Origin of the sequence: Altererythrobacter xiamenensis, assembly GCF_900177715.1 — a bacterium.
GTDB classification, from domain to species: Bacteria; Pseudomonadota; Alphaproteobacteria; order Sphingomonadales; family Sphingomonadaceae; genus Erythrobacter; species Erythrobacter xiamenensis.
Genome location: NZ_FXWG01000003.1, coordinates 226,457 through 339,549 on the forward strand (window position 1 = coordinate 226,457; position 113,093 = coordinate 339,549).

A 113,093-nucleotide genomic window follows, 5' to 3' on the forward strand; every position below is an offset into this window, starting at 1 on the left:
GGGCTATCGGTAGCGTTCAGCTTCGCGGTCGGAGCTCTGCTCACGCGGCAGGTCACGCCCGATTTTGCCCGTGTCATGCGCCCCTGGGTGCTCGGCGCCTGGGTTTTCCTCACGCTCGGCATCACTGCGGGCAGCTACTGGGCCTACTACGAGCTCGGCTGGGGCGGCTGGTGGTTCTGGGACCCGGTCGAGAACGCCTCGCTCATGCCATGGCTGGCGGCAACGGCGCTGCTCCATTCGGCAAGCGTTCTGGCCGCGCGAGATGCGCTGCGCACCTGGACGATCATGCTCGGCGTCGTAGCATTTTCGATGAGCATGCTCGGCACCTTCCTGGTGCGCTCGGGGATACTTACCAGCGTCCATGCCTTCGCCGTCGATCCGGAGCGCGGGACATTCATTCTCGTGCTGCTTGGACTTTATATCGGCGGGGCTTTGCTGGTTTTCGCGCTGAGGGCAGGTTCAGTCAGCGAGGGCCAGCGCTTCAAGGCCTTGAGCCGCGAGGGCGCGCTGGTGTTCAACAATGTGATGCTCTCGGCAATCCTCGGGATTGTTCTGCTCGGCACGCTCTATCCGTTGCTGACCGAGGCCTTCGACGTGCGCGTGTCGGTCGGGCCGCCGTACTTCAACCCGGCCGGCGCGATCTTTGCCATTCCCATGCTGCTGGTCATGGCGGTGGGTCCGCTGCTGCGCTGGCGTGGCGATAGCTGGGACAGGGTGAAGCTGTCGGTCGCCATCGTCACGGTCCTGATCGTTACCGTTGCGGTCGGAGTGACTCTCTTCGCCGATGTCAGCGTGCTCCCCCTGCTTGGGCTGGCGATTGCGGCGGGCCTCGCCGTGGCAAGTTTCCTGCCGCTCAAGGGCCGCCGCTTGACCCGTGTGCCCATTGCGACCTGGGGCATGGTGCTCGCGCATTTCGGCATGGCCGTGGCACTGTTCGGCATGGCAAGCGAGAGCGCCTTCACGCAGGAGAGGCTCGCCGCAGTGGCACCCGGCGATACCGTCGAAGTGGCAGGATGGCAGGTCACGCTCGGAAGTGTCGACCCGGTGGCCGGGCCTAACTGGACCGCGATGGAAGGGCATTTGATGGCGCAGCGCGGTGACGGCGAGCCAATCCGGCTCGACCCGCAATCACGCAACTTCTGGGCGCCTGCGCAACAGACCACCGAGAGCGCGCTCGCCACCCGCTGGGACGGGCAGCTCTACGCAGTGATGGGCGGGCAGGCAGATGACGGGCGCTGGCAATTGCGGCTGTGGTGGAAACCCTTCGTCACGCTGATCTGGTATGGCGGCATGCTGATCGCACTTGGCGGCGTGCTTGCGATCATCGGTCGTCTGCTAGCAGACCTCAAACGCCGCGAAATTCGCCGACGCGTGAGCGAACGGCGCGAAGACAAAGAATTGGCGAGGGCAGGGTAATGCGCTGGACACTTTGGGTGCCGTTGGCACTGTTCGCCTTTTTCCTGGGCCTGGCAGCCTATCAGCTGTCTCAGCCCAAGGACGAGTTCGTCCCGTCCACAATGATCGGAAAGCCCTTGCCGGAGTTCGACCTGCGACCGGCCACCGAGGAACTACCGGGAGTTGCGCTCGAAGACTTCAAGGACGGGACGCCTCGCCTGCTCAACATCTGGGCGAGCTGGTGTCTGCCCTGCATCGCCGAAGCTCCGCATCTCGAAGCTCTGAACGAAGCGGGCGTGGAGATTTTCGGTGTGGCCATCCGGGACAAGCCCGAGGATGTAACGCGCTTCCTCGAAACCCACGGCAATCCTTACACACGCATCGGCGCAGATGATCTGTCGGCGCTCCAGCTCGAGATCGGATCGTCGGGCGTACCGGAAACCTTCGTGATCGATGGCAATGGCATCATTCGTTACCAGCACATCGGCGATGTGCGAGAGGATGACGTGCCGATGCTGCTCGAGAAATTGCGTGAGGCAGGCGAGTGAGGGCGCTGCTCGCCTTGTTCGCCGCCATACTCGCCGTGCCCCTGCTCGCGCAGTCAGCGGTGCCGCCTGCGCCTTACGCCTATCGCCAGCTGGAGGACCCGGCGCAAGAGGCCGAGGCGGTCGCGTTGATGGAAACCTTGCGCTGCCTCAAATGTCAGAGTCAGTCGATCGCCGATAGCGACGCGCCGATGGCGGGCGACATGCGGCACCAGGTCCGCAGCCGTATTGCCGCGGGCGAAGAACCCGAAGCGATCCGCGCATGGCTGGTCGAACGCTACGGCGACTACGTCAGCTATGCGCCTACGGTGAGCAGCACGACGTGGCCGCTGTTCGTCGTGCCCGCGCTGCTGGCGCTCGTTGCGCTGCTCGTTTTGCTGAGCCGGATGCGTCGGCGTGGGTCGGAGAATGCGTCTTGACCTGGATCGCGGTCATCCTGCTGGCGGCGCTTGCACTTGTAGTGGCGATTCTGGCGCTGCGTTTGCCGAAGAAGGGCTGGACGCTGTTCGCCGCAGTCTTGCTGTTCGGTCTGGCGGGATATGCCTTGCAAAGTCGCCCCGATCTCGCATCGGCACCAAAGCAGAGTAGGGTTGCGGATGCGGCGCAGTCCGGCGAGGCGATCGTTTCCGCGCGCCGTGCCCTGTTCGATTCCGGTCAGCCACCGCCCGGATTTCTCACGGTTTCCGACGGATTTGCAAGGCGTGGCCGGTATGAGGAAGCGGCGCAATTGCTTCGCAACGGTCTCGCGGAAAATCCGGGGTTCGGCGAGGGCTGGCTGGCGCTCGCCAATGCGCTGGTGGAGCATGCTGATGGCAGGGTGACGCCAGCCGCCCGCTATGCCTATGACCGCGCGGAAGACACTCTGCCCGGCAATCCGGGCCCTGCATATTTTCTCGGCATCGCCTTGCTGCGATCAGGTCAGCTGGGCGAAGCGAGGGATGTCTGGGCAGAACTGCTCGAAAATACGCCCGAAGGCGCCCCTTGGCGCGACGATCTGGCAGCTCGGGTAGAAGGACTTGGGCAAATGCTGGAGCAATCCGCCCGCCAGCCGGGGCGATAAACTCATGTTGCAGGGCAACATAGCCGGTGCTAAGCGCCGCCGCCTTGCTCTGGGCAAGGATATTGCCGCGCGATTGCGGCGGAATGATACGGGTCCTTAAGGGCAGTACCGGTTAGGTCGGGAAATCCATTCGGAATGAGCGAAGCACCAGCACCAGCACATCAGCCGCCATCGGGCGGCCATGCCCATAGTGGGTCCAAGGCTGCGCTGGCGGTCGGTGCGATCGGTATCGTTTTCGGCGATATCGGCACCAGCCCGCTTTATGCCTTTCGCGAGACATTCGTCGGGCCCCATCCCCTCGCGCTCGATACGGCACATGTTCTCGGCGTCGTCAGCCTGATTTTCTGGTCGATGACCTTGGTCGTCGCGATCCAGTATGTCACGATCCTGATGCGCGCGGATAACAAGGGGCAGGGCGGTTCGCTCGCTCTCGTCGCGCTGATTTCGCGCCATATCAGCAAGTCGCGATACGGCTGGCTTGCGGTACTGCTCGGGGTTTTCGCGACATCGCTATTCTACGGCGACAGCATGATTACGCCTGCGATCTCGGTGTTATCCGCCGTCGAAGGGCTGACCGTGGTGGATAGCCGGCTCGACCAGCTGGTCATCCCCATCGCACTTGTCCTGCTGGTATTCCTCTTCGTGCTGCAGAAGCGCGGGACGGCGAAGGTCGGCGCGCTCTTCGCGCCGGTGATGATCGTCTACTTCACCGTGATTGCGAGCATGGGTGCCTGGCAAATCTTTCAAACGCCGCAGGTCCTGTGGGCATTGAACCCCTATCATGCGGTCAACTTCTTCATTCTCGACGGCACGCTCGCTTTCCTTGCGCTTGGTTCGGTCGTTCTGGCGGTGACGGGGTCAGAGGCGCTCTATTCCGACATGGGCCATTTCGGCCGCGGACCGATGCGCCTCTCGTGGTTCGGCTTCGTCATGCCTTGCCTGCTGCTCAACTACTTCGGGCAGGGCGCGATGATCATCGGCTTGCCGGCTGACGAGGCCGCGCAGGCGATCCAGAGCCCGTTCTTCTTCCTTGCAAACGAAGACTGGCGCCTGCCGCTGGTATTCCTCGCCACGGTTGCGACCTTCATCGCGAGCCAGGCGGTTATCTCGGGCGCCTTTTCGATCACCCACCAGGCGATCCAGATGGGCTATATCCCGCGCCTTTCGATCCGCCACACGAGCGAAACCGAGGGCGGCCAGATCTACATCCCGGTGGTGAACTGGGCCCTGATGGTCGCAGTGCTCATCCTCGTGCTGACCTTCCAGAACTCGTCGAGCCTGGCGAGTGCCTACGGCATCGCGGTGACGGGTGCCGTCACCATCGACACGCTGCTGATGGCGGTGCTGTTCGTCGGCGTGTGGAAATGGAAGTGGTGGTACGCGCTGCCGGTCGTGCTGATCTTCCTGATCGTCGACGGCGCTTACTTCGCAGCCAACCTTTCCAAGGTGCCCGATGGCGGCTGGTTCCCGCTGATCGTCGGTCTCATCGCCTTCACCTTGCTGACCACCTGGGCACGCGGTCGCAAGCTGATGCGCGAACGGATGAGCGAAGTCGCGCTGCCGATGGAAATCTTCGCCAAGTCCGCGAAGAACTCTGCCACCCGCGTTCCGGGCACGGCTATCTTCATGGCATCGAGCACGGCAGGCGTGCCTTCCGCACTGCTGCACAATATCAAGCACAACAAGGTGCTGCACGAGCGGGTCATCATCCTGACGGTCAACATCACCGATGCGCCTTATGTCGATCCGAACGAACGCTGCGAATACAATGACCTTGGCGATGGCTTTTATCGCGCAGTGCTCAATTACGGCTTCATGGAATCGACCGACGTTCCCTTGGGGCTCAAGCAGATGGAGCGGTGTGGCGGTGAGTTCGACATGATGCAGACGAGCTTCTTCCTGTCACGCCAGACGCTGCTCGCTTCGGACAAGCCGGGCATGCCGATCTGGCGCGAAAAGATCTTCGCCTGGATGCTGCGCAACTCGGCAACGGCGATGGATTTCTTCAAGTTGCCCACGAACCGCGTGGTCGAACTGGGCAGTCAGGTCGAGATCTAGACCAGCCTCAGCTGCCCGTAGGCGGCTCGTCCTTCAGCACTTCGTCCGCATCTTCGAACGAGAGCCCGTGCTTCAGCAGCATCGGGATCTGGCTGAAGGTGAAGAGGAAACTGAGTGGCATGAAGACCCACAGCTTGGCCCAGAGCCAGCCTTCGAAGTCCATCATCCGCACCAGCACTTCATTGAGGCCAGCGAGCGCGAAGAAGAAGAAGCCCCAGTTGCGCGACAGCTTGAGCCAGCCTTCCCGGTCGACCCCTTCGAAAGCGGCTTCCAGCAGGATCTGCAGCAACGCCTTCCCACGCAGCCATCCCCCGATCAGCAGGACGCCGAACAGCGCGTAGATCGCGGTCGGCTTGAACTGGATGAAGCGTTCGTCCTGAAGCCAGATCGTCAGGCCTCCGAAACCGACGATGAGTGCGGTCGAAAGTGTCAGCATGGGCGAGACATGTCCGAACTTCAGCTTGCTGAAGGCGAGCGCGATGACCGCCGCGATCATGAAGGCGATGGTGCCGTAGATGACCGCTGCGATTTCGCCGAAGGTCGATGTCTCGGGCGGCTGGTAGAACTTGTACACGCCGAGGAAGACCAGCAGTGGGCCATAGTCGACAAGAATGTTGAGCCAGCCGCTTTTCGGCTTGGGTTTCGTTTCGCTCTGCTGGTCCATTAGGCCACTCCCGCGATGACTTTTGCCACCAGATCGGGATCGAAGGGACGCAAGTCATCGATCTTCTCGCCGACGCCGATAGCGTGGATCGGCAGGCCGTATTGCTCGGCCGCCGCGACCAGCACGCCGCCGCGCGCGGTCCCATCCAGCTTGGTCATGATGAGGCCGGTAACGCCCGCCACTTCCTTGAAAACGTCGATCTGGGAGAGCGCATTCTGGCCGTTGGTCGCATCGAGCACCAGCACGACGTCATGCGGCGCAGCTTCGTTGAGCCGACCGAGGACACGGCGGATCTTCGCCAGCTCGTCCATCAGCTCGCGCTTGTTCTGAAGCCGGCCAGCGGTGTCAACGATCAAAGCGTCGATGCCCTGGTTCGTCGCCGCTTTGACCGCGTCGAACACGATGCTGGCCGGATCGCCGCCTTCCGGCCCCTTTATCAGCGGCGCGCCGATCCGGTCTGCCCAGGTCTGGAGCTGGCCGATGGCGGCAGCGCGGAAGGTATCTCCCGCTGCCAGCATTACGCCGTAATCATCTTCCTGGAAGAGATGCGCGAGCTTGGCGATGGTGGTGGTCTTGCCGCTGCCGTTGACCCCGATCACCAGAATGACCTGCGGACGCGGGAACGCCGTGATCTCGAGCGGCTTGGCGACCGGACGCAAGATTTCCGCGATTTCCTCGGCCACGGCTTCCTTGAGTTCGCGCTCGCTGATTTCGAGCCCGAACCGCTTGTCGGAAAGCTTCGCCCGAATGCGCGCAGCGGCGCTCGGGCCGAGGTCGGACATGATGAGCGCATCCTCGACATCGTCGAGCGTCGCGTCATCGAGCTTTGCAGTCCCGACGACACCCGTCAGGTTCTCGGACAGGCGGTCCGAGGTCTTCTTGAAGCCGCCGAATAGCCGCTCGGACCATGATGGTTTGGGTGTATCCGCCTCGCTCATACGAGCATTCCTTCTTTTATTTTGTCTGGCCGGATAGTGAGGATCGTCCCGGCGTTTGTGCCCTCGGGCAATAGGGCGCGCGCGAAGTTTTCCGCATGGCCGGTGCCATCCTTTTCGGCAAGGACACGGTGCGATCTTCCCAGCTGCGCTTCGAGCCATGGTGCGCGGATATGCGCTGCCGCTTCGCGCAATTCGGCCGCACGGCGCTTGATTTCCGGTCTGTCGACCTGTGGCATCCGCGCAGCAGGCGTGCCCGGGCGGGGCGAATAGGGGAAGATATGCGCGTGGACGATGTCGAGCTCGCGGATCATCGCGATATTCGCCTGGTGATGTTCTTCGCTCTCGGTCGGGAAACCTGCGATGATGTCGGCCCCCACCGCGATTTCCGGGCGCGCAACCTTGAGGCGCGCGACCAACCCGTCCGCTTCGGCGCGGCTGTGACGGCGCTTCATGCGCTTGAGGATCAGGTCATGGCCGTGCTGCAGTGAGAGGTGGATATGCGGCATGACGCGCGGTTCATGCGTGAAGAGCTCGAACAGCTCGTCATCGACCTCGATCCCGTCGAGCGAAGACATGCGCAGGCGCGGCAATTGCGGAAAGCGCTGCAGTATCTGGCCTACCAGATGCCCGAGTGGAGGCTTATCCGGCAGATCGTGCCCCCAACTGGTGACGTCGACGCCTGTCAGTATGACTTCCGATGCGCCCTGCTCGAGATGCGTTTCCACCTCGCGCAGAACTTCGGCGACCGTCAGCGAGCGGCTTTGGCCGCGTCCTTGCGGGATGACGCAGAAGGTGCAGGCGTGGTCGCAGCCGTTCTGCACCGCGATGAAGGCGCGGGTGTGCTGCGTCGGAATGGGCGCGCTGGCAGCGGGCACGTTCCAGGCGCGCGCATCAAGCTTGGACGTGTTGGCGATCAGCCCGTCGACCTCGGGCATCGCGCCGAGTTGTTCGCGCTCGATCTCCGCCGCGCAACCGGTGACGAGCAGCCGCGCATCGGGGCGCGCACGCCGCGCCTTGCGGATGGCCTGCCGCGTCTGACGGACGGCTTCGGAGGTCACCGCGCAGCTGTTCACGACCACGAGGTTGTTTTCAGCCGACAGAAGGGCGCGCATGCGCTCGCTCTCGGCGATGTTGAGCCGGCAGCCGAGCGAGACGATTTCCGCGCCGCTCACGTAGCGTCTCCGGCGAAGTCACTCCATTCGAAGCTACCGGTAAAGCTTGTCGTGGCCGGGCCTGTCATCAGGATCGTGCCGCCTTGCTCCCAGGCGATTTCGAGGTCTCCGCCGGGAAGGTGGACCGTCACCGGCGAAGTCACACCCTTGTGGGCGATAGCTGCAACCGCTGTGGCACAGGCGCCGGTGCCGCAGGCGCGGGTCAGGCCTACGCCGCGCTCCCAAACACGCAAGGTAATCGCTCCATCGGCAATGCTCGCGACATTGACGTTGACCCGTGCGGGGAAAAGCGGGTCGGTCTCGATCAGCGGGCCGAGCCGGTCGAGTTCAACCGCGTACGGATCCTCGACGAAGAAAATCACATGCGGATTGCCGACGTTTACAGCTGCGGGATTTTCGAGGCTCTCCCACGAAACCGGCATGGAGGCCGTGTCCATCGCATAGGCGAGCGGGATATCCTCCCAGCCGAAACGCGGCGTTCCCATGTCGACCCGCGCGCCGCCGTCGAGCGGTTCGAGCGCGATTACGCCACCGCTGGTTTCGACCCTGGCGGGCTGGCCATGGAGCAGCGCGACCGCCCGCGAGGCGTTACCGCAGGCCTCTACCTCGCCGCCATCTGCGTTGAAGATGCGCATGCGGAAATCGGCCGCATCGCTCGGCTCCAGCATGATGAGCTGGTCGCAGCCGATACCGGTCTTGCGGTCGGCCAGCGCCTTGGCCACCGGCGGCGACATCGCGGGCAAGCTCCCGTTGCGCCCGTCGAGCACAACGAAATCATTGCCGAGACCGTGCATCTTGGTGAAGGGAATGCGCATTGCCCCGCGCATCTATGCGCGCGGCGGTGGATCGTCCAGTGTTTCGCGAAAAACGAAAGGGCTAGGATCAGCCCCCGGCGGCCTGCTTCGTCTCGGGCAGGGCCGTGGCCGGATCGCCTGCAGCCAAGTCCGATGTGGCAGCTTTTGCACCGGCGAGGCGACCGACATTCTCGAGCCGCGCCATGACCTGCTCCTGGGTTTCGGGCCGCCCGTAATGGTATCCTTGGCCCTTGAGCTTGCCCATTTTCTTGAGCGCTTCGAGAATCTCGCCGTCCTCGATGCCCTCGGCGGTGATCGGCATGTCGAGCCCGCGCCCGAGCGAGACAATCGCGTCGACGATCTGCGAGCTTGCCTCGGCTGCGCCGAGCTCACTGATGAAGCTGCGATCGATCTTGAGCCTGTCGAACGGCAATGAGCGGAGCTGTTCGAGGCTCGAATAACCGGTGCCGAAATCGTCGAGACTGACCTGTACGCCCTGGTTGCGCAGACTCGCGATCATCGTGCGAACCATGCCGATATTTTCGTGCAGGCAGCTTTCGGTTATCTCGATTTCGAGCCGGTGCGGCGGGAAATTATGTTTGACCATCAGCTTGAGCAGCTTCTGGGAAAACCAGGGGTCGCGCAGCTGGATCGGTGAAATATTGACCGACAGGGTCAGCGAGGGATCCCAGAGCAGGGCGTCTTCGAATGCCTGCGCCATGAGTTGTTCGGACAGTTCCGCGATGACGCCGATGTCCTCGGCGATCGGAATGAAGATTTCCGGACTGACCACGCCCATGGTCGAAGAATTCCAGCGCGCGAGCATTTCGAAGCCCATCAGTTCGCCTGTCTCGAGGTCGATCTGTTGTTCGTAATAGGGCACGAACTCGCGGTTCTCTACGCCGCGGCGGATGCCCGATTCGAGCTCGTTGCGGAAACGCAATTCGTTTTCCATCGTCGCTTCGAACCAGAAATGGCGTGATTTGCCCTGCTTCTTGGCCTGGTACATCGCGATGTCAGCGCGGTGCATCAGCGTGGCGGCATCGGCTGCTTCGTCGGAAAGCGATGTTCCTTCGTGGTCGCTGGCAATGCCGATCGACATGCTTGTGTCGACATAGACACCCTCGACCTCGAGCGGGATGGCCGAACTTTCGAGCAGTCGGATGGCGATGTCGTCGATCCGTTCGGGCTGCATCCGGTCGAACGGCAGGACGAATGCAAACTCGTCCCCCCCGATCCGGGCGAGAAGAGCGTCATCGGGAAGGCGCGAACGCAGGCGATTGGCCATTTCGACGAGCACGACATCGCCGACCGAATGGCCGTTCATGTCATTGACCTGCTTGAAATTGTCGAGATCGACCATGAAGAAGGCGATCGCCTGGCCGCGGGCATTGGCGCGCAGTCGAAGCTGTTCGGTAGCATGCGTCATGCTGCGACGATTGAGGCAGCCGGTCAGCGGATCGGTTTCGGCAAGCTGGCGAGCAAGCGCTTCCGCCTTCTTGCGTTCGGCGATTTCGCTGGTCAGCTCGCGATAGCGCCGCCAGCCGAAGATGATCAGCGCGATGTTGAGCAGCAGGGCGTTGACCAGCACGAGGTCGGGCCCTTTGCCGTTCCCGAGCATGGAGCGCACGACATCGGGCAGAACACTGCCGCCGGTCGCCACGAACAGGATGATCGCGGCAATCGCGATCCCCAGCGCGACAAGGTCCCGTTCAGCCCGCCCGAGAGTTTCGTTGGTCTGCTTTTCCGACACTTCGTTCAATGATCCCCCAGACGCGGCACGACAGCACCGCAGCGGATTCCCGAATAGCGCTATGCGAGCACAGCTTAAAAATCGGGTTAATTCCTGATTTGGGAGGGGCTTGGGGTGGAACCGGAGAAAGCTACGGTTTAGTGCGCAGCCAACAAAACACCCCAAGGAGATTGCAACGTGGCCCGATACTGGCTGATGAAGTCCGAACCCTTCAAATACAGCTGGGACGACCTCGTCGCCGAAGGGGAAGGGACGTGGGACGGGGTGCGTAACCATCGTGCGAAGAACAATCTCGCCGCGATGAAGGTGGGCGACGAAGCCTTTTTCTACCACTCGCGCGAGGGGCTGGAGATCGTCGGCATCGCCACGGTCAGCGTCGATGGGATCATGGACCCGACCGACCCGGAGCAGAAATGGGCGGCGGTCAAGATCAAGCCCAAGTGCAAGCTGAAAACGCCGGTCACGCTCAAGCAGATCAAGGCCGAACCGCGGCTGGCCGATTGCGAGCTGGTGCGCCTTTCGCGCCTCTCGGTCGCCGAGATCACCCCGGAGGAATGGAAAATCATTTGCGAGATGGGTGGACTCTAGAGCGCGTCGCTTTACGCGCGCAGCAGACTGCCGCTTCAGCACAACGTCCCGTCGCTGCCGATCGGGCGCACGGGAACTATCACCGGTCACCTTCGTTTAACCCATTGAGAAGGCGAGAGATTTTCTTTCGCCCCAACAATTGGAGAACCGCAATGGGTGAACTTACAGAAAAGGTGAAAGGCAACGCCAACGAAGCCGCTGGCGAACTGAAGCAGAAGTCCAGCGATCCGGAAACCCGCGCCGAAGGCCGTGCGCAGGAGCGCAAGGGCGAAGCCCAGCAATTCAAGGGCGAAGTCGAAGGCAAGCTCGGCGACGACATCTGATCACGCCTGGATTGACCAAATGAAAAGGCCGTCCCGTTCGGGGCGGCCTTTTCTTTTCTCGCACAGTTGCTGGGCGCCCGTCAGGTGGAAGCCCGCAATCCGCTGACCGTTGCTCCGCTTGCGGCGAGCTGCTCGACGTCGATCTTGGCATGGATCAGGCGCAGTCCGCTGTGTCCCTTGGCTTCGGTCAGCGCGTCCTTGAATGCTTCGGTCGTGTCGACCGCCCGGCTCCACGCGCCGTAGGCCGCGCCGAGCGCCGCGAAGTCGGGATTGGCGAGGTGGGTGGCGGAAACCCGCTCGGGAAACTCGCGCTCCTGGTGCATGCGGATCGTGCCGTAAGAGCCATTGTCGACGATGATGACGAGCATGTTGCAGCCATGCTGAGCCGCCGTGGCAAGCTCCTGAGCGTTCATCAGAAAATCGCCATCGCCTGCGACAGCGACTACCGTCCGTTCGGGAAAGCGCAGGCTCGCCGCGACTGCGGCTGGCACGCCATATCCCATCGACCCGTTGGTAGGCGCCAGCTGGGTCGGAAAGCCTTCATATTGCCAGAAGCGATGCCACCAGCCCGAGAAGTTGCCCGCACCATTGCAGATTATCGTATCGGCCGGAAATGTGTCGCGCATGAAGGTGACGCATCGCCCCATGTCGAGCGCGAAGTCGCGCGGCGAAGCGGTTGCCCATTCTTCCCATTCGGCGTGAGCTTGGGCACCAGCATCGAAGGAAATGATACTGTGATCCTCCCACAAGGCGGCGCTTTCCGCGAAATCGTCCATCGCGCAGCACAGGGCGAGGTCGGCACGATAAACGCGGCCCAATTCCTCCGGATCCGGATGCACGTGGATGAGCTGCGCCTCGGGATGGTCCAGCGCCGGGAAGGAATAACCGTCGGTCGTCGCTTCACCCAGCCGCGCGCCGACCGCGAGCACAAGGTCAGCCTGCTTGACCCGTTCGACCAGCTTCGGATTGGGACCGTAACCGAGGTTGCCGGCATAGACGGGTGAACTCGGCGAAATCGCGTCCTGACGGCGGAAAGCTGTGGCGACGGGAATGCCGATCCGCTCGGCAAATAGCTGAAAATACTCGCGCGCCTTCGCATTCCAGCCCGCGCCGCCGATGATCGCAATCGGGCTCGCGGCATCGCCGATCATCGCCATCATCGCCTGCATGGCATCGGGGCAGGGGGCCTGGGCGGGGCGCACCACGAAGGGGCGGGGAGTGCCGCTCACATCCTCGTGCAGCATGTCTTCGGGCAGGGCGAGCACAGCCGGGCCTGGCCTTCCGGAAATGGCGGTGCTGTAGGCGCGCGCGATATACTCTGGGATGCGCGCAGGATCGTCGATCCGTGCCGACCATTTGCAGATCGGTGCGAAGAAGGCAGCAAAATCGACCTCCTGGAAGCCTTCTCGGTCGCGGGCATCGCGCGCGACGTCACCCACGAAGAGAATAAGCGGCTGCGAATCCTGATGCGCGGCGTGGACCCCGATGGAGGCATTGGTGGCGCCGGGACCGCGCGTGACGAAGGCAACGCCGGGCCTGCCGGTCATCGCTCCGTCGGCGCAGGCCATGTAGGCGACGCCGCCTTCCTGGCGGCAGGTCACGACATCGATCGCATCGCGCCCGTGCAGCGCGTCGAGAACGGGGAGGAAGCTTTCGCCCGGGACGGTGAAAATACGGTCGCAGCCCTGTTCGATCAGGCAGTCGACGAGCAGCGCCGCAGCGCCCGGAGTGGTGGATTTACTCATGCCGCGGCGATTACTCCGCGGGGCCTATGCTGGCAATGCAGTGGATATTCACCATGAACATCTGTGCTTAACGTCCCGTCAGTGGACAGCCCGGATTTGCGCCGCGCGCGATGGTTATTTTTCCGTTAAGACTTTACCCATGCGTAGATCACTCGTCCTCAAGACCGAAGCCGCAAGGCACCCGTTTCTCGCTTCGCTGCCGGCACATGTCCGGACCCGCGAATACGAGAACCCGGCAGAATCGCTCTGGCGCCTGACCCAACAAGACGTGCGCGGATTTGCCAGCACCTATATTGCAGCCTTCGCAGCGGTGCTGGTGTTCATCGTCTGAGGATCAGCCCCTCGAGAAATAGGGTATTCGGGTAATCAGGCGGTCAGCGGACCGGCATCGAGCTCTGCCCGGTAGAGCCGCTGCCCCAGCCAAGCGGAAAACAGGCACATGGCGGCGCTGAGCAAGAGCTGCTCGGCCACGTCGATCCCGATTGCACTCATCGCCATCGCGACCAAAGATCCTGCGACCATCGCTCCGGAATTGACGATATTGTTTGCGGCAATGGTGCGCGCCGCCTGATCGGGCGCCGAACGTGTCGTCAGAAAGGCGTAGAGCGGCACCACGAACATTCCGCCAGCAATGGCGATGCCAAGGAGCGATAGCAGGATTGCGCTTGCCAGGGGCCAGGCGAGAAACTCGCCCACGTCCATGATCTCTGAGATGTCGTAGGACTGCCAGTATCGGCAGATCACATAGAAGGCGACGACGAAGACGCCCATGGCGATCACCGAAGCGGGTGAATAGCGCGCCGAAACCTGCCCCTTGAGCAGCGCGTTGACCGAAACCGAGCCGATCGCCACCCCGACCGAGAAGATCACGAGGAAAAGGCTTGCGACCTCTTTCGACGCCATCAGCGTGTTCTTGGCGAGCGGTGGGAACTGGATGAACAGCACGGCACCGATGGTCCAGAAGAAGCTGATCGCGAGGATCGCGTAAAAGATCTGCCGGTCGTGCATGGTGTTGCGCACCAGTGCGATCGAAGCGCGGATTATGTGCCAGTCAAGCTTCTTGACCTCGCCCATCGGCGGTGCGGTTGGGACCTGGCGGCTGACGAGGTAACCGACAATCGAGGTGCCGATGATGCCCGCTGCGGCCCATTCGACCGGTATCCAGCCGGCAAGAATCGTCCCTGCCAGAATCGCGACATAGGTCCCGGCCTCGACCAGCCCGGTGCCCGCAAGTACCTCTTCCTTGCGCAGGTGCTGCGGCAGGATCGCGTATTTGATCGGTCCGAGAAATGTCGATTGCACGCCGGTGAGAAACAGCGCGAGCAGCATCAAGGGAATAGCTACAGTGTCGATCATGATCCCGCGCCAGGCGAGGTAGAGGCCGAGCGCGCCGATCAGCATCAGTCCGATCTCGCACGCCTTCACCGTCCGAATGATAGCCGCCTTGTCGCGCATGTCGGCAAGCTGTCCGGCAAGTGCCGAGAGCAGGAAGAAGGGCAGGATGAAGAGCGCGGAGGCGACCGCGCTGAAAAGCCCCTCTGCGCTTTCGTCGTTATAGACCGAATAGACGACGAACAGGACCATCGCCGTCTTGTAGAGATTGTCGTTGAAGGCGTTGAAAAGCTGCGTGACGAATAGCGGGAGGAAACGTCGGCGCGCCAGAATATGCGTCGAAACTGTCATTTTCCGGGGACGCCCTCTCTTTCCATTGCTGACCCATAAAGCTTGCGTGGCAGTGAACAAGCGGCTTCCGCCGTCTTTTGCCCGGCTGCACAAGGCGCTAGAGCGTCGAAACGATGCTGACGCTGCCGAACATCCTCACGCTTTCGCGCATCCTGGCGGTGCCATTCCTCGCATTCTTCCTGTGGTGGCCCGATTGGGCGCTCGGTTACCTTATCGCCTTCGTGCTCTATTCGCTGATGGGCGTGACCGATTATTTCGACGGTTACCTCGCTCGTTCTAGCGGCGCGGTTTCGAAGCTCGGCATTTTCCTCGATCCCATTGCCGACAAGATCATGGTCGCCGCCGTCATTCTTGTGCTGACGGCACAAGGCGTGCTGCGCGGGCCGTATGTTGGCGACATGCATGTCATTGCAGGGCTTATCATTCTCGTGCGTGAGATCGCGGTGTCCGGTCTGCGCGAGTTTCTCGGCGGGCTGCAGGTCTCGGTGCCGGTAACGCGTCTTGCCAAGTGGAAAACGACCTTCCAGATTCTCGCGCTCGGCTCGCTCATTCTCGGGCATGGCCTGCCGAACTGGAATGTATATGTGTTCGGGATCGACGCGAATGTCCCGCACACGGTTGGCCTGACAACGCTATGGGGTGCAGCGATACTGACGCTGATGACCGGCTGGGATTATCTAAGGGTCGGTCTCAAACACATGGATTGAACGATCTTGACAGATTGAGCCCGAGAATCCGGGAACCTAGCAAGCACTTTCTCCATTGATTGGTTAACAGCGGCGAGCATTGCCGCAGACTGAAATGATCGGCGCATGTTGGACGGGGTTGGCGCCGTGTAGAGATACAGGACCCGTCCATGCTTCGCGCTATTTATCGCCGCGATATCAGAGAACTCGCGCTCGCTGCGTACACAGCGAGATCCAACGATAAAACATTTCTCAAGATTTGGGGGGTATCCCCCAGCTCATGAGTGTAACGCTTTCCACCTTTCTCGCAGGCCTTCTGAAGGTTGGCTGGCTCGCCATCATCTTTAATGAGGTGCGCGGCGTAATCCTCGCAGTGCCGGTTCTCTATGGCATGTATCAGGCAGGCGGATCGGCCATGGCCATCTGGCTCGGCTTCTGCTCGCTCGCGGGCATCGCGCTTTCGGTCATCGTTCCGATGATCGCCGCCAAAAAGCTGGAGCGGTATGCGCAGGCCAAGCTGGCCGAGCGTCAGCCCGCTACCGCCTAACCGGCGACCCGGACGTCAGGTGGCCGAGCTTCAGACCGCTGCTTGACGATCGCCAGGACATTTTCCTGTACGTCGCCGAGCATTCGTTCGCCCCACAATTCGAGATAGAATCCCATTCGGCTGCGTATGCGATAGCGTGTCGTGAGCGTCAGGGTCGAGCGCCTGTCACCGGTGCTGCGCAGATCGTAACGTCCGCTCTCGATATGCAGCATCGTCCCCTGCGGTGCGATATGCCGGTCGGTGTATTTCTGGATCGAATCGTCGGGAAAGGCGAAGTCCCAGCCAATGGTGCGACCGGGCTCTATCGACGTGATCCGTTCTTCGAAGCGGATATGCTCGCCCCAGCTGGCAAGCCGCACCAGTTCGCCGTCGCGGCGCACCAGCTTCGCCTCGCTCGGGCGGGCGACGCCGGCAATGTCATGGGTGAAATTGGGGAGGCCCTCTTCGCTGCCGATGTCCGGAATGCTGACCAGCAGGGGCCAGATCGTTTCGGCTGGCGCATCGATCTCGATTTCGCGCGTGACCGTATGATCGGTCCAGGCAGGAGGAGCGCTCTCCTCGATCATGAAGAGGGCGATCGGGAGGATAATCCAGCCAGTGCTGCGGAACCGTTCCTGATTGGCCTCGACCTCGTCCCGCTCGGCCTGTTTGCGCATGATGTAGGCAGACAGCGCTCCACCGAGTCCGGCCGCCACCCAGAACGGCAACACGATCAGGATGCAAACCAGCCCTTCCGCCATGCCGAAATAGACGAAGGGAAAAATGATCGCGAAAAGCGCAGTCGGTGCGATCAGGCAGCCCATTTTGTGGAACTGGAAAAAGCCGATTTGCGCGGCGAGCGCACCCAGTGAAAAGGGCATGAGGAACAGCGCCGCATAACCTGCGAAAGCACCCTCGAAATCCCAGACATAGAACAGCGATCCGAAACTGATCAGCGCCAGTGCGAGCATGCCGATGGCAAAGCCGGGATGTGCCGATGGTCGGTCCTGATCGTCGAGATAGGCCATGGTTTTGCTGCTCGATTTTTCGTGATGCCTAACCGGCGCGCAATTCTTCCGCCAACAATTCGAACTCTTCGGCACGCGGCGAGTTCTTGCGCCAGATCAGCGCGATCTCACGCTTAGAATTCTTCGACTTGAGCGGACGCGCGACCACTTCGGTCCCGTTCAGGATGCCCGCCTCGATCGCCATTTGCGGCAACATCGTCAGGCCAAGGTCGTTGTCGACCATCTGCACCAGCGTGTGCAGCGAGGTGCCGATCATCGTGGCAGACGCTCGCAATTCGGGACGGTTGCAGGCGGCAAGGGCGTGTTCTTTCAGGCAATGCCCGTCCTCGAGCAGCAGCAGCCGCCCCTCGTCGATCATCGATGCAGGAATGGTCTCGGGCGGGTCGCGCGGGTCGTCCTTGGGAAAAGCCACGTAAAGCTGATCGTCGTCGATATGGGCCATCTCCACCTCGCCGGTGGCGAAGGGAAGGGCGAGCAGCACGCAATCCACGCGTCCATGATGCAGCGATTCGACCGCATCGTGGCTGGTCTCTTCGCGCAGCAGCAGTTTGAGCTCGGGGCGCTCCTTGCGCAGGCGCGGGAGAATGCGCGGCAGCATGAAAGGCGCGATGGTCGGGATCACGCTCATCCGGACGGTGCCTGAAAGCGGCTTGCCCGCTGCCTGAACCAGGTCGGACAGTTCCTCCGCTTCGCGCAGCAGCCTGTGCGCTTTCTCGACCACCTGCTCGCCCAGCGAAGTGAAGCGCACGACGCGGCGGCTGCGTTCGACAAGCGTCACGCCCAGTAGCGACTCGAGCTCGCGGATGCCCGCCGACAGCGTCGATTGCGAGACAAAGCTCGCCTCGGCCGCGCGGCCGAAATGACCGTGCTCGTGCAGCGCAACGAGATATTGCAGCTGCTTGATGGTAGGAAGATATGTGCTCACGCTGGGGTCGCTATTCGGCCGCTTCGGCGTCGTTCAGCGCCTCTTCCATCGACGCCTGCATGTCATCGACATGGGTCATGGCGAGCTTTCCGCCTTTTACGGCGAAGGCGAGCTTTCCCTCGACCAGTTCAAGCGCATCGCGGCCGAAGACGTCATAACGCCAACCCTCCAAAATAGGCAGGTCGCGAATGCCTGCGGCGAGCGCTTCCATCTCGTCCGCCCGCGTCAGCAGCCGGGCTGCGACATCGATTTCGCGGGCACGGATCTTGAGCAGCAGCTTGAGCAAGTCCGCCACGAGCGCGCCTTCCTTGCCGAGAGGTGCGCCGCGCTTCATCTTCTCCGGCATCTCGCTCTTGTCGAGCGGGGTTGCGTTCTCGAGCACGCGCATCAGCCGCTTGCCGATGTCATTATCTTTCCATGCGGAGGACAGTCCGCGCACCTTGGCGAGATCGCGCTGCTGCTTGGGCGGGTGGCTTGCAATGTCGGCGAGCGTCTCGTCGCGCATTATGCGGCCACGCGGGATGTTCTTGTGCTGCGCCTCGCCTTCGCGCCACGCCGCAAGCCCCTTGAGGCGGCCCAGAACCGCCGGGTTCCGGCCGGGCGAGCGGATACGGCGCCAGGCCTGGTCGGGATCGGTGACATAGTTCGAGACCTCGGCCAGCTTGTCCATTTCGGCATCGAGCCACGCGCCGCGCCCTGTCTTGATCAGCTTGTTCAGTATCTTCGGGAAGATTTCCGACAGGTGCGTCACATCGCCAATGGCATATTCGATCTGCCTGTCGGTCAGTGGACGGCGACTCCAGTCGGTGAAGCGCGCGCCCTTGTCGACGGTGATGCCGAGCCAACTCTCTACCAGATTGGCATAGCCGATCTGTTCGGATTGGCTAATCGCCATCATTGCGATCTGGGTGTCGAAGATCGGGTGCGGGGTCTTGCCGGTCAGGTTGACGATGATCTCGACATCCTGTCCGCCGGCGTGGAAGACCTTGAGCACATCTTCATTGTCGCACATCAGCTCGAGGAGCGGCGAAAGGTCGATGCCGTCTGCCAGCGGATCGATCGCGGCGGCCTCTTCCTCATTGGCGATCTGCACCAGGCAGAGTTCGGGCCAATAGGTGTTTTCGCGCATGAATTCGGTGTCGACCGTCACGAATTCGGATTTGGCGAGACGCTCGCAAAGGTCGGCAAGAGCGTCTGTCGTGGTAATAAGATCGTGTATTTTCATTCGTCTTTTCATCTCTATCGGGCGGAGTGCCGCCCTCGGGCGCCGTTTCGGCGGAGCCCATTTGGAGGTCAGGTGCCTTGACAAAGTCACCCTCTTCCCCTGTTAGCGCGCGCGTTACCGCGCATATCGGTCGCGCGCCTGTTGTTGGGCGCGCCCTTAGCGCCATACTACCGAACAGGACAAGATTTTAGATGCACGCCTATCGTACCCACAACTGCGCACAGCTTTCGGCGAAAAATGTCGGCGAAACCGTCCGGCTGTCCGGCTGGATTCACCGCAAGCGCGACCATGGCGGCGTGCTGTTCATCGATTTGCGCGACCATTTCGGCCTGACGCAGATCGTTGCCGACGAAGATTCGCCCGCATTGTCGGTGCTCGAGAAGCTGCGCCTCGAATCGGTCGTGACGATCGACGGCGAAGTGAAAGCCCGCACGGCCGAGACGGTGAACAAGGATCTGCCGACCGGCGAGATCGAGGTCTTTGCGCGCGATGTCACCGTGCAGAGCGCGGCCGAAGAGCTGCCGATGCCGGTTGCCGGTGAGCAGGAGTATCCCGAGGACATCCGCCTCAAATACCGCTTCCTCGACCTGCGCCGCGAAACGCTGCACAAGAATATCATGACTCGCGTCGCGGTCGTCGCCGACATGCGCGAGCGGATGAAGAACGCAGGCTTCAACGAGTTCTCGACTCCGATCCTGACGGCATCCTCGCCCGAAGGTGCACGCGACTTCCTCGTGCCGAGCCGCCTCCATGCAGGGGAGTTTTACGCGCTGCCGCAGGCACCGCAGCAGTACAAGCAGCTGCTGATGGTCGCGGGCTTCGACCGTTACTTCCAGATCGCACCGTGCTTCCGCGACGAAGACCCGCGTGCCGACCGCCTTCCGGGCGAGTTCTATCAGCTCGATCTCGAAATGAGCTTCGTGACGCAGGAAGAGGTTTGGGACACGATGGAGCCGGTAATCGCCGGAACCTTCGAAGCCTTTGCAGAGGGCAAGCACGTGACGGCTGCGGGCGAGTTCCCGCGCATCCCCTATGCGGAATCGATGCTCAAATACGGTACCGACAAGCCCGACCTGCGCAACCCGCTGATCATCACCGATGTCACCAGCCATTTCGAACAGTCGGGCTTCGGCCTTTTTGAAAAGATCGTGGGCGGTGGTGGCCGCGTCCGCGTGATCCCGGCGCCGGGCACGCATGAGAAGAGCCGCAAGTTCTTCGACGACATGAACGACTGGGCGCGCAAGGAAGGCTTCGCCGGCCTCGGCTACGTCACCCGCAAGGGCGGCGAGTTCGGCGGCCCGATCGCAAAGAACCACGGGCCCGAGCGAATGGAAGAGCTCTATGCAGAGCTAGGCCTTGGCGAGAACGATGGGTTGTTCTTCGCAGCCGGCAAGGAAGCCGATGCAGCCAAACTGGCGGGTGCAGCGCGCATCCGCGTGGCCGATCAGCTTGAGCTGATCGATCAGGACCGCTTCGAACTGGCCTGGATCGTCGACTTCCCGTTTTACGAATATGACGAGGACGAGAAGAAGGTCGACTTCAGCCACAACCCGTTCTCGATGCCGCAAGGCGGGATGGAAGCGCTCGAAAATCAGGATCCGCTGACGATCAACGCATACCAGTACGATCTCGTCTGCAATGGCTTTGAAATCGCCTCCGGCTCGATCCGTAACCACAAGCCGGATACGATGGTGAAGGCGTTCGAGATCGTCGGCCTGTCGAAGCAGGACGTCGAGGAGCAGTTCGGCGGCATGTACCGCGCATTCCAGTACGGCGCACCGCCGCATGGCGGGATGGCCGCAGGCGTCGACCGCATCGTGATGCTTTTGTGCGGCGCGCAGAACCTTCGCGAAGTCACGCTCTTCCCGATGAACCAGAAGGCGGAAGACCTTCTGATGGGAGCGCCGAGCCGGCCCGAACCGCGCCAGTTGCGCGAACTCCATCTGCGCGTGGTCGAGCCGCCCAAGAAAGACGATACGCCCAAGATCGTCTCCGAGAATTGAGTGCATGAAAAAGGGCGCGGCTCCCTAGAGAACCGCGCCCCTTTCGCTAGCGGACTAAATCAGCCTAGTCGTACTGGCGTTCTATCAGGTCACCGAAGCGTTCGCCTTCGCTGATTTCGGCGTAGCACTGCTGGACGACGGTGCGTTCGTCCGCCTGCAAGTCGTCGTCTTCGAGCGCGCTTTCGAACTTGCCCTTGATGTAGTCTTCGCCTTCCTCGACGCGTTCGGCAGCGGCTTCATCGTTGTTTTCGAAGGCGCTGGTGATGCTGGCCCACATCTGGTGGGCTTCGCCGGTCATGGTGCCTTTGGTGACGAGCTCGTCACCCTGGCGCTGCAGCTCCGCATTCATCTTGCCGAGCGTTTCCTGACGCTGCTGACAGCGCTGCTGCAGTGCCTGCTTGAGCTGCGGACTGTCCGCTTTGTCCGCTGCCTTGCGGTAACCTTCCACGGAATCGAATGTCGTGTCGGTGAGCGATTTGAAAATTGTACTGGACATTGAATGGGCATCCTCTGATTTGTGTTGATATTCTCGCAACGGCCGGTGTGCGTAAAAAGGTCCGAAAATCAGTGACTTTTGCGATGATACGCCCTCTATTTGCGGTAGTGGATCGAGGGCGGGGCGCGCGCCTGACAGCTCGCCTTGGATTTTGCGCAGGGTCGCTTGCGCAATTCGGCGGCTGCCTCTTGCGCTATTCCCGTGCGTTCATTAGGGCGATGGGCGAGTTTCAAACCCCCACAAGACAGAGGGAACAATAATGAGCGATACTGCCGACCGCGTGCAGAAGATTGTCGTCGAGCATCTCGGAGTAGAAGCCGACAAGGTGACGCAGGATGCCAGCTTCATCGACGATCTTGGCGCAGACAGCCTCGACATCGTCGAACTGGTGATGGCCTTCGAAGAAGAATTCGGCGTGGAAATCCCCGACGATGCGGCTGAGAAGATCACCACCGTCGGCGACGCCACGAAGTACATCGAAGAGCACAAGGGCTGAGGCCCGCTTACCTGCCCGTTCGCCCTGAGTTTGTCGAAGGGCCGATTGTCTTCAGCGCCTGATGGCGCAAGAAACGACAGGGCTTCGACAGGCTCAGTCCGGCGAGGGCTGGGCCTGTTTCGTATTTGGAGACTGAAATGCGTCGTGTGGTCGTAACCGGACTAGGGCTCGTCACCCCACTGGGCGGCGATGTCGAGACGAGTTGGAGCAATCTGATTGCCGGCAAGAGCGGGGCGGGCCCTATAACTCGCTTCGATGCCTCGAACCAGAAGTGCCAGATCGCCTGCGAAGTTAAGCCCGCCGATCATGAGTTCGGCTTCGACCCGGACAAGCGTGTCGATCACAAGGTCCAGCGCCAGGTCGATCCCTTCATCGTCTATGGCATCGATGCTGCCGGACAGGCGCTCGAAGACGCGGGCCTCGTCGATATGGATGACGATCTCAAGCTGCGCACCGGCTGTTCTATCGGTTCGGGTATCGGCGGTCTGCCGGGTATCGAGAGTGAGTCCATCGTGCTTCACGAACGCGGCCCGGGTCGCGTCAGCCCGCACTTCGTCCACGGACGCCTGATCAACCTTATCAGCGGTCAGGTCTCGATCAAATACGGTCTGATGGGCCCCAATCATGCGGTCGTGACAGCGTGCTCGACCGGCGCGCACTCGATTGGCGATGCCGCACGCATGATCAAGGACGGCGATGCCGACATCATGCTTGCGGGCGGCGCGGAATCCACCATCAATCCACTTGGCGTGGCAGGCTTCGCGCAGGCGCGCGCTCTCAACATGAGCATGAACGACCGCCCGACCGAGGCGAGCCGCCCCTACGACAAGGACCGCGACGGTTTTGTCATGGGCGAGGGCGCGGGCGTCGTCGTTCTCGAGGAATATGAGCACGCCAAGGCGCGCGGCGCGAAGATCTATGCTGAAGTGGTGGGCTATGGCCTTTCGGGCGATGCCTATCACGTCACGGCGCCGCATCCTGAGGGCAAGGGCGCGGAACTGGCGATGCGCATGGCTCTGAAGAAGGCCGGGCTCGAGGCTGGCGACATCGATTATGTCAACGCCCACGGCACCTCGACCATGGCCGACACGATCGAACTCGGCGCGGTCAAGCGCGTGCTGGGTGACGACCTTGGCGGTGCGTCTATGAGCTCGACCAAGTCGGCGATCGGCCACCTGCTGGGCGGTGCCGGCGCGGTTGAGGCGATCTTCTGCATCCTGGCGCTGCGCGACCAGATCGTCCCGCCGACGCTCAACCTTCATAATCCGGATGAGGGCACCGAGGGTGTCGATCTCGTGCCGCTCGAGGCGAAGAAGCGCGAAGTGAAGGCCGTGCTCAACAACAGCTTCGGCTTCGGCGGCACCAATGCTTCGCTGATCATGAAGGCGGTGGACTAGGAATGAAGCGGCTCGGCTGCCTCGTTGCGGCCATCGCCGCCCTGCTGCTGGTGGGCTTCCTTTTCGTGCGCCCGTTCGGCGCTAGTACGATCGAGGAAGAGACCGCCTTCGTCATACCCTCGGGCTCGACACTGACCGCGGTCGCGCAAAAGCTGGAGGAGGAGGGACATATCTCCTCCGCCGATGGCTTCCTGCTGCGCGCCAAGCTTTTCGGCGGACACGATCCGATCCAGGCAGGCGAGTTCGCGCTTAGCCCCGGCATGAGCCAGGGCGCGCTGCTCGAGGCTTTCCAGTCGGGCGATGTCATCCGGCGCTTCATCACCATTCCCGAAGGCACGCCATCGATCCTGGTCGTCGACAAGCTGATGGCAGAACCCTTGCTCACCGGCGAGGTCGAGGTTCCGCCCGAAGGTTCGATCCTGCCCGACACATACGATTTCGAACGCGGAGAGCCGCGCCAGGCCGTGATCGAGCGGATGCAGGCGGCGATGGACACATATCTCGCGGAAGCGTGGTCGAAGCGTAAGCCTGACATCGCGGTCGATACGATGCGCGATGCGGTGATTCTCGCCTCGATCGTCGAAAAGGAAACCGGCGTGCCGGAAGAGCGCCGCATGGTCGCCGGACTGTATTCGAACCGCGTGAAGACGGGCATGCTGCTGCAGGCCGATCCGACGATCATCTACCCGATCACCAAGGGCAAACCGCTCGGTCGCCGCATCCGCCAATCCGAGATCGCTGCCGTGAATGGCTACAACACCTATACGATGGTCGGCTTGCCGGAAGGTCCGATCACCAATCCTGGTCGAGAGAGCATTGCAGCCGTGCTCAACCCGGCAGAGACCAGCGCGCTCTACATGGTCGCCGATGGGAGCGGCGGGCACGCCTTTGCCGACACGCTGGAAGAGCACAACGCCAATGTCGCCGAATGGTACCAGTTGCGGCGCGAACGCGGCGAGATGTGAGCGAACACGATCCGCTTATCCTCACCGCGCAATTGCCGCGCGACATGCATGCCTGGGCCACCAGCCTGAGGACCAGCTACTTTCCGCCAGAGCGCAACTATCTCGAGGCGCATGTCACGCTGTTTCACGCCTTGCCCGCGCAGTGCCGCGAAGAGGTGATCGATTGCTGCAAGGAACTGGCGCGCGACTATGCGCCGGTGGAGGCGCGACTTCTCAGACTCATGTCATTGGGCAGGGGGACAGCCCTCAAGCTCGAAAGCCCGGGCATTCTCGCCATTCGCGAACGCATTGCCGAACGGTTTCATGGCATGTTGACGACGCAGGACCAGCATAGGCCGCGGCTGCATGTGACGATCCAGAACAAGGTCACATCGTCGGAGGCAAAGGCGCTTCAGGCCGAGCTAGAAGGCGCAATCGAGCCACGCGATTTTGCCTTCCGCGGACTGGCACTTTTTCACTATCGGGGAGGGCCGTGGGAGCTTGCCCGCGAGTTTGCCTTCAGGGGCGTGCAAAAGGCAGGTTGACCGGGGCGAAAGCGCGCCCTAAATGCGCCGCTCGCTAGAGGCTAAACGGCCTCGCGAATCCCGATCGATTGACCATTTCGGGATGCCTTGCCATGGCGATCTTGGTACGGCGGAGTAGCTCAGGTGGTTAGAGCAGCGGAATCATAATCCGCGTGTCGGGGGTTCGAGTCCCTCCTCCGCTACCATTCTCGAATCCGCATGGGTTCGCATTCTTCCGTATAAATCCGAAAAAAACAATGAAATCAAAACCATGTCGCTGATTCGCGTCCGCTTGCGTTCGCTTGCATGCGCTTGAAGCCGGATTTGGAGTGGGGGTATTTTGGGGGTACTTTCGGGGGGTACCGAAAAGGAGCGATACCCCCAATGGCTTTGAGTGAGATTCAGATCAAGAATGCGAAGGCGGCAGAACGACCCTACAAGCTTGCCGACGGTGAAGGGCTATTCCTCCTCGTAAAAGCGAACGGTTCGAAGCTCTGGCGCATGAAATACTGCTATCGCGGAAAGGAGAAGCTGCTTTCCTTTGGTGCTTATCCTGACGTCGGAATAGCGGCTGCGCGTGAGTTGAAGACGCTTGCAAGGGCTGCCTTGGCCGAAGGCAAGGATCCGATGGTCCACAAGCCTGGTCGAGATTTCGAGCCAGAGAAAACCTTCAAGGCTGTTGCTGAGATGTGGCACAAGAATCGAAAGAGCAGCCTTGATCCAGCTCATGCGAAGCGTGTCTGGTCTCGGATGGAACGGGACGTGTTTCCGGTATTGGGCGAAAGGATGATGCACGAGATCACCCCCCCTGAAGTTTTAGGCGTGATCCGCAATATTGAAGAACGGGGGGCTCTGGATATCAGTCGGCGTGCGAAGCAGAGCATTGGCCAAGTTTTCCAGTTCGCCATCGCGAGTGGGCTTTGCGATGCGGACCCCACGGCTCATCTTCGCGGCGCTCTGAAGCCGCGACCTCGCGTAAAGCATATGGCCAAACTGCCGCTCGCTCTGTTGCCAGAGCTCATAAACAAGCTGGATCAATACAATGAAGAAGGGGAGCGACGCTCCGAGATTACTCGCGCAGCGCTCACCTTCGCGCTTCTGACATGGGTCAGAACGAAGGAACTTCGTTTTGCCAAGAAGCACGAGTTCGAGGATCTAGAAGGAAACTCTCCGCTTTGGCGCATCGGGCCTGATCGAATGAAGATGCACCGTGAGCATATCGTACCATTGTCAATGCAAGCCGCTTCGCTCGCCAAGGACATGATCGCATGTTCTCAAAGTGACTATGTCTTTCCCGGCCAGAAGCGTGGAGTGCCGCTATCCGAAAACACCATGATCTATGGTTTGTATCGTCTGGGCTATCACGGTCGGCAGACTGTTCATGGCTTCAGAGGTCTTGCGAGCACATGGGCCAATGAACAGCTTGTCGAAGTCGGCCAACCGCCAATGTGGATCCGAAAGTACCATGAAGACTGGGTCGAGCTTCAACTGGCTCATAGCGAGGAGAACGAAGTTCGCGGGGCCTATAATGCCGCAGAGTATCTGGCGCCCCGTCGCGCGATGCTTCAAGATTGGGCGAACTTCCTCGATGCGATGCGCGGAAAAACAGGCAATGTTGCGATCTTGAGAGCTGCGTGATTTAGCGTGCTATGCCGGGACTTGGCCCAGCCACTCAACTCGAAGGCGGTCAAAGCCCACAACGACACCCTCGGCGGTGACCTCGAAACCGAAGTCATCGTTCGATGGTTCGTAGCCTTCCAGAACCCAGTGGTCGCCTGCATCTGTCACGATAGCTGCCCCACGCGGGAGATGCTCGAGCCGTCCGCTGATCCTTTTCCGATTCGTGTTCATAGTGCTCCGTATGCCATCCATCTTTGGATAACGCTCCTCACATATCCCGGCGTTTCCCGATTTCTTGGAATTCCACCAGCACGGGATACCGCGCCGGGTCCCGCATTGTAGGCCGCCAATGCGAGATGGATCGCACCAAACCGGTCCAGCATCTGCCTTAGATATCGCGCGCCACCGTCGATATTCTGAGCTGGGTCGTGCCGATTGGTTACGCCGAGTTCTCGTGCGGTTGCAGGCATAAGTTGCGCAAGTCCGGCAGCACCAGCCGGACTGATCGCCATTGGATTAAACCGAGATTCTTGCCAGACCAATGCTTGGAGCAAGCGAGGCGGCAATCGATACCTTGCTTCAGCTTGGCGGATGAGGGGTTCGTAGAGCGTCTCCTTGAAACTTCGGTTGGCGGCCGATGGGTACCCTCCTTCGGTCCCAATGACCGCCAGAGAAGGATCGTACATAACTTCATTGTCTACCGGCTTTTCGACCCTGCTCAGTCGATGATCAAAGACCCGGAACTCCTGCGCCTGAGCGATGGCGGGGATCGCAATTGCGAGCCCGCAACACACGCCAGTTACCCATTTTCGTCTCATTGCGTTCTCTCTTGTCTTGCCTGGACAGGTGGCAGAACATAAATGGAACATAAGGGTGTAGGAAAACGGAAACTGCAGCACGCGGTATTCCGACCAAGAGAAATCGTCGATTCTGGGCAATCTGACCGGGTTTTGCGCGACCGGTGCAGACATTGCGGCCAAGAATACCGATCATTGCGCCACCCATACCGAAATCTGAGATCGAGGGACCGGAATCTGCGCGAATCAAATCGTGTGACGATGAGCCGGTTTCCTACGTGTTCCTTATTTGTTCTTTTTCCTTTCCTACAGTTTGACGCGTTGCCTAGCCTGTTGGTGATTCGCTAAAGATCACCGGAAGCAGGAACAATGGCGCGAAACGCACACGACAAATGGGAAGAACTATCGCGAGGAGTCGCAGCTTTCCTCGACCATGCCGTGGACGAAAGTGGCAAGTCCCGGCGGACGATTGCCGCACAGACGAATATCAACAAGGACGCGCTCCGACGCATCCTCGCCGGGACACGGTCAGCCACACTGCCAGAGGCGCTGGCCATCCTTGACGCGAGCGGACACGCGCCGCGCACCTCCCTGATGCTGGCACTCGCGGGGTACTCGCAGCGTAGCGAGGATTGGCAGAATAGCGGCGTGCTGGAATTTCTTGAAACCTTCATAAGCGAGTTGCCGTCTGCTTTGGATCAGGCGCTGGGCGAGAGGCTGCTCGATGTGAGACCGCGCTGGGCAAAGGGGACCGCGCACCGCACCGCCGGTCTCCTGTCGGATCACCTCGCGCAACTGGAGCGGCAGGATGAACAAAGCTTCGCTCTCTGAAATGACGACCGGTCTCGAAACGGACGCGGAAGCCGTTCCTGTCGAGCCAACGCCAGACCGGCTCATTCGTCTTCCCGAGGTCATGGCGCGCGTGGGCCTGCGCCGAACGGCAATCTATCAGCGGATGCGCGAAGGCCGTTTTCCAAAGTCGCGTTCGCTCGGTCCCCGTTGCACGGTTTGGGTCGAATCCGAGATCGATGACTGGATCGGTTCTGTTGTCGAACGCACCGACGAGATATGTCAGAACACGCCCCGAATTTCGAGATGATCATGTCTTGCGTCCCGTCACTGCTCCCATAAACGCCCTCTGTCCGGCTAGCCGGAAAGCACTTCGATTATCCGGCATTCGCCAACCGCTCCGTGCTGGCAGTCGTCGACCATATGGCGCAGTTCGGTTCGCAGTTTTCGCAAGTCACCAAGCTTCCGATCCACCTCGCGCAGGTGGAGGCTGGCAATAGAGTCCACGGCTTCGCACGATTGCGATGGATCATCTGCCAAAGAAAGCAATTGGCGCACCTCCGCCATGGTGAAGCCGAGGTCGCGTGCGCGGCGGATAAACCGCAATCTGGCCAATTCGGTCGGGCCATAGTCCCGGTAGTTGCCGGCGGTGCGTGGTGGTTCCTCCAGCAATCCGGTCCGTTCGTAGTAGCGGATGGTTTCGGCGGTCGTGCCGGTCTTCCGCGCCAGGGCACCAATCTTCATGGGTTTCTCGCAATGCTTGACCTTGTAGCCACTACAAGGTGCATAAGACAATTCGAGGATGCAAGCAGAACGGTAAAATCCTGTGGCAAAGAAGGACATTATTGAACTTATCGAAGCTGAGCGGCGCGTTTTCCGTACCGCCAGGCAGTCTGGTGACCGGGCTTTGGCTTGGACCGCGCTCGAGCGAGAACATATTCTGGGCCAGGGCTTCTTCGGGCCGCACCTTCGTTCACATATGACGATGCTGGGCTATGCGGTTGAAACCCGCGATGGCCGGGAAGTTCTGGGGCAGGTCATACGTCTTTCGCTCGCTCCCCTTGGCAATCTCACCGGACGGCTTCCTTGGGGGAATACCGGACGCGCAAACGTGAGCGCGTTCGCGCCAATGCCATACCCGGACGACCTCTCAGAGGTTCTTACGATCTCTTCTGGCGAAGCTCGCTAGCTCGCGCCATGGCAATTCTCTCCAACGAACAGGTTGAACGCCTCTACGACAAGAACGCGGGAATCTATGACCGATTGGTCTCGGGGTTTCGGTGGGCCGGTCTTGGTCGCTGGCGACGCGATCTGGTTAACCGGCTTGAACTCAACGCCGGCGACCATGTGGTGGATCTGTGTGCTGGCACCGGCGCAAACCTCGCGTTTCTGCTTGAGAGAGTAGGACCAAGCGGCAAGGTGACGCTGGTCGACCTTTCGCAAGGCATGCTCGACCAAGCCCGTCGACGAGCGAAGCGCCTGCGAGCAAGTAATGTCGAATTTGTGCAGTCAGACGTAGCCGCCTTCCGCTTTCCGAGCGAGACTAGCGCAGTCATCAGCACCTTTGGACTGGAAATGCCACCTGACTACGCCGCGATCATCGAGCGCGCCTCGGCTGCTCTCCCGACGGGTGGCCGGATGGCCCTGCTTGGCCTGAAGCACCCCGAGCGCTGGCCGCGATGGCTGATTGAAATCGGCATATTGCTGACCAAACCGTTCGGTGTGGCGCGGGAATATGAAGAGTTCCGCCCTTGGCTTCCAGCACGCCAGTTTCTGCGTGAAGTTCATTTCCGCGAGTTTCTAGCCGGTTGTGCGTATGAATTCGTCGGTGCCAAATCGTGATCATGAAAAGACAAGCGCTCAGACAGCCGTGGTTGCGCGAGCTTTGCAAGGCTCCTAAAGGGTTGAGTAACGTGCCGCGTTTTGTGTTGCCCTTCCTTGCGATCATCGCTATTCTTTTCGGTAGTGTCCTATCGTTACCTGACGCGCATGCTTCAGAAGGCGAAAGCTTCGTTCATGCGGCCGATCACGTTTATGCGCATGGGGCTGACCACTTCGATAGGAATGATCCCGAGCCGGACCATGATGGTCAGGATCATTCGGCAACGCATCATCACAATTGCAGCTTCGGTCTCGCCGATAGTGGAGTGTTGCTGGGGTCGCCCTTTGCGCGCACGAATAGCCTGAAGGGTCCGCTTGCGACTTCGATGCTCACCTCGCGCGCGCCGCCGGTTCTGATCCAACCTCCCAAAGCCTGACAGCAAATCATGTGCGAGTGCGCCTGCGCGCGCTCGATTGGTTTCAGTCAGGAGATACAATAATGCGGTGCTTTGCACTGGCCGCGGCCTTGATTGCCGTGTCCACGGGTTCGCCAGTATTGGCACAGGAAACAGTTACACTCGAGGAAGCGCTCGCTCGAGCGGGCGTCGGCATTGAAGGGGAAGATGACCCTTCCAGCAATCCACGGGTTTACGGCCCTCAGGCGGAGGCCGAAGCCGCGCGTGCGGCTATCGACCAAGCACGCCTCCGACCCAATCCCGAGCTATCGCTTGAGGCCGAGAACATCGCGGGCTCCGGCGCTTTCTCCGGGCTGCGATCGACCGAATATACCCTAGCGATCGGTCAGCCGCTCGAACTCGGCGGCAAGCGAAGCGCACGCATCGCGAGCGCACGCGCATCGTCCGATTTCGCCGGCTTGCAGAGCGAATTTGCCTTGTCGCAACTCGCTTTGGGGGTGCGCGAGCGTTATGTGCAGGCCGTCGCCGCAGGCCAGCGCCTCGTTCTCGCGCGGGAAATCGTCGAGCGAAACCGTGAACTGACGCGGATCGCCAACGTGCTTGTAGAGGTCGGGCGGGAGCCGCCTCTTCGAGCTATGCGTGCACAAGCTACGCTTGCCGAGGCGGAGGCCGAATTGCAGGCTGCACAAGCAGACGATTTAGCAGCACGTCAGGCGCTCGCGGCTCTCTGGGTATCCGGACAGCCCAATCCCGCAGTATCGAACGTCTTTCCTGACTTATCGCCGCCCCTTGCGCCGCCGGTTTCCGAAGATCCGTTGCAACTGCGCATTGCGGGCGCTCGAACCACCTTTGCTGAAGCCGAAATTGCGCGTGAGCGCTCGCTTGGCGTTCCCGACCCAACGCTGTCGGCAGGTGTGCGCCGTTTTGAGGAAAGCAGCGATCAAGCGTTCATCGTCGGGATTTCCATTCCGCTTCCCTTTCGCAACCGCAACCAGGGCAACATCGCAGCCGCCGAGGCGCAATACCGCGCGGCAAGCGCGAGCGAGGCGATAGCCGAGGCGGACTACCGCGTGGAGTTCGAGCGGACGCGAACGCTTTATCTGGCCGCCGAAACGCGTGTGGAGACCCTCTCCAGCGCATCCCTGCCGCAGGCTGAGGAAGCGCTCAGGCTCGTCGAAATCGGCTACCGCAATGGCAGATTTCCGCTGATCGAAGTTCTGGCGGCTGCCGAAGCGCGCGACGCCATTCGTGAAAATCTGATTCAGGCAGAAGAGACCCGCGGCCTGCTCGCGGCGCGGCTCATCTGGCTCACCACACAGTGAGGCCCATTTCCATGAAACGTAGCCATTTGATCGCCGCAATCGGTGTCCTGATCTTGCTGGCCGCCTTGGCCTGGGTCTTCTGGCCCGCTGACTCAAACGGGCCCGACCAGCAAGCGGAACAAGGTGAAAAGAGCGAAGTCCCCGAAGGCGTTCTGCTGATCGACGCGAAGCAGATCGCAGCTTCGTCGATAGAAATCGAAGCTGTCCAATTCGGCGCAGCAACGGAGCTTGTATTCCCAGCGACCGTCGCCGCGGCGCCGAATGCCAGCGCACGGATCGATGCGCGTGCATCCGGTGTGGTGAGGAGCGTGAACAAGATGCTGGGCGATTATGTCAGGCAGGGGGAGGCGATCGCGCGGATCGAGAGCGCTGATGCTGCCGGACTGGCTGCGCAGGTCGCTACCGCGCGTGCGCGGGTCAATGAACTGTCTGCGCTCTACGACCGCGAAAAGCGGCTGTTCGAGGCCAATGTGACGGCCCGGCAGGATCTCGAAGCGGCGCAGGCCAATCTGCAAGTGGCAAGATCGGAGCTGTCACGCGCACAAGCTGCATCCGCCGCTGCTGGTGTCAGCGGGGATGGACGTTCGCTGGCCGTGACGAGTCCGATTTCAGGGCAGATCACCAGCGCGCCGATCGTGCTTGGCTCCTACGTCTCCGCCGGTGAAGAGATGTTCCAGATCGTGAACGCGAGCGGCTTGCAAGTGCAGGTTGCTCTGCCCGCCAGTGATGCTGCGAGAATTAGGCCCGGCGACGAGGCAACGCTGGAATTCGGAGAGGAGCGGGAGATCGGCGGACGTGTGCGCTCGATAACCCCCGCGCTCGATCCGGAAAGCCGCAGCGCAACCGCAGTTATTTCGCTCGCTGGAGCGGTCCCCGGATTGCAGCCAGGCGCATTCTTGCAGGCGCGCATCCAGCCCTCAGGTGAAACCGATGCGACCTTGATCTCGGTGCCTGAATCCGCAGTTCAGATGGTCGAAGGCCGTGAAGTGGTGTTCGTTCGCACGCGTACCGGCTTTCGGGCGATGCCTGTCGTGACGGGATCGCGCTCGGGAGGGCGCATCGTGATCGAGTCCGGATTGCAGAATGGCCAGCGGATCGCGACCGAAAACGCCTTCCTGCTCAAAGCCGAACTCGGAAAAGAGGAGGCCGAACATGGACATTGATCGGTCTGAAAGCGGCTTCGAGGAGGAGCGCAGCAGCCATGATGGCGTGATTGGCAGCGTCCTAGACTGGTCTGTTCGAAACCGCTGGGCGGTCGTGGTTCTGGCCCTCTGCGTAGCGATTTGGGGGGCTTTCAATCTCGCCCGATTGCCCATCGATGCGGTGCCGGACATCACCAATGTTCAGGTGCAGATCAACACCGAGGCACCGGCGCTCTCGCCCTCGCAGATCGAAACGCAGGTAACCTTCCCTGTCGAAACCGGCATGGCCGGAATCGAGGGACTGGAGATGACCCGCTCGATCTCGCGCAATGGCTTTAGCCAGGTCACGGCGATCTTCGAGGAAGGCACGGATATCTATTTCGCGCGATCGCAGGTGGAGGAACGGCTCGCCACGCTCGCCTCTTCGCTTCCTGCAGGCGCGGAGCCGTCGATGGGTCCGATTGCGACCGGTCTCGGCGAGGTGTTGATGTATACCATCGAGTTTGAGCATCCGGGCGGAACCGATGCGCCCAAGGGTGGTGCTGTTGGCTGGCAGAATGACGGCAGCTTTGTCACGGACCGGGGCGAGCGATTGGACACGGCGGTGGCGAGAGCCGCCTATCTGCGTACGGTACAGGATTGGGTCGTCGCGCCGCTGATGCGTTCGGCCAACGGCGTGGCGGGCGTAGACTCGATCGGTGGCTTTGAGAAGCAGTACTTGGTGCAGCCAGACCCCGACCGCCTCAACGGCTACGGCGTTTCGCTCGACCAGCTGATTACCGCGCTGGAAGCGGCGAACCAGGCCGAAGGCGCCAACTTTGTCGAACGGGCTGGCGAAGCTCTTCTTGCACGGGTCGATTCCCGGCTGAATTCCGTAGAAGACATTGCGCAGGCAGTGGTGGCAACGCGCGAAGGTGTGCCGATCCGCGTCGGCGACGTGGCAACGGTCGAAATTGGCGGCGATCTCCGCACAGGTGCAGCCTCGCTGAATGGCGAGGAAGCCGTCGTCGGTACTGTGCTGATGCGCGCAGGCGAAAACAGCCGCACCGTAGCTGCGGGTGCTGCCGACAGGCTCGACGAGGTACGGTCGTCGCTTCCAGCAGGAGTTGAGGCGGAGATCGTCTACAACCGTTCGACACTCGTCGATGCGACCATCGTGACGGTACGCAACAACCTTGTCGAGGGCGCGCTGCTCGTCATTGTCGTTTTGTTCCTGCTGCTTGGAAACATCCGCGCCGCCATCATTGCAGCTCTGGTCATCCCTTTGTCGATGCTGATGGCAGCTATTGGCATGAACCGGCTTGGCGTATCTGGCAACCTGATGAGTCTTGGTGCGCTTGATTTCGGCCTGATTGTCGATGGCGCTGTCATCATCGTCGAAAACAGCATCGCGCGCCTCGCCGCAAGGCAGGAGCACGAGGGACGTTTGCTCACACTGCGCGAACGCCTTGCCGAGACGCGGGCAGCGGCGCATGAGATGATCAAGCCAACGGTGTATGGCCAGGCGATCATCTTTCTGGTTTTTGCGCCGCTCCTCACCTTCACCGGGGTTGAGGGCAAGACATTTTCGCCCATGGCCATCACGGTGATGCTGGCACTTGCCTCAGCATTCATACTCTCGCTTACTTTCGTCCCAGCGATGATCGCTCTCTTGCTGAACAAGAAAATCAACGAGCAGGAAGCAAAGCCCATCCGATTGGCGAAAGAGCGCTATGGTCCGCTGCTGCGCAGAGCGCTTGCCCGTCCATGGCCTGTCATCGGTACCGGAGTCGGCGTGTTCGCGCTCGCGGCGCTTGTCTTCAGCTTCATCGGCAGCGAATTTACACCGCAGCTCGACGAGCGTGATCTGGCTGTCCAGTCATTGCGTATTCCTTCCACCCCACTGGAGCAGTCGCTTACAATGCAGCGCCAGGTCGAAGCGCGATTGAAGCAATTCCCGCAGGTTGAGCTGGTATTCTCGCGCACCGGCACGGCAGAGGTCGCGACCGACCCTATGCCGCCGAACATCTCGGATGCCTATGTTATCCTCAAACCGCGCGAAGAATGGCCGGACCCCTCGCTGTCTAAGGATCAGCTTGTAAGCGAGATGGAAGAGGCGCTCGGTAATCTCGTTGGTAATCTCTACGAATTCAGCCAGCCCATCGAGCTGCGCTTCAACGAGCTCATCGCAGGCGTTCGCGGCGATGTCGCGGTCAAACTCTACGGGGATGATCTTACGGCTATGACTGCGGCTGCAAACCAGGTCGCGGTCGTGCTCCGCGGTGTCGAGGGCGCGGCCGATGTGAAGGTCCAGCAGGTTTCGGGTTTTCCGACGCTCGATATAGCCTTCGATAGGCCAACGATTGCGCGCTACGGCCTCACGGTCGAAGACGTGGCGCAGTCCGTTGCCATAGCGCTTGGAGGTCGAAACGCAGGGCTGGTGTTCGAAGGCGATCGACGTTTCGATGTCGTGGTCAGGCTATCGGATGCAAATCGCAATGACTTCGACCAGCTCGGATCATTGCCGATCGTGCTTCCCAATGGAGGAACCGTGCCGTTGCGCGCAGTGGCAAAGTTTCAGGTGATTGATGGCTTGGCCGAGGTCCGGCGCGAGCAGGGTCGCCGGCTGGTGATCGTATCCGCCAACGTGCGCGAGCGCGATCTTGGGTCATTCGTCGAACAGGCGCAATCCGAGGTCGCTGCAGGCGTTGATTTGCCTTCCGCATCGTTCATCGAATGGGGCGGTCAGTACCAGAACCTGCAACAGGCTCAGCAGCGTCTGCTGATCGTGGTTCCGCTCGCCTTCGGCGTCATCTTGTTGCTCCTGTATTTGGCGGTCGGCGGTTGGGTCCCTGCGCTGGCGGTGTTCAGCGCAATCCCCATGGCACTGGCTGGCGGGGTCTTTTTCCTGGCTATGCGCGGCATGCCTTTTTCCATCTCGGCAGCGGTGGGGTTCATTGCTCTCTCCGGAGTTGCGACGCTGAACGGCCTCGTCATGATCACAGCGATCAAGCAGCGTCTCGAACAAGGCTTGGAACTGGGCGACGCGATCATCGAGGGCGCGATCGCACGGCTGCGGCCAGTGTTGATGACAGCGCTTGTCGCATCGCTCGGCTTTGTTCCGATGGCGCTTGCGACGGGAACCGGGGCCGAAGTGCAACGTCCATTGGCTACGGTTGTCATTGGCGGGTTGATCACCGCCACCGCGCTCACCCTGTTCGTATTGCCAGCCATTGTAAGCCTGATCTTCGCGAGAAAACCGCGCGCGACCCAGGTTGAGACATCAGCAGCAGCGAGGAGCGACAGCTAGTGACACGGAATATCGAACTCGAACTATCGTCGCTTCTCCCGGACATTCCGAGCGACACCGACAGATGTATCGCTCGGCTGCAGTCGTTGCTCAGTTCGCGGGCCGGGGTGCATGCGGTCGAGGTCCTTGCAGGATCGAACAGTACACCTGCCCAGCTTGCAATATCTTACGATCCCGATCGTCTCACGATCGCGCGGATCAGAGAACTTGCGCACGTAGCAGGAGCGGAAATTTCCGGGCGCTACGGGCATGTTGTGTGGCAAACCGAGGGCATTAATTCGGTGCGCCGGGCGCAGACGGTCGCAGATCTGGTAGCCCGCGAATCCGGCGTACTTGAAGCAAATGCCGATGCGAGCGGAAAGCTGGTCGCCGAGTTCGACCGCCGGCGTACCGATGAGACCGCGATTGCCAATGCGCTGCAAGAACTGGGGGTTTCAATCAAGGCCGACAAAATCGCCGCAAATGCCAGGGATGCTGAAGAACACCGCCATGACGATAAAGATCATTCCGGGCACAGTCACGGCGGCATCTTCGGCGCTAATACTGAACTCTTTTTCTCGCTCGCTTCGGGCGCATTTCTCGCCATCGGCTTCGGGATCGAGAAACTGTGGGACGGGCATCCGGTCTGGCTGCCGTTCGCTTGCTATATAGCGGCATATTTCTTCGGAGGCTTCTTCACTCTCCGAGAGGCGTGGGACAATTTGCGCCTCCGCCGGTTCGAAATCGACAGCCTCATGCTTGTCGCCGCTGCGGGCGCCGCCTTTCTCGGGGAATGGGCCGAAGGCGCGCTACTGCTGTTCCTGTTCAGTTTCGGCCACGCGCTCGAACACTACGCGATGGGGCGCGCGAAGAAAGCTATCGAAGCGCTCGCCGAGCTTGCCCCGGACACCGCACGGGTAAAGCGCGGACCTGACGTAGTTGAGATCCCGGTCGAGGAGCTTGCGCTAGGCGACGTGGTAATCGTGCGTCCGAACGAACGCCTTCCGGCTGACGGCTTCATCTTGGACGGCGTCAGTGCCATCAATCAGGCTCCGGTGACCGGCGAAAGCGTGCCGGTCGACAAGAGCGCGGTTTCGGATGTCGCTTCTGCGCGCGCCAATCCTGACAATCTTGCGGATGACAATCGCGTCTTCGCGGGGACGATCAACGGATCGGGCGCGCTCGAAGTGGAAGTGACCCGGCGATCGAGCGATACGACCCTAGCCAAGGTCGTCCAAATGGTGAGCGAAGCCGAGGCTCAGCAATCTCCTACCCAGCGCTTCACGCAGCGCTTCGAGCGAATTTTCGTGCCTGCCGTGCTCGCTCTGGCCGGCCTGCTCCTTTTCGCATGGGTTGTCATCGACGAGCCGTTCCGCGACAGTTTCTACCGGGCGATGGCGGTGCTTGTGGCTGCTAGCCCGTGCGCTTTGGCGATCGCGACCCCGAGCGCGGTCTTGTCCGGAGTGGCCAGAGCTGCACGCAGCGGCATTCTGGTGAAGGGCGGCGCGCCGCTCGAGGATCTCGGTGCGCTCAAGGCCATCGCGTTCGACAAGACCGGTACTCTTACCGAAGGCGAACCCCGCATTACCGATGTCGAACCCGAGCAGGGTGTATCTGAAAACGAACTGCTTGCGATTGCTTCGGCGGCTGAAAATCTGAGCGATCATCCCCTGGCACAGGCGATTGTCAGGGACGGCAAGCAGCGGCTTGGCGATGAGACTCTGCCCGAAGCTACCAATCTCGAAAGCTTCACAGGCAAGGGCATCACCGCGCTTGTCGGCGGTGAGCGGGTGTGGATCGGAAAGCTCGAAATGTTCGGGCAAGACGGGGTCCCTCCGCTCAGTGCCGAACTGTCGGATGCTATCGAGGGCATGCGCGAGCGCGGGCGAACGACAATGGGCGTTCGCTCGGAAACGCGCGATCTCGGAGCGATCGGTTTGCTCGACACGCCGCGAGCGGCGGCAAAGGCGACGCTCGAAGCGTTGCGCGGCCTCGGGATCACCCGAATGATCATGATCTCGGGCGACGACCAAAGAGTGGCCGATGCGGTTGGAACGGAAGTCGGCCTCGACGAGGCCTGGGGCAATCTCATGCCCGATGACAAGGTCAAGGCCATCCGCAAGCTTGCCGGCCAGGACAAGGTTGCGATGGTCGGAGACGGGGTCAATGACGCTCCGGCCATGGCGAATGCCACCGTCGGGATAGCAATGGGGGCTGCCGGATCGGACGTTGCATTGGAGACAGCCGATGTCGCGCTGATGGCCGATGATCTCGCCCGACTGCCTTTCGCCGTCGATCTGAGCCGACAGACCCGGTCGATCATCCGGCAGAATATGATCGTCAGTCTTGGAATTGTTGTCGTGCTCATCCCGGCAACCATTTTCGGTCTCGGGATAGGCCCCGCTGTCGCGGTTCACGAGGGATCAACGCTGATCGTGGTCGCCAATGCGCTTCGCCTTCTGGCGTATAAAGAGAAGGGCAGCACAAAAGACATAGCGGAGAAGCCAGTATGAGCTGCAACGATGACTTCGATCTGGATTCGGCGGACAAACGACGCACATTGTGGATCGTATTGTGGCTCAACGTCGCAATCGCGGTTGGTTTCTTTGTCGTTGCCTATTTTGCGGACTCGAACGCGCTCTTGGCCAACGGGCTCGACAATTCTTCCGATGCATTTGTCTACGCGCTCAGTCTTCTGGCTCTCACCCGTTCGCAATCCTGGAAACGAGGGGCCGCGCGTTTCTCAGGCATCATGCTCCTGATCTTCGCCGGAGGTGTTATCGCCGATGCCGTCAGGCGTTTCATCGAAGGCTCGGAGCCGGGCGGCCTGATGATGATCGCCATGGCGGCCATCGCGGCGGTGGTGAACCTCATCTGCCTGCGCATGCTCCAGAAGCTTCAGCAAAAGGATGTTAATCTGCGCGCAGCGACCACCTTTAGCTTCAACGATTTCATATCGAACGGCGGCATCATCGTCGCCGGGATCATCGTTATGCTTACAGGCGCAAATTGGCCGGATCTCGTGGTTGGGATCGCGGTTGCTGGCATTGCCCTGTATGGCGGGATCGATATCCTTCTCGATGCGCACAGGGATAAGCATAAGGAAGCGGGCACCGAACATATCAAAGGCGACGAATTCGGAAGATGATGCTCGAAATTCGCATTTTGGTCGCTGGATTGCCTCGGCTCCGTATTCAGACTATCGCAGGTTCGTGAAGTTTGTTCGCGCCTTGACCCTGATTTGCTTCAGTTTCGGACTGTTTGTGCAGGTTGCTGCGCAAGCGGCCGTTCCGCAGAGCGATATGGCTGGGTCGGCTGATTGTGCTGAAATGGCGCAAAGCATGGCCGAGCACTGCATGTCTGAACACGCGATGCCCGAACAGATGGTTTCCGAAACGGACTCCACCGAACAGCATGGCTCATGCTGCGAGATGAGCCTCGATTGTCTCGTAGCCATGAATTGCCTCCCGCCGCTAGCGCTTGCGGGTCCGGGACTGGCGCATGCAGGACCGTTTCGTGTTGCGCCTACGTATCTGGCCGCTAGCGCCAGCAGGCTCGACGGCCAGCCTCGACCGCCGGAATCTCCCCCTCCACAAACTGAACTCACCATCTAGCATTTCCCGGGCGGTGCTCTGCGCCGTTTGCGAGCTTGACGGATTACTTGACTTGCGCCGTGTCGATTGACGCGTACGCCGCAGTCGTTCCCGGCCAGTTCGCTTTGAAAGAGTGAGAATTATGGATTGGCGAATTGGCTTGTTGCCGTTTTCGGCCCTGCTCAGCGCACAAGCTGCGCAAGCGCAGTCTGTCGGATACGAAGAAGCCCTTGCATCGGTAAGAGTCGAGCAACCCGCTCTAGAAGCTGGCGCGCTGCGTGTGCAATCACGGCGCGAGGCTGCGGAAGCGGCAGACGAGCTTCCTGACCCGCGTGTACGCGCAGGGGTTATGAATCTTCCGGTCAGCGGTCCCGCGGCGTTCGAGCTTGACCGGCAACTTCCTACGCAAGTCGCCATCGGTATCGAGCAGGAGATACCCAACCTCGCCCGCCGACGGGCGAAATTCGGCGTTGCCAGTTCGGAAGTGAGGCTAGCCGAAGCGCGCCTGGGTGTGACCGACCGTGATCTCCTCGCCGATGCGGGAACGGCTTGGGTGAGGCTCTATTATGCGCAGGCGCGGATTGAGCTTGCCCACGCCGCGCTGGACGAATTGAGGGCATTCGTACCCGCAGCGAACAGCGCCGTCGCCTCCGGGTCGGCCCGCCCGGCAGAGAGTCTGGCGATCCGGCGCGAACTGCTTGGGATCGAGGATGCAGCGACGTCGATCGAGGCCGAGCGCGAGACGGCGCAAGCGCAGCTTTCCCGATACATACCGTTCCCTGACCCGGTTGCCTTGGGTGAGGCTCCCACGGCGGCTCTGGATGAAAACCAGCTTCGCTTCGAACTGGAAGAGAATCCCGAACTCATTCTGGCCGATGCGGAACAAGATCGGGCCGAAGCCGGTGTGGCGCTCGCTCGCGCTGAAAAGCGGCCGGATTTTGGGGTGAGCGTCACCTATGGTCGTCGCGACCAGGCGTTTGGCGATGCGGTGTCGGTCATGGGGTCGATTACTCTTCCGATCTTCACCGACCGGCGGCAGAATCCGCGCATCGCCGCCGCCGAAGCCGATGCCGCTGCCGCTTTGGCCGACCGCGAGGATCGCAGGCGCGCGCTGGTTGCGGATTTCGAAGCCCATCTCGCCACTTGGCGCAGCACTACGCGCCAATGGCGCCGCGCGCGTGATGAACTTCTTCCGCTCGCGCGTGACCGCGTTGAGCTCGAGACAGCCAGCTTTGCGGCCGGGCGTGCCGATCTCGTCGATGTGATTGCGGCGAAATCCGCACTTGCCCTGCTCGAGCTGGAAATTCTCGAACGCGAACAGGCGGCGGTGCAGGCGGCGGTCAAACTACAACTCACATACGGGGAGGGCAGGCCATGAACTCCGTGCTCGAACGATTTACGCAGCGCCAACGCTTGTTTGCGGCTGGGCTAGGTATTGCCCTTGTCAGCCTGGCTGCTGGCTACGGTCTTCACATGCTCGGCGGCGAGAGCAGCGGGGCTGGGTCGGCGACGGATACTGACTGTGAGGACGTGCTCTATTGGTACGATCCGATGGTGCCCGGACAACGCTTTGACGAGCCCGGTAAGTCGCCCTTCATGGACATGATGCTGGTTCCCAAGTGCGCGGGAGAAGCTGCGGAAGCGGGCGTCCGGATCGATCCGGGCCTTGTCCAGAATTTCGGCATTCGCACTGCAGCGGCCGAGTTCGGAGTTCTCGAGCCGGAAATCACCGTGACGGGCGTCCTCGCGTACAACAGCCGGGATGTTGCCATCGTCCAGCCAAGAGCGGGCGGATATGTCCAACGCACCTATGGTCTTGCACAGGACGATGTCGTGCGTCGCGGCGCTCCGATAGTCGACATTCTTGTCCCTGACTGGGGCGGCGCGCAGCGTGAATACATTGCTGTGCTCGATACCGGCGATCAGGCACTTGCAGACGCGATGCGGCAGCGCATGCGCTTGCTCGGCATGACCGATGCAATGATCGCGTCGGTTGAACGCACACGCAGAGCTCAAAACACGATCACCGTCACGGCTCCCGTGGGCGGTGCCGTAACAATGCTTGGGGTGCGCTCGGGCATGACTGTAATGGAAGGTCAGACTTTGGCCGAGATTACGGGCTTTACGCCGATATGGCTTGAAGCTTCGGTTCCTGAAGTCCAGGCCGCAAATGTCCGGCAGGGCCAGCCCATCAGTGCGACCTTGGCAGCGTATCCGGATCAGCGATTTGCGGGACGGATTGTTGCCATCCTTCCAAGCGCCGATGCCGCGAGCCGAACCATCACCGTTCGGGCTGAGCTACCCAATCCGCGCGGCAGGTTGAAACCGGGGATGTTCGCGCAGGTGTCGCTTTCACCCGACACACGGCGAGCCTTGCTGGTACCGTCGGAGGCGGTCATTCGAACCGGACGCCGAAATCTCGTGATGCTCAAGCAGGATGAAGGCGCGTTCCTGCCTGCTGAGGTCGAAATCGGGCGCGAAGCGAATGGCAGGACAGAGATACTCGCAGGCCTTACGGAGGGCGAGCAGGTCGTCACTTCAGGTCAGTTCCTGATCGACTCCGAAGCAAGTCTTAGCGGGATCGACGTCAGGTCGATCGATGGGACCATGAGCATGGCGTCGGAAGGCTCGCCAAACATGAGGACGTACACCGCTACGGGAAGAGTGACGAAAATCGCTGGTGCTTCGATCACTCTCAATCACGCGCCGGTTCCCGCTCTCGAATGGCCGAGCATGGTCATGCCCTTCGCACTCGAAGACGCCGCTCTAGTTGACGGTATTGAACCGGGCGACAAGGTCGAGTTTACGTTCTCGCAGCACGACACCGGTCCGCGTATCGAATCCATTCGGGCGACCGACCGATGATCGCGCGCATAATCGATGCATCGATCGCCAATCGGTTTTTCATCGTTCTGGCGGCTATCGCGGTCACGCTGGCTGGCTTCTGGGCGGTGCGCGCAACGCCTGTCGATGCGATCCCCGATCTGTCTGATGTGCAGGTCGTGGTGCGGTCTAATTATCCGGGCCAAGCTCCGCGCATCGTTGAGGATCAGGTCACATACCCGCTCGCAACGACGATGCTCTCGGTGCCGGGCGCGGAAACGGTGCGCGGCTATTCGATGTTCGGCGACAGCTTCGTCTATGTGATCTTCGAGGACGGTACGGACCTCTACTGGGCGCGCTCGCGCGTGCTGGAATATCTCAACCAAGTGCAAAACGAATTGCCCGAAGGTGTGACAAGCTCGCTGGGGCCGGACGCGACGGGGGTGGGCTGGATTTACGAATATGCTCTCGTCGACCGAACGGGGAACAGCGATCTTGCTGGGCTCAGAAGTCTTCAGGACTGGTTCCTGCGCTATGAGCTCCAGACCATCCCCGGCATTGCAGAGGTTGCAAGCGTTGGCGGCATGGTCAAGCAGTACCAGGTCGTGCTGGAACCCTACCGGATGGCTTCGCTTGGCGTCACATACAGCGATGTCGTGCGTGCCATCCAGGCCTCAAATCAGGAGGCCGGCGGATCGGTGGTTGAAATGGGCGAGGCCGAATTCATGGTCCGCGCTTCGGGCTATCTCACATCTCTCAACGACTTCAGACAGATTCCGCTGAAATCGGTGGGTAACGGTATCCCCGTCACCTTGTCCGATGTCGCCACGATCCAGCTTGGCCCCGAAATGCGGCGAGGAATCGCCGAACTCAATGGCGAAGGCGAGGTCGCAGGCGGTATTGTCGTGCTCAGACAGGGTGAGGATGCGCGGGCAACCATCGCGGCTGTCGAAGAGAAGCTCGACGTGCTCCAGGCCAGTCTTCCCGAAGGGGTCGAGATTGTCACGACCTATGATCGTTCGAAGCTGATCGATGCCTCGATCGAAAACCTGACCGGAAAGCTCATCGCCGAGTTTATTATCGTCGCGATCGTTTGCGCGCTATTCTTATGGCATGTGCGGTCAGCATTGGTGGCGATCGTCACGCTTCCATTGGGGGTGCTGGCGGCCTTTATCGTGATGCGTTTTCAAGGGGTCGATGCGAACATCATGTCCTTGGGCGGCATAGCCATCGCAATCGGCGCGATGGTCGACGCTGCCATCGTCATGATCGAGAACGCGCACAAGCATATCGAGCATTGGGAAGAGGACCATCCCGACGAGCAGATGTCCAACGATGAACGCTGGAAACTGATTGCGGACGCATCGAAAGAGGTGGGGCCAGCGCTGTTTTTCAGCCTCCTGATCATAACCCTATCGTTCCTGCCGGTGTTTACTCTGCAGGCGCAGGAAGGCCGCCTTTTTTCCCCACTGGCCTTTACCAAGACCTATGCCATGGCGGCGGCCGCCATTCTGTCGGTGACACTGGTTCCCGTACTCATGGGCTGGCTGATCCGCGGCAAGATACCCAAGGAGGACACCAACCTCCTCAATCGCTTGCTGACCAACGCCTACCGGCCCGGTCTTGATTGGGTAATGCGCCGACCGAAAACCACATTGGTTGTGGCAGGCCTCGTATTCCTTACAGCGCTGGTCCCGTTCACCCGCCTTGGAGGAGAATTCCTGCCGCCGCTCGACGAAGGCGACTTGCTTTATATGCCAAGCGCGTTGCCTGGTCTGTCTCCTGGTGAAGCGTCGGCATTGCTTCAGCGGACTGATCGACTGATCAAATCCGTACCCGAAGTCGACACCGTGTTCGGCAAGGCAGGACGCGCGGATACCGCAACAGACCCGGCGCCGCTCACGATGTTCGAGACGACCATCCGGTTCAAACCTCGAGAAGAGTGGCGACCCGGAATGACGCCGGAGAAGCTCGTCGAAGAGCTTGATCGTGCGGTGCAGGTGCCGGGGCTCGCCAATGTCTGGGTGCCCCCGATCCGCAATCGCATCGACATGCTCGCGACCGGTATCAAGAGCCCGATAGGCGTGAAAGTGTCTGGCGAGAACCTTGGCGAGATCGAGCGCGTGGCGTTGCAGGTCGAGAATGTCGCAAAACAGGTTCCCGGCGTCAGCTCCGCTTTGGCAGAGCGTCTTTCGGGAGGCCGCTATGTCGATGTGGACATCGACCAGGTCGCTGCGGCGCGTTTCGGGCTGAATATCGCCGATGTTCAGCAGATTGTGTCAGGCGCGATCGGCGGCGCGAATATCGGCAGAACGGTCGAAGGATTGGCGCGATATCCCATCAATGTGCGCTATCCGCGCGAGATCCGCGACAGCCTCGCAGAACTGCACGCGCTGCCTTTGCTAACCCCCTCTGGCCAGCAAATTACGCTCGGCACCGTAGCGCAGGTGAGCGTCAGCGATGGCCCCCCGATGCTCAAGAATGAGCAAGGCCGTCTCATCAGCGTGGTCTATGTCGATACGCGCGGGCGCGATTTGACCTCGGTCGTAAGCGATCTTCAGGCGGCAGTTTCAGAGGGCGTCGATCTGCCTGCCGGTGTAAGCATTTCCTACGCGGGCCAGTTTGAATATCTCACCCGCGCCAATGAGCGGTTGCAGGTCGTCGTTCCCGCGACGCTCGGCATCATTTTCGTTTTGCTGTACCTGATCTTCCGCCGCTTCGACGAAGCGCTACTTGTTATGGGCACGCTGCCCTTTGCCCTCACCGGCGGCTTCTGGCTGCTCTATCTGATGGGCTACAACCAGTCTGTTGCGACATCGGTGGGTTTTATTGCGCTTGCCGGTGTGTCTGCCGAGTTCGGCGTCATCATGCTGATCTACCTCAAGTCTGCGCTGGCCCGGCGCAGCGGTGCCCTCGATGCGGACGGCGTGGGCGAAGCCATCAGGGAGGGTGCTCGTCTGCGCGTGCGTCCCAAGGCGATGACCGTGGCCGTCATTCTTGCCGGTCTCTTCCCTATCCTCATTGGAACCGGCGCAGGTTCGGAGGTCATGAGCCGCATCGCCGCGCCGATGTTGGGCGGCATGATCACCGCGCCGCTGCTTTCGATGTTCGTTATCCCCGCCGCATATTTGTTGATGCGGCGCCCCCGGCCCGAACGGCCAACCCAACCGCAAGGAGAAGAAGAATGCGTACCACAACCCTCATGAGCCTACTGGCCTTTCCGCTGGCGCTGGCGGCCTGCGATTCTGGCCAGGACACTGCCGACATGAACGACATGCCGATGGCAGAAAATGAAATGATGATGGACGGCGAGGATATGCCAATGATGGAACCTGGCAGCGAAATGCAAACCGTCAGCGCAGAAGGCACGGTCACTGCAATCGATGCCGAAGCGGGCACGATAACCGTCGACCACGGTCCGGTCCCAGCGATCGAATGGCCTGCGATGACCATGGCTTTTGAAGCCGATGAGCAACTGCGCAGCGAAGTAAGCGTCGGTGAGGGAATTGCCTTTGAATTTCGTACTGGTTCTGAAGGCAGTGTGATCACGTCGATCACGAAGGAGTAAATCGGTTGGGTGGTGCCAGGCAAATCTGGTGCCGCCCATCGCGAAACAGGAGGAGCATGATCCGGATACCGCGCATCACCCAGGCATTCCCCGTGGACCGCCGCACACTGATCAAAAGCGCTGGTTTTGCTGCTGCAGGCTTTGCCGCGTTCCCGCTTGCGGGATGCAAGGCGCAAGACGCATCGATGCTGGACAGCACTGACGGGTCCAATCCACTCGCTATACCGCCCTTGCAGCGTGGCGAGATTGAGCAGGGCGCACGGGTTTTCCGCCTGTCTTTGACACCGGGCCAGAAGGAATTCGTCCCCGGTGTTGCTTCGCCCACCATCGGCATCGACGCACCCTATCTGGGACCGACGCTTGAAATGCGCCGGGGCGAGTGGGTGCAGTTTCATATCGACAACAAGCTGGCCGAAGGCGCTACGGTCCATTGGCATGGTTTCGAACTTCCTGCCGCAGCCGATGGCGGACCGCATCAGTTGATCCGTCCCGGCGAACGCTGGAGCCCCTCTTTCGAAGTTCGCCAGCGGGCTTCGCTCTACTGGTGTCATTCGCATTTGGAACGCGAAGCCGGGCCGCAGGTCTATGCCGGGCTTGCCGCGCCGATTTTTGTTCGCGATGACGAGGAAGAGCGCCTCGACTTGCCGAGCGACTATGGCGTCGACGACATTCCGCTGATCGTGCAGGACCGCGTCATCGATGGATCCGGCCGCTTGGTGTACCCGCTGAGCGTGCACACGCGGATGATGGGCGTGCGCGGGAGCCGGATATTCGTCAACGGCACTGAAAACGCTGTGTTCGACGCACAGACAGGCCAATTGCGGCTGCGCATCCTCAATGGATCGAACGCCCGCCTTTACGATCTTTCGCTCGAAGGTGATCGTTCGATGCAACTGATCGCGAGCGATGGCGGCTTGCTCGATCGTCCGCACATCGTCCGCTCGGTCAGGCTCGCCCCGGGGGAGCGCGCGCAGGTAATTATCGATCTCTCGGAAGGACGCCCGCTTCGCCTTCTTGCCAGCAGTCCCGAAAACGCCATGGACATGATGGGCGGACGCGGAATGATGGGCGGCGGGATGACGGGGCGCGGCGATAGCGGCGATGCTTCCGCAGACGTGTTTCAAATCCTCGATATCAGGCCGGCAAGTTCGGCCCAGCGCATCAGGGTGCCGACACAACTGGCATCGCTTGCTCCACCCGACCTGTCGTCAGCCGTCCGAACCCGGCGTTTCGTTCTCGACATGGGCATGATGGGCGGCGGAATGTCCATTAACGGTGCTGCGATGGACATGAATGTGATCAACGAACGTGTGCCGGTCGGCCAATGGGAAATCTGGGAGATCGCCAACGCTTCGATGATGGCCCACCCGTTTCATATCCATAACGTCCAGTTTCGTGTGATCGACCGCGATGGCCGAGCGCCCCCACCATTGGAAACCAGTTTGAAGGATACCGTGATCGTCAACCCGCGCGAGCAGGTACGCCTTCTCCTGCGTTTTGAAGAACACACCGACCCAGACCTGCCCTACATGTATCACTGCCACATTCTCGAACACGAGGATGCAGGCATGATGGGGCAGTTCGTAGTCGTGAAGAGCTAGGAAGGACAGGCGATGAGCAAGAACGAGAGCGTAATCGAGGGTACTGCGATCGACCCGGTTTGCGGCATGAGCGTTGCAATCGACGGGGCTCAGCATATCGCGACGCATGATGGCGCGAAACACTATTTCTGTTCGCCGCGCTGTCACGACAAGTTCGTCACCGATCCCGAGCTCTATCTCTCGGGCGCGCATCTCGACGCGGTCGAGGATGTGCCCGAAGGCACGATCTACACCTGCCCGATGCACCCTGAAATCCGCCAGCCCGGGCCAGGTTCATGCCCGATTTGCGGCATGGCGCTCGAACCGGAAACGGTTTCGCTGGGCGATGGCCCCGACCCCGAACTGGTCGACATGCGGCGTAGGTTCTGGTGGAGCGCACTGCTTACGCTGCCTCTGTTCGTCTACGCGATGAGCGACATGGCACCGGGGCTCAGTTTCGACGGGCTGATCGAACCTGCCTGGGCGCAATGGGCGCAGTTTGCCCTTGCCACACCGGTTGTTCTTTGGGGAGCCTGGCCGTTCTTCGTTCGGGCCATCCAGTCGCTCAAGACGCGCAATCTCAACATGTTCACGCTGATCGGGTTTGGCGTTGCCATCGCCTATCTGTTCAGCGTGGTGGCGACGGTCGCGCCCGATCTGTTCCCTGCAGCGTTCCGCGACCATTCGGGACGGGTCGGGGTCTATTTCGAGGCGGCAGCGGTCATAACCACGCTTGTCCTGCTCGGACAGGTCCTCGAGCTCAAGGCCAGGGGCTCGACCTCGAGCGCCTTGCGCGCATTGCTCGAGCTGGCACCGCCCAGCGCGGTCAAGATCTTCGGCTCCGGCGATGAGCGCGAGGTGCCGCTCGACCAGCTGGCCACAGGCGATCGTCTGCGCGTCCGCCCCGGCGATAAGGTTCCGGTCGATGGAGAAATCGAGGAGGGATCGAGCGCCATCGACGAATCCATGATCAGCGGCGAACCGCTTCCGGTCGCCAAACAGGCTGGCGACACAGTCATCGGCGGCACAGTCAACCAGACTGGTGGGTTCATTATGCGCGCAACCGGCGTGGGCAAGGACACGATGCTGTCCAAGATCGTCCAGATGGTGGCCGAGGCGCAGCGCAGCCGCGCACCGATCCAGCGACTGGCGGATCAGGTGGCGGGCTGGTTTGTGCCTGCGGTGGTGGTGATAGCCATCGCCACCTTCGTGGTCTGGGGAATCTGGGGTCCCGCACCTGCGCTTGCCTACGCATTGGTCAATGCCATTGCGGTCCTGATCATCGCTTGTCCCTGCGCGCTTGGTCTCGCTACGCCGATGTCGATCATGACCGGCACGGGCAAGGGTGCCCAGCATGGCATCCTGATCCGCAATGCCGAGGCGCTGGAGACACTCGAGAAGATCGATACGCTAGTGGTCGACAAGACCGGCACGTTGACGATGGGCAAGCCCGATCTGGTGGCGGTGACGCCAGCAGAAGGAATCGACGAAGCCGATTTCCTGGCTGCGGTTGCAGGCGTCGAAATGGGGAGCGAACATCCGCTGGCCCACGCCATCGTCGAAGGTGCGCGGACGCGCGGGGTCTCGCCCGCCAATGCCACGGATCTCGCTTCGACGACCGGGGAAGGTGTTGAAGCCAATGTCCAGGGCCGCCGGGTTGCGATCGGCAATGAGAAGATGATGCGGCGCGTCGGGATCGATGACGAGGCCTGGCTCGGCACGGCCGAAAGTGGCCGCAGGCAGGGTCAAACAGTGATGTTCGTGGCATTCGATGGCCGTCCGGCAGGGCTCATCGCGGTGGCCGATCCGATCAAGCCTACCAGTGCAGCGGTCATTGCGGCACTGCACAAGCGCGATATCCGGGTCGTTATGCTCACGGGCGACAGCCGCGGCACTGCCGAAGCGGTCGCCCGTGAAATGGGAATCGACGAAGTGCATGCGAATGTCTCGCCCGAAGACAAGCACCGCAAGATCGAAGAGCTGAAAGCGCAAGGTCGCCGGGTCGGCATGGCCGGGGACGGGATCAACGATGCTCCTGCGCTGGCTGCCGCCGATGTTGGTATTGCGATGGGCACCGGCACCGATGTCGCAATCGAAAGCGCAGGCGTGACGCTGGTTCGCGGCGACCTGACAGGAGTGGTGCAGGCCATCGTGCTGTCGCGTGGGACGATGCGCAACATCCGGCAGAACCTGTTTTTCGCCTTCGCTTACAACACACTCGGCATTCCGGTCGCGGCAGGCGTGCTGTATCCCTTCTTCGGAGTGCTGCTCAGCCCGATGATTGCGGCCGCAGCCATGAGCCTCTCTTCCGTATCGGTGATAGGCAATGCGCTGCGGCTGCGGGGTCTGCGCCTCGAAGTCTGACAGGCCAAACTTCAGCCATGCGCGTTTTTCCAAGCGCCCATGGAACCGAGATAGATGTCGAGGCGCTTGAAGCCCTGGCTTGCGAGCCAGCCTGCCGCAACGCTCGCCCGCATGCCGCTCGCGCACATCAGCGTGTAGTGGCGGTCGCGGTCGAGCTCTTTCCATCGCTTGTTGAGCTCGCCAACATAGATATGCTCTGACCCGTCGATGCTTGCATCTTGTCGTTCGTCCGCGTCGCGCACGTCGAGCAAAGTCCATTCGCAGCTGTCTTGATCGAGCCTGCGCGCGACTTCCTCGGTGCCAATCATGGGAATGCTGCGCATCGCTTTGCCCTGAGCAGCGGCTGGAACCACGCCGACATAGCCGCCGACAACATTATCGAGACCGATGCGCACCAGATGGGCCATGGCGTGGGCTAGCTGGTCTTCCTCGGAAGCGACGAGGGCAATCCTGTCGCCTTCACCGAGGAACCATCCGGCAAAGGCCGGTATCATTCCCACCGGAAGGCACATGGCACCCGGCATATGACCGGCGGCATAGGCGAGCGGCTCGCGCACATCGACCAGGTGATCGGCGCCGCTCTCGCGAAGGTCGTCCAGCCCCAGACGCCTTGGCCGCATAATCCGCGGCGCGGCATCGGCCCCTTCGAGGTTAAGCCGTTCCATCAGCCGGAAATAGGGAGGTTGGTAGTGGTGTTCTGCTACCTTCGCCTTGATGAACTCATCGCGGTCGGAGATGCGCAGGCGCGGGTTGTTGCGCCGCTCGTGGCCGATTGTCGAGAATTCCCGGTCCGCCATTCCCGACCCGCAGACCGAGCCCGCACCATGCGCCGGGTAGATGATCGCCTGGTCGCCGAGGCGGCAAAGTTTCTGCAGGGAGTCGAAAAGAAGGCCCGCGACTTCTTCCTTGCGCTCGGGATAGAAATCGGTGCGTCCGACATCGCCGACGAACAAGGCATCGCCGGTAAAGACGCCGACCGGTCCCTCGGAATATTCGCTGTCATGGATGACGAAAGCGAGATGATCGTCGGTGTGTCCAGGTGTTTCAAGCACTTCGATCTTCAATTGACCCAGCTCGAAACAATCGCCTTCGCGCGTAGTGTTGGCGAAGGCCACGTTTCCGGCCGGATTGGGACCGTGGTGAACCGTCGCACCAGTCAAGTCCGCAAGGATCGGCGAGCCGCTGAGCAGATCCTCATTGCGATGGGTTTCGAAGATATGCGTTATCTCCAGCCCTTCAGCCCGGGCCCTTTCGACATAGACCTCGAAGTCCCGGCGCGGATCGATGACCGCTGCCTGTCCGCCCGAACCGATGATGTAGGAAAGGTGCGAGAGGCCAGGGGTTTTGATCTTCTCCAGAAACATACAATTTTCCTTGTCTGTTGCTCAAAACTTGTAGCGTTCGGGCTTGTTACAGAACGATAAATGATACGACGCTCAATCGATACCGAGTTCGGCCTTGATGGCACCAGGACTTTCGAAACGTTCGGCTTCGGGCCTGCCGATGGCAGGCTTTGCGTTGATCCAGGTGTCTTCGCACACGAATTCAAGCAGGCTCGCCGCGAGATCAGCATGACGGCACCGGAAACAGCCTTCCGCCAGCCGCTCGTCCGTAATCACGGCGTCGCCAGTGTAAGGCTCATCCAGCAGCCAGCCCGGCCGTGCGGCCGTCCATTTAATACCTTGGGCGTCGCTGAGCATCACTTCCATGGAGCGCATCTGCTCGAGTATATTGAACAATGCAGGCTTGGCAGTGAGTTCAAACCAGGCCGGGACGCTCGACTGATGTTCGACGAAGGCAGCGGAGATTACGGCAATGCGGTCGATCTTCGCTTGTGCCATCGCCTCGAGCAGGTTGCGCGTGCCATCGGTATAGAGCGGCGGTGGATCGATCGCATTGCCCGGACCGAAAGCGACACCGAGGGTCGAGATAACCGCGCGGCAGCCATCGAGATCGCCCGCGAAATTATCCGACAGCACATCGCATTCGATATATTCGAAGTCGCCCACCCGCTCGCCTGGCCCAGGCACGGTGTGTTCAAAGGCGCGGATCGGTATGTCTCGGGCAATGGCACGCCTCAAGAGCTCGGTGCCGGTCTTCCCGCCTGCGCCGAAGACAGCGATGGGCCTCGTATCGGTCATCTGCTTGTTCCTGTAAAAATGGTGAGGGCGACGAAGGGCGGAGGCGCGGGCGCATGGGTTAGCCGACGGCCCGCCCATGCGCCCTGCCAGTATCAGGCTCCGTCGGCCGGACAGGTGGTATAACCCCAAAAGCCGAACTCATCCTTGGCTCTTGGTGCTGCCACGATCATCTCCTGCATTTGCAGGCCCGCATCGCCTTCATCATCCAGCATGCGGGTTTTGATCCGAAGCTCGCCGTTCGCATAGCTGCCAGGGCCATCGGCGGTCACGGGGATCAATTTGCCATTGATCTTGATCGCTCCGCCCCCGTCACCGTCATAGACAAACGAGGGAAAGGCCACTTCGGTCAGGCGGAACTGGCAGGCCTGTCCTGCGCCCAGAGCAGCAAGGTCCGCGTCATTCATGGTCCCGGGAAGCATGAGGCCCGGGTCAACATTTGCCAGTGCACTGGCCGCGTCCTCGATCGGCGCGGCAGTGGCAGGCGGGTCGAGCTGGGCTTCGCGGTCGTTGCCCGGAGCGGTGTTCGAATTGCAGGCGGCAAGCGGCAGCGCGATGAGCGCCGTGAAAGCTATCTTGTTCATGGCTGCATCTCCTCGGGCAGGCGTTCTTCGGTTCGAGGACCGTTCTGCTCGATATCGTCTATGAGGTATTTCATCTCGGCGATTTCGCGGCGCTGTGCGACAATGATGGCCTGCGCGAGTTCGCGCACGCGAGGATCTTTCAGGCTCGCGCGTTCGCTGGTCATGATCGCGATTGAGTGGTGCGGGATCATTGCTGCCATATATTCGGTATCGTCAACGGTGGTCTGGCTGCGCACCAGCCATAGTGCGAGCGCGAACACAAAGGCCCCGACGCCCAGGATGATCAAGTTCTTGGTCCGGTCCTTGTACATGCCCCACATGAAGAGCAGCATGACAACCATCATCATCGCGCCCATGACGAACATCATCCAGAAGCGCGTTTCGCTCCAGAAAAGATCATCGACGGTAAAGGTGTTGGCATACATCAGGAAGAACATGATCACGGTCGAGGTCGACACCATGGCCATGAATCGCCAGTAGCTGCCGCCCCCTCCCTTGTCCGAGTGGGAGGTCTTTTCGGTCATGCTTTTTCTCCTTTTTGCATCATGGTCCAGAATAGCTGCGCCGAGCAGCTGATGAGAGCGAAGCCGGTAAGGGCCTCGACGCCGGCGAGAACTCTCAGGTGCTCGGTCGGATAAATGTCGCCCAGGCCCAGTGTGGTCACGTTGATGAGCGAGAAATAGAAGTAGTCCATCCAGTGCATGGAAGGCGCCTTGTCGAACCCTCCCAGGCCCCATTGCGCGCCCAGCCAGAAACCTGCGGCAAAAAGGATCGCGACCAGGAAATGCGACGCGAGCACGAGTAGCGAGACTGCAAGCTTTCCCAGCGTATCGCGGCGGCGATCGAGAAGCCGGTGGCCGACACCCAGAATGGCAAGGTGGGAAGCGACGGCTGCAAGGAACAGAAAGACGGCGAGAAGGAGCGCGGTGATCATGCGAGAAGCTTCGCGCCCATCCACAGACCCATTCCGATCATGAACAGATTTTCGGTCAGCGAGACGAAGCCGAGCGGCACATTGCTGCCCCCACCGACGCAAGCGCATTTGAGCTCACGCTTGTCGATGTAGACAGCCTTGAAGACGCTGACAGTGCCGACGGTGCCAATGAACAATGCCAGCGGGGCCGAGAGCCAGGTCAGCGCGCCTGCGGTCATCAGAATGCCGGCAGCGGCTTCGCCGAACGGGTAGACGAAGCCATAGGGCACCCAGCGCCGTGCGAGCAGATCGTAGTTGAGGAACATTGTCGAGAAACTGCGCACGTCCTGAAGCTTCTGGACGGCGAGCAGGGTCATCGACAGGCTGACGAACCATTCCGCGGCCCGGACGGTGAACAGATCGTCAAAAAACGCCCAGCTCAGCCCTAGCGCGAGCAGCAGCGCGACCGCGAAAATCGCAATGACCGGCTGATAGCTGGTCTCGCCTTCCTCTGGCTGCGAACGGCTCTTGCCGAAGAACTCGCGGACATCGTCATAGCCGCCAGTGCGCTTGTCTTCGATAAAGGTCTGCGGGGTGGTCTCGACGTTGTGCTTGTCCTTGAATGCGTCGGTTTCCTCCCTGCTGGTCAGGTGATGATCCTCGACCTCGAAGCCTTGCCGTGTGAGGAGATCGACCGTCTTGATGCCATAGGGACAGACATGGTCCTCCATGACCATACGGTAGACCGCCGCTGTTCGGGTCGTCATGAATCGCTCCATCTGTTTTGCCTGACGTTTCTCGTGCTCAACGCCGGTTTTCGGTGAACGGTTTCGAAAGAGCCCGGCGTAAAAGCGGCAAAGCTGGTTGAAGAAGGTGCCATCACCTTTTCTCTCCTGACCCATCATCTTCAGGAGATGCGGGCGCTTCGGAATTGCGCGAGAGGTAGATCCATTCTCCCACGAAGACTGCGACGATGCCGATCGCCGCGTAGGCGACAACGGCAGGATCGCTGCGCAATTTGGCCGCGGTAAAGGCTGCGAGGACCACGCCATCTGCCGCGAGCGCTGTCAGAAGTATTGTTGCGCGCGCGCCGACTTCCTTGCGCAGGTGGCGCAGGACGCCCCAGTGAACCAGCATATCCATGACGAGGTAGAAGAAGGCGCCCAGCGAGGCGATCCTTGACAGATCGAACAGGACCGCAAGCGTCCCGGCAATGACCACCGTATAGACCAGCATGTGGCTGCGAATCCCGCCGCTCATGCCGAAATGGCTGTGCGGGATCATCTTCATGTCGGTCAGCATCGCAAGCATGCGCGACACGGCAAATACGCTCGCTATCACGCCCGAAGTGGTGGCGGCGATCGCGATCGCCACGGTGAAATAGAAGCCCAGTTCTCCCAGCGCCGGACGCGCCGCAGCCGCGAGCGAATAATCGCGCGCCTCGACGATCTCGGATATGCTCAGGCTCGAACCCACCGCCACTGCGACAAGCAGATAGATCACGATGCAGACGGCTATCGAGATCATGATGGTTCGGCCGACATTCTTGTGCGGGTCAACGATTTCGCCGCCGCTATTGGTAATCGTGGTGAAGCCTTTGAAGGCGAGGATCGAGAAAGCAACCGAGGCGAGCAGGGCTTCTGCATTGGTCAGCGAAACGGACTGCGAAAATGCGCCTGATGAAAATCCGCTGGCCCAGATCGCCGCGACTGCGAACAGCGCGATACCGCCGATCTTGATGGCGGACATGATGAGCGAGAAGCCGCTTACCGACTTGTTGCCCGCTGCATTGACGAGATAGGCGAAGATGATGAGTGCAAGCGCTGCCAGCGAAACGAGCCACCCGCTGCTTTCGAGGCCAAACGGGCGCAGCGCGTAAGTCGCAAAGGTGCGGGCCACGAGGCTTTCATTGATGACCATCGACAGAGCCATCAGGAGCGATGCCGACGCGGCAATGACGCCGGGTCCGTAGGCCTTCTGCAAGATCATCGCGATGCCGCCCGAAGACGGCCATTTGTTCGACATCTTGATATAGCTGTAGGCCGCCAGCGAAGTTACCAGCGCGCCGGCGATGAAAGACAGGGGGAAGAGCGGACCGGCGAGCTCGGCGATCTGCCCGGTCAGCGCGAATATGCCGGCACCGATCATGACGCCGGTACCCATCGCAACGCCGCCCAGCAGGGTTATCGAGCCAGCCGTTTCGCTTTGATTCTCGTGCTCATGGTCTTGCAAGACTTTCCCCTGTCGATGGTCTCCCGTGAAAGAAAGATTATGTCGACCAGTACGTTCGCCCTTGCCGCGTCCCTCAAAAAACTTTCAGGACAAAGCCGGAGAGTTGCGTTTTGCTCGGGGCGCTCGAGCAAATTGCGGCCTAAAGCGGACTGCCTGCGCGACCGAAAAACGCTCCGCGAGTTTCAAGGCAAGCGGCCATCGCCGCCGATCTGCTACGTCCTGAATCGGTTCCGGAAAAATCGCAGCATTGGCACCCCAATGATCGCGATGTACCAACCGTACAAAAAGCTGCCGAGAGCGCCTGCCAGAAAGCCCGAGATGGTCAGCCATTCGAACCCGGGAAGCAGCGGCGCCCACGCTTCGTGCATGTGCGCCTGTTCGGGCGCGAGCAGGCCGAAACCGATGCAGATCAGGTAGCTGAAAAGCAGGAAGAGGCTGAGTGTCCAGCCCCATATCAGTATTGAGGTTTTGACCGAATAGTCTGACATGATGGTCCTCCGTTAGAGTTGGCGCTGAGATGGCTTGTCCATGGTCACGGGTAGGATGCGAAAACGCGCTGCCCGCCTGAGCCGAAGGCGATGACATCATACGGCTGCACCCGGTCCCCGGCTTCCATTCCGGGCGAGCCAAGCGGCATTCCGGGCACAGCCAGGCCTGCCACGCCTTCGGGGCTTTCGCGTAATAGTTTCGCGATGGCATCGGCGGGCACGTGGCCTTCGATGATATAGCCATCGACTTCCATCGTGTGGCACGACCACAGATCCTGCGACACACCCCTGGCTGTCTTGAGCGCAGCCATGTCGTCGGTGTCGACCGAGGCGACCTCTGCTTCGAGTCCGTGTTCTACGTGACCGGCCCAATTGAGACAGCAGCCGCACCCTGCGTCGCGGAACATGGTGTAGGTCGCGGCCTGGGCCGCATTCGAGCAGGCTGCAATGGCGAGGAGGAGCGAGGCCGCCAGCGAACGGCGTAGCGGTCTCGAATCTTTCATGAGGTTCATTGAGCATTGCCTTTCTTGATGCCGCGCCAGAGAGAAATGGTTCCGGTCGCGGTATGGATACGATCGAGCAATTCGGCGTCCGCGAAAATCTCGGCGAGCAATTTCTCGACGGCTCCGTCGGCGCTCGGCTGGGTGTCCTTGACGCCGTCGAGAAGCTGAACGCTCGAACGGAACAGCGCGCGCATGAGTGGAGCATCCTGCCGCATATAGTCGGCAATCAGCGCCATGCCCCCGGGGGCGAGCAGGTTCTCGATCTGGTCGAGGATCGCGCGCTTTTGCGATACGGGGACCTGGTGAAGGACGAGGCTGCTGACGATCTTGTTTGGCCGCCAGCCGTCGGAAAGCTCGAGACTATCGAGAAAGCCGTTGTGCCACCGGACCATATCGGCTCCGGCACCGAACTTGCGCTGCGCGATAGCCAGCGCTGCGGGGTCGGGCTCAACGCCGATGAAGCCGGCTTCGGGGCAGTTGGCCATCAGCGCCCTGAGCAAGGTCCCGGTGCCGCACCCGACATCGATGACCTTGTCGCCGGGCAGCAATGCGGCCTTTTCGACGATTGCGCGGCGCCACCGTCTCTCGCGCGTAAAGACTGCGATCGCGCGATCATAGAACGGCGTGAGCCAGCTTTTGCCCAGCGGCGGAGTGAACTCGCGCTCTTTTGGCGGAACTGCCGCGCTTTTCATGCCATGGCTCCTATTCGACGCTGGTACTTGCCGCTGTTGCTTGACTTACTCCTCTTACGCGTCGCCGACCCGCACCCCTCAAAAAAGAAACTTGAGGGTTTGCGCGAAGCATCGCGTATAGGAACCGTGCAACCGACAGGAGCAAGGGATGCGTGACAATCAGACACTCGATGCGATGCTCGGCACCATGGCCTCGCAGAAGGCTGGCGACGTGCCGCCCGACTTCATGAACGGCGTCTGGCAGCGCGCAGGGCAGCTGGGGGAAATTGCCGATCAGCGGCGCAGAATGGCCTTGTTCGCCGGTCTGTTTGTCGTCGGCCTAACGGCAGGCGCAGGGACCAGCGGATGGCCGTCCGAAAACGGCGCTCCTACAGAAATTGTTGGCGAGAGCCTCGTTGGCGGAGAATCCCTGTCACCCGCTGCATTGCTTCATGTGGGGTCATAGACGTTGAAGAAGTTTCACCTTGTCCTTGCGGTCCTGCTGGCGGCGCTCGCCGGATGCCTAGGAGCGCTTGCCGCCGATCGCTGGGCCAACAACGATGCCGAGGGCGGCCTGCACCAGTTCGTGCACGATGAGCTGTCGCTCACGGCTGACCAGGAGCAGCGGCTCGATGCGCTCGAAGCGCGTTTCGCGGTAGAACAGGCAAGGCTCGAAGCCTCTGCGCGCGCAGCCAACGCCCAGCTCGCCCAGGCAATGGAAACCGAGCACGAATACGGGCCCGAAGTCAGTGCCGCGATCGACGAGGTGCATGCGCGCATGGGCGATTTGCAAAAAGCGACCGTGCGCCACGTCTTCGACATGCGGGAAATTCTCGATTCCGATCAGCAGCTCCAGTTCGACCGGAAAGTGTCCGCGGCCCTCACGCGCGATCCGCGTGACTGACCAGCCTTGGCAGCGGTGGATGACACTTCGGATGAAGCTCTGATCGGGCGGGCGATAGCCGGTGACAAGCGGGCGTTCACAGCTCTCGTCGAGAGCGAGATCGCCCGGTTGATTGCGCTTGCCACGCGCATGCTGGGTTCACCATCGCGGGCCGAAGATGTCGTTCAGGACGGTCTCGCGTCGGTCTGGCTGACACGTCATCGCCTCGATCCGAGCAAGCCCATCGGTCCCTATTTGACGACAATCGTTCTCAACCGGTGCCGCGACAAGCTCCGCCGCAGGAAAGTTATTGGCTTCCTTGGTTTGCCGGATGGGCGGGAAGCCGACGCCGTTGCCGACGATGCCCCTAATCCCGAAAATGTTGCCGGAGCCCGCGAACAGCTGCGGCTGGTCCAGGCCGAAATCGGGCGCTTGCCGGTGCGCCTACAAGAGGCGCTCGTGCTGGTCACTGTCGAGGGGTACAGCCAGGCCGAGGCTGCCGAGCTGCTCGGCACCACCGAGAAAGCCGTCGAGACGCGCATCTATCGTGCGCGCAACCGGCTGAAGGAGCGGTTCGAAAAGTTTGAGGGGTAGGGCAGCTGACCGCGTATGTGACGGTATACGCATTTTCAGGAGCCCCCTATGCCTGCCCTCAATCGCCGAAGATTCCTTGGAACAAGTGCTAGCGGGCTGGGCCTGCTTGGTCTCTCCGGTGCCATGCCGGCCTGGGCGCGCGGCGCGGACATCCTTGCAGGAAACGCCCGCAAAGGGCTGGATGAAGTATCCGGGCCGAATATCGACCTCACTGTCGCGCGGTCTGCCTTTGCAACCGGCAACAGACGCGGCGGCGCCATCGCCGTCAACGGCACGATCCCCGGCCCGTTGTTGCGTTTGAAGGAAGGCACGACCGTCCGATTGAACGTCCATAACCAGCTCGAGGAAGACACCTCGATCCACTGGCACGGGCTGCTCGTGCCATTCGAACTCGACGGGGTGCCAGGTGTAAGCTTCCCCGGCGTCAAGCCCGGAGAGACCTTCACCGCTGAATTCCCGGTGCGCCAGTCGGGCACCTACTGGTGGCACTCGCATAGCGGCCTGCAGGAACAGGCCGGGCATTACGGCGCCATTGTGGTGGATCCGGCTGGACCCGATCCGGTCCAGGCGGACCGCGAATATATCGTGGTGCTCAGCGAATTCAGCGAAATGTCGCCCCACACGATTTTCGACAAGCTCAAGAAGGGCGAAGGCTACTTCAACTACAACATGAATACCTGGACCGACGACTATCCGCTTTCGGGCGAGGATCGCCGGATGTGGGCGAGAATGCGTATGATGCCGACCGACCTTAGCGATGTGTCGGCCCCAGCCTACACTTACCTGCTGAACGGTCATGGCCCGCTCGACAATCTGGAATATCTCTTCCGTCCGGGCGAGCGCGTGCGGCTGCGCTTCATCAATGCCGGGGCCATGACCTTCTTCAATATCCGCATTCCAGGCCTGCCGATGACCGTCGTTCAAGCCGACGGGCAGAACGTCGAGCCGGTCGAAGTGGACGAGTTCCAGATCGGCGTCGCGGAGACCTACGACGTCGTCGTGACGCCGGGTGAGCAGCAGGCGTACACATTGGTGGCCGAGTCGGTGGATAGGTCCGGAATGGGGATCGCAACGCTTGCGAGCGCGCCTGGCGCGCGCGCGGCCATTCCGCCGCTGCGCGATCCCCCGCTTCTGACCATGGCTGATATGGGCATGAGCGGTATGGACCACGGGGCTGGCAGCAACGATGCCGGTATGACCGGCATGGATCATGGCGCCGGCGGTATGGCCGGAATGGACCACGGATCGAGCGGAGCGGCTGGCGCGGATGGGATGTCCGGTATGGATGGCGGTTCGGCGGAGATGGCTGGCATGGCGGGAGGTATGCAGATGCGCGATACATCGCTCCTGCCTCCCGACGTGAAGGTCGGGCCCGGTCTCGACATGGTCTCGATGAACCCGGTCGACCGTATGGGCGACCCCGGCATCGGCCTTGCCGATGTCCCCCACCGCACCCTCGACTATCGCAAGCTCCGCTCGCTGACACCTCATCAGGAGGGGCGGACTCCCTCGCGGCGGATGGAAATCCATCTCACCGGGAACATGGAACGCTATATGTGGTCGTTCGACGGCAAGAAGTTCTCCGCCGTCTCCGACGAGCCGATCCGCTTTGCCTATAACGAACGCGTGCGTGTCAAATTGATAAACAACACGATGATGGCGCACCCGATCCACTTGCATGGGCACTTCTTCGAACTGGTTAACGGCGCACCTGCCGATCGTCAGCCGCTCAAGCACACGGTTAACGTGCAGCCGGGCGGCAGCGCGCAGTTCGACCTGACGGCGGACGAGCCGGGCGACTGGGCCTTCCACTGCCACCTTCTCTACCACATGCATGCCGGGATGTTTCAGATCGTCACTGTCGCCAATCCCGATGGGAGCGAAGCATGAAGATTCGTATTACCAGCCTGCTCGCATCGATCGCAGTCGGCTCAGTTCTCGCCTCCCCCGCTGCGGCGCAGCATGCCGGTCATTCGCCCGCGGAGCCGCAGCAGAGCGCCGAGGCGCAGGCTGACGCCAAGACAAAGTGCGAAGAAGAAGCCCAGCGCCATCGCGCGATGGGGCACCCGGTAGCCGAAGGAGCTTGCGAACCAGTGGCCCAGCCTGAAGTTGCCATGGATCATTCGACGATGGACCATTCGACTATGTCTCATGGTTCGACGACCGCTCAGGATGGTCATTCGGGCATGGCAATGCCGATGGACGCTGCCCGTCCGGAGACTACACCCGGGAGTCATGAAGGAATGGATCATGGCTCGATGCCGCATGGCACGCCTGCCGAAGGCGCGATGGATCATTCGCAGATGAACCAAGGCGACATGGGTCAGGCGGAAGCCAGCAACTCGTCGATGGACCATGGGCAGATGGATCACAGCCAGATGAACCATGGGCAGACGGGATCGCAGGATATGCAGGGCATGGACCATTCGGCGATGCAGATGGGCTCGAACGACGATATCCCGCTGCTGCCGCCTCCTCCCGAAGCCGGGAGCGGTCCCGCGCGCGCGGCGGTCGCGATCTGGGGCGAGGAAGCCATGAACGAAGCGCGGCGCGAACTTGTCCGCGAGACCGACGGCGGGATGCGCTTCTGGTTTCAGGGCGACCGGCTCGAATACCGCGCCCGCGAGGGAGTGGATGGATATCTTTGGGACATCCAGGGCTATTATGGTGGTGATATCGACAAGTTCTGGTTCAAATCCGAGGGCGAAGGCAGCTTCGGTGAGCCTGTCGAGGGAGCCGAAGTCCAGGCACTCTGGAGCCGGGCGATCGCTCCCTTTTTCGACCTACAGACAGGTGTGCGCCAGGATTTAACAGGACCCGAGCGCACCCATGCTGTCATTGGCATACAGGGCATTGCTCCCTACCAGTTCGAGGTCGACGTTGCAGCGTTCGTATCGAACAAGGGTGATGTAACCGCGCGCTTCGAGGGCGAGCTTGATCAGCGCATCACGCAGCGGCTGATCCTCCAGCCGCGAGCCGAAATCGCTCTTTCGGCTCAGGATATTCCCGAACTCGGCATTGGCGCTGGCCTCGACCGGATCGAGGCAGGTCTGCGTCTTCGCTACGAGTTCGCACGCGAATTCGCGCCCTATGTCGGCGTCTCCCAGGAGTGGCGGATCGGTCAGAGTGCCGATTTTGCACGCGCCGCAGGGGAAGACCCTAGCGTGACGAATTACGTCGTGGGCATGCGATTCTGGTTTTAAGAGAAGGAAATATACAATGAGGATAAGACTATCTCTAAGCGCGGTTGCCCTGGCCTTGGCTGCAGGCGGCACTCCCGCCCTGGCACAATCCATGGATCATTCCGCGCACTCGGACCCTACGGCTTCGACGCAGATGGACCATACGGAGCAGGGCATGAACCACGCCGAGCATATGGATGCGATGAATGATGACGTTGCGGAAGCCGAGGCGGTTCTGACATCATATCGGGATGCCCTGACGTCGCGCGATGCAGAGGCCATGGCCGCGCTGTTTGCCGAGGAATCCTTCGTTTACGAAAACGGCAAGGCGGAAGGCAGCTTCACGTATTACATGGAGCATCACCTGGGACCGGAACTCGATGCAATAACCAGCTTCACCTTCGGCGAACCGACGCTCGCAGTCACCCGGATGGGACATATGGCGTATGGCCGCGAATCGTACACCTATCGGATCGAACTGGCCGACGGCCGCGTGATCGACCGCGAAGGCGTTGCGACCTCGGTGCTTGCCCATGATGCGGATGGCTGGAAGATCGTTCAGTACCATTCGTCGTCACGAGCGCCGCGTAACAACTGATTTGATCGGGGGAACACCGATTGGCGACACGCTCTTTCAAGCTGCGTCTGCATGTGCTGGGCAGCAAGCTTCACAAATGGCTGGCAGTCTTTGTCGGCGTCCAGGTGCTTCTATGGATGGCCACCGGGGCGCTGATGTCGTTCCTCGACATCGAAGAGGTCCGGTCCGAACATGTCGTTTCGCGCGCACCGGAGGTTCTGCCCGCTAATGCTGCCATGCCCGAGTGGCTCGATAGCAGGGAGGGGGTGGTTTCCCTTGCGACGCGCGCGGTCGGCGGCAGGACAGTAACCGAGATCCGTCGGGACGATGGAAGCGTCACGCTCCGCGACCCGAACAGCGGCGCTCTCCTTTCGCCTCTTTCGAGCGCGAGCGCACAGGCCATCGCTCGCCATGCTTGGACGGGGCCACCAACCACCATAGCGACCACGCGCCTCATCGAAGGTGCTGTCGGGACCGAATTCCGGGGTCCGTTCCCCGCGTGGCAGATTACCTATGGCGATGAGGACAATACCCGCGTCTACATCGATGCATCGAGCGGCTCGGTGCTCGCTGCCCGCAGCGACACCTGGCGTCTGTTCGATTTTATCTGGGGGCTGCATATCATGGACTGGACGCAGCGCGACCGCATCAACAGCTGGTGGCTGCTACTGTTCGGGATCGGCGGGACAATCATCGCGGTTTCGGGCTTTGTCCTGCTTGCCAACCGGTTTCCCAGGATCAGGCGGCGGGCGAAACATGTGCCGAATGCCCCCTGAAGCCGCTCCCAGTTTAATCAGGTTCGGCTCGGGCAAAGCGGACCAGAAGGATCGTTAGCGCGGGCACGATCGTCCACATCGCGATCGGGATCAGCGCCAGTCCCGTCACTGGCTCTTGCGGCATCAACTCGCTGTAGCGCCAGCTCAGGAAACTGTTTGCCGGAAGCGATGTGGCGATCATTTTGACGGCGATCGCGACGACAAGCCCGAAGCCGAAATAGATCGCATAGGGCATTTTGGCGGCTTGCCAGAGCCACGCGTGCCCGCCACGTAATCCTGCAAGGCTATAAGCTGTCAGCAGGATCACGCCATCGCCCAGGCTTGCAATGCCGCAGCGAATGGTCCGCTCGAAGGGTTCGAGATCACCCGGTTCGAAGAATGGCATCTGGAAAATCTCCCAGACGAACGCGATCAGGCTCCCGCAAATAAGGATCAGCCAATGGGTTCTGGTCATGTTGCAGGTACGCCCGAAAAATCTGCGCCAGCAAATAGCAAGCGGCCGGATTTCCACTTCCTGCATAGCGCCTTCGCTGCCCCAAAGCCCGGATCAGTCATGATTTTCGCGGCCCTCCGACTCGGCCATGCGAGCAGCGCGTTTGAGAAATTTCCGCATGTCACCTGCTGCCAGTTCGGTAAGCGGGTGCCGGCTCGCATCGGGGCGCGGTTCGATCATGTCCGCACGTTTCCTAATCTGTTCGATCTGTTCATCGCTCGCCCCGGACAAAAGGCCAAGAACTATGTTCTCGAGAGTAATGAGGCGAATGCGCATTTGCACCAGATCGGCATGATCGGGCTCCGGGATATCCCAGCTGCCGTTCTCATTGACCGTGCTCACGACTGCTTCTCCGACGGCTCTGCTGGCACCATGATACTCCCCATTCGTCGTTATCGGCTTCTCTCAAAAAGGTGGCCGAAAAACAGCACCGCTGCAACCGGCCGTGCTTCGGCCCACCAGCCCCACCGCTGCTGCGGATTGTTTGAGGGGAAGAGATGGCGGCTGCGTAAAGAGGATGACTGCACACAGCATCCACCGCAAGACCGACGAAAGGAAATCGACCATGAAACTGACAGTTCTAGCTTTCGCGCTCGCCACCGGCCTGGCAACCACCCCGGCAATGGCCCGGCAACAGCATGACCACGGGGATCAAGCGGCGGCGCAGCAGCAGTCACACGCTGGCCATATGATGCAGGATTCGGCGGCCATGACGGCCCACCGCGAGAAGATGGCTGAAATGCGCGCGCTGATGCAGCAGGCCCACGCGGCGAGCGATCCTGCCGAACGCCAAAGGCTTATGGCCGAACATCGTGCAAAAATGCAGGAACACATGGCGGGCATGATGCAGGGGGACAACGCCGATATGATGGCGGCCTGTCACCAGCACATGATGATGATGCATGACATGATGGAGCAGATGGCGGCTCACGAGAACATGGCGCAAGACGATTAGGAGGCGGTGGCCGGGCTCTCGCTTTGTGCCTGAGCCTGGCCACACTCTTACCAGGGCGCGGTGCAAGGCAGGAGGTCCGACCATCTCGTGAGTAAAATTTGAACCCTCACGCGTCGACGATCGCCGCGCTCTATCACCGCAAGAGATGAAGGTTCGCAGAGCATTACAGACACAATAGGTTGCACGACCATCGCCAAGACCGGAGCCCGTAGAGAATGAAACGAATACAATTCATGGCTATTGTGGCCGCCAGTCTGCTCTGGATAAGTCCGGCCCAGGCCCATGGCGACGAGGAACATGGCGAAGCGGCCAGTGCTGTCGTCTCCGATGCGGCGTCAAAAGATATCCAGGCTGCGCAGGGGCACGGCGACACGGCTGCTGATCATGACGGGGCGAAGGGACAAGATGCAGACGAAGGCGACAAGGGCGTGGTCGGTGTGCTCAAGTCGCTGCATCCCGCCACCGTACACTTTCCGATCGCCTTGTTCTTTATGGCCGCTCTCACCGAGCTATTCGTCATCGCACGGAAGGGCACAGGCCTAGAGTCGGCAGTGCGCGTACTTGTTTATGGCGGTGCCGCCGGGGCGGTCGTGGCGGCCATATTCGGTTGGATCCATACCGGTCTCTGGTTCGGCGGAGATACTGCGATGCAGGTTCATCGCTGGAACGGAATGCTGATCGCGGTTCTCGGTCTGGCGATGGCCTATCTGGCGAGCCGTGCTTCCGCGAGCCGGACCGCGTTTCGCGCCGCAATCTTTGCCATGGCCGCTCTAGTGCTGGTGCAGGGATTTCTGGGCGGCGAGCTTGCGCACGGTGCCAATCATCTTGGTATCTCCTGGCTTTGAAGGATAGAATGATGCGCAGATCAAATCGGAACGCGTTTGTTGCCCCCCTTGCTGCGGCGGCATTGGGGCTAGGGCTCGCTGCCTGTGATCAGACGCAGGACACTTCATCAGAAGCTGAAGCCTTGCCACTGTATACGGCCCCGCCGACCGAGAGCACAGGTGCTGGCGAAGGCGAAAGAGACAACGCAGCCTTTCCCGCTGGAGAGGCCAACACGAACCGGTCGGGTGAAGCTGCGACTGCCGGTAGGCAACCAGACCGACCGGCGAGCACTCCGGTAGTAGCGTCGTCCCCTGCGGCCACTCCCCCGCCGGTGAATGCCCAGCCTAGCAACACACCCGATCCTCATGCGGGCCACTATATGCCATCCATGCCCGACCATGACATGCCCTCGATGTCCGATCAGGCGCATGGATCGTGACCTGGCGTTTCGCCTTCTGATCGGCCCAAAAACGGCCGACGCTCGTTTTACCAGTCACTACGAATAACAAGTCGTCGTTTGCCAAAGGCGCTTTATCTCATCTGTCCGATTTTGGGGGTATTGATGGGGGTATTTGCAAGACGACTCAAAAAGTTTATTAGGTAAATCAGCACGTTATATGCTCTCTATATTTCCCTCCTCCGCTACCAAACAATTCCGAAATTTGCGCTATGCGTGTTGCTGCCATAGTCTTCCTGAGGGTCCGGGGGAGATTGATGATGAATGCTTTCGCGCGATCCTTAGTCCATGCGGCAGCCCTTGCCGCCATGACCTATCCGGCGATCGGAGTTTGGGCGCATGATTCCGTCGACCATGAGCTGGAGGCGGCGCGGGTCGAGAGCATGCAGCAAGCGACCTCGGCCCTCCTTGCGACATTGACAGACGAACAGCGCGCAACCGCGGTGGGTGCGCTGGACGACAACGAGATCAGAACGGGTTGGTCGAACCTGCCGGTGAGTATGGCGCCGAGATCGGGCCTTGTCGTGGCGGACATGTCTTCCGATCAGCGCCGCGCATTGCACGCCATGATGTCTTCGGCGCTTTCGAGTCAGGGCTACCTCAAATCCGCAACGATTATGTGGCACGAGGATGTGCTGCGCGAAATGTTCGACGCGATGCTCGCGGGGATTCCCGATAGCGATCCACGCAAGGCTGAAGGTCTCGCTTTCGCCGACAACTACGACACCGAGAAGTTTTTCGTCACCATCTTCGGCAATCCGGAAAGTGCGGATTGGGGTTGGCTCGTCACAGGTCATCACTTTGCCGCCAATTTTACCGTGAGTGACGGGAAAATCGCGTTCACACCGATGTTCCTGGGCGCCAACCCACAGGTCGTTCAGGAGGGGCGCTACGCCGGCTGGCAGCTATTGCAGCACGAAGCGGACAAGGCGCTCGCCCTGCTGGCGTCGTTGGACGAGCCTCAGCGCGCAAGGACTGTCGTTTCGGCGGAAGTCGCTAGCAATATCTTTGCCGGTCCGGGAAACCAGTCGAGCCACGAGACAGCCTTCGGAATCAGGGCGTCCGAACTCAATGCATTCCAGCGTCGATTACTGGACGGGTTGCTCGACGAATATCTCGGCGACGCGTCCGATGAGGCAGCCAGGCGGCAGCGCGCGGCTATCGAGGCAGACGGCCCGGACGAATTGAGATTTGCATGGTGGGGTGCGACCGATGCGCCACGAGGTCGTTACATGTTCCGCGTTCAGGGACCGTCCGTGCTTATCGACTACGTTCGCGAGCCCTCTCCCGGCGGAGAGTACAATCACGTGCACTCGATCATGCGCGACCCATCGAACGATTATGGCTCCGGCTGGCTCGAGCGCCATTACCAGGAGGCCCATCAGCAATAGGGGCCCGGAGCGCAGCGCGGGGGTGCGAGTCCTCCTCCGCTACCAAACTCCGGTCCTGACGGGTCAACCAAGGCTTTCCATCAGGAATACCTTCCCTGCGAGCGTACTGTCGGTTGCCGAGCGCGCGAGTATGGCGGCGACGTCTCCGCGGGCCGCCTTGCCTCCTGTGTCGACATCATCGCCAAGCTTCATATTGCGGTTGCCGTCTTCATTGGTAAGCGCGACCGGACGGACGACGGTGTATGACAATCCCGATGCAATGAGATGCTCGTCAGCCTCATGCTTTGCCTGCAAGTAATTCGCGAGATCGGAATTCGGGTCAGGGTCGCCTGCGCCGACTGAACTCAGCATCACGAAGTGATCTACGCCATTCCTGGCCGCGATATCGATCAGCTTCTTCGCTCCGTCCCGGTCGATCTTATCGGTCATTTCGTCGCTCGTATCCCCGCCTGATCCGGCAGCGAACACCACTACGTCTGCCCCGGCGCAAATATCATCGGGCAACTCCGTCAGATCGGCCTCCCGCCTGACGACGCCTTCCGGCAATTTCGATGTATCGGAAGAAGACCGGTGCATGGCGATCGGCTGATGACCTGCGTCGAAAAGTTGTTGGGTCAACCGAAGACCCGTGTTGCCGGTGGAGCCTGCGATAAGAATGTTCATTCCGGGTAGCCTGTGTCTTGTATTGGAAGGATGCTCGTGGTCGAGCGTTTCCCATTCAACGCACAGCTAGGCCGATCGTTGCATTCGCCTGGTTGGCCCTTGAATCTAGAAGGCGCGAAGACCGTCGTTGCGGCAGAAGCGGATAGCGATTTTTTTGCTGGACCACGAAACCAGCCAGCGCGGGGGAGAGGGATAAAGTTGCCAACCTCCGGGAAACGGGTGTAGCCAATTCATCAGGGTCGCTGGTGGGAGGCTCTGATGGCACATCAACCGGCGAGAACACGCGTCTACCAGAACCATCATCTGGACTCGACCAGATGGAACTGGCTCGAACCGCGTGAAGACGACATCATCATAGCGACGTCCTACAAGGCCGGGACGACCTTGATGCAGACAATCGTCGCTAATCTCCTTTTTCCTGACGACGATATGCCGGCCCCCGCGTCCGACCTGTCGCCCTGGCTGGATTTTCGGCTCTTCCCCCTCGAACTCGTTCTCGGCCAGCTGGAAGCGCAGCAACACCGACGTTTCATCAAGACGCACACACCTCTCGACGGTCTGCCTTACTTTCCGAAAGCCAGATACATCTGCGTCAGCCGTGATCCGCGCGATGTCTTCATGTCGCTTCTCAACCACTGGGGCAATCATACGGACGGCTTCTACATGGCCGCGAACAGCACCCCGGGAAGAGTGGGTGACGAGTTTCCGCGCTTCACAGGAGATATCAAGGAGATCTGGAGAAACTGGATAAGTCGAAGCTGGTTCGATTGGGAAATCGGCGGCTACCCGTACTGGTCTCACCTCAGCTACGCGCTCACTTTCTGGAACCACCGCGATATGGACAATATCGCCATGGTTCACTTCAACGATCTGCGCGCCGATCTCGAGGGCGAAATGCGGCGCATCGCCGACTATCTCGATATCGACGTACCGGAAGAGAAGTGGCCCGACGTGGTGCGCCGCTGCACCTTCGACGAAGTGAAGAAGAACCCGACCAAGGTGGTGGGCGAGGGCATCTCATTTGCGTTCGAGGGCGGGGCGGACACCTTCATCCACAAGGGCACCAACCGGCGCTGGGTTGGCGTGCTCGATGATGAAGACCTTGCGCTCTACGAGGAATCGATGGCGAAACTGCCACAGGACTTCAGGCAATGGCTGGAGCACGGCAGGCAGGCAGACGCCGCTTCCTAGATCACAATCCGCTGGTCGGAGGGGCACCCCCCCTTCCGTTAGCAAGACGCAAAGCTATGATGGCTTGCGGCCTTTCGGTTTTCGCCCGCCCTTGGCCCCCTTGCGCGGATTGTCCGGCTTGCCGCTTTTCTTACCCTTGGACTTGTCGAATTTCTTGAATGACGGTTTCGCCTTTATGCGCGGTCCGTCAGCATTGCCGTGCCGACGAAGGCTCTTGCGATTGCCCTTTGCTGCGTCGCGCGGGCCGGTCTCGGACAATTCGATCGCGACAGGATCATCGTCCCCGTCTGCGACAGCCGATCGGGCAGCTGCCTTGGCAAACTTGTCCGCCATGGGTCGCGGGATCTGAAAGTAGGTTTCCTCCGGACCGATGCGGATCGCGCCGACTTCGTTGCGGGTGATGTGACCGCGACGGCATATGAGGGGCAGGATCCAGCGAGGATCGGCGTTCTGCCGTCGGCCAAGCTCCATGCGGAACCAGACAGTGTCATCGAATCCGGGCCGATGGCGCTCCTTCTGCGCAGCCCGCTGTGCTTCCGGAGTATTTGCGATGAGGTCTTCCGGCTCAGGCATGGTCGCACGATGCGCTTGCACCAACATGGCGGCGATCTGTGCGGGAGTGCGTTCGGCGAGCAGCCGTTCGGCCAGTTCGGTGTCGCCTTCGTCGACCTCGACGGGTTGCAGCAGCTTTTCCAGCAAGCGTTCGCGGTCCCGCGACTTGATGGCATCGCGATCGGGCGCATCGATCCAGTCCGCGTTGATCTTCGCGTGCCGGAGCATGGATTCGACCCGCCTTCGCCGGGAGAACGGCACGATCAGCACAGCCGTGCCTTTCTTGCCGGCGCGCCCGGTGCGGCCGGAGCGATGCTGCAATGTCTCGGCATCGCGCGGGATCTCGACATGGACGACAAGGCTCAATGTCGGAAGGTCGATCCCGCGGGCGGCCACATCGGTGGCAACACAAACGCGCGCTCTCCGGTCACGCAGGGCCTGCAGCGCCTGGTTGCGTTCCGACTGCGAATGCTCGCCGGACAAGGCGACTACGGCAAAGCCGCGTTCCTGGAGTGTGGCGTGCAAATGCCGCACCTTTTCGCGGGTCGCGCAGAACAGGATCGCGGTTTCCGCTTCGTGATAACGCAGCAGGTTCACGACGGCGTTTTCGATCTCCGGCGGGGACACCGTCACCGCTTGGTAGGAGATATCTCCGTGACCGCGCCCTTCGCTGATGGTCGCAATCCGCAAGGCGTCGTTCTGATAGCGACGCGCCAAGGCCTCGATCGGGCGAGGCATGGTGGCGGAAAACAGCAGGGTTCTGCGCGTTTCGGGCGTTGCATCGAGGATTTCCTCGAGCTCCTCGCGAAAGCCCATGTCGAGCATTTCGTCCGCCTCGTCGAGCACGACGGCCTTCAATCCGGACAAGTCGAGCGCACCCCGCTCCAGGTGGTCGCGAAGCCTGCCCGGCGTGCCGACCACGATGCTCGGCCCCGAGCGCAGCGTCTTGCGCTCCTGCTGGGGGTTCATCCCGCCAACGCAGGTCGCGATGCGCCCTCCCGCCTTGCGGTATAGCCAATCGAGTTCACGACTGACCTGAAGGGCAAGTTCCCGGGTCGGCGCGATCACCAGCGCAAGAGGCCTTTCGACGAACGCGAGGCTGTCCTTATCGCCTAGCAGGTCCGCCGCCATGGCGATGCCGAATGCAATCGTCTTTCCCGACCCGGTTTGCGCCGAGACGACAAGATCCCGTCCGACCGCTTCAGGCTTCATGACTTCGGATTGAACGGGAGTAGCCGAGGCATAGCCGCGCTCGGCAAGGGCAGCCTCGAGGCTGGGGGGAATGGCAGGGAAATTCATTGAAAGGGCCTAATATGAGGAATGTGCGCCAGGTCATGGTGAAGGGCGCTCATGGCTCCTTGCATGAGGAGCGTGCACGCAATCCGCTGGGCGTGTTGGCGCCCCTATAGGAGCAGTAATCGCATTTGGCTTGCGAAATCGACGTGGCGGAAAGGTGCATTCTCCGATCTGCAGAAACGCCCGCATTTTTGAGGCTGGACTATGAAGAGAATTCTGCGACGAACGGCCTCGCGCCATTCGTCCTCACATCCATCCATTTCCAGGGATGGGGCGGCACCCGTGCCGGGGACTCCATGTTGAACCTTTCCAGGAATCGCCATGTCAGAACTTGCCGAAGAAACCTTCCCTGAAATCCGCGAAGCGGTGCGCCGCCTTTGCGCGGATTTTCCGGGAGAATACTGGCAGAAACTCGACCGCGAACGTGCCTATCCGAACGAGTTCGTGACGGCCCTCACCGAGGCAGGGTTTCTCTCCGTCCTGATCCCCGAGGAATACGGCGGTTCGGGCCTCGGTCTTGAAGCGGCCTGTGCCGTGCTCGAAGAAATTCACCGTTCGGGCTGCAACGGCGGTGCCTGTCACGCGCAGATGTACACGATGGGTACTGTGCTCAAATACGGTTCCGAAAAGCAGAAGCAGGAGTATCTGCCCAAGGTCGCGAGTGGCGAGCTGCGCCTGCAGGCCTTCGGCGTGACCGAGCCGACCGCAGGTACTGACACGACCCGTATCTCGACCTTCGCGAAGCGTGATGGCGACGATTACGTCGTCAACGGTCAGAAGATCTGGATCAGCCGCGCCGAACATTCCGACCTGATGGTGCTGCTGTGCCGGACCACCGCGCGCGAGGATGCCGCCAAGCCATCTGCGGGCATGAGCGTGCTGCTGGTCGATATGCGCGAAGCGGTCGGCAACGGCCTCACCATCCGGCCGGTCCGCACCATGCTCAACCACGCGACGACCGAGCTGTTCTTCGATGATCTGCGCGTACCGGCAGAAAACCTGATCGGGGAAGAGGGGCAGGGCTTCAAATATATCCTTTCGGGCATGAACGCCGAGCGTATCCTGATCGCTGCGGAGTGTATCGGAGACGGACGCTTCTTCATCGACCGCGCGTCTGCCTATGCGCGCGAACGCAGCGTATTCGGCAAGCCGATCGGGACGAACCAGGGCGTGCAGTTCCCGATCGCCCGGGCCTATGTCCAGCTATCGGCGGCTGCAGAAATGGTGACCAAGGCTGCGCGCATGTTCGACGAGGGGCACCTTGGCGGGACCGAGGCGAACATGTCCAAGATGCTCGCATCGGAAGCTAGCTGGTATGCGGCCGATATGTGTATCCAGACGCATGGCGGCTTCGGCTTTGCAGAGGAATATGATGTCGAGCGCAAGTTCCGCGAAACGCGGCTCTATCAGGTGGCGCCGATCAGCACGAACCTGATCCTGAGCCACGTCGCAACGCACGCGCTGGACCTGCCGAAGAGCTTCTAGAGCCGGTCCGCCATGGGCGCGGCGGGATGGCTCAGGTGGTGATTCCGACCCGCTCGATACTTGCGTGCAGTGTCAATTGCGCGCACTGATCCCCACCACCCTACGGTGCGCGGATTTGCCCTTAGGGCGGGAGCTGGAATTGAACAGGGACTACCGGAAAGACCTCACATGACCGCCAAGCCGAACCTCAAGATGCGCTCATGGTTGTTTGCCCCGGGCGACAGCGAAAAGAAGATGGCGAAGGCTGCTGATGGGTGCGCCGATATTGTCATTTTCGATCTCGAGGATGCCGTCGCGCCGGAGAAGAAGGCGGAAGCGCGCGGCCTGATCCACGATTTCCTGGGTAGATATTCCGGAGATCGCGCGCGCCTGTGGGTGCGGGTCAATCCGCTCGACGGTCCCTATACGCTGGAGGACCTCGCTGCAGTCATGCCTGCCAAGCCAGGCGGGATCATGCTGCCCAAGGCCTATACCCGTGCCGATATCGAAGCGCTCGATCATTACCTCTCCGCGCTGGAAGTCGCGAACGGGATCGAGCAAGGCTCGACGCCCGTCATCATGCTGCTGACCGAGACAGCCGAAAGCATGTTCCATGCGGGCAATTTCAAGGGCGCGCCGCGTCTCGTCGCCATGACCTGGGGCGCAGAAGATCTTGCCGATGCGCTTGGAGCGAGCAGTAATACGAGGTCCGATGGCGAATATGATTTCACCTTCGAAATGGCGCGCAGCCTGTGCCTGTTGGGCGCATCAACCGCAGGTGTGCCGGCAATCGAGACGATCCAGAGCGATTTTCGCGATCTGGAGAAGCTGAAGCTCAGGGCTGAAATGGTCCGCCGCCAGGGATACCGTGGAATGCTCGCGATCCATCCCGCGCAGGTCGACGTGATTAACGAGGCCTTCACGCCGAGCGCCGAGGAAATCGCCAAGGCGCGGGAAATCGTGGCTCTGTTCGAAGCCAATCCGGGCGCCGGCACGATCGGTCACGAGGGGGGGATGCTCGACCGTCCGCACCTGTCGCGGGCGCTGCAGCTGCTCGCCCAGGTCGAGGGCTAGCGGTCAGACGAGCTCGGCTACGAGGGACAGAACCTCGTCAGCGAGTTCCTTCCGGCAAATGAGCAGATCGGGCATGTAGGTATCGCGCTGGTTGTAGATCAGCGGGCTGCCATCGATCCGGCTTACGTGCAGTCCGTGGGCGAGCGCGACGGCGGCGGGAGCACAGCTGTCCCATTCGTACTGGCCGCCGGAATGGAGGTAGATTTCCGCCTCGCCGCGGACCACGGCCATCGCCTTGGCGCCGGCGCTGCCCATTTCGACCAGTTCGCCGCCAAGGCGTTTGGACACTTCGACAGCCTCTTTCGCAGGGCGCGTTCGGCTGACGACCAGGCGCGGTTTCTCGGCCATTTCCGGCAGAGCCTGAGGGGTGTCGGTTCGCAGCACGCAATCAAGTCCGGGCAGTGCAACCGCCCCTATCGCCGGTTTACCCCCCATGGCGAGGGCCACGTGTACGGCCCAGTCGCTGCGCGCTTCACCATATTCGCGCGTCCCGTCGACCGGATCGATGATCCAGACGCGATCCTTCGCGAGCCGTTCTTCGGTATCCTTGCTTTCTTCCGACAGAAGGCCGTCATCCGGTCGTCGCTGGCGGAGGGCATGGACGAGAAACTGGTTTGCCGTTTCATCGCCCGCGCGCCCCAGCGCCTTGCCCTCGATCAGGCCGGATGAACGCACGTCGAGCAGGATCTTGCCTGCCGCCTCGGCCAGGGCAGCAGCCAGCGCCGCGTCATCGAGACGTTCCTCGTTCATTTCAACGCCCCCAATGAGCGGACGATATGCTGCGCCGCTTCTTGCGGGCTCATTTCCACCGTATTGACCGTGATATCGGGCTTTTCCGGAGCTTCGTAAGGGCTGTCGATCCCCGTGAAGTTCTTCAGCTTGCCTTCGCGCGCCTTTTTGTAGAGGCCCTTTACGTCGCGTTCCTCGGCCACTTCCAGTGGCGTGTCGACGAAGATCTCGACGAACTCGCCTTCGGGCAGCATGTCGCGCACCATCTGGCGCTCCGCCCGGAAGGGGCTGATGAAGGCGGTCAGGACGATCAGCCCGGCGTCCGCCATCAGTTTGGCGACTTCGCCAATGCGGCGGATGTTCTCGATCCGGTCGGCGTCGGTAAAACCAAGATCCTTGTTCAGGCCGTGGCGGATATTGTCTCCGTCGAGCAAGAAGGTGTGGCGGTTCATCAGGTTGAGCGCCTTTTCAACCTCGTTGGCAATTGTCGATTTGCCTGAACCCGAAAGTCCGGTGAACCACAGGACTCGCGGGGTCTGGTTCTTGAGATTGGCGTGATCTTCGCGGCCGATGGAGGTCGGCTGCCAATGGACGTTCTGCGCGCGCCGCAGGCTGAAATGCAGCATCCCAGCGCCGACGGTGCGATTGGTTAGCTTGTCCACGAGGATGAACCCGCCAAGCGACTTGTTCTCGGCATAGGCTTCGAAAACGATCGGCTTGTCGGTCGTCACTTCGGCGACACCGATAGAGTTCAGCTCGAGCGTCTTGGCTGCGAGATGGTCCATCGTGTTGACGTTGATCTCGTACTTCGGCTCGGCCACCGTTGCGGAAACCGTCTGGCTGGCAAGCTTGAGCCAGTAGCCTCGCCCCGGAAGCATGGCGTCATCATCGAGCCACACGATGGTGGCTTCGAACTGGTCCGATGCTTCGGGCGGGTCGTCGGCCGCCGCCAGCACGTTGCCGCGCGAGCAGTCGATCTCGTCCTCGAGGCAGATCGTGATGGACTGGCCGGCCTGCGCTTCTTCGATGTCCTGATCGTAGAGCACCAGCTTGCTCACGGTGCTGGTCTTTCCCGACGGCAATACGCGGACCGGGTCGCCGGGTCGGATCGTGCCCGTCGCGATCAGGCCGGAGAAACCCCGGAAATCGAGGTTGGGCCGGTTGACCCATTGGACCGGCATGCGGAACGGTTTCTCCGCGCTCTGCGTGCTTGCCAGCTCGACTGTTTCGAGATGCGCCACGAGCGGCGGCCCTTCGTACCACGGCGTATTTTCCGAGTTCGCAGTGATGTTGTCGCCCTTGAACCCGGAAATCGGCATGGCGGTGAAGCTCTCGATCCCGATCTCGTCCGCGAACGCCTGATAATCGGCGACGATAGCGTCGTAGGTCGACTGGTCATAGTCGATGAGGTCCATCTTGTTCACGGCAAGCACGATATTGCGGATGCCGAGCTGATGGCACAGGAAGCTATGGCGCCGCGTCTGGACGAGCACGCCCTTGCGCGCGTCGATCAGGATCACGGCGAGGTCCGCGGTGGATGCGCCCGTGACCATATTGCGGGTGTACTGCTCGTGGCCGGGGCAGTCGGCGACGATGAACTTGCGTTTTTCGGTCGCGAAGAAGCGATAGGCGACATCGATCGTGATGCCTTGCTCACGTTCTGCGGCCAGGCCATCGACCAGCAGGGCGAAGTCGATCTCCTGTCCCTGCGTGCCGACCCGTTTGCTGTCGTTTTCCAGCGCGGCAAGCTGGTCTTCGAAGATCATCTTCGAATCGTACAGCAGCCGACCGATGAGCGTGCTCTTGCCATCATCGACGCTGCCACAGGTGATGAACCGCAGCATTGTCTTGTCCTGGTGCTGCGCGAGGTAGGAATCGATATCCTCGGCGATCAGCGCGTCGGTCTTGTAAACCGGCTCGGTGGTAGGAGCGTCAGCCATCAGAAATAGCCCTCCTGCTTCTTCTTCTCCATCGAGGCGTCACCGCCATCCTTGTCGATCACGCGGCCCTGCCGTTCGCTGGTGGTGGTGAGCAGCATTTCCTGAACCACTTCGGAAAGCGTGGATGCGTCGCTTTCCACAGCGCCGGTCAGAGGGAAGCAACCGAGCGTGCGGAAGCGGACGTTGCGCATGGTGATTTCAGGTCTTTTGCCCATGACCTTTTCGAGACGTTCGATATCGTCGGCCATGAACAGGCCGCCATCGTGCACGAAGGTCGGACGCTCGGCGGCGAAATAGAGCGGCACGATCTCGATGTTTTCTGCCATGATGTATTGCCAGATGTCGAGTTCGGTCCAGTTGGACAGCGGGAAGACGCGTATGCTTTCGCCCTTCTTCTTGTTGGCGTTGTAGAGGTTCCAGAGTTCCGGCCGCTGGTTCTTCGGGTCCCAGCCGTGGCTTGCAGTACGGAACGAGAAGATGCGCTCTTTCGCCCGGCTCTTCTCCTCGTCGCGCCGCGCACCGCCGAATGCGGCGTCGAAACCATATTTGTCGAGCGCTTTCTTGAGGCCTTCCGTCTTCCACATGTCGGTGTGCAGCGGACCGTGATCGAAAGGATTGATCCCTCGCTCCTTCGCTTCGGGATTTTGATAGACGAGTAGGTCCATTCCGGCGTCCTGCGCGCTCTTTTCGCGCAGCTCGTACATCGCCTTGAACTTCCAGGTGGTATCCACATGGAGGAGCGGAAAGGGCGGCGGCGAGGGGTAGAATGCCTTTTTCGCGACATGCAGCATGACGGCGCTGTCCTTGCCGATCGAATAGAGCATGACGGGATTCTCGGCTTGGGCAACGACCTCGCGCATGATGTGGATCGCCTCTGCCTCGAGACGTTGAAGGTGTGTCAGGGGAGAGGTCATACCGTGCCTTGTTCGGGTTCTATTCCCGCCATGACCGCTTTCGATCATGATGTAACGGGATTTTATGCTGATCGTTGGGCTAGGGCCTCTAAGCGACGCGGTTGGCCAAGTCACGATTGAAGTAGTTTTCGCCTACGTGGTTTTTCTTGAATTGGCGTGCGCGCGTCGGGACCTCGCACATTGGAGAGGCGCGAGGCGCTTGCACCATGCGACGGCTTCTTGCATCAGGCTGGCGTGCAGACTTTCGCTTTCCATCCCTTCGAAGCGCCTGAGAACGCGCAAGCGATCAGGCATGATCTTCGCGCATTTCTGGCGGAAAACCAGCCGAATGACGAGCCTGTGAGGCGCGCCAATTGCTGGACGACTTTCGATCCCGGATTTTCGCGCGCTCTCGGGCAAGCAGGTTATATCGGGATGCTCTGGCCGAAAGAGTATGGCGGGCATGAGCGCGACCCGCTCGAGCGGTATATCGTGCTGGAGGAATTGCTCGCGGCGGGCGCTCCGGTGGGCGCGCACTGGATTGCGGACCGTCAGACAGGGCCATTGCTCCTGCGCTACGGGACCGAAGAACAGCGTCGGAAATATCTCCCCGGGATGGCGCGCGGCGAGCTTTACGCCTGCATCGGGTTGAGCGAGCCGGGATCGGGGTCGGACCTCGCATCTGTCCGGACCTCTGCCAGGCGCACGGAGGAGGGCTGGCTGATCAACGGGCAGAAGGTGTGGACCACTGGCGCGCACATCAGTCATGTCATGCTCGCGCTCATCCGCAGCGAGGAGGGCAGCGAACGTCAGCAGGGTCTCAGCCAGTTCCTGATCGACCTCGATACGCCCGGCGTCACCGTGCGACCGATCGAGGACATGTTCGGCGGGGCCGATTTCAACGAAGTCTTCTTCGAGGACGTCCTGATCCCGCACGGCGCACTGGTCGGAACCGAAGGCGAAGGCTGGAAACAGGCGACCGCCGAGCTCGCCCTCGAACGCTCCGGCCCCGAACGCTATCTGTCGAGCCATGCGCTCCTGGTCGAGTTGATCGATGCTTGCGGCGACGACGCCGATCCCGCGATCATCGCGACCATCGGTCGCCTGGTCAGCGATATGTGGACGCTGCGCCAGATGTCGATGTCGGTCGCGGCCAAGCTCGCCGCCGGGCATGATCCGACGGTCGAGGCTTCGATCGTCAAAGATTTGGGCAACACTTACGAGCAGGAATTGCCGCAGATGGTGCAGGCTGTCGTCGACCTCCAACTGACCGACGACAGCACGCTCGCGCGCATGCTCACGATGTTGCTGCAGGTATCGCCCAGCTTCTCGCTGAGGGGCGGGACGCGCGAGATACTGCGCGGTATCGTTGCAAGGGGGCTTGGCCTCAGATGAGCGAGAACAGGGAAGCCCTCGTCGAAATGGCGGATGGATTGTTCGCGGACTTGCGCGGCAAGAGCGCCAGTGAATGCGAAGCGCCGCTCGCCGAAGCGGGGTTTGTAACTCTGCTTGTGCCCGAAGAAAATGGCGGTTTCGGTGGAGACTGGGGTGACCTTGCCGCGGTTCTGCGGCTTGCTGGTTTCCATGCGCTTGCCGCGCCCCTTGGTGAGCAGATCGTCGAGGCTGCGCGGGAGCATCACAACGACATTCCGTGCGACAGCGTTACGCTGGCTGCTTTTCTGCGCGTCTGCCAGGCGGCGGGCGCACTCGACGGATCGCTCAAGCTGGCTATCGACCACTGCAGCGAGCGGCAGCAGTTCGGACGTCCGCTGTCCAAATTCCAGGCCGTCCAGCAAAGCATAGCTCTGCTCGCGATGGAGGCGGGCGCGGCCAACTGCGCTGCGCAGGGTGCGGCAGCCGCGCTAGACCGCGGTGACGGGGCTTTCGAGATTGCCTGCGCCAAGCTGCGCGCGAATGAAGCGATGAAGCACGGTTCTGCGCTGGCGCATCAGGTCCATGGGGCGATCGGCTTTACGCGCGACTACCCGCTCCAGCAGCTGACGCGGCGGATGATGGCGTGGCGGAGCGAAGGCGGGAATGACGCCTATTGGAGCACGCGCATCGGGAAACAGGCGCTGGAGTGGGGTGGCACCGGCCTGTGGGACAATCTGACCACGCGGACCGACTGAAACAGGATGCCCGGCCTAACACTTGGGCCGCTCAAACCCTATCTACCTTGCAGCAACGACATTGAGGTGCGAGCAAGGCCGCATGATTCGCGAAAGATTTCTAGACACTCAGGGCATCCACAATTTCCGCGACTACGGCGGATATGCGGTGGAGGGTGGCGGTACAGTCCGGCGCGGCCTGCTTTTCCGATCCGGCCAGCATGTCGAGGCAACGGATGAAGATCTGCGGGCCATCGCAAAGCTCGACATTCACACGGTAATCGACCTGCGCGGCCTCAGCGAACGCGAACGCAATCCCTGCCGCCGCGTGGAAGGGTTCAACGGCGAAGTCATCTTTTACGATGGCGAGACGTCGTCCAGCCCGCCTCATATGGACGTCGATGCAAGTACCACGACAGCCGAGTATGCCCGCCAACGGATGATGGCCGTCTACGAGCGCATGCCGCGCAATCCGGCGATGATCGAGATGTTCGCACGCTATTTCCGCGTGCTCGACGAGCGCGAAGGTGCCAGCCTCGTCCATTGTTTCGCTGGCAAGGACCGCACCGGCGTTGCCGCGACGTTGATGCTGCATGTCCTCGGCGCAAACCGCGATGATCAGATGCACGAGTTCCTCCTGACCAATCAGGCGCCGACGCTCGATGTTCTTCGGCAGCAATCGGTGCCGGGTATAGAGGAACGGCTGGGCCGCAAGCTGGACGAGGACGCCGTTCGCGCGCTGCTCGAAGTGCACGAAGATTATCTCCACACCTATATCCGCGAGATCGAAAGCGAGCATGGATCGCTCGATACGTTCATTTCCGGTGCCTTAGGTGTGGATGACGCAATGCGCGCCCGCTTGCGCGACAAGTTCGTGGCGTGACACAAGCACCAAGGCTTCCCATATAGCGCGCGATAACGCGCACAACGATTTCTGGACGGACGAAAAACATGGCTACCCATCGCACAAAGATGCTCATCATCGGCTCCGGCCCGGCCGGGTATTCGGCCGCGATCTATGGTGCGCGCGCCATGCTCGAACCGATTGTGGTGCAGGGCCTCCAGCCCGGCGGCCAGCTGACGATCACGACCGATGTCGAGAATTATCCCGGCTTCGCGGATGTGATTCAGGGCCCGTGGCTGATGGAGCAAATGCAGAAGCAGGCAGAGCATGTCGGCACGCGGATGATGTGGGACACGATCGTCGAGGTCGATCTCGACAATGGTCCTCCATACCGCGCGATCGGCGACAGCGGCGATGAATATATCGGCGATACGCTGGTGATCTGCACCGGCGCACAAGCCAAGTGGCTCGGCGTGCCCGGCGAACAGGAGCTCGGCGGCAAGGGCGTGTCTGCATGTGCGACCTGTGACGGTTTCTTCTATCGCGGCAAGAAGGTCGCGGTGATCGGCGGCGGCAACACCGCGGTTGAGGAAGCGCTATACCTTACCAACCATTCGGACGATGTGACGCTGATCCACCGCCGCGACGAACTGCGCGCCGAGAAGATCCTGCAGGAACGCCTGTTCAAATCGGACAAGATTTCGACGCTCTGGAACAAGACCGTGGACCGCTTCGAAGCGGGCGAGAACGGCGCGCTGTCGCATCTTGTACTGAAGGACACGCAGACCGGCGAGGAATCGACGCTGGAAGTCGATGGCGCATTCGTCGCCATTGGCCACGCCCCTTCGACCGAGCTGTTCAAGGGCAAGCTGCCGATGGACGGTGGCGGCTATCTGCTGACCGAGCCGGGCTCGCCCAAGACGGAGAAGCCGGGTGTTTTCGCAGCAGGCGACGTCACCGATCACACGTATCGCCAGGCGGTAACCGCCGCCGGGATGGGCTGCATGGCGGCGCTCGACGCGGAGCGCTTCCTTGCGACGATGGATTTCGCCTCGACCATGGATGCGGAAGCCGAAGCAGCGGAATAGGCTGCCCCACGGGAAAAGGTCAGGGCCTCCGGCAATCGCTGGAGGCCCTTTCTTTTTGCCTAGAAGTGTATGTCGAAGACGAATATTGTCGCGTGGAAGATCAGCGCGATAAGGACAAGGCTCGACAAGGCGAACAGCACGAAGCGCACCAGCACCCTGTTGGCGGTTACCTGCACCAGCGAGTGGATGATGCGCAAACCGGCGTACATCCACGCCAGAAGCGCGTTCATCCCATCACCCTGGCCGACAATCGCCAGAACGATCGCGACCGCATAGAACACCGTAGGTTGTTCATGCAGGTGATTGTAATTATGCGCTTTCCACTGAACGCTGTCGGGCAGGATATTGTCCAGATCCTTGCCGGTGCCGCCCTTGAGGTTGGCCGCGTCGATTTCCGGTGACTTGCTCATCGCGGGGATGCGCGTGGCATACATCCAGGCCCACATCACCATCGTCCAGATGGCAAGGACGATAACAGGCTGCAGGATATCCATTCCGATCATGCGATTACTCCGGGGTCGGCAAAGAGGGTGGCCATGACAGCGCGCACCGCCAGGATCAACAGCGCGATGGTCGAAAGCACGAAGATAAGGAAACGAATTCCGACGATGTTGACCAGTGCCTGCCAGAGCGAGTGGATGATCCGAAGGCCCACATAGATCCAGGCCAGCAGAACGTCCGTCGCACCCGCACCCATGATCGCAAGGATGATCACGGTCGGGTAGAAAATCGTCGGTTGCTCCATCAGGTGCGCGTAATTGTGAGACTTCCAGTTTACCTTGTCGGGCAGCACGCCCTCGAGGTCCTGACCGCGCCCGCCCGGGGCCGCGTTTTTGAGGTCCATTCCTGACTTGGCCATCGCGGGAAACCGCGTGCCGGCGGTCCACAACAGCATGATCAGCGACCACACGACGAGCACCGCTGCCGGTGCGAGCATTTGAGCCTGCATGGATTACCCTCCCTGTTTGGGCGCGAAACTGCGTGGAGCGGGTTCGATTGTCAAATGCAACCTAGCACCCTGTGGAGATCGTTTCGGCGAAACGTGCAGGGTCGACATTGCCGCCGGTCAGCATGATGACAGTGTGCTCATCGAGCGCGACCTTGCCGGCGAGCGCTGCAGCCAGCGCCGCGGCACCACCGGGTTCGACGACAAGCTGCAATTGCGAGAAGGCAAAGCGCTGCGCCGCGCGCACCTCGTCATCGGTCACGGCAACGCCCGGATCGGCGCGACCCTGCAGTACGTCGAGGTTGATCAGCTTGGTCGCAGTGGGTTGCAGCGCATCGCAAATCGTTTCGGGCGCATCAGGACCGGCGCTGACGATCTCCCCCGCCGCGAGCGCTTGCCCCACCATGTCCCATCCGACCGGCTCGATCGGCACCACGGCGCTGTCGGGGCAGGCGAGGGCGAGGCCCGCTGCAAGCCCTCCGCCGCCGCAGCAGGCTACGATGCGCGAGGGCTGGCGACCGAGCTGCCCGGTGATCTCGATACCGGCGCTCCCCTGACCCTCGATCACCCAGGGATCGCCAAAGGCATGGACCAGCGTGCCGCCTCTTTCTTCGATGATCCGCGCTGCGACCTCGTCCCGGTCCTCGCCGGGACGTTTGTAGAGCACCACCTCGGCGCCAAGCGCGCGGGTGGCGTCAAGTTTCACCTGCGGCGCATTCTCGGGCATCACGATCACCGCCGGAATGCCGAGCCGCCGTGCCGCCCATGCGACGCCCTGCGCGTGATTGCCGGAGGAAACGGCGACCACGCCGCGCACTTTTTCCTCGTCGGAAAGCGCAGAGAGCCGGTGCCACGCGCCGCGGATCTTGAACGCGCCGATCGGCTGCAGGTTCTCCGCCTTCACCCAACAGGAAACGCCGTTGATATCCATCGGCAGCAGCGGCGTTGGCGGCAGGATTGCGGCGACCTTTTCGGCGGCTTCGATCACGCCTTCTCGCGTCGGCTTGCGCATATCGTCTCGGATCATTTGGCGGCTCTAGCGCATTTCGCTAGGGGAGCGACAAGAATCAAATTCGGAGAACCCCCACATGTCGACAGTCCTCGTAATCGGAGCCGGCGGCGTCAGCTCGGTCTGCGTCCACAAAATGGCGTTCAACCCCGACATCTTTTCGGAGATCCACCTCGCCAGCCGCACCAAATCGAAATGCGACGCGATCGCCGCGAGCGTCAAGGAGCGCGCCGGGGTGGATGTGGCGACGTATGAGGTCGATGCCGAGGAAGTCCCGGCGATGGTCAAACTGATCAAGACGGTCGGGCCGGAGCTGGTCGTCAATCTGGCGCTGCCGTATCAGGATCTTCCCATCATGGATGCCTGTCTGGAGGCGGGTGTCGATTATCTCGACACGGCCAACTACGAGCCGAAGGACGAGGCGAAGTTCGAATACAAGTGGCAGTGGGCCTATCACGACCGGTTCAAGGAAGCGGGCCTGATGGCGCTGCTCGGCTCGGGCTTTGATCCGGGCGTCACGTCCGTCTTCACCATGTGGCTGAAGAAGCACAAGCTGAAGACCATCCGCCAGCTCGACATCCTCGACTGCAATGGCGGCGATCACGGCCAGGCCTTCGCGACCAATTTCAACCCCGAAATCAACATCCGCGAAGTGACTGCGCCCGCGCGTCACTGGGAGAACGGCGAGTTCGTCGAGACCCCCGCAATGGGCAAGAAGGTGGAATTCGACTTCGAGAGCGTCGGCACCAAGAACATGTACATGATGTATCACGAGGAGCTGGAAAGCCTCGCCAAGTTCAATCCGGAGCTAGAGCGTGCGCGCTTCTGGATGACCTTCGGCGATGAATACATCAAGCACCTGACCGTGCTGCAGAATGTCGGCATGACGCGGATCGATCCGATCAAGTACAAGGGGCAGGAGATCATCCCGCTGCAGTTCCTCGCCGCGGTCCTGCCCAAGCCCGAAACGCTGGGCGAGACGACCAAGGGCAACACCAATATCGGCGTGATCGCGACCGGCGAAGCGCTCGACGGTTCGGGCGAGAAGACCTTCTACATCAACAATATCTGCAGCCACGAGGCAGCATACGAGGAAACCGGCAACCAGGCCGTGTCCTACACCACCGGCGTTCCTGCGATGATCGGTTCGGCGATGATGGTCACCGGCAAGTGGGAAGGTGACGGCGTGTTCAACATGGAGGAAATGGACCCCGATCCCTTCATGGAGATGCTAAACGATCACGGCCTGCCTTGGCAGGTGAAGGAAATGGACGGGCCAGTCGACTTCTGATGGAAACCAGAGCCGGTGATCCGGGCGCTTTCGCCCATTTCGACCTCTCGCGTGTCGACAGCCCCGCCTTCGTGGTGGATGCGGCGAAGCTGCGCGCCAATTGCCAGGTGCTTGCGGCGATCCGTGACGAAGCGGACATCAAGATGCTCGCGGCATTGAAGGCCTTTTCGATGTGGTCGACCGCGCCGATTATCGGCGAGTATCTCGACGGCGTGTGCACCTCCGGCCTGTGGGAAGCGCGGCTCGCTTCCGAGTTCTATGATGGCGAGATCGCGACATATTCGGCCGCGTTCAAGCCCGACGAGCTCGAGGAAATCTGTCGCCTCTCCGACCACGTGATCTTCAATTCGCCCGGCCAGCTGCAGCGTGCGGCGCTGATCCTAGATCAGGCGCGGGTGACCGGCGGTGACATCGACGTTGGCCTGCGCATCAACCCGCAGGTGCCGACAGGTGAGGTGCCGCGCTACGATCCCTCATCTCCCGGCTCGCGGCTCGGCTTCCCGCTGGACCAGCTGACCGAAGAACACATGGAAGGTGTGGAGGGGATCCACTTCCACAATCTGTGCGAGCAGGACCTTGGGCCGCTCCGCCAGACATGGGACCGGGTTTTCGATGCGATCGAGCCCTATTTCGGCCAGCTCAAGTGGATCAACATGGGCGGCGGTCACCACATCACCCGCGCCGATTACCAGCGTGACGAGCTGGTCGAGTTCCTCAAGGATGCGAAGGAAGATACCGGGGCTGAGATTTATCTCGAACCGGGGGAGGCTGTCGCGCTGGATGCCGGCATCCTCGTCGGGACGCTGCTCGATACAGGCTTCAACGAAGTGCCGATTGGCGTCACGGACGTCTCCGCGACCTGCCACATGCCCGATGTGATCGAAGCGCCCTATCGACCCGCTATGCTGGGTGAGCTCACCGACGAGAGCCAGATACCGATTCGTCTCGGCGGTCCGTCGTGCCTCGCGGGCGATGTGATAGGTGATTATCGCCTGCCGGTGCCTGCCGAACCGGGCGCGCGCTTCGCGTTCCTCGATCAGGCGCATTATTCGATGGTGAAGACCAATACATTCAACGGCGTCCAGCTCCCCAGCCTCTGGCTGTGGGACAGCGAAACCGACGCGCTCGATTGCGTGAAGTCCTTCGAATACGAGGATTTTCGGAACCGATTGTCCTGAGGCCGTTGATTGCAGTGAACGCATAGGCATTTTGCCGTTCGGACAGGCGCATTTTTGGTTTGCGATTGCGCGCAGAGGCCCTATATGCGCGCCTCCGCTGCCCCAAGGGAACCGATTACCGCAAGGCAGCCCTGAACGTTTAATGTCAGAAACTAAACCTTCCGGGGGTCCCTTGAGTTGCACACCTTTCCCGACGCCAAGGCTGTAGTTCGCGAACTCGCGCCGGACGAGCCTGTCATCCTGAATCGTCCGCACGCTGCCACGCGCGCCGCCCGCTTCTTTATCGAGAAGTTTCCGGGCAAGCCGCTCTATGCCGTAAAAGCCAATCCCACGCCTGATCTGATCACGACGCTGTGGGAGGCGGGCATCACGCATTACGACGTCGCCTCGATCGCCGAGGTGCGGCTTGTGCGCGGGCTTCTGCCTGACGCGGTGCTGTGCTTTATGCACCCGATCAAGACGCCCAAGGCGATTGCCGAGGCCTATCACCAGCACGGCGTGAAGACCTTCAGCCTCGATACGGCAGAAGAACTCGAGAAGATCGTCGAGGCGTGCCGCAATCCCGAGACGGGTGAGCCGGCCACGGACCTGCGTCTGTGCGTGCGCCTGCGCGTCTCCAGCGAATATTCAGAGCTCTCGCTCGCGAGTAAGTTCGGCTGCGACCTGACCGAAGCGCCCGCGCTGCTTCAGCTGACCCGTCAGCATTGCGACTGGTTGGGCATCTGCTTCCACGTCGGCAGCCAGGCGATGAGCCCGTTTGCCTTCGTCCAGGCGCTGGATCGCACCCGCGCGGCAATCGCCGAAGCTTCGGTGGTGATCGACATGATCGACGTCGGCGGCGGCTTCCCGAGCATCTATCCCGAGCTCGAACCGCCCCCGCTCGAAGATTACTTCCAGATCATCCATCAGCACTTTTACGCGCTGCCGATCGCCTACAACGCAGAGCTGTGGTGCGAGCCGGGCAGGGCGCTTTGTGCGGAATATTCCTCGCTCATCGTGCGCGTGGACAAGCGCCGCGGTGAAGAGCTTTATATCAACGACGGCGCCTACGGTGCGCTGTATGATGCCGCTCATGTGGCATGGCGTTTCCCGGTGCGCGCGCTCGAGGACGATCTGCGCGATCCCGTGCAGGATTTCGCCTGCTACGGTCCGACCTGCGACGATGCCGACTATATGGCAGGGCCCTTCGCTCTGCCGGGCGATATCAAGGCGGGCGACTATATCGAGATCGGCATTCTCGGCGCATATGGCGCGGCGATGAAGACCGGCTTCAACGGCTTCGGCAATGCCGAACAATATGTCGTAACCGACGAGCCGATGGCGAGCCTCTATGACGGCAGCCGCCAGCGCCCGGAAGCCGACAATGTGGTGAGTCTGCGCTGATTGGTCTAGGCTCTCCCGCACAATCCGGGAGAGCCACTGAATGACCGTACAAATCGATTTCTTCTTCGACCTGTCGAGCCCGTGGACGCGGCTCGCCTACAGGAACGTGCGGCCTGCGCTCAGCGGCCTGGACTATGCGATCACCTGGCGGCCATTTCTGGTCGGCGGGGTGTTCAACGCGGTCAATCAGGCAGTGTACGAGAGCCGCAAGCCGGAGAATGCCGCGCGGCTCAAGCGCAGCTTCGACTGGCTCAAGGAATGGGCCGAACTGGCCGATGTGCGGATGAATTTCCCGTCCGAGTATCATCCCCTCAAATCGATCGCGCCGATGCGGATGTGCTGCGCGCTCGAAGACGATCAGGAGACGCTCGAGCGCTTCGCAGCTGCGGCGTTCGAGGCGTATTTTGGCGACCAGCGCAATCTCGACGACGTGGCTGTGTGCGCCGCGGTGGCGGACCAGATCGGCCTCGACGGCGCCGCTTTGGCGGAACGCGCGGTCGAGCAGCCCAACAAGGACCGCTTGCGCGCCAACACCGAGGAAGCGATCGAGCGCGGCGCCTTCGGCTCACCCACCATCTTCGTCAAGGACGGCGCGGGGGGCGAGCACATGTACTTCGGCAATGACCAGCTACCGCTCTTGCGGCAGCGGGTTGAAAATTGCGGAGGCTAGGGCAGGCGGCCTATTGCCCGAAGCGGTAAAGTACCTGCATGCCGCCACCCAGGTCGGGGCTGCCGTCGGCGAAACCGGTGTAGCCATATCCCTGCAGCCGCAAAGCATCGCTCAGCTTGTAGGTGAGCGATGCGGTTGCTTCGCTGATGTCAGGGCCGGTCGGCGTTGATCCCTGCCGCCAGTCATAGTCGAGGCCGACCATCAGCCGGTCCGCGCTAACGTAAACGCCAGCGCCGGCGAGCCAGACGTCGCGCAGGTCGAACACCTCGCTCGAACCGTTGAAACGTCGGCCGCCATAGGCTGCGAGGCTGACGTTACCGAGGCTGTGCAGCACTTCGCCCTGTGCGGTGAAATCCGTGCTGCCGGTGCCGAGAAACTTCTCTTCGGAAGCGGTGGGCAGCTTCACCTTGCCGACTGCATCGAACCACGTCGCGTTGCCGACAGGCAGTGAGTAGCCGGCTGTAAGCCACAAATCGCCCACTCCGCTGCGCGAGGTGACCTCTCCGCCCGGTGCACCGGGGGTCACGCCACCGTCACCCGGGATGACGCCCGAAGGCCCTTCGACTTCGATCCACGAGGTCGATGCCTTGAGGTAGAAATTATCGGCCTGATATTTCACGCCTATCGGGATTGCGAGGAAGTCCGTGTCCTCGACATCGCCATAATCGCCAGAGGAATAATCGACCCCAAGGTTGACCTGGATATGGGGTTCCTCGGCCTGCGCTGGTGTGGCGATAAGGGTAAGGGCGGACGCGCCGGCCCCTGCCAGCATGCGGGTTGCGGTTTTCATTAAATGTTCCTGGAGTTCATCTCGTTAGAGACGGTGCCGCGCGAGCGGATATTCCGGCCCGCGCGACACTGAGTTTGCCTAAGGTTACGCCTTAGTCTTAGCCCGGACGGCCCGGTTTTTCAGGCTTCTCGGGCTTTTCCGGACGTTCCGGCCTTTCAGGCTTCTCGGGGCGTTCCGGTCGCTCAGGACGTTCGGCCTTTGCGACTCGTTCAGCTTTGTCGGGGCGCTCGGTCCTCTGGTGCTCGACAATGGCGCGACTGCCGTCTTCCTTGGTGATCGTGTGGATATTGCCCGAGGGGGTTTCCACGGTCTGGACAAAGCCAGTGGTGACGGTTTCAGTCACGGCCACGCCGTTTTCGTCCACCACCGGATCACCGTTTTCATCGACGACTTCGCGCTCTTCCACGATGTCTTCACGCGTAACGATCGCACCGTTCGATTCCGGTGCTTCGGTTTCTACGTCGGTTCCAGCGTCGGTATCGGTATCGGTATCGCCCGCGTCCTGGGCGTAAGCCGATCCCCCGATCGCGGCTAGCGCGAGCGCGGCAGCAGAGCCGATCATCATTGTCTTTTTCATTGTGCGTCCCTTTTTCCGTTTGGGTGTCACGCTGCCGTCAAAATGGCAGGAGGTGACTTCAGGGACTGCGCTTAATTTGGACCTTACGGTCAAGGTTATTGGGACTGGCTGGGCCGGGCTTCGGATGAAGCGACACTCCCCTGTAACTGCGAAAATGACCGTTAATGCGGCGTCTAGAAACCGACGAAGTTTGCCGCTTCGTCGACGCTGCGGCGCGTGATCTTGACCGCATTGGCGGGGAAGTCCGGATCGGGCCAGCCCATCGCCACAGCCTTCATGATGACCTGATCGTCAGGGATACCCGCATGCTCGCGCACCACGGGGCTTTGCATGATGCCTTGCGAGTTGATCACGCAGCCGAGCCCGCGCGACCATGCCGCGTTGACGAGAGCGGTGGTGACCGCGCCGCAATCGAACGGCGTGTCGTCGCTTCCGGACAATTCCTTGTCATAGGTGACGATGACGCAGACGGGCGCGTCGAACTGGCGGAAGCCGCGCAGCACCCAGTCCTGCCGCTTCTCCTTGTCGTCGCGCTCGATCCCCATCGCTTCGAACAGCTGGATGGCGCAGCCGACCTGGCGTTCGCGGTGCTTGCCTTCGAACGGCTGGCCCCGGCGAAACTCGCGGCTGTCGGGCACACCGGCGAGGATGTTTTCGGTATTCCCCTTGCGGATGCGGTCGAGCGGTTCGCCGGTGATGACGTGAAAGTGCCAGGGCTGGGTGTTCATCGAAGTGGGCGAGCGCATCGCCATGCCGATGATTTCCTCGATCAGCTCGCGCGGAACTGGCTTGTCGAGATAGCCGCGAATGCTCCGCCGGCCCAATACGACCTCGTCATACTTCTGATCCGGATTGCCGCCCATGTGTCTTTTCTCCCTTTCTGAAGAGGGGATTAGCGCAGCGCGAGCGGGGCGTAAAATCCGCTAGGGAAAGGCGCGTTCAGGCCGTGAAGTATGGCTTGTCGCCGGCGATGGTGACTCGCTCCATCACCCGGCGGGCGGGGAAATAATCCGACGCGGCGAGGTGCTGGCAGACGCGATTGTCCCAGAAAGCGATCGAGCCTGCACGCCAGCGGAAGCGGCATTGAATCTCCGCGTCCTTCGCCCTGGCATATAGGTGCTCGAGCAGCCAGCGGCTCTCGGTCGAGGACAGCCCTTCGATATGCGAGGTGAAGGCGGTGTTGACGTAGATCGCTCGCTCACCCGTTTCCGGATGGGTCCGGATCACGGGATGCCGCATCAGCGGGTATTTGTCGTGCAGTTCTTCGGGCTGTTTGCCGAGCCGCTTCGCAAAGACGCGGGCGATGTCATGCACCGCCGTCAGCCCTTCGCAAAAGCGCTTCATTTGCTCGCTCAGCCGCTCGTAAGCGAGGTGCATGTTGGCAAACAGCGTATCGCCACCGCAATCGGGTACTTCCCGGGCCAGCAGGATCGAACCGAGCGAAGGCTTCTCCCGCCAGGTCACGTCGGAATGCCAGAAGTTTTCGGAACCACGGCTCTTGGGGCCATGCGCGATCCGCAGAACCTCGGGATTGGGCTGATCTTCCGGCGTCGCCGGATGGATTTCGAGCTCGCCGAAATGGCGCGCGAAGGCAATGTGCTGTTCCTGCGTCAGGTCCTGATCGCGGAAGAAGATCACGCCATGCTTCAGCAATGCGGCGCGTATCTGGGGGATGCTGTCGGCGATGTCGGGCGCGCCGAGGTCGATCCCGAGAATCTCCGCCCCGATAGCAGGTGTCATCGGCCGCACGTCGAGCGTGCCGGTATCGAGTGTAGTCTTGTCCGCTACGGTTGCCATGCCTCTCTCCCTTGCGGGGAGAAGATGCGCGATTAGCCCCGTTCGATCAAGCTGGGCATTTTATGCAGCCTTGGCGAGTTCCAGGTCGAGGCGGTCCCAGATTTCGACCAGCGCGCTGGTCAGCTCGTCCATCATCGCTTCGGTGTGGGCAGGGCCGGGCGTAAAGCGCAGGCGCTCCGTCCCGCGCGGCACGGTCGGGAAATTGATCGGCTGAACATACATGCCGTATTCGGCGAGCAGGATGTCGCTGATCTTCTTGGCGCGCACCGGATCGCCCACCATCAGTGGTACGATGTGCGTCACGCTGTCCATGACGGGCAGGCCGGCTTCGCGCATCTTCGCCTTGAGCGCAGCGGCATTGGCCTGCTGCGCATCGCGTTCCACGCTCGATCCCTTGAGGTGCTTCACCGCTGCCAGCACGCCTGCGGCGAGGACCGGCGAAAGCGAAGTCGTGAAGATGAACCCGGGCGCATAGCTGCGGATGCAGTCGATCACGCGGGTGTCGGCCGCAATATAGCCGCCCATAACGCCGAAGGCCTTGCCCAGCGTGCCTTCGATTATGTCGATGCGGTGCGCGGCTTCGTCGCGCTCGGAGATGCCTCCGCCGCGCTTGCCATACATGCCGACCGCGTGGACCTCGTCGATATAGGTCAGCGCGTTGTATTTTTCGGCAAGGTCGCAGATCTCGTGGATCGGCGCGACGTCGCCATCCATCGAATAGACGCTTTCGAAGGCGATGACCTTGGGCGTTTCGATATCCTCTGCAGCAAGCAGTTTTTCGAGATGCGCCATGTCGTTGTGGCGGAATACCCGCTTCTCGCAGCCCGCATTGCGGATGCCTGCGATCATGCTGGCGTGGTTCAATTCGTCAGAGAAAATGATGCAGCCCGGCAGCAGCTTGGCGAGCGTCGAGAGCGTCGCATCGTTCGAGACATAGCCGCTCGTGAACAGCAGCGCGCCTTCCTTGCCATGCAGGTCGGCAAGTTCATGCTCCAGCTCAACGTGAAGGTGGGTGTTACCGCCGATATTGCGGGTGCCGCCCGAACCCGCGCCGACATCGTGAAGGGCGGTTTCCATCGCCTCGATCACCTTGGGGTGCTGGCCCATCGCGAGGTAGTCGTTCGAACACCACACGGTGATCGGCTTCGGGCCATTGTGCCCGTGGAAACAGCGCGCATTGGGGAAGGCCCCCTTGTTGCGCATGATGTCGATGAAGACGCGGTAGCGTCCTTCCTCGTGGAGGCGGTCGATCGCCTTGTCGAAGATCTGTCCGTAATTCACGCGGGCGTTCCGCTTCGCTGCTTGCAGCCTGTGCTGCCGTCCAAGTGGGGAGCGATTTAGTGTGTTCGGTTGCATTTTGCCACCGCGATCTTTGCGAATGATTCGCGATAAATAGGGATCACTGCGGAGGGTCGGTGATACCTTCGGCGAACGGGGGCGAGGGTAGGGGGCCGTCCTTGTCCTTGCGCCAGAACTCGGGTCTCACCGACTCGAGGAAATCGGCGATCTCGCCGCGCAATGACAGCCAGAACGCGCGTTCCTCTGCCGACTCGTCGGGGATCGTCTCGAACAGCACTTCGAGCACGGCGTCGATCAGGCCGAGGTAAAGGCGCGGTCCGATTTCCAGCGTGTCCTGATGATGAACGATGGTCGTTCCCTGCTCGATGCGCGTGCCGCCCGGATCCTGCGCCCATTGCATCAGGAGGAAGGCGGTGGTCGAAACCATGCGCCCTTCGAGTTCGGCCCGATTGCCCAGTCCGTGGTGCTCAAAAGACGCGCGCCCATCCGGATAGCGGCGGTAATAGCGTTCGAGGACGTCTTGCGTGATGTCTCCGCGCTGCTCTGCCAGGCGTTCGAAACTGCGCTCGGCGAGGGTGGAGCGCTCTGCCATCAGAATTGCTTCAAACCGTCGATGCCAAGGGCCGAAAAGGCGTTGCCCAGTTCGACCAGGGTTTCGAGCGGGCCGGTAGTGACGGCAAAATCCGGCTGCTCGCGAGAAAATTCCTGGCCTTCCGTCAGGTTGGCTATGCGGCGTGCAATGCCCTGGGCGCCGTCGACGAAACGCACCTCTGGCCCGAAGGCTTCCGCCAGTTCGTCCTCGAGCAACGGGAAATGCGTGCAGGCGAGCACCACCGTGTCGATTTCGCTTCCCTTCGGCTGTTCACGCAGCCCGGCTACCGCCGCATCGATCGTCGCTGGCGGGACGGGAGCGCCGCGCAGCTTGGCCTCGGCCGCAGCGACAAGGCCGGGTGCCGCATGGCGCAGCAAGGTCTTGCCGTTCGCAAACTCGGCTTCGAGATTGTCGACATAGGCTTGCCGGATCGTCGCCTCGGTGCCGAGCAGTCCGATCACGCCGGTGTGCGTCATGGCAGCGGCTGGCTTGATCGCGGGCACGGTGCCGACGATCGGTATCTCGAGCACGTCGCGCACCATGCCAAGCGCGATCGTGCTGGCGGTGTTGCAGGCAATGCAGACAAGGCGCGGCTCATACCGCTCGCTCATCCGGCCAAGCAATCCGGCGACACGCGCGGCAATCTCCGCTTCGGATTTCGTGCCATAGGGTAGCCCGGCGAGATCGGCGGCGTAGATCACCGGCGCATCGGGCAGCAGCTTGCGCAGTTCGGCCAGCACGGTCAGCCCGCCGACACCCGAATCGAACAGCAAAATGGGGGAGGCGGAGTCGCTAATTTCTCATTCCGTTCGCGCTGAGCTTGTCGAAGCGCTGCCTTTTACTTACGCATCGGCAAAAGGGAAGGCAGGCCTGCGATAGGCCCTGCCAATACGGAGTTTTCATTGGAAACCTTGTTCGCCGCCTTGTTGGGATTTTTCCTCGGCTCGATCCCCTTCGGACTGCTGCTGACCCGTGCTGCCGGACTCGGCGATGTGCGCGATATCGGTTCGGGCAGCATCGGAGCGACCAATGTGCTGCGCACGGGGAACAAGGGGCTGGCAGCGGCGACCGTGCTTCTCGATGCGGCAAAGGGTGCGGTGCCGGTGCTCATCGCGGCGTACTTCTGGCCCGGCACGGAAGGTGTCGCGGGGGTTGCTGCGGTTGCCGGGCACTGCTTCACCCCCTGGCTCAACTTCAAGGGAGGCAAGGGGTTCGCCACGGCGGCAGGCGTGCTTCTGGCGCTCGCCTGGCCAGTGATGTTGGCCTGTGCGGCGGTCTGGGCGGCCACACTTGCGGTGAGCCGCATTTCCTCGGTTTCCTCGATGACGACAGTGATCGCGGCTCCGCTCATCGCGTGGGCCATGGGGTATCCGCAGGTCATCGCTCCGCTGATCGCCATCGCGCTGATCGTCATCATCCAGCATCGCGCGAATATCGGGCGGTTGATGCGCGGTGAGGAGCCGAAAGTCGGCGGCGGCAAGAATGATTCCTGACCGCTCGCCCGGCGCGATTACAAGCCGTTAATTGGGTCCATCAGGGACGAGCGCCTAGGCTGCGGTTTTTCGCCGTTTGCAGGGGTGGGCCTTGACCGAGATTTCCCAAGCCGAAGCCTTTGCCCGGATTCGCCTGCTGCGCTCGCCCAACATCGGCCCGGTGAGCTATCGACAGCTCCTGGCGCGCTATGGTTCGGCGGCAGAGGCGCTGGAGGCGCTCCCCGATCTCGCCCAGCGCGGCAAGCGGACCTATCGCGCCACGCCTGCCGACCGGATCGAGCGCGAGGTTGAGGCAGTCCGTGCGGCAGGCGCGAGATATGTCTTTCATGACCAGCCCGACTATCCCGCGCTGCTAGGCCAGATCGAAAGCGCGCCGCCGATCCTGACCTGGCGCGGCGATCTCGCTCTCGCCAGCAAGCCTAGCGTAGCCATGGTTGGTGCACGCAATGCGAGTGCGGCGGCGGTCAAGCTGGCCCGGGAGTTCGCCTCGGAGCTTGCCGCGCAAGGGTTTGTCGTTGTTTCGGGATTGGCGCGGGGGATCGACGGAGCCTGTCACGAGGGAGCGATGCCCGCGACCATCGGCGTCATCGCGAGCGGGATCGATGTCACCTATCCGCCCCAGCACGCAGAATTGCAGGAGCGCATTGCGTGCGAGGGCCTGCTGATCGCCGAGCAACCACCCGGGACCGAACCGCGCGGCAGCCACTTTCCCAGCCGCAATCGCATCATCGCAGGGCTTGCTGCGGGGACGCTGGTTGTCGAGGCGGCCCCCAAGTCCGGCTCGCTCATCACCGCGCGGCTGGCGGGCGAGGCGGGGAGGGAGGTCATGGCGATTCCCGGCTCGCCGCTGGATGCGCGCTCGTCCGGATGCAACCAGCTGATCCGGGACGGTGCGGTGCTGGTGCAGTCGCCAGAGGAAGTTGCGGAACTGCTGCGCGGCTTCGACGGCGAGCCGCGCTCGACATTTCGCGAGGCAGCGCCGCAATTCTACTTCGATCACGAATGCGAGGAATTGGCCGAGGCGGAGCCGGTCGACATCGCACGCTTGCTCACCCATGCGCCGATCGCAGTGGACGAGTTGATCCGACAGTCGGGCGAAGCGCCGGCGGCTGTGCACATGGCGCTGCTCGAGCTTGAAATTGCCGGAGAATTGGACAGACATGCGGGGAGCCGCGTATCACGCGCTGGCTAAATGCCATGGGGGGCGGAACTAATGCAGCGTGACACCGATGTTGGCGGTTTTCTGGGTCAGACTTTCGACCTGATCGGTCGCAATGCCAGAGAGGTCGCGATTTACGTGATCGTCCTCGGCGCGGCCAATGCGTTCGGCCTGATTTTCGGCTTTGTCGACGAGAGTGACACCTTCACCAGTTTCGGGTTCGATTTCGAATACACCAGCGCGATGGGTTTCGGCGCGGCCCTCTATCAGTTCGGCGTCGCAGTCTTGTCTGTCGTGGCATCCTATTTGCTGTTGCAGAGCGTGCTGGCCAACAGCGGCAGGCTGCGTGAAACCACCACCCGTATCTGGGCCTATGTCGGAATGGTGATCCTCGCCTTCCTGGGAATGGCGATCGGGTTCATGCTTCTGATCGTTCCGGGCATCATCCTGGCGGTGCGCTGGTCCGCGTCATCCGGTTTCCTCATCGGCGCGCGCAAGGGCATTACGGAAAGCCTCAGCGCAAGCTGGGACGCGACGCGTGGGCACAGCTGGCCGATCTTCTTTGCCGGGCTGGTGCTCGGGATCGGACTGCTGATAGTTTCAGCCGTCCTCGTCGGCAGTTTGACCTTTACCGGTATCTCGGTGGCGGTCGCCTCCATCGCCAGCCTGGTGGACGCGGCGAGCAACGCGCTGTTTCTCGTCTTCGGTCTCGCAGTCTACATGCTGGTCCATGACGACAGCGAGCACACCGCCGAAGTTTTCAGCTGAGGCAAGTATGCAAGCCTCTTGACGGGATGCGAAACCGGCCCCCACTTTGCGCGTACGCACACGTATACGCGTAAGGGATACACGAAAACATAATGCAACTCGTCATCGTTGAGTCGCCGGCCAAGGCGAAAACCATCGAGAAATATCTGGGCAAGGACTTCAAGGTTCTCGCCAGCTATGGCCATGTCCGCGACCTGCCGCCCAAGGATGGCAGCGTCCGCCCGGACGAGGACTTCGCGATGGACTGGGAACTCTATCGCGACAAGCAGAGCCGCTTCAAGGAAATCGCCGATGCTGCGAAGAACGCCGACCGGCTCGTCCTCGCGACTGACCCTGACCGCGAAGGCGAAGCGATCAGCTGGCACGTCCAGGAACTGCTGAAGAAAAGGAAGGCGCTGCCGACAAAGGTCGACCGCGTCACCTTCAACGCGATCACCAAGACCGCGGTGACCGACGCGATGAAGAGCCCTCGGCAGCTCGATACAGACCTGATCGACGCCTATCTCGCGCGCCGCGCGCTCGATTACCTGTTCGGTTTCACGCTCTCGCCCGTGCTGTGGCGCAAGCTGCCCGGCGCGAAGTCCGCTGGCCGCGTCCAGTCGGTCGCGCTGCGCCTAATCTGCGAGCGCGAGCACGAGATCGAGATATTCAAGCCCGACGAGTACTGGTCGGTCCTCGCCAAGCTGGAACAGGACGGCACCGAGTTCGACGCGCGGCTGGTCAAGTTCGAAGGCAAGAAGCTCGACAAGCTGGCGCTCGGCAATGAAGGCTCGGCGATGGCGGCAAAAGCCGCGGTCGAGAACGGGCGCTTTACGGTCGAGGAGATCGAGACAAAACCGCTCAAGCGCAATCCCGCACCGCCGTTCACCACCTCGACCTTGCAGCAGGAGGCCGCGCGCAAGCTGGGCTTCTCCGCCAGTCACACCATGCGGTGTGCGCAGTCGCTCTACGAAGCGGGCGCGATCACCTACATGCGTACCGACGGCGTGCAGATGGACCCGGGGGCGATCAATTCGCTTCGCGACGCGATCGGCGAGCGCTACGACAGTTCCTACCTCCCCGAAAAGCCGCGCTTCTATTCGACCAAGGCCAAGAATGCGCAGGAAGCCCACGAGGCGATCCGGCCGACCAATTTCAGCCGCGACGCAGTCGGCTCGGGCGACGAGGCGAAGCTTTATTCGCTGATCTTCAAGCGCGCGATGGCGAGCCAGATGGCTGCCGCCCAGCTTGAGCGGACTACCGTGACGCTGCGCGATGCGACCGGCCAGCACGAGCTGCGCGCGACGGGCCAGGTGGTCAAGTTCCCGGGCTTCTTCGCGGTCTATCAGGAAGGGTTCGACGACAAGTCGGACGATGATGAAGACGGCTTGCTGCCCGCCATGCACAAGGGTGACAGCCCGCTGAAGAAGAGTGTCGAAGCCAACCAGCACTTCACCCAGCCGCCGCCGCGTTTTTCCGAAGCATCGCTGGTCAAGCGGCTTGAGGAACTCGGGATCGGGCGCCCCTCGACCTATGCTTCGACCATCCAGACCCTGCGCGACCGAAATTACGTGCGGATGGAGAAAAACCGTTTCTTTGCAGAGGAATCGGGGCGTCTGCTGACCGCGTTTCTTGAACGCTTTTTCCCGACCTACGTCGCCTATGACTTTACTGCGGGTATGGAGGACGAACTCGATACGGTTTCCGACGGGCGCGAGGCGTACAAGGATTTGCTCGCCAAGTTCTGGAAGGACTTCAAGCCCAAGGCCGACGAAGTCATGGACAAGATGCCGTCCGAAGTCACCGAAGTGCTCGACGGCTATCTCTCCGACTTCCTCTTCCCCGAACGCGACGACGGCAAGGACCCGCGCTATTGCCCACTGTGCGACAAGGAAGGGCGCGAGGGCGGTCGCCTGGCGCTGAGGGGCGGGCGCTATGGTGCATTCGTTGCCTGCGCCAACTACCCCGAATGCAAGTTCACCCGCCGTTTCGCCCAGCCGGGCGCCGATGGCGGCGCGGGCGAGGACGACGGCGTGATGGGCACCGATCCCGAAACGGGCGCTGAAATCCATCGCAAGACCGGGCGGTTCGGCCCCTATATCGAGATGGAAGTCGACGGCGAGAAGAAGCGCGCCTCGATCCCCAAGGACCTCGACGATTTCGATCTCGAATGGGCGATCAAGCTGCTCGGGCTGCCACGTATCGTCGGCGAGCATCCCGAAACCGGCAAGGAAATCGAAGCCGCCATCGGGCGTTATGGGCCCTATCTTCGCCACGACGGGAAATATGCGAAGCTGCAATCGACCCGCGATGTTTTCGAAACGGGTATGAATGCGGCTGTGACGATGCTGGCCGAAGCAGCCAATCGCAAGGGCGGCGGACGGCAGAAGGCCGAACCGATCAAGACGCTGGGCGAGCATCCGACCAGCGGCGGCGAAATGAAGGTGATGCCGGGCCGCTATGGCCCCTACGTCACCGACGGCACGACCAATGCCACCATCCCCAAGGATGTGAAGGCGGAAGACGTGACGGAACAGCAGGCAATCGAGCTGATCGATGCGCGCGCCGCAAAGGGCCCGCCGAAGAAGAAGCGTCGGAAAAGTCCGGCAAAAAAGAAGAAGGCAAGCGCAAAGTAACCATCTTCACGCATACCGCCTTCAGCTTGGCGCGTTGGTAAATCTTCAACGGTTTCCGCTTAGGTAGTGTTCTCAATTCGAGGACCAGCTACGTGATTGAAATCGAAGTCCAGAACGAAACGCACCAGACGCAGCACCGCGTGCGCTTTGCCGCCGTGCCGCGAATCGGCGAGGGCCTGCGCCTCAAGGAACCTGACGGCTTGTGGGCGAGCTATGACGTACTCGACGTGTGGTATCAGAAAGCCGAGTTCGGCGATGTCTGGGTGCCGTATCTTCATGTCCGCCTGACGCCGGCAGAGCCGGAACAATCTCAGCCGAGCCAGGGTGGCTACGACATCAAGCGGGAGCTCGCGCCATTCAACATCTGATTAAACGCTCGACCGGCCCCAACGCGGGCAAGACGCTTGCCCAGAAACTGGCCGATGCCCAGCCGTCCTCGACGCCTGAGCCGAAGTCGCCCGAGGCCGCGCCCGAGCCGGCAGGGGATGCCGACGTGGTGGATGCCCGCGCGCTGGGCGACAACCCAGGCGATAGCGAGGCGGTCGATACCGACGCGATCGTGCGTTCGGCGAAATCGATGCGCGACATTGACGAAACCCGTCAGGCGAAGGCCAAGACCTGCCTGATCGTCGATGACAGCCGCGTAATCCGCAAGGTTTCGAGTAAGATAGCCACGAGCTTGGGCTATTCGGTGATCGAGGCGCAGGATGGCGAAGAGGCGCTGGCGCGCTGCAAGAAATCCATGCCCGATCTCGTGCTGACCGATTGGCAGATGCCCGAGATGGACGGGATCGATTTCGTCAGCGCATTGCGCGCCATTCCGACGCCGCATCGCCCGACCGTGGTGTTCTGCACCTCCAAGGGTACGGCGAAAGATGTCCATGAGGGGATACGCGCCGGTGCCGACGATTACATCGTCAAACCTTTCGAGGAAGCGATGCTGCGCGAAAAGCTCGAAAAACTCGGGGCGCGCTAGGGCGCCTTCCGCGTCACAAACGCAGATATCCGATCGCCAGGCTCACTGCGAGCGCGGCCATGCTCGCGGCGAGCGCCCATGCGGCAGGCCGCGCCTCTGTTCGCCCATAAACGATCGTTACGCCCAGCTTGACCGTCATGTTGGCGAGGATCGTCCCGGCAATGGCGAGCGCCGCGAGCGCGTCCGAGATCGTGCCGGGTTCGAGTCCGCCTGCTGTCACGATTGCCGCATCGACGTCCATCGTGCCCATCACGAGCAGCAGCACCGCAATCCCTTTCTCGCCGAAGCGCCCCTCGGCCCAGCGCGCGGCGACTGCCGCAAACGCGACGAATGCGACGAAGGTGAGCGCGGGTAGCAAGGCGATGGGGTTACCCGGCGGGGCGGGGCCTTCCGAGCGGGTCGCCTTGCGGTAGAGCCGGTAACTGACGGCGAACCCCACCAGCAGCGCGGGCAGCACCAGCACGACGAACGGCTCGAGAATCGAGGTCGCGAGCACCGCGACCAGCACGATAACGCGCAGATACATGACGGCTGTCGCCAGCGCGATTCCTGCATTTTCCGCTTCGCCACCCTGTCCGGCGCCGAGCCGCTGCGAGAAGGAATGGGTCACCGCGGTCGAGCTATAGGCGCCGCCGATGACTGCGGTGGCTATCGTGCCGCGCTTCGCTCCGAACAGGCGGTTGGCAACGTAGCCGAGGAAGGAAAATCCGGTGACGATGATCACCACGAACCACAGTTTCGTGGGCTCCCACGCGTTGTATGGGCCGTAGCGTCCTTCCGGCAGGAAGGGAAAAACGGCGAGCGCGATGACTGCATAGCGGGCGAAGGCATGGATATCCGCTTCGTCGAGCGCGCTCACCGCGCGGTGCATGCTCGTCCGCAGAGCCAGGATCAGCGTCACGATGGCCGCGATGGCGATCGCAAGTGCTGGCTCGCCGCTGCCCGCGATAAAGCCGAGTGCCAGCGTTACCATTGCCGCTATCGCTGATGTCGCATCCGGCTTGCCGCTGGAGCGCAGCGCATTGGCGTAGCCTATCGCTATGATCGCGGCCGACCCTGCGACAATGGCGGCAGAGACGTAGGTGTAGCCGAGGAGGCTGAGCAGGCCCGCAACACCGGCGGCCAGACCCAGCAGCGAAAAGGTTCGCACCCCGGCGACGCGCATGCCCTCAGCCTCGCCGCGCAAATGCCAGCCGCGCTCGATGCCAATGAGAAGGCCCACCGCCAGCGCGGCGCCAATCGGCAGAAGCTGATCGGTCGTCACCATCGCCGCCTTATCTCACAGGATTGGCCTTAGCGCACCCAGTCGAGGCCCATTTCCTCGAACACTTCCTTGTCTTCGGCCCAGTTCTCGCTGACCTTCACGTGGAGGAAGAGGTGGACCTTCTGTCCGAGTATCTCGCTGAGTTCCTTACGGGCGGCCTCGCCAATCGACTTGATCCGGCTGCCACCCTTGCCGAGCACGATGGGGCGCTGGCTCTCTCGTCCGACCACGATCTGCTGGTGGATTTCGAGGCTGCCATCGGGGCGTTGCTTGTACTGTTCGGGCCGCACGGCGCTATCGTATGGGAGTTCCTCGTGCAGCTGCAGATAGAGCTGTTCGCGCGTGACTTCGGCCGCGAGCAGCCGTTCCGAAGCGTCCGAGACCTGATCTTCTGGATAGTGCCACGGGCCTTCGGGCATCATGTCCGCCAGCGCCTGCTTCATTTCGGGCACGCCGTCCCCGGTCAGGGCGGATACGAAGAAAATCTCGGCAAAGTCGACCTTGCCGGATAGATCCTGCGCCAGTTCGAGCAGCGGCTCCTTCTTCGCCTTGTCGACCTTGTTCAGCACAAGAATCTTCTTTTCGGGCCTGTTCGCCAACGCTTCGACCAGCGGCTCCAGCTCGTGGCGGCGCTGCTTGATCGGATCGACAAGCAGCACGATCGCATCGGCCGCTTCCGCGCCTTCCCAGGCGGCGCTCACCATCGCGCGGTCGAGGCGCCGTCGCGGTGCGAAAATGCCCGGTGTATCGACCAGTATCATCTGGGTGTTGCCGTGGAGCGCGATGCCAAGCATGCGCGCGCGGGTGGTCTGCGCCTTGGCCGAAGTGATCGCGACCTTCTGCCCGACCAACTGGTTGACCAGCGTCGACTTGCCCGCATTCGGCGCACCGATCACCGCCACGACGCCGCATTTCGTCTGTTCCGTCTCGCTCATCCGAAGCGCTCCATAAATGCTTTTGCAGCGCGCTTCTCGGCTTCCTGCTTGTTCGAAGCGGTCGCCTGCGCCTCGCCGACCTTGTGGACGCTAACCTTGACCGTGAACTGCGCGGCATGGTCCGGGCCGCTGCGGTCGATCACTTCGTACATCGGGGGCTTGCGCTGGTTGCCTGCGGCCCATTCCTGAAGCGCGCTCTTGGGATGCTTGGCTTCGCCTGTGTCACCATTGAACTCGTCGCTCCAGATTTCGTGGACCAGCTCGCAGATCGGTTCGAATCCGCAATCGAGAAAGCCCGCGCCAAGCATCGCCTCGACCACGTCGCCGAGGATATTGGTGCTCTCCAGCCCGCCATCATCCCGCGCCTGTTTGCCCATGCGGATATGCTCACCAAGCTCGATCTTGCGGGCGATCCGGGCACAGGTCTCGCGGCTGACGAGCGCATTGAGGCGCTGCGAAAGCTTGCCCTCGGGCGCGTTATTGTGGCGATAGAGCCAGTCGGCCATGCACAGGCCCAGCACGCGGTCGCCAAGGAACTCCAGCCGTTCGTAATCGACATCGGCATCATGACTGCCGTGGGTCAGCGCCGCGAGCCATAAATCGTGGTCCTGCGGTTCGAACCCCAGTTTGTTCAGCCATGCGAGCGTTTCTGGATCGAGCGTGCTCATATGCCCTCCGCCATCCGGTCCCAGCGCGCGGCAGTGAACCAGGTCCACGGGAGCAGCCAGCTGGCGCTGCCATCGGTCGACCACATCACAGCGCTCGCCTGACCGACAAGGTTGTCCTGCGGCACCAAGCCGATTCCGCCACCGGCCTCTGCCGGAAAACGGCTGTCCTGCGAATTGTCGCGATTGTCACCCATGAGGAACATGCGGCCTTCGGGGACGATAATCGGCCCGTAATTGTCCGCCGGCACATCACCGAAATCGAGAACGTTGTAGCTCTTGCCCGAAGGCAGCGTCTCGCGGAAGCGCGCATAGCGGCAGATCTGCTCGCCCGCAGCGTTCCTCTCCTCCACAGCGCCCCAGGCGCATTGGGTGTTTTCCGAGACCGGAATCACGAAATCCTCGATACGCTCCTTGGGTATCGCATTACCGTTGAGGAACACAGTTCCTCCACGCATCTCCACAGTGTCGCCGGGCAGGGCGATGACGCGCTTGATATAATCGCTTCCGTCCACCGGATGCTTGAAAATCACCATGTCGCCGCGCTCGGGCTGTTCGGCCAGCACACGGCCCGGAATCAGCGGCATCGAAAAGGGCAGCGAGTGCCTGGTGAAGCCGTAAGACCACTTCGATGCGACGAGGTAATCGCCATTCCACAGGCGCGGCAGCATGCTTTCAGACGGGATCGAGAAGGGCGCGAAAATGAAGCTGCGGAAGATCAGCACCGCAAGCGCCAGCTTGAGCACGAACAGCGCGAAACTGCCCCAGCTTTCCTCATCCTTGTCTGCCGCCGGCTGGGAAGCGGGCGCATTCGTATCTAGGCTCTTTCCATCCATCGCCAGTGTCCCTAGTCGCGGTTTTACCGCCATCAAAGAGATTTTGCATGACCGATACGACAGCCGCCGCCTGGAAGCACCTCGAAGCACTCGCGCAGCCCACGCTGGTCGAGCTTTTTGCAGACGAGAACCGCGTCGAAGCGATGAGCGGGCGGATCGAATGGCGCGCCGAGGAAGGCGAGACGGGCATATTGTTCGATTGGTCGAAGACGCATCTGTCGGACGATCTGCTGTCGGGCTTCGAGGCGCTGGCAGAAGCGTCCGATTTCACCGGCAAACGCGCCGCGCTTCTATCGGGCGCGAAAATCAACGTGACCGAGGGACGAGCGGCGGAGCATACTGCGCAGCGCGGCACCGGTGCGGAGGCTTCGGTCGAGGAGGCTGAGGCGCTGCAGCTACGTATGCAGATGCTGGTCGAAGCGATCCACGAAGGCGCACTGGGACAGGTGAACCACCTCATTCACATAGGTATCGGCGGGAGTGCGCTCGGCCCCGCGCTGGCAGTGGATGCGCTCACCCGTGATCTCAAGTTGGTCGATGTCCATGTCGTCTCCAACATCGATGGGGTTGCGCTGGAAGAGGCTTTCGCCGCCTGCGATCCGGCGACCACGATGATCGCGGTAGCGAGCAAGACCTTCACCACGATCGAGACCATGACCAATGCCGAAAGCGCGCTCAAATGGCTGAAGGACAATGGCGTGTCCGACCCATCGGGCCGCGTCGTCGCGCTCACCGCTTCGCCGGAAAAGGCGGTCGAATGGGGCGTCGATGAAACGCGCGTACTGCCGTTTTCCGAAAGCGTCGGCGGGCGCTATTCGATCTGGTCGTCGATCGGTTTTCCGGTTGCGCTGGCAGTCGGCTGGGACGAGTTTTCGGCCATGCTTGCCGGCGCGCGCGCTGTGGAAGAGCATTTTCGCGACACCGATGGGCGCGACAATCTCTGCCTGCGCGCCGCCTTTGCAGACCAGTATTACACTCGCCTGCGCGGCTGCCAGACGCGCGCGGTTTTCGCCTATGACGAGCGGCTTTCGCTCTTTCCCGATTACCTCCAGCAGCTCGAGATGGAGAGCAATGGCAAGCGCGTCACGTCAGGCGGTGAGCCGGTCGACGGTCCAACCGCGCCGATCACCTGGGGCGGGGTAGGGACCGATGCGCAGCACGCGGTGTTCCAGCTGCTCCACCAGGGTACGCATCTGGTGCCGGTGGACTTCATCGCCAGCATTGCGCCGGGCGATGCTCTCGATCCCGCACATCACGCAATCCTGCTAACCAATTGCTTCGCGCAAGGGGCGGCGCTGATGGCAGGCGGGAACATGGCCAAGGACGGGAAAGATCCGGCGCGCGCGTTTCCGGGCGACCGGCCGAGCGCGACGATCCTGTGCGACGATCTCGACGCGGCAACACTGGGCGCGCTGATCGCTTTTCACGAGCACCGCACCTTCGCCAACGCGGTACTGATGGGCATCAATCCCTTCGACCAGTTCGGGGTCGAACTGGGGAAGAAGATGGCCAAGGAAATCGAGGCGGGCGAAGGCGACTTCGACGCAAGCACGAAGGCGCTGCTGGAGAAAAGTGGGTTGGGGTGACCCAGGCGCGGATCAGCGCCGATAGCCGCGCAGCTTGCGTTCGTTCTTGCGCTTCCGATGCAGGTGGAGAGCTGCAAAACCGATTGAAATAACAATCAGCGCGATGAGCGTGTACGCAGTGAGTTCTCGAGTGTCCATGTGGTCCTTGTTCTTGAAGTAATCTGACCCGGCGTTGCGGGTTCGGAATTTTTCGAAATGATGCGTCAAATAGCCGCTGCGATGCCGCAACAGGCGATCGAACTCGCGCGTGCACCAACAATTGTTGGCAGGGCCAAAGATTAAGTGAATCAATCACTTGATCAGTGCCCTTGGTGAAGTGAATGCCTGCCGCAAGCAAAATGTTCCCGCTGAGGATCGAGTTTTCAGGTTTCGGGCCCTGACAAAGCCATCCCATCGCTCGTCATGAGCCGCGTCTTGGCAAAGGCTTCGGGATAATTTTCGGCCAGCCATTCGAGCATCGCTTCGCGGATGTCGCAGCGCAGGTCGAACAGGGTGGGCGAATCCTTTGCGCTCATCAGCAGCCGCACTTCCTTTGCATCGCGCTGAGTCTCGGTCACTTGCAGAACCTGCACGCGGCCATCCCAGCGCGCGTTCGCCTTGATGAGGCGTTCGAATTCCGCGCGGATTGGCGCGACGCGGGTCGCGGGATCGAGATAGAGAAACACTGTGCCGAGCAATTCGGCGGTTTTCTTGGTCCAGTTCTGGAAGGGTTTTTCGAGGAAGTAGGTGGTCGGCACCACCAATCGCCGCTGATCCCAGATCTTCACCACGACGTAGGTCGTGCGGATATCCTCGATCCAGCCCCATTCCCCTTCGACGATCACCACGTCGTCGATATTGATCGGCTCGGTCAGGGCCATCTGCACACCGGCGATGAGCGACTTGAGCGCGGGCTGGGCAGCCGCACCTACTGCAAGACCTGCGAGGCCGGCCGATGCGACCAGCGTCACGCCGATATCGCGGACACTTGGGATCGACAGCAGGATCAGACCGACGGTGACGAAGATGATGATGAAGGTCGCGATGCGGTTGAACATCGTCAGCTTCGTGCGTTTGCGCCGTGCCTGGAGGTTGTCCTCCACCGAAACGTCGGCGCGTAGCTTCATCGCCTCGATCAGCGCATGGAGAATGGCGAGCGCGATCCAGCCGAGTATGGCGGGCATCACCACGCTGGCGATCCGCTGCCAGAAGCTTTCGACCATCGGAACTTCGCGCGCCACCAGGACGAGCGAGAGGGCAACCAGTGCGATACGGGTCGGCGCGGCGATCCGGCGGAGTACGATGTCGTCGCTCTCGTTTTCGCTGCGTTTGGCGATCTTGCGCAAGATACGGAAGACGACGGCGTGGATGAGCAGCGCAATGAATATGGCCAGCGCCGCTGCACCGATCGCCATTGCCGGGTCCTGCAGCAATGCAGCTTTCTGTTCGACTTTGTCGACTGTTTCCGCGAGTGGCTCGATCATCGTCGCTGTTCCCCCTGTCTGGCGGTGTTCGGGCCTCTCCCAAAGTAACTCTCGTCACATCAATGTGCTGGCGACCATAGAGGTTCCGATTGACTTTTTGCAGTGCAACATCCAAATAGCCGCTATCGAAATGCCTGAGCCAGCGTGAAGCGGCGGAAACTTCCAAAATATCCGCCCCGGCCGCGTTTCGGTTAATCCAAGAGACTTCCCTTTTCACGCGGGCGGTTTGAAACCACCGCGATCGTGCGCGCCCGGAATCCATCCGGCGCGGCGCATGTCATCGCAAATATTGCGAGCTAGAAACTCAATAATGACAACGACTTTCGACCAACTCGGGCTTTCGCAGCCCGTGCTGCAGGCCCTCGACATGAAGGGCTATTCCACACCCACGCCGATCCAGGAACAGGCGATCCCGCCGGTCCTCGAAGGGCGTGACCTGCTTGGTATCGCGCAAACCGGCACCGGCAAGACGGCGGCGTTCATGCTGCCGAGCATCGATCGGCTGCGCGAGGCGGACAACCAGATCCCGTTCAAGAGCTGCCGCATGCTGGTGCTGGCACCGACGCGCGAGCTCGCCGGACAGATCGCCCAGAGCGCCAAGGATTACGGCGCGCTGGCAGGACTGAAGGTGCACAGCATCGTCGGCGGAACCTCGGTCAACAAGGACCGCAACAAGCTGCATCGCGGCTGCGACATTCTCGTCGCAACGCCGGGCCGCCTCCTCGACCTGATCGACCAGAAGGCTTTCAACTTGAATGGTCTCGAAGTTCTGGTGCTCGACGAAGCCGACCAGATGCTCGACCTCGGCTTCATCCACGCGCTGCGCAAGATTCGCGAGCTGGCCCCGGACGACCGGCAGACGCTGTTCTTCAGCGCGACCATGCCAAAGCAGATCAAGGAGCTGGTCTCGGGCTACTGCAACAATCCGGTCCAGGTCAGTGTTACACCGGCAGCCAGCACGGCGGAACGCATCGACCAGTACCTCTTCATGGTGCAGCAGGACGAGAAGCAGTCGCTGCTCGAGCTGATCCTTTCCGAGCGCCATCAGGTACCCGGCAAGTTCGAACGCGTGCTGATCTTCACCCGCACGAAGCATGGCGCGGACCGCGTGGTGAAGAAGCTCAGCCAGTGCGGCATCCCCGCCAACGCCATCCACGGCAACAAGTCGCAGCCTCAGCGTCAGCGCGCGCTCGACGAGTTCAAGCGGGCGAAGACCCCGATCCTCGTCGCGACCGATGTCGCCGCGCGCGGGATCGATATTCCGGGCGTCAGCCACGTGATCAATTACGAGCTGCCCAACGTGCCGGAACAGTATGTCCACCGCATCGGTCGCACCGCGCGTGCGGGCAAGGACGGGGTTGCGATCGCCTTCTGCGCCGAGGACGAACGCGCATATCTCAAGGATATCCGCAAGCAGACCGACGCCGAGTTCGAGCGTCTGCCGCTCCCCGATAACTTCCGCGCTGTCGTCGAAGGCGTCGGGCCGACGAAGCCTGCGCCCAAGCAGCAGCGCCAGCGTGTGAAGCCGAAGCCCGCCAGCCGTGGCGGCGGCGGTCCTTCGGGCAAGAAGCCCGCGCCCAAGCATACGAACCGCAAGGGCAAGCCTCAGGGTAAACCGGGCGGTGGCGGCAATCGCGGTAGGGGTGGTCCCGGCGGCGGCGGTCGCAGGCGTTCGGGCGGCAATCGCGGCCCGCGCGCAGCGAACGGGTAACTTTCCCGTCTGGGCCTGCGAAAGGGTCTCCTGACAGGTCGGTGGTTGGCAAGTGGCATCCGCAAGGCCATATCGCCCGCCTAACAGGAGACCCAAGCGCATGGCCGAATACGACTACGACCTCTTTACCATCGGAGCCGGTTCAGGCGGCGTGCGTGCGTCGCGCGTCGCGGCGGCGCATGGCGCTCGCGTTGCCATTGCGGAGGAACACCGGGTCGGCGGCACCTGCGTCATTCGCGGCTGCGTGCCGAAGAAGATGCTCGTTTATGGCGCGCATTTTGCCGAGGATCTCGAGGACTGCCAGCGCTTCGGCTGGGAGATCGAGGGCAAGAGCTTCGACTGGATCAAGCTTCGCGACAATGTGCTGGCCGATGTCGACCGGCTCGAGGGTGCCTATACCGACACGCTGGAAAATCACGACGTCACGATTTTCAAGGAACGCGCCGAGATCACGGGCGACCATGAGATCACGCTCGCCAGCGGGCGCAAGGTCACGGCCGAGCGCATCCTGATTGCCACCGGTGCGCGCCCGCGCATGCCGGAATGCCAGGGTGCCGAACACGCCATCAGTTCCAACGAGGCTTTCCACCTCGACAAGCTTCCGAAGAAGATCATCATCGCAGGCGGCGGTTACATCGCCAACGAGTTCGCCGGAATCTTCAACGAGTTCGGCTGCGACGTGCACATCGTCAATCGCGGTGACCGGCTGCTGCGCAGCTATGACGAGGCGGTGCGCGACCGCCTGCTGCAGATATCGACGATGAAGGGGATCAAGTTCCGCTTCAACACGACCTTCGAATATATCAAGCCGTGCGATGAGGGCGGCTATTTCGTGAAACTTTCCGATTCCGACGAGGAAAAGGCCGACCTCGTCATGTTTGCAGTCGGCCGCCTTCCGAATACTGAAGGGCTTGGCCTCGATACGGTCGGGGTCGAACTGGGCGATAATGGCGAGGTCAAGGTCGACCGGTTCAGCAAGACCAATGTCGATTACATCTATGCCGTCGGCGATGTCACCGACCGGGTGCAGCTGACGCCGGTCGCCATTCGTGAAGGGCAGGCCTTTGCCGATAGCGTGTTCGGCAAGGGCGAGCCCTATGCCGTCGATCACAGCTGCATTCCCAGCGCCGTGTTCAGCCACCCGCCGATTGCGGCTGTGGGGCTGACGGAGGGTGAGGCCAAGAACAAGCTCGGTTCGGTCAAGGTGTACCTGTCGGACTTTCGCCCGATGAAGAACGTGCTTGCCGGGCGCAACGAACGCAGCCTGATCAAGTTGATCTGCGAAGGCGATAACGAGCGGATCGTCGGCATTCACATGATCGCGCCCGAAGCGCCGGAGATGATGCAGGCCGCGGCGATAGCGGTGAAGGCGGGCCTGACCAAGGCGGACTTCGACGCGACCACTGCGATCCACCCGACCATGGCCGAAGAACTGGTGCTGATGCGCTAGGCGCGCAGCCTTCGGGGTGAGAGCGCATCGGCCTCTACCCCGACGGCACGCAATTCTTCGGGCCATTCGGTGCCGGTGGCGAGCGCCTCTGCCGCCATCGCCATTGCGGGCGAGGTTTGCAGACCGAATCCGCCCTGGCCCGCCAGCCAGAAGAACCCTGGCGCCTCCGGATCGAAGCCTGCGACCGGCAGGCGATCGGGCGCAAAGCTTCTCAGGCCCGCCCATTTGCTCGCGAGACGGGGAATGGAAAGCGTGGTCGCCTGTTCCACGCGCCATGCGGCAAGGGCGACATCCTCCTCCTCCGCCTGTGCATCGCAGGGCGTGCTTTCTCCCTCGTCCATCGGGCAGGCGAGCAGCCTCCCACGCCCCTCCGGCTCGATATAGAAACCGGGGCCGACGGTCTTGGTGAAGGGCCAATCGGAAACGTCCATACCCTCGGGCACGTCGAAGGTTATGACTGTTCGGCGAAGGGGCCGGATACCGATGGGAGCGACCCCGGCGAGCATTGCGATTTCATCCGCCCAGGCGCCTGCCGCGTTGACCAGACACTTCGCCGTGAAGCTCTCACCCGGCGTATCGAGGGTCCAGCGATTGTCATCGCGGCGGATCGCCGTCGCGCGGGCGCCGGTCGCAACCTCTCCGCCGGCCTTATTCAGCATGCGGCGGTGCCCTTCGAGCAGCGCGTGCGCATCGAGCTTGCGCCCATCGCGATCGAGCAGCGCGCCGGAAATCGCACCGTCCGACGTCGCCAGCACCGGCACCCAATTGCGTGCTTCTTCAGGTGTCAGCCGCTCCACATGTGGTGCCCATTCGCGGTAGTTCGTCTCAAGCTGATCGAGCAACGCTTCTTGCCCCTCCAGCGCGATGAACAGCGCGGGATGGCGGCGGGCGCCCGGTTCACTCAGATGCGGCAGGCTCGCTGCCGTGAGCGCGCGCACAAGCCTTGCATCCATGTCGAAATGGGCGAAGGCAGCGCTGCGGCCCGAGGCATGGAAACCAAGCGCATCCTCGCTCTCGAGCACCAGCGTTTCGCCATGACGGGCAAGGCGAGCCGCCGCAGACAGCCCGGCGATGCCGCCGCCAATCACGCAATAATCGACACTTCGCATGGCTGCTCCGTTGCCCGATGAAACCTTACTCTCTAGGTTCGAACCCAAGGGGAGAAAGTTGAATGGCAGGCACAGTACTCGTAACGGGCGGCACCGGCTATATTGGCGGTGAGGTGATCGACCAGCTTCTCGCCAAGGGATACGCTGTCAACACGACCGTTCGCAATGCGACGAAGAGCGAGCCGCGACTGCGTGAACGCTGGCCTGATGCGGGCGACCGGCTCAAGATATTCCAGGCCGATCTGATGAGCGACGAGGGCTGGGCCGAGGCCAATGCGGGTTGCGATGCTGTGGCCCATGTCGCTTCGCCATTCCCGCTCAGCATTCCCAAGGACAAGGACGAGCTTGTCGTCCCAGCGACCGAAGGCACATTGCGCGCCCTGCGCTTTGCGCATGAGGCGGGCGTCAAACGCTTCGTCCAGACCAGCTCGGCGGCGGCCATCGCCTATGGTCATCCGGAAAAGGATCATTTCGACTACACCGACTGGACGAACCTTTCGGCAGGCGTGCCGCCCTATATCGAGAGTAAGACCGTCGCAGAGCGCTCTGCGCGAGACTGGGTAGCGAAGCACGCACCCGATATGGTGTTCTGCTCGATCAATCCGGTCGCGGTTTTCGGACCGGTCTATAACGACGACCTTTCGACCAGCATCGAGCTGGTGAAGAAAATGATCGATGGCTCGATCCCGCTCGCGCCCAATATGGGCATTTGCGTCACCGATGTGCGCGACGTCGCCGAAGCGCATGTGCGCGCGATCGAGGCGCCGGCGGAAACGGTACGCGGGCAGCGCTTCCCGACTTCGGTCAAGTTCCTCTGGATCCGCGAGATGGCGCAGATCGTGCGCGAGCGCGTTCCCGAATACTCTGGCAAGGCGCCGACCCGCCCGATGCCCGATTGGCTGGTCAGGCTGCTCGCGCTGTTCATGCCGGAAATGCAGCAGATCAAGGGCGAGCTTGGAAACGTCCGAGATGTCTCGGGCAAGCATACGGAAGATGCGCTGGGTTTCACTTTCATCTCGGCGGAACAGACGCTGGAAGATACGGTGCGCAGTCTCGTCGCAAAGGGGATCGTGAAAGTCTGATGGATGTACAGGGGAAAACCGTCCTCCTGACCGGAGGAAGCGCCGGTATCGGGCGCGAGCTGGCGCGCCAGATGAGGGCCAAGGGCGCCAATATGGTCATCACCGGGCGGAATCCTGAACGTCTCGCGGCGATGCGCGATGAAGGCTTCGAAGCGATCAGTGCCGATCTTTCCAATGCGGCAGGTGTCGATGCGCTGATTGCGGCGTGGGGCGAGCGCGAACTCGACATTCTGATCAACAATGCCGGGCAGCTGGTCGATCATGATTTTCGCGCCGAGAAGGGACGAGGCGCACCCGATCCCGATGCAGCGGACGATTGCATCTATGCCAATCTCAACGCCCCGATCCGGCTGACAGTGGCTTTCATGGACCGATTGCAGGCGCGCGCCGAAGCGGTGATCGTCAATGTGACTTCAGGGCTGGCCATTGCGCCTGCAGCGCGCACTCCGGTCTACTGCGCCACGAAATCGGCGCTTCGCTTCTATTCGCTCGGCCTGCGCGAACAGCTGAAGGATACCGGGGTAAAGGTGATCGAGGCTCTGCCGCCGGTCGTCGATACCCAGATGAACGATGGTAATCCCATGAAGAAGATGCCCGCTGAAGAATGTGCGCGACAGATCCTCGTCGCGATTGAGCGGGACCGCGACGAAGCAAATATCGGCATGACCAAGGCTTTGCGCGTGGCGGAAGCTATTTCTCCCGCCTTGGCCAAGAGCGTGACGCTGCGCTTTTGAGCGTTTTTGATACGTTGACGCGCGCGCCTGTGCGTGGCTAGGCGATTTGCACTGGCCGAACAGGGAGATCGCATGTCCGCCAATATCGCCGAAATGGAACGTCGCCGCGAAGCCGCCAAGCAGGGCGGGGGCGAGAAGCG

At 61.4% G+C, this 113,093-nt stretch carries 112 protein-coding genes and 1 tRNA gene (2 of these 113 running past the window's edge); 65 read left to right on the top strand and 48 right to left on the bottom strand.

Annotated elements, in window-relative coordinates; translation table 11 throughout:
* The 5 genes from CCE89_RS11655 to CCE89_RS11675 form a co-directional block, all read left to right on the top strand.
* A protein-coding gene (locus CCE89_RS11655) for a heme lyase CcmF/NrfE family subunit (RefSeq protein ID WP_086438251.1) crosses the window boundary here: on the top strand, positions 1-1,416 show its 3' portion. It extends 543 nt beyond the left edge of the window; 1,416 of the gene's 1,959 nt are visible here — the last part of the coding sequence; its start codon lies beyond the left edge, outside the window; its stop codon occupies positions 1,414-1,416.
* On the top strand, positions 1,416-1,943 hold the full coding sequence (locus tag CCE89_RS11660) for a DsbE family thiol:disulfide interchange protein (protein ID WP_086438252.1): 528 nt from the start codon (positions 1,416-1,418) through the stop codon (positions 1,941-1,943). Before CCE89_RS11655 ends, CCE89_RS11660 begins: the two co-directional genes overlap by 1 nt.
* Positions 1,940-2,359 (top strand): cytochrome c-type biogenesis protein, encoded by a 420-nt coding sequence (locus tag CCE89_RS11665; RefSeq protein WP_086438253.1) that lies wholly within the window; start codon positions 1,940-1,942, stop codon positions 2,357-2,359. The genes CCE89_RS11660 and CCE89_RS11665 overlap by 4 nt, the downstream gene beginning before the upstream one ends.
* The gene (locus tag CCE89_RS11670; RefSeq protein WP_086438254.1) at positions 2,356-3,000 is read left to right on the top strand and encodes a tetratricopeptide repeat protein; all 645 of its coding nucleotides are present in this window, start codon (positions 2,356-2,358) and stop codon (positions 2,998-3,000) included. The genes CCE89_RS11665 and CCE89_RS11670 overlap by 4 nt, the downstream gene beginning before the upstream one ends.
* A gap of 135 nt (positions 3,001-3,135) precedes the next feature.
* Entirely contained in the window at positions 3,136-5,058 is a 1,923-nt protein-coding gene (locus CCE89_RS11675; protein WP_086438255.1) for a potassium transporter Kup, read from the top strand.
* 7 nt (positions 5,059-5,065) lie between these two features.
* On the opposite strand, the gene CCE89_RS11680 is transcribed toward CCE89_RS11675, so the two are convergent.
* The 5 genes from CCE89_RS11680 to CCE89_RS11700 all read right to left on the bottom strand — a co-directional run bounded on the left by CCE89_RS11680 (position 5,066) and on the right by CCE89_RS11700 (position 10,379).
* Positions 5,066-5,722, bottom strand: coding sequence for an inner membrane-spanning protein YciB (locus tag CCE89_RS11680; RefSeq protein WP_086438256.1), 657 nt, complete (start codon positions 5,720-5,722; stop codon positions 5,066-5,068).
* Positions 5,722-6,660, bottom strand: a complete 939-nt coding sequence (gene ftsY / locus CCE89_RS11685) for a signal recognition particle-docking protein FtsY (RefSeq protein ID WP_086438257.1) — start codon at positions 6,658-6,660, stop codon at positions 5,722-5,724. Before ftsY ends, CCE89_RS11680 begins: the two co-directional genes overlap by 1 nt.
* Positions 6,657-7,832: a MiaB/RimO family radical SAM methylthiotransferase gene (locus CCE89_RS11690; protein WP_086438258.1), complete on the bottom strand. Its 1,176-nt coding sequence runs from the start codon at positions 7,830-7,832 to the stop codon at positions 6,657-6,659. The genes ftsY and CCE89_RS11690 overlap by 4 nt, the downstream gene beginning before the upstream one ends.
* Positions 7,829-8,647, bottom strand: a complete 819-nt coding sequence (gene dapF, locus CCE89_RS11695; protein WP_086438259.1) for a diaminopimelate epimerase — start codon at positions 8,645-8,647, stop codon at positions 7,829-7,831. The genes CCE89_RS11690 and dapF overlap by 4 nt, the downstream gene beginning before the upstream one ends.
* 67 nt (positions 8,648-8,714) lie before the next feature.
* Positions 8,715-10,379: a putative bifunctional diguanylate cyclase/phosphodiesterase gene (locus CCE89_RS11700; protein WP_234990108.1), complete on the bottom strand. Its 1,665-nt coding sequence runs from the start codon at positions 10,377-10,379 to the stop codon at positions 8,715-8,717.
* A gap of 177 nt (positions 10,380-10,556) precedes the next feature.
* Here CCE89_RS11700 and CCE89_RS11705 point away from each other — a divergent pair, with 177 nt between their 5' ends.
* Together CCE89_RS11705 and CCE89_RS11710 are read left to right on the top strand one after the other, a co-directional pair.
* On the top strand, positions 10,557-10,967 hold the full coding sequence (locus CCE89_RS11705; RefSeq protein ID WP_086438795.1) for an EVE domain-containing protein: 411 nt from the start codon (positions 10,557-10,559) through the stop codon (positions 10,965-10,967).
* 152 nt (positions 10,968-11,119) lie between these two features.
* Positions 11,120-11,290 carry a CsbD family protein gene (locus tag CCE89_RS11710; RefSeq protein ID WP_086438260.1) on the top strand — a complete coding sequence of 57 codons (171 nt, stop codon included), beginning with the start codon at positions 11,120-11,122 and terminating at the stop codon, positions 11,288-11,290.
* A gap of 80 nt (positions 11,291-11,370) precedes the next feature.
* Here the strand turns inward: CCE89_RS11710 and CCE89_RS11715 are convergent, their stop codons facing one another.
* Positions 11,371-13,035, bottom strand: a complete 1,665-nt coding sequence (locus CCE89_RS11715) for a thiamine pyrophosphate-binding protein (RefSeq protein ID WP_086438261.1) — start codon at positions 13,033-13,035, stop codon at positions 11,371-11,373.
* Positions 13,036-13,174: 139 nt separating this feature from the next.
* Between CCE89_RS11715 and CCE89_RS11720 the strand changes: the two genes are divergently transcribed.
* Positions 13,175-13,366 (top strand): hypothetical protein, encoded by a 192-nt coding sequence (locus CCE89_RS11720; protein ID WP_086438262.1) that lies wholly within the window; start codon positions 13,175-13,177, stop codon positions 13,364-13,366.
* Between the two features lie 35 nt (positions 13,367-13,401).
* Here the strand turns inward: CCE89_RS11720 and CCE89_RS11725 are convergent, their stop codons facing one another.
* Complete coding sequence (locus tag CCE89_RS11725) at positions 13,402-14,718, bottom strand: MFS transporter (protein WP_086438263.1); 1,317 nt, start codon at positions 14,716-14,718, stop codon at positions 13,402-13,404.
* Positions 14,719-14,831: 113 nt separating this feature from the next.
* On the opposite strand from CCE89_RS11725, the gene pgsA reads away from it, so the two are divergent.
* Both pgsA and CCE89_RS11735 read left to right on the top strand, forming a co-directional pair.
* Positions 14,832-15,425, top strand: a complete 594-nt coding sequence (pgsA, locus tag CCE89_RS11730) for a CDP-diacylglycerol--glycerol-3-phosphate 3-phosphatidyltransferase (protein ID WP_086438264.1) — start codon at positions 14,832-14,834, stop codon at positions 15,423-15,425.
* A 259-nt stretch (positions 15,426-15,684) separates the two neighbouring features.
* Positions 15,685-15,951, top strand: a complete 267-nt coding sequence (locus tag CCE89_RS11735) for a hypothetical protein (RefSeq protein ID WP_086438265.1) — start codon at positions 15,685-15,687, stop codon at positions 15,949-15,951.
* Here CCE89_RS11735 and CCE89_RS11740 read toward each other — a convergent pair.
* Genes CCE89_RS11740 through rnd form a run of 3 tightly spaced genes read right to left on the bottom strand, consistent with a single transcriptional unit; the run spans position 15,948 to position 19,108 of the window.
* Entirely contained in the window at positions 15,948-16,958 is a 1,011-nt protein-coding gene (locus tag CCE89_RS11740) for an SRPBCC family protein (protein WP_086438266.1), read from the bottom strand. The genes CCE89_RS11735 and CCE89_RS11740 overlap by 4 nt on opposite strands.
* A gap of 28 nt (positions 16,959-16,986) precedes the next feature.
* On the bottom strand, positions 16,987-17,883 hold the full coding sequence (locus tag CCE89_RS11745) for a LysR substrate-binding domain-containing protein (protein WP_086438267.1): 897 nt from the start codon (positions 17,881-17,883) through the stop codon (positions 16,987-16,989).
* 10 nt (positions 17,884-17,893) lie between these two features.
* Positions 17,894-19,108, bottom strand: a complete 1,215-nt coding sequence (gene rnd / locus CCE89_RS11750; protein ID WP_086438268.1) for a ribonuclease D — start codon at positions 19,106-19,108, stop codon at positions 17,894-17,896.
* Between the two features lie 191 nt (positions 19,109-19,299).
* Between rnd and aspS the strand changes: the two genes are divergently transcribed.
* Positions 19,300-21,111, top strand: a complete 1,812-nt coding sequence (gene aspS / locus CCE89_RS11755) for an aspartate--tRNA ligase (RefSeq protein ID WP_086438269.1) — start codon at positions 19,300-19,302, stop codon at positions 21,109-21,111.
* A 64-nt stretch (positions 21,112-21,175) separates the two neighbouring features.
* On the opposite strand, the gene CCE89_RS11760 is transcribed toward aspS, so the two are convergent.
* Positions 21,176-21,607: a ferritin-like domain-containing protein gene (locus tag CCE89_RS11760; protein ID WP_086438270.1), complete on the bottom strand. Its 432-nt coding sequence runs from the start codon at positions 21,605-21,607 to the stop codon at positions 21,176-21,178.
* 259 nt (positions 21,608-21,866) lie between these two features.
* Between CCE89_RS11760 and CCE89_RS11765 the strand changes: the two genes are divergently transcribed.
* The 6 genes from CCE89_RS11765 (at position 21,867) to CCE89_RS11790 (ending at position 26,606) form a co-directional block, all read left to right on the top strand.
* Complete coding sequence (locus CCE89_RS11765) at positions 21,867-22,103, top strand: acyl carrier protein (RefSeq protein WP_047805955.1); 237 nt, start codon at positions 21,867-21,869, stop codon at positions 22,101-22,103.
* A 137-nt stretch (positions 22,104-22,240) separates the two neighbouring features.
* A complete protein-coding gene (gene fabF / locus CCE89_RS11770) occupies positions 22,241-23,500 on the top strand; it encodes a beta-ketoacyl-ACP synthase II (RefSeq protein WP_086438271.1) in 1,260 nt (419 codons plus the stop codon).
* Positions 23,501-23,502: 2 nt separating this feature from the next.
* Complete coding sequence (gene mltG / locus CCE89_RS11775; protein WP_086438272.1) at positions 23,503-24,465, top strand: endolytic transglycosylase MltG; 963 nt, start codon at positions 23,503-23,505, stop codon at positions 24,463-24,465.
* Positions 24,462-24,989, top strand: coding sequence for a 2'-5' RNA ligase family protein (locus CCE89_RS11780; protein WP_327078646.1), 528 nt, complete (start codon positions 24,462-24,464; stop codon positions 24,987-24,989). The genes mltG and CCE89_RS11780 overlap by 4 nt, the downstream gene beginning before the upstream one ends.
* A 108-nt stretch (positions 24,990-25,097) precedes the next feature.
* Positions 25,098-25,174: transfer RNA gene (locus tag CCE89_RS11785), tRNA-Met, on the top strand.
* A 178-nt stretch (positions 25,175-25,352) separates the two neighbouring features.
* Positions 25,353-26,606 carry a tyrosine-type recombinase/integrase gene (locus tag CCE89_RS11790; protein ID WP_086438274.1) on the top strand — a complete coding sequence of 418 codons (1,254 nt, stop codon included), beginning with the start codon at positions 25,353-25,355 and terminating at the stop codon, positions 26,604-26,606.
* 9 nt (positions 26,607-26,615) lie between these two features.
* Here CCE89_RS11790 and CCE89_RS15480 read toward each other — a convergent pair whose 3' ends face one another.
* Both CCE89_RS15480 and CCE89_RS11800 read right to left on the bottom strand, forming a co-directional pair.
* Entirely contained in the window at positions 26,616-26,819 is a 204-nt protein-coding gene (locus tag CCE89_RS15480) for a DUF5818 domain-containing protein (protein WP_007163740.1), read from the bottom strand.
* The gene (locus CCE89_RS11800) at positions 26,816-27,559 is read right to left on the bottom strand and encodes a lytic transglycosylase domain-containing protein (protein WP_407640400.1); all 744 of its coding nucleotides are present in this window, start codon (positions 27,557-27,559) and stop codon (positions 26,816-26,818) included. Before CCE89_RS11800 ends, CCE89_RS15480 begins: the two co-directional genes overlap by 4 nt.
* A gap of 195 nt (positions 27,560-27,754) precedes the next feature.
* On the opposite strand from CCE89_RS11800, the gene CCE89_RS11805 reads away from it, so the two are divergent.
* Together CCE89_RS11805 and CCE89_RS11810 are read left to right on the top strand one after the other, a co-directional pair.
* A complete protein-coding gene (locus tag CCE89_RS11805; protein WP_086438275.1) occupies positions 27,755-28,216 on the top strand; it encodes a hypothetical protein in 462 nt (153 codons plus the stop codon).
* A 1-nt stretch (position 28,217) separates the two neighbouring features.
* Positions 28,218-28,484, top strand: coding sequence for an AlpA family transcriptional regulator (locus tag CCE89_RS11810; RefSeq protein WP_086438276.1), 267 nt, complete (start codon positions 28,218-28,220; stop codon positions 28,482-28,484).
* Between the two features lie 47 nt (positions 28,485-28,531).
* Here the strand turns inward: CCE89_RS11810 and CCE89_RS11815 are convergent, their stop codons facing one another.
* Positions 28,532-28,918, bottom strand: coding sequence for a MerR family transcriptional regulator (locus tag CCE89_RS11815; protein WP_007163832.1), 387 nt, complete (start codon positions 28,916-28,918; stop codon positions 28,532-28,534).
* An 82-nt stretch (positions 28,919-29,000) separates the two neighbouring features.
* On the opposite strand from CCE89_RS11815, the gene CCE89_RS11820 reads away from it, so the two are divergent.
* The 13 genes from CCE89_RS11820 to CCE89_RS11885 all read left to right on the top strand — a co-directional run bounded on the left by CCE89_RS11820 (position 29,001) and on the right by CCE89_RS11885 (position 50,071).
* Positions 29,001-29,363 carry a DUF3703 domain-containing protein gene (locus CCE89_RS11820; RefSeq protein ID WP_086438277.1) on the top strand — a complete coding sequence of 121 codons (363 nt, stop codon included), beginning with the start codon at positions 29,001-29,003 and terminating at the stop codon, positions 29,361-29,363.
* Positions 29,364-29,371: 8 nt separating this feature from the next.
* On the top strand, positions 29,372-30,016 hold the full coding sequence (locus CCE89_RS11825) for a class I SAM-dependent methyltransferase (protein WP_086438278.1): 645 nt from the start codon (positions 29,372-29,374) through the stop codon (positions 30,014-30,016).
* Positions 30,017-30,551: 535 nt separating this feature from the next.
* Positions 30,552-31,733 (top strand): TolC family protein, encoded by a 1,182-nt coding sequence (locus CCE89_RS11830; protein WP_234990066.1) that lies wholly within the window; start codon positions 30,552-30,554, stop codon positions 31,731-31,733.
* 11 nt (positions 31,734-31,744) lie between these two features.
* Positions 31,745-32,896, top strand: coding sequence for an efflux RND transporter periplasmic adaptor subunit (locus CCE89_RS11835; protein WP_086438280.1), 1,152 nt, complete (start codon positions 31,745-31,747; stop codon positions 32,894-32,896).
* Between the two features lie 46 nt (positions 32,897-32,942).
* Positions 32,943-36,164, top strand: coding sequence for an efflux RND transporter permease subunit (locus CCE89_RS11840; protein ID WP_138616261.1), 3,222 nt, complete (start codon positions 32,943-32,945; stop codon positions 36,162-36,164).
* Positions 36,164-38,656: a heavy metal translocating P-type ATPase gene (locus CCE89_RS11845; RefSeq protein ID WP_086438282.1), complete on the top strand. Its 2,493-nt coding sequence runs from the start codon at positions 36,164-36,166 to the stop codon at positions 38,654-38,656. Before CCE89_RS11840 ends, CCE89_RS11845 begins: the two co-directional genes overlap by 1 nt.
* Entirely contained in the window at positions 38,653-39,291 is a 639-nt protein-coding gene (locus CCE89_RS11850; protein ID WP_086438283.1) for a cation diffusion facilitator family transporter, read from the top strand. Before CCE89_RS11845 ends, CCE89_RS11850 begins: the two co-directional genes overlap by 4 nt.
* A 587-nt stretch (positions 39,292-39,878) precedes the next feature.
* The gene (locus CCE89_RS11860; protein ID WP_086438284.1) at positions 39,879-41,114 is read left to right on the top strand and encodes a TolC family protein; all 1,236 of its coding nucleotides are present in this window, start codon (positions 39,879-39,881) and stop codon (positions 41,112-41,114) included.
* Positions 41,111-42,601, top strand: a complete 1,491-nt coding sequence (locus tag CCE89_RS11865) for an efflux RND transporter periplasmic adaptor subunit (protein ID WP_086438285.1) — start codon at positions 41,111-41,113, stop codon at positions 42,599-42,601. The genes CCE89_RS11860 and CCE89_RS11865 overlap by 4 nt, the downstream gene beginning before the upstream one ends.
* Positions 42,598-45,765 carry an efflux RND transporter permease subunit gene (locus CCE89_RS11870; protein WP_086438286.1) on the top strand — a complete coding sequence of 1,056 codons (3,168 nt, stop codon included), beginning with the start codon at positions 42,598-42,600 and terminating at the stop codon, positions 45,763-45,765. Before CCE89_RS11865 ends, CCE89_RS11870 begins: the two co-directional genes overlap by 4 nt.
* Positions 45,744-46,127, top strand: coding sequence for a copper-binding protein (locus CCE89_RS11875; protein WP_234990067.1), 384 nt, complete (start codon positions 45,744-45,746; stop codon positions 46,125-46,127). Before CCE89_RS11870 ends, CCE89_RS11875 begins: the two co-directional genes overlap by 22 nt.
* Before the next feature lie 56 nt (positions 46,128-46,183).
* Positions 46,184-47,728, top strand: coding sequence for a multicopper oxidase family protein (locus CCE89_RS11880; RefSeq protein ID WP_086438287.1), 1,545 nt, complete (start codon positions 46,184-46,186; stop codon positions 47,726-47,728).
* A 12-nt stretch (positions 47,729-47,740) separates the two neighbouring features.
* On the top strand, positions 47,741-50,071 hold the full coding sequence (locus tag CCE89_RS11885; protein ID WP_007163847.1) for a heavy metal translocating P-type ATPase: 2,331 nt from the start codon (positions 47,741-47,743) through the stop codon (positions 50,069-50,071).
* Positions 50,072-50,082: 11 nt separating this feature from the next.
* Here the strand turns inward: CCE89_RS11885 and CCE89_RS11890 are convergent, their stop codons facing one another.
* The 10 genes from CCE89_RS11890 to CCE89_RS11935 form a co-directional block, all read right to left on the bottom strand.
* A complete protein-coding gene (locus CCE89_RS11890; protein ID WP_086438288.1) occupies positions 50,083-51,435 on the bottom strand; it encodes an MBL fold metallo-hydrolase in 1,353 nt (450 codons plus the stop codon).
* A gap of 72 nt (positions 51,436-51,507) precedes the next feature.
* Positions 51,508-52,212: an NAD(P)-dependent oxidoreductase gene (locus CCE89_RS11895; protein ID WP_086438289.1), complete on the bottom strand. Its 705-nt coding sequence runs from the start codon at positions 52,210-52,212 to the stop codon at positions 51,508-51,510.
* A 92-nt stretch (positions 52,213-52,304) separates the two neighbouring features.
* Positions 52,305-52,793 carry a DUF6692 family protein gene (locus CCE89_RS11900; protein ID WP_007163850.1) on the bottom strand — a complete coding sequence of 163 codons (489 nt, stop codon included), beginning with the start codon at positions 52,791-52,793 and terminating at the stop codon, positions 52,305-52,307.
* On the bottom strand, positions 52,790-53,317 hold the full coding sequence (locus CCE89_RS11905; protein WP_007163851.1) for a DUF305 domain-containing protein: 528 nt from the start codon (positions 53,315-53,317) through the stop codon (positions 52,790-52,792). Before CCE89_RS11905 ends, CCE89_RS11900 begins: the two co-directional genes overlap by 4 nt.
* The gene (locus tag CCE89_RS11910; protein WP_086438290.1) at positions 53,314-53,727 is read right to left on the bottom strand and encodes a potassium channel family protein; all 414 of its coding nucleotides are present in this window, start codon (positions 53,725-53,727) and stop codon (positions 53,314-53,316) included. Before CCE89_RS11910 ends, CCE89_RS11905 begins: the two co-directional genes overlap by 4 nt.
* Complete coding sequence (locus CCE89_RS11915; protein ID WP_143256037.1) at positions 53,724-54,473, bottom strand: glutaredoxin family protein; 750 nt, start codon at positions 54,471-54,473, stop codon at positions 53,724-53,726. Before CCE89_RS11915 ends, CCE89_RS11910 begins: the two co-directional genes overlap by 4 nt.
* 112 nt (positions 54,474-54,585) lie before the next feature.
* Positions 54,586-55,869 (bottom strand): APC family permease, encoded by a 1,284-nt coding sequence (locus CCE89_RS11920; protein WP_232725834.1) that lies wholly within the window; start codon positions 55,867-55,869, stop codon positions 54,586-54,588.
* A gap of 281 nt (positions 55,870-56,150) precedes the next feature.
* A complete protein-coding gene (locus CCE89_RS11925) occupies positions 56,151-56,426 on the bottom strand; it encodes a hypothetical protein (RefSeq protein ID WP_007163855.1) in 276 nt (91 codons plus the stop codon).
* A gap of 44 nt (positions 56,427-56,470) precedes the next feature.
* Positions 56,471-56,938, bottom strand: a complete 468-nt coding sequence (locus CCE89_RS11930) for a DUF411 domain-containing protein (RefSeq protein WP_007163856.1) — start codon at positions 56,936-56,938, stop codon at positions 56,471-56,473.
* A complete protein-coding gene (locus CCE89_RS11935; protein ID WP_086438291.1) occupies positions 56,935-57,621 on the bottom strand; it encodes a class I SAM-dependent methyltransferase in 687 nt (228 codons plus the stop codon). The genes CCE89_RS11930 and CCE89_RS11935 overlap by 4 nt, the downstream gene beginning before the upstream one ends.
* 148 nt (positions 57,622-57,769) lie before the next feature.
* Here CCE89_RS11935 and CCE89_RS11940 point away from each other — a divergent pair, with 148 nt between their 5' ends.
* The 7 genes from CCE89_RS11940 (at position 57,770) to CCE89_RS11970 (ending at position 63,612) form a co-directional block, all read left to right on the top strand.
* Positions 57,770-58,066, top strand: a complete 297-nt coding sequence (locus CCE89_RS11940; protein ID WP_007163858.1) for a hypothetical protein — start codon at positions 57,770-57,772, stop codon at positions 58,064-58,066.
* Between the two features lie 3 nt (positions 58,067-58,069).
* On the top strand, positions 58,070-58,504 hold the full coding sequence (locus CCE89_RS11945) for a periplasmic heavy metal sensor (protein WP_086438292.1): 435 nt from the start codon (positions 58,070-58,072) through the stop codon (positions 58,502-58,504).
* A gap of 15 nt (positions 58,505-58,519) precedes the next feature.
* Positions 58,520-59,077, top strand: a complete 558-nt coding sequence (locus CCE89_RS11950; RefSeq protein WP_371876727.1) for an RNA polymerase sigma factor — start codon at positions 58,520-58,522, stop codon at positions 59,075-59,077.
* Between the two features lie 48 nt (positions 59,078-59,125).
* Complete coding sequence (locus CCE89_RS11955; protein WP_086438294.1) at positions 59,126-60,967, top strand: copper resistance system multicopper oxidase; 1,842 nt, start codon at positions 59,126-59,128, stop codon at positions 60,965-60,967.
* A complete protein-coding gene (locus CCE89_RS11960) occupies positions 60,964-62,280 on the top strand; it encodes a copper resistance protein B (RefSeq protein ID WP_007163862.1) in 1,317 nt (438 codons plus the stop codon). The genes CCE89_RS11955 and CCE89_RS11960 overlap by 4 nt, the downstream gene beginning before the upstream one ends.
* A gap of 91 nt (positions 62,281-62,371) precedes the next feature.
* Entirely contained in the window at positions 62,372-62,857 is a 486-nt protein-coding gene (locus CCE89_RS11965) for a YybH family protein (RefSeq protein WP_086438295.1), read from the top strand.
* A gap of 20 nt (positions 62,858-62,877) precedes the next feature.
* A complete protein-coding gene (locus tag CCE89_RS11970) occupies positions 62,878-63,612 on the top strand; it encodes a PepSY domain-containing protein (RefSeq protein ID WP_205763508.1) in 735 nt (244 codons plus the stop codon).
* Positions 63,613-63,625: 13 nt separating this feature from the next.
* On the opposite strand, the gene CCE89_RS11975 is transcribed toward CCE89_RS11970, so the two are convergent.
* Both CCE89_RS11975 and CCE89_RS11980 read right to left on the bottom strand, forming a co-directional pair.
* A complete protein-coding gene (locus CCE89_RS11975) occupies positions 63,626-64,066 on the bottom strand; it encodes a hypothetical protein (protein ID WP_086438799.1) in 441 nt (146 codons plus the stop codon).
* Between the two features lie 93 nt (positions 64,067-64,159).
* Positions 64,160-64,447: a hypothetical protein gene (locus CCE89_RS11980; RefSeq protein ID WP_007163866.1), complete on the bottom strand. Its 288-nt coding sequence runs from the start codon at positions 64,445-64,447 to the stop codon at positions 64,160-64,162.
* A 223-nt stretch (positions 64,448-64,670) separates the two neighbouring features.
* Here CCE89_RS11980 and CCE89_RS11985 point away from each other — a divergent pair, with 223 nt between their 5' ends.
* The 3 genes from CCE89_RS11985 to CCE89_RS11995 all read left to right on the top strand — a co-directional run bounded on the left by CCE89_RS11985 (position 64,671) and on the right by CCE89_RS11995 (position 67,733).
* A complete protein-coding gene (locus CCE89_RS11985; RefSeq protein WP_232725746.1) occupies positions 64,671-65,060 on the top strand; it encodes a hypothetical protein in 390 nt (129 codons plus the stop codon).
* Positions 65,061-65,275: 215 nt separating this feature from the next.
* Positions 65,276-65,905, top strand: a complete 630-nt coding sequence (locus CCE89_RS11990) for a DUF2231 domain-containing protein (protein ID WP_040464221.1) — start codon at positions 65,276-65,278, stop codon at positions 65,903-65,905.
* 694 nt (positions 65,906-66,599) lie between these two features.
* Complete coding sequence (locus CCE89_RS11995) at positions 66,600-67,733, top strand: DUF3500 domain-containing protein (protein WP_159456652.1); 1,134 nt, start codon at positions 66,600-66,602, stop codon at positions 67,731-67,733.
* A gap of 63 nt (positions 67,734-67,796) precedes the next feature.
* Here CCE89_RS11995 and CCE89_RS12000 read toward each other — a convergent pair whose 3' ends face one another.
* A complete protein-coding gene (locus CCE89_RS12000; protein WP_086438298.1) occupies positions 67,797-68,396 on the bottom strand; it encodes an SDR family oxidoreductase in 600 nt (199 codons plus the stop codon).
* A 258-nt stretch (positions 68,397-68,654) separates the two neighbouring features.
* Here CCE89_RS12000 and CCE89_RS12005 point away from each other — a divergent pair, with 258 nt between their 5' ends.
* Positions 68,655-69,587: a sulfotransferase domain-containing protein gene (locus CCE89_RS12005; protein WP_086438299.1), complete on the top strand. Its 933-nt coding sequence runs from the start codon at positions 68,655-68,657 to the stop codon at positions 69,585-69,587.
* A 54-nt stretch (positions 69,588-69,641) separates the two neighbouring features.
* Here CCE89_RS12005 and CCE89_RS12010 read toward each other — a convergent pair whose 3' ends face one another.
* A complete protein-coding gene (locus tag CCE89_RS12010) occupies positions 69,642-71,438 on the bottom strand; it encodes a DEAD/DEAH box helicase (protein ID WP_086438300.1) in 1,797 nt (598 codons plus the stop codon).
* A 318-nt stretch (positions 71,439-71,756) separates the two neighbouring features.
* Here CCE89_RS12010 and CCE89_RS12015 point away from each other — a divergent pair, with 318 nt between their 5' ends.
* Positions 71,757-72,920: an acyl-CoA dehydrogenase family protein gene (locus CCE89_RS12015; protein ID WP_086438301.1), complete on the top strand. Its 1,164-nt coding sequence runs from the start codon at positions 71,757-71,759 to the stop codon at positions 72,918-72,920.
* A 168-nt stretch (positions 72,921-73,088) separates the two neighbouring features.
* Complete coding sequence (locus CCE89_RS12020) at positions 73,089-73,973, top strand: HpcH/HpaI aldolase/citrate lyase family protein (protein WP_086438302.1); 885 nt, start codon at positions 73,089-73,091, stop codon at positions 73,971-73,973.
* 3 nt (positions 73,974-73,976) lie between these two features.
* Here CCE89_RS12020 and CCE89_RS12025 read toward each other — a convergent pair whose 3' ends face one another.
* Genes CCE89_RS12025 through cysD form a run of 3 tightly spaced genes read right to left on the bottom strand, consistent with a single transcriptional unit; the run spans position 73,977 to position 77,556 of the window.
* A complete protein-coding gene (locus CCE89_RS12025; protein WP_086438303.1) occupies positions 73,977-74,723 on the bottom strand; it encodes a 3'(2'),5'-bisphosphate nucleotidase CysQ in 747 nt (248 codons plus the stop codon).
* Positions 74,720-76,642, bottom strand: coding sequence for a sulfate adenylyltransferase subunit CysN (gene cysN, locus CCE89_RS12030; protein ID WP_086438304.1), 1,923 nt, complete (start codon positions 76,640-76,642; stop codon positions 74,720-74,722). The genes CCE89_RS12025 and cysN overlap by 4 nt, the downstream gene beginning before the upstream one ends.
* Positions 76,642-77,556: a sulfate adenylyltransferase subunit CysD gene (cysD, locus tag CCE89_RS12035; RefSeq protein ID WP_086438305.1), complete on the bottom strand. Its 915-nt coding sequence runs from the start codon at positions 77,554-77,556 to the stop codon at positions 76,642-76,644. Before cysD ends, cysN begins: the two co-directional genes overlap by 1 nt.
* 234 nt (positions 77,557-77,790) lie before the next feature.
* Between cysD and CCE89_RS12040 the strand changes: the two genes are divergently transcribed.
* The 4 genes from CCE89_RS12040 (at position 77,791) to trxB (ending at position 81,575) form a co-directional block, all read left to right on the top strand.
* A complete protein-coding gene (locus tag CCE89_RS12040) occupies positions 77,791-78,930 on the top strand; it encodes an acyl-CoA dehydrogenase family protein (protein WP_086438800.1) in 1,140 nt (379 codons plus the stop codon).
* The gene (locus tag CCE89_RS12045; RefSeq protein ID WP_086438306.1) at positions 78,927-79,664 is read left to right on the top strand and encodes an acyl-CoA dehydrogenase family protein; all 738 of its coding nucleotides are present in this window, start codon (positions 78,927-78,929) and stop codon (positions 79,662-79,664) included. Before CCE89_RS12040 ends, CCE89_RS12045 begins: the two co-directional genes overlap by 4 nt.
* An 82-nt stretch (positions 79,665-79,746) precedes the next feature.
* Positions 79,747-80,526: a tyrosine-protein phosphatase gene (locus CCE89_RS12050; protein WP_086438307.1), complete on the top strand. Its 780-nt coding sequence runs from the start codon at positions 79,747-79,749 to the stop codon at positions 80,524-80,526.
* A 68-nt stretch (positions 80,527-80,594) separates the two neighbouring features.
* Positions 80,595-81,575, top strand: coding sequence for a thioredoxin-disulfide reductase (gene trxB, locus CCE89_RS12055; RefSeq protein ID WP_086438308.1), 981 nt, complete (start codon positions 80,595-80,597; stop codon positions 81,573-81,575).
* Positions 81,576-81,634: 59 nt separating this feature from the next.
* On the opposite strand, the gene CCE89_RS12060 is transcribed toward trxB, so the two are convergent.
* The 3 genes from CCE89_RS12060 to CCE89_RS12070 all read right to left on the bottom strand — a co-directional run bounded on the left by CCE89_RS12060 (position 81,635) and on the right by CCE89_RS12070 (position 83,548).
* The gene (locus CCE89_RS12060) at positions 81,635-82,078 is read right to left on the bottom strand and encodes an MAPEG family protein (protein ID WP_086438309.1); all 444 of its coding nucleotides are present in this window, start codon (positions 82,076-82,078) and stop codon (positions 81,635-81,637) included.
* Entirely contained in the window at positions 82,075-82,524 is a 450-nt protein-coding gene (locus CCE89_RS12065; protein WP_086438310.1) for an MAPEG family protein, read from the bottom strand. Before CCE89_RS12065 ends, CCE89_RS12060 begins: the two co-directional genes overlap by 4 nt.
* Positions 82,525-82,585: 61 nt before the next feature.
* Entirely contained in the window at positions 82,586-83,548 is a 963-nt protein-coding gene (locus tag CCE89_RS12070) for a threonine ammonia-lyase (protein ID WP_086438311.1), read from the bottom strand.
* A gap of 61 nt (positions 83,549-83,609) precedes the next feature.
* Between CCE89_RS12070 and CCE89_RS12075 the strand changes: the two genes are divergently transcribed.
* From CCE89_RS12075 to CCE89_RS12090, 4 genes are all read left to right on the top strand, one after another.
* The gene (locus tag CCE89_RS12075) at positions 83,610-84,821 is read left to right on the top strand and encodes a saccharopine dehydrogenase family protein (protein WP_086438312.1); all 1,212 of its coding nucleotides are present in this window, start codon (positions 83,610-83,612) and stop codon (positions 84,819-84,821) included.
* Positions 84,821-85,999, top strand: a complete 1,179-nt coding sequence (locus CCE89_RS12080) for a carboxynorspermidine decarboxylase (RefSeq protein ID WP_086438313.1) — start codon at positions 84,821-84,823, stop codon at positions 85,997-85,999. The genes CCE89_RS12075 and CCE89_RS12080 overlap by 1 nt, the downstream gene beginning before the upstream one ends.
* Before the next feature lie 177 nt (positions 86,000-86,176).
* On the top strand, positions 86,177-87,382 hold the full coding sequence (locus tag CCE89_RS12085; protein WP_086438314.1) for a type III PLP-dependent enzyme: 1,206 nt from the start codon (positions 86,177-86,179) through the stop codon (positions 87,380-87,382).
* A gap of 40 nt (positions 87,383-87,422) precedes the next feature.
* Positions 87,423-88,052 (top strand): 2-hydroxychromene-2-carboxylate isomerase, encoded by a 630-nt coding sequence (locus CCE89_RS12090; RefSeq protein ID WP_086438315.1) that lies wholly within the window; start codon positions 87,423-87,425, stop codon positions 88,050-88,052.
* Positions 88,053-88,062: 10 nt separating this feature from the next.
* Here CCE89_RS12090 and CCE89_RS12095 read toward each other — a convergent pair whose 3' ends face one another.
* The 7 genes from CCE89_RS12095 to murI form a co-directional block, all read right to left on the bottom strand.
* Positions 88,063-88,842 (bottom strand): transporter family protein, encoded by a 780-nt coding sequence (locus CCE89_RS12095; protein ID WP_086438316.1) that lies wholly within the window; start codon positions 88,840-88,842, stop codon positions 88,063-88,065.
* Positions 88,843-88,939: 97 nt separating this feature from the next.
* Entirely contained in the window at positions 88,940-89,419 is a 480-nt protein-coding gene (locus CCE89_RS12100) for a hypothetical protein (RefSeq protein WP_086438317.1), read from the bottom strand.
* Between the two features lie 173 nt (positions 89,420-89,592).
* A complete protein-coding gene (locus CCE89_RS12105; protein WP_086438318.1) occupies positions 89,593-90,282 on the bottom strand; it encodes a nitroreductase in 690 nt (229 codons plus the stop codon).
* A 76-nt stretch (positions 90,283-90,358) separates the two neighbouring features.
* Positions 90,359-91,216: a TauD/TfdA dioxygenase family protein gene (locus CCE89_RS12110; RefSeq protein WP_086438319.1), complete on the bottom strand. Its 858-nt coding sequence runs from the start codon at positions 91,214-91,216 to the stop codon at positions 90,359-90,361.
* Between the two features lie 60 nt (positions 91,217-91,276).
* A complete protein-coding gene (gene hemA / locus CCE89_RS12115; RefSeq protein ID WP_086438320.1) occupies positions 91,277-92,497 on the bottom strand; it encodes a 5-aminolevulinate synthase in 1,221 nt (406 codons plus the stop codon).
* Positions 92,498-92,615: 118 nt separating this feature from the next.
* Positions 92,616-93,107, bottom strand: a complete 492-nt coding sequence (locus CCE89_RS12120) for a hypothetical protein (RefSeq protein WP_086438321.1) — start codon at positions 93,105-93,107, stop codon at positions 92,616-92,618.
* Complete coding sequence (murI, locus tag CCE89_RS12125) at positions 93,107-93,904, bottom strand: glutamate racemase (RefSeq protein WP_086438322.1); 798 nt, start codon at positions 93,902-93,904, stop codon at positions 93,107-93,109. The genes CCE89_RS12120 and murI overlap by 1 nt, the downstream gene beginning before the upstream one ends.
* 105 nt (positions 93,905-94,009) lie before the next feature.
* Here murI and plsY point away from each other — a divergent pair, with 105 nt between their 5' ends.
* The 6 genes from plsY (at position 94,010) to CCE89_RS12155 (ending at position 100,118) form a co-directional block, all read left to right on the top strand.
* Positions 94,010-94,600, top strand: coding sequence for a glycerol-3-phosphate 1-O-acyltransferase PlsY (gene plsY, locus CCE89_RS12130; protein ID WP_086438323.1), 591 nt, complete (start codon positions 94,010-94,012; stop codon positions 94,598-94,600).
* A gap of 91 nt (positions 94,601-94,691) precedes the next feature.
* Entirely contained in the window at positions 94,692-95,792 is a 1,101-nt protein-coding gene (gene dprA, locus CCE89_RS12135) for a DNA-processing protein DprA (protein WP_200810346.1), read from the top strand.
* Positions 95,793-95,813: 21 nt separating this feature from the next.
* The gene (locus CCE89_RS12140) at positions 95,814-96,527 is read left to right on the top strand and encodes a hypothetical protein (RefSeq protein WP_086438325.1); all 714 of its coding nucleotides are present in this window, start codon (positions 95,814-95,816) and stop codon (positions 96,525-96,527) included.
* 92 nt (positions 96,528-96,619) lie between these two features.
* Complete coding sequence (topA, locus tag CCE89_RS12145) at positions 96,620-99,142, top strand: type I DNA topoisomerase (protein ID WP_086438326.1); 2,523 nt, start codon at positions 96,620-96,622, stop codon at positions 99,140-99,142.
* Positions 99,143-99,234: 92 nt separating this feature from the next.
* A complete protein-coding gene (locus tag CCE89_RS15485) occupies positions 99,235-99,510 on the top strand; it encodes a hypothetical protein (RefSeq protein ID WP_234990068.1) in 276 nt (91 codons plus the stop codon).
* A 125-nt stretch (positions 99,511-99,635) separates the two neighbouring features.
* The gene (locus tag CCE89_RS12155) at positions 99,636-100,118 is read left to right on the top strand and encodes a response regulator (protein ID WP_234990069.1); all 483 of its coding nucleotides are present in this window, start codon (positions 99,636-99,638) and stop codon (positions 100,116-100,118) included.
* 13 nt (positions 100,119-100,131) lie between these two features.
* Here CCE89_RS12155 and CCE89_RS12160 read toward each other — a convergent pair whose 3' ends face one another.
* The 4 genes from CCE89_RS12160 to lepB are packed head-to-tail and all read right to left on the bottom strand — an operon-like array spanning position 100,132 to position 103,818.
* On the bottom strand, positions 100,132-101,385 hold the full coding sequence (locus tag CCE89_RS12160) for an MgtC/SapB family protein (RefSeq protein ID WP_086438327.1): 1,254 nt from the start codon (positions 101,383-101,385) through the stop codon (positions 100,132-100,134).
* A gap of 26 nt (positions 101,386-101,411) precedes the next feature.
* Positions 101,412-102,317: a GTPase Era gene (gene era / locus CCE89_RS12165; RefSeq protein WP_086438328.1), complete on the bottom strand. Its 906-nt coding sequence runs from the start codon at positions 102,315-102,317 to the stop codon at positions 101,412-101,414.
* The gene (gene rnc, locus CCE89_RS12170) at positions 102,314-102,985 is read right to left on the bottom strand and encodes a ribonuclease III (protein ID WP_086438329.1); all 672 of its coding nucleotides are present in this window, start codon (positions 102,983-102,985) and stop codon (positions 102,314-102,316) included. Before rnc ends, era begins: the two co-directional genes overlap by 4 nt.
* Positions 102,982-103,818 carry a signal peptidase I gene (lepB, locus tag CCE89_RS12175; RefSeq protein WP_086438330.1) on the bottom strand — a complete coding sequence of 279 codons (837 nt, stop codon included), beginning with the start codon at positions 103,816-103,818 and terminating at the stop codon, positions 102,982-102,984. The genes rnc and lepB overlap by 4 nt, the downstream gene beginning before the upstream one ends.
* Positions 103,819-103,865: 47 nt before the next feature.
* Here lepB and pgi point away from each other — a divergent pair, with 47 nt between their 5' ends.
* A complete protein-coding gene (pgi, locus tag CCE89_RS12180; RefSeq protein ID WP_086438331.1) occupies positions 103,866-105,404 on the top strand; it encodes a glucose-6-phosphate isomerase in 1,539 nt (512 codons plus the stop codon).
* A gap of 12 nt (positions 105,405-105,416) precedes the next feature.
* Here pgi and CCE89_RS15525 read toward each other — a convergent pair whose 3' ends face one another.
* Together CCE89_RS15525 and CCE89_RS12190 are read right to left on the bottom strand one after the other, a co-directional pair.
* On the bottom strand, positions 105,417-105,542 hold the full coding sequence (locus tag CCE89_RS15525) for a hypothetical protein (protein WP_268762248.1): 126 nt from the start codon (positions 105,540-105,542) through the stop codon (positions 105,417-105,419).
* Positions 105,543-105,766: 224 nt separating this feature from the next.
* Positions 105,767-106,867 (bottom strand): mechanosensitive ion channel family protein, encoded by a 1,101-nt coding sequence (locus tag CCE89_RS12190; protein ID WP_086438333.1) that lies wholly within the window; start codon positions 106,865-106,867, stop codon positions 105,767-105,769.
* A 310-nt stretch (positions 106,868-107,177) separates the two neighbouring features.
* Between CCE89_RS12190 and CCE89_RS12195 the strand changes: the two genes are divergently transcribed.
* The gene (locus tag CCE89_RS12195; protein ID WP_086438334.1) at positions 107,178-108,578 is read left to right on the top strand and encodes a DEAD/DEAH box helicase; all 1,401 of its coding nucleotides are present in this window, start codon (positions 107,178-107,180) and stop codon (positions 108,576-108,578) included.
* 100 nt (positions 108,579-108,678) lie between these two features.
* A complete protein-coding gene (gene gorA / locus CCE89_RS12200) occupies positions 108,679-110,028 on the top strand; it encodes a glutathione-disulfide reductase (protein WP_086438335.1) in 1,350 nt (449 codons plus the stop codon).
* Here the strand turns inward: gorA and CCE89_RS12205 are convergent.
* Positions 110,025-111,137 (bottom strand): NAD(P)/FAD-dependent oxidoreductase, encoded by a 1,113-nt coding sequence (locus CCE89_RS12205; protein WP_086438336.1) that lies wholly within the window; start codon positions 111,135-111,137, stop codon positions 110,025-110,027. The genes gorA and CCE89_RS12205 overlap by 4 nt on opposite strands.
* Positions 111,138-111,199: 62 nt before the next feature.
* Here CCE89_RS12205 and CCE89_RS12210 point away from each other — a divergent pair, with 62 nt between their 5' ends.
* From CCE89_RS12210 to CCE89_RS12220, 3 genes are all read left to right on the top strand, one after another.
* Positions 111,200-112,219, top strand: coding sequence for an NAD-dependent epimerase/dehydratase family protein (locus CCE89_RS12210; RefSeq protein ID WP_086438337.1), 1,020 nt, complete (start codon positions 111,200-111,202; stop codon positions 112,217-112,219).
* The gene (locus CCE89_RS12215; protein WP_086438338.1) at positions 112,219-112,953 is read left to right on the top strand and encodes an SDR family oxidoreductase; all 735 of its coding nucleotides are present in this window, start codon (positions 112,219-112,221) and stop codon (positions 112,951-112,953) included. The genes CCE89_RS12210 and CCE89_RS12215 overlap by 1 nt, the downstream gene beginning before the upstream one ends.
* Before the next feature lie 72 nt (positions 112,954-113,025).
* A protein-coding gene (locus tag CCE89_RS12220; protein WP_086438339.1) for an acyl-CoA carboxylase subunit beta crosses the window boundary here: on the top strand, positions 113,026-113,093 show its 5' portion. It continues 1,465 nt past the right edge of the window; the window shows 68 of its 1,533 coding nt (coding positions 1-68); its start codon is at positions 113,026-113,028; its stop codon lies beyond the right edge, outside the window.

What these genes read in the sequence shown, in the direction of transcription:
- CCE89_RS11660 (WP_086438252.1), top strand. Translation starts at nt 1,416, where the DNA reads ATGCGCTGGACACTTTGGGTGCCGTTGGCACTGTTCGCCTTTTTCCTG.
- CCE89_RS11675 (WP_086438255.1), top strand. Translation starts at nt 3,136, where the DNA reads ATGAGCGAAGCACCAGCACCAGCACATCAGCCGCCATCGGGCGGCCAT.
- CCE89_RS11680 (WP_086438256.1), bottom strand. Translation starts at nt 5,722, where the DNA reads ATGGACCAGCAGAGCGAAACGAAACCCAAGCCGAAAAGCGGCTGGCTC.
- ftsY (WP_086438257.1), bottom strand. Translation starts at nt 6,660, where the DNA reads ATGAGCGAGGCGGATACACCCAAACCATCATGGTCCGAGCGGCTATTC.
- dapF (WP_086438259.1), bottom strand. Translation starts at nt 8,647, where the DNA reads ATGCGCATTCCCTTCACCAAGATGCACGGTCTCGGCAATGATTTCGTT.
- CCE89_RS11710 (WP_086438260.1), top strand. Translation starts at nt 11,120, where the DNA reads ATGGGTGAACTTACAGAAAAGGTGAAAGGCAACGCCAACGAAGCCGCT.
- CCE89_RS11715 (WP_086438261.1), bottom strand. Translation starts at nt 13,035, where the DNA reads ATGAGTAAATCCACCACTCCGGGCGCTGCGGCGCTGCTCGTCGACTGC.
- CCE89_RS11720 (WP_086438262.1), top strand. Translation starts at nt 13,175, where the DNA reads ATGCGTAGATCACTCGTCCTCAAGACCGAAGCCGCAAGGCACCCGTTT.
- CCE89_RS11725 (WP_086438263.1), bottom strand. Translation starts at nt 14,718, where the DNA reads ATGACAGTTTCGACGCATATTCTGGCGCGCCGACGTTTCCTCCCGCTA.
- pgsA (WP_086438264.1), top strand. Translation starts at nt 14,832, where the DNA reads ATGCTGACGCTGCCGAACATCCTCACGCTTTCGCGCATCCTGGCGGTG.
- CCE89_RS11735 (WP_086438265.1), top strand. Translation starts at nt 15,685, where the DNA reads ATGAGTGTAACGCTTTCCACCTTTCTCGCAGGCCTTCTGAAGGTTGGC.
- CCE89_RS11740 (WP_086438266.1), bottom strand. Translation starts at nt 16,958, where the DNA reads ATGGCCTATCTCGACGATCAGGACCGACCATCGGCACATCCCGGCTTT.
- rnd (WP_086438268.1), bottom strand. Translation starts at nt 19,108, where the DNA reads ATGAAAATACACGATCTTATTACCACGACAGACGCTCTTGCCGACCTT.
- aspS (WP_086438269.1), top strand. Translation starts at nt 19,300, where the DNA reads ATGCACGCCTATCGTACCCACAACTGCGCACAGCTTTCGGCGAAAAAT.
- CCE89_RS11760 (WP_086438270.1), bottom strand. Translation starts at nt 21,607, where the DNA reads ATGTCCAGTACAATTTTCAAATCGCTCACCGACACGACATTCGATTCC.
- CCE89_RS11765 (WP_047805955.1), top strand. Translation starts at nt 21,867, where the DNA reads ATGAGCGATACTGCCGACCGCGTGCAGAAGATTGTCGTCGAGCATCTC.
- fabF (WP_086438271.1), top strand. Translation starts at nt 22,241, where the DNA reads ATGCGTCGTGTGGTCGTAACCGGACTAGGGCTCGTCACCCCACTGGGC.
- mltG (WP_086438272.1), top strand. Translation starts at nt 23,503, where the DNA reads ATGAAGCGGCTCGGCTGCCTCGTTGCGGCCATCGCCGCCCTGCTGCTG.
- CCE89_RS11790 (WP_086438274.1), top strand. Translation starts at nt 25,353, where the DNA reads ATGGCTTTGAGTGAGATTCAGATCAAGAATGCGAAGGCGGCAGAACGA.
- CCE89_RS15480 (WP_007163740.1), bottom strand. Translation starts at nt 26,819, where the DNA reads ATGAACACGAATCGGAAAAGGATCAGCGGACGGCTCGAGCATCTCCCG.
- CCE89_RS11800 (WP_407640400.1), bottom strand. Translation starts at nt 27,559, where the DNA reads ATGTCTGCACCGGTCGCGCAAAACCCGGTCAGATTGCCCAGAATCGAC.
- CCE89_RS11805 (WP_086438275.1), top strand. Translation starts at nt 27,755, where the DNA reads ATGGCGCGAAACGCACACGACAAATGGGAAGAACTATCGCGAGGAGTC.
- CCE89_RS11810 (WP_086438276.1), top strand. Translation starts at nt 28,218, where the DNA reads ATGACGACCGGTCTCGAAACGGACGCGGAAGCCGTTCCTGTCGAGCCA.
- CCE89_RS11815 (WP_007163832.1), bottom strand. Translation starts at nt 28,918, where the DNA reads ATGAAGATTGGTGCCCTGGCGCGGAAGACCGGCACGACCGCCGAAACC.
- CCE89_RS11825 (WP_086438278.1), top strand. Translation starts at nt 29,372, where the DNA reads ATGGCAATTCTCTCCAACGAACAGGTTGAACGCCTCTACGACAAGAAC.
- CCE89_RS11835 (WP_086438280.1), top strand. Translation starts at nt 31,745, where the DNA reads ATGAAACGTAGCCATTTGATCGCCGCAATCGGTGTCCTGATCTTGCTG.
- CCE89_RS11850 (WP_086438283.1), top strand. Translation starts at nt 38,653, where the DNA reads ATGAGCTGCAACGATGACTTCGATCTGGATTCGGCGGACAAACGACGC.
- CCE89_RS11860 (WP_086438284.1), top strand. Translation starts at nt 39,879, where the DNA reads ATGGATTGGCGAATTGGCTTGTTGCCGTTTTCGGCCCTGCTCAGCGCA.
- CCE89_RS11865 (WP_086438285.1), top strand. Translation starts at nt 41,111, where the DNA reads ATGAACTCCGTGCTCGAACGATTTACGCAGCGCCAACGCTTGTTTGCG.
- CCE89_RS11870 (WP_086438286.1), top strand. Translation starts at nt 42,598, where the DNA reads ATGATCGCGCGCATAATCGATGCATCGATCGCCAATCGGTTTTTCATC.
- CCE89_RS11875 (WP_234990067.1), top strand. Translation starts at nt 45,744, where the DNA reads ATGCGTACCACAACCCTCATGAGCCTACTGGCCTTTCCGCTGGCGCTG.
- CCE89_RS11880 (WP_086438287.1), top strand. Translation starts at nt 46,184, where the DNA reads ATGATCCGGATACCGCGCATCACCCAGGCATTCCCCGTGGACCGCCGC.
- CCE89_RS11885 (WP_007163847.1), top strand. Translation starts at nt 47,741, where the DNA reads ATGAGCAAGAACGAGAGCGTAATCGAGGGTACTGCGATCGACCCGGTT.
- CCE89_RS11890 (WP_086438288.1), bottom strand. Translation starts at nt 51,435, where the DNA reads ATGTTTCTGGAGAAGATCAAAACCCCTGGCCTCTCGCACCTTTCCTAC.
- CCE89_RS11895 (WP_086438289.1), bottom strand. Translation starts at nt 52,212, where the DNA reads ATGACCGATACGAGGCCCATCGCTGTCTTCGGCGCAGGCGGGAAGACC.
- CCE89_RS11900 (WP_007163850.1), bottom strand. Translation starts at nt 52,793, where the DNA reads ATGAACAAGATAGCTTTCACGGCGCTCATCGCGCTGCCGCTTGCCGCC.
- CCE89_RS11905 (WP_007163851.1), bottom strand. Translation starts at nt 53,317, where the DNA reads ATGACCGAAAAGACCTCCCACTCGGACAAGGGAGGGGGCGGCAGCTAC.
- CCE89_RS11910 (WP_086438290.1), bottom strand. Translation starts at nt 53,727, where the DNA reads ATGATCACCGCGCTCCTTCTCGCCGTCTTTCTGTTCCTTGCAGCCGTC.
- CCE89_RS11915 (WP_143256037.1), bottom strand. Translation starts at nt 54,473, where the DNA reads ATGACGACCCGAACAGCGGCGGTCTACCGTATGGTCATGGAGGACCAT.
- CCE89_RS11920 (WP_232725834.1), bottom strand. Translation starts at nt 55,869, where the DNA reads ATGGGTACCGGCGTCATGATCGGTGCCGGCATATTCGCGCTGACCGGG.
- CCE89_RS11925 (WP_007163855.1), bottom strand. Translation starts at nt 56,426, where the DNA reads ATGTCAGACTATTCGGTCAAAACCTCAATACTGATATGGGGCTGGACA.
- CCE89_RS11930 (WP_007163856.1), bottom strand. Translation starts at nt 56,938, where the DNA reads ATGAACCTCATGAAAGATTCGAGACCGCTACGCCGTTCGCTGGCGGCC.
- CCE89_RS11935 (WP_086438291.1), bottom strand. Translation starts at nt 57,621, where the DNA reads ATGAAAAGCGCGGCAGTTCCGCCAAAAGAGCGCGAGTTCACTCCGCCG.
- CCE89_RS11940 (WP_007163858.1), top strand. Translation starts at nt 57,770, where the DNA reads ATGCGTGACAATCAGACACTCGATGCGATGCTCGGCACCATGGCCTCG.
- CCE89_RS11955 (WP_086438294.1), top strand. Translation starts at nt 59,126, where the DNA reads ATGCCTGCCCTCAATCGCCGAAGATTCCTTGGAACAAGTGCTAGCGGG.
- CCE89_RS11960 (WP_007163862.1), top strand. Translation starts at nt 60,964, where the DNA reads ATGAAGATTCGTATTACCAGCCTGCTCGCATCGATCGCAGTCGGCTCA.
- CCE89_RS11965 (WP_086438295.1), top strand. Translation starts at nt 62,372, where the DNA reads ATGGATCATTCCGCGCACTCGGACCCTACGGCTTCGACGCAGATGGAC.
- CCE89_RS11975 (WP_086438799.1), bottom strand. Translation starts at nt 64,066, where the DNA reads ATGACCAGAACCCATTGGCTGATCCTTATTTGCGGGAGCCTGATCGCG.
- CCE89_RS11985 (WP_232725746.1), top strand. Translation starts at nt 64,671, where the DNA reads ATGAAACTGACAGTTCTAGCTTTCGCGCTCGCCACCGGCCTGGCAACC.
- CCE89_RS11990 (WP_040464221.1), top strand. Translation starts at nt 65,276, where the DNA reads ATGAAACGAATACAATTCATGGCTATTGTGGCCGCCAGTCTGCTCTGG.
- CCE89_RS11995 (WP_159456652.1), top strand. Translation starts at nt 66,600, where the DNA reads ATGATGAATGCTTTCGCGCGATCCTTAGTCCATGCGGCAGCCCTTGCC.
- CCE89_RS12000 (WP_086438298.1), bottom strand. Translation starts at nt 68,396, where the DNA reads ATGAACATTCTTATCGCAGGCTCCACCGGCAACACGGGTCTTCGGTTG.
- CCE89_RS12005 (WP_086438299.1), top strand. Translation starts at nt 68,655, where the DNA reads ATGGCACATCAACCGGCGAGAACACGCGTCTACCAGAACCATCATCTG.
- CCE89_RS12010 (WP_086438300.1), bottom strand. Translation starts at nt 71,438, where the DNA reads ATGAATTTCCCTGCCATTCCCCCCAGCCTCGAGGCTGCCCTTGCCGAG.
- CCE89_RS12015 (WP_086438301.1), top strand. Translation starts at nt 71,757, where the DNA reads ATGTCAGAACTTGCCGAAGAAACCTTCCCTGAAATCCGCGAAGCGGTG.
- CCE89_RS12020 (WP_086438302.1), top strand. Translation starts at nt 73,089, where the DNA reads ATGACCGCCAAGCCGAACCTCAAGATGCGCTCATGGTTGTTTGCCCCG.
- CCE89_RS12025 (WP_086438303.1), bottom strand. Translation starts at nt 74,723, where the DNA reads ATGAACGAGGAACGTCTCGATGACGCGGCGCTGGCTGCTGCCCTGGCC.
- cysN (WP_086438304.1), bottom strand. Translation starts at nt 76,642, where the DNA reads ATGGCTGACGCTCCTACCACCGAGCCGGTTTACAAGACCGACGCGCTG.
- cysD (WP_086438305.1), bottom strand. Translation starts at nt 77,556, where the DNA reads ATGACCTCTCCCCTGACACACCTTCAACGTCTCGAGGCAGAGGCGATC.
- CCE89_RS12045 (WP_086438306.1), top strand. Translation starts at nt 78,927, where the DNA reads ATGAGCGAGAACAGGGAAGCCCTCGTCGAAATGGCGGATGGATTGTTC.
- CCE89_RS12050 (WP_086438307.1), top strand. Translation starts at nt 79,747, where the DNA reads ATGATTCGCGAAAGATTTCTAGACACTCAGGGCATCCACAATTTCCGC.
- trxB (WP_086438308.1), top strand. Translation starts at nt 80,595, where the DNA reads ATGGCTACCCATCGCACAAAGATGCTCATCATCGGCTCCGGCCCGGCC.
- CCE89_RS12060 (WP_086438309.1), bottom strand. Translation starts at nt 82,078, where the DNA reads ATGATCGGAATGGATATCCTGCAGCCTGTTATCGTCCTTGCCATCTGG.
- CCE89_RS12065 (WP_086438310.1), bottom strand. Translation starts at nt 82,524, where the DNA reads ATGCAGGCTCAAATGCTCGCACCGGCAGCGGTGCTCGTCGTGTGGTCG.
- CCE89_RS12070 (WP_086438311.1), bottom strand. Translation starts at nt 83,548, where the DNA reads ATGATCCGAGACGATATGCGCAAGCCGACGCGAGAAGGCGTGATCGAA.
- CCE89_RS12075 (WP_086438312.1), top strand. Translation starts at nt 83,610, where the DNA reads ATGTCGACAGTCCTCGTAATCGGAGCCGGCGGCGTCAGCTCGGTCTGC.
- CCE89_RS12080 (WP_086438313.1), top strand. Translation starts at nt 84,821, where the DNA reads ATGGAAACCAGAGCCGGTGATCCGGGCGCTTTCGCCCATTTCGACCTC.
- CCE89_RS12090 (WP_086438315.1), top strand. Translation starts at nt 87,423, where the DNA reads ATGACCGTACAAATCGATTTCTTCTTCGACCTGTCGAGCCCGTGGACG.
- CCE89_RS12095 (WP_086438316.1), bottom strand. Translation starts at nt 88,842, where the DNA reads ATGAAAACCGCAACCCGCATGCTGGCAGGGGCCGGCGCGTCCGCCCTT.
- CCE89_RS12100 (WP_086438317.1), bottom strand. Translation starts at nt 89,419, where the DNA reads ATGAAAAAGACAATGATGATCGGCTCTGCTGCCGCGCTCGCGCTAGCC.
- CCE89_RS12105 (WP_086438318.1), bottom strand. Translation starts at nt 90,282, where the DNA reads ATGGGCGGCAATCCGGATCAGAAGTATGACGAGGTCGTATTGGGCCGG.
- CCE89_RS12110 (WP_086438319.1), bottom strand. Translation starts at nt 91,216, where the DNA reads ATGGCAACCGTAGCGGACAAGACTACACTCGATACCGGCACGCTCGAC.
- CCE89_RS12120 (WP_086438321.1), bottom strand. Translation starts at nt 93,107, where the DNA reads ATGGCAGAGCGCTCCACCCTCGCCGAGCGCAGTTTCGAACGCCTGGCA.
- CCE89_RS12140 (WP_086438325.1), top strand. Translation starts at nt 95,814, where the DNA reads ATGCAGCGTGACACCGATGTTGGCGGTTTTCTGGGTCAGACTTTCGAC.
- topA (WP_086438326.1), top strand. Translation starts at nt 96,620, where the DNA reads ATGCAACTCGTCATCGTTGAGTCGCCGGCCAAGGCGAAAACCATCGAG.
- CCE89_RS12160 (WP_086438327.1), bottom strand. Translation starts at nt 101,385, where the DNA reads ATGGTGACGACCGATCAGCTTCTGCCGATTGGCGCCGCGCTGGCGGTG.
- era (WP_086438328.1), bottom strand. Translation starts at nt 102,317, where the DNA reads ATGAGCGAGACGGAACAGACGAAATGCGGCGTCGTGGCGGTGATCGGT.
- rnc (WP_086438329.1), bottom strand. Translation starts at nt 102,985, where the DNA reads ATGAGCACGCTCGATCCAGAAACGCTCGCATGGCTGAACAAACTGGGG.
- lepB (WP_086438330.1), bottom strand. Translation starts at nt 103,818, where the DNA reads ATGGATGGAAAGAGCCTAGATACGAATGCGCCCGCTTCCCAGCCGGCG.
- pgi (WP_086438331.1), top strand. Translation starts at nt 103,866, where the DNA reads ATGACCGATACGACAGCCGCCGCCTGGAAGCACCTCGAAGCACTCGCG.
- CCE89_RS15525 (WP_268762248.1), bottom strand. Translation starts at nt 105,542, where the DNA reads ATGGACACTCGAGAACTCACTGCGTACACGCTCATCGCGCTGATTGTT.
- CCE89_RS12190 (WP_086438333.1), bottom strand. Translation starts at nt 106,867, where the DNA reads ATGATCGAGCCACTCGCGGAAACAGTCGACAAAGTCGAACAGAAAGCT.
- CCE89_RS12195 (WP_086438334.1), top strand. Translation starts at nt 107,178, where the DNA reads ATGACAACGACTTTCGACCAACTCGGGCTTTCGCAGCCCGTGCTGCAG.
- gorA (WP_086438335.1), top strand. Translation starts at nt 108,679, where the DNA reads ATGGCCGAATACGACTACGACCTCTTTACCATCGGAGCCGGTTCAGGC.
- CCE89_RS12205 (WP_086438336.1), bottom strand. Translation starts at nt 111,137, where the DNA reads ATGCGAAGTGTCGATTATTGCGTGATTGGCGGCGGCATCGCCGGGCTG.
- CCE89_RS12210 (WP_086438337.1), top strand. Translation starts at nt 111,200, where the DNA reads ATGGCAGGCACAGTACTCGTAACGGGCGGCACCGGCTATATTGGCGGT.
- CCE89_RS12215 (WP_086438338.1), top strand. Translation starts at nt 112,219, where the DNA reads ATGGATGTACAGGGGAAAACCGTCCTCCTGACCGGAGGAAGCGCCGGT.